Below are 114,527 nucleotides of genomic sequence, written 5' to 3'. Positions count from 1 at the left end.
CTCGTTCAAGCACCACTCTTCCACATTGCCCGTGCAATCGCCCATGCCATCACGAGCACCCCCCTGCGGGCAGAGATCCACCGGCGAGGTGGTTCCTGCCTCTTGCTCGAGCAAGTTCGCGTAGCCGTCCACCCAAGGGCCCTCCCAAGCGAACTCGCGCTGTTCCTCCCGCCCCCTGGCGGCCCACTCCCATTCCCATTCCGTCGGCAAGCGAATCTCCTGGCCGCCGAGCACCGCAGCACGTCGCGCCGTCAGCCAGCGACAGAAGGCGACGGCGTCGTACCAACTCACGCCCACCACCGGTCGCCAAGGCTCCCGAATCGTCGGCTTCGGCGGCTCATCCCCGTGCGGGTGATCGAGCCCCGCATACCACGGCCCCGCCGGCGATGACTCCGGATCAGCCAAGAACGCCATGAACTGTGCGTAGGTCACCGGGTACCGCCCCAGGGCGTAGTGCGCAGGCGTGCTGAAGGTGCCGGCACCGCCCTCCAGGGTGACCTCACCGCCCGGGATCTCCACCCAAGCGATGTCCGGCAGTCCATCGCCATCCACGTCCATGCCCTTCGGTGCCCGCGCCGCGAAATCCATCGCCCGCTCTCGCAGCTCGATACGCTCAAGAAAGGGCCGGTCGACCCGCTCCCAGTCCTCCCGCCGCGGGCACACGAAGCTGCGCATGGGCTCACCCAAGGACTCGACCCCACCGCCGGTGATCGCACTCAATGCGCGACGAATCTCCGGCGCTCGACCTCGGTGCCAGCGCAAGCTCAGCTCATCACCTTGCCGTCTCGCCATCGCCTCGGCCCAACGCCGCGCGTCCCGTTCCAGCTGGCGCAGCAGCGAAAGGTCGTAGCCGCGCTCGTGGAGCCACCGCTGGAGTCGCGGCCACTGGGTAAACAGCGCCTCATGAGCCACTTCCAGCGTGCGATCAGGCCCCTCCTGCTCACCATCGCTGACCAACAGCCGCGCGTTCACCAGCGCCGCGGCCAGGGCAGATGTCTCCGTATCCGAAGGCCACGGCGCGCGCCGGCGCGTAGGCCGACGTTCATCGTCCAAGGACACCAGCTCTGCGAAGAGCCGGGTGAAGGCGCGCTCGCGCGTTGCGGGCTCCATGGCCACGGAATCGAGGGCGGTATCCGCCTGCCGACGCACCGCACCGCCCACACCACCGAGCGTGTTGTACGCCGCGAGCGTGAGCGCGACCGGCTCCAGTGCTCCCACAACGCATCCAACGTAAACGCGAGCAAGGGCAGCACGCCGGGGCCAGCACCGGCATCGCGCAACAGCGTCGCCAGCAACTCGTCATCCAGCCGCGCCCCGGCCTGCGCCAGGGGCATGGTCGCGATCTCGCGCAGCTGCTCTGGCGCAGGCGGGCCCAGCAGCATCGCGGGCGCGCCGAACAGCTCCAGTAGGCTTGGGACATCAGCGATGCGATGGAAAAAGTCGTTGCGCATGGTCACGACCACGCACAGCTTCGGTGTTGCTGCTAGCTGGGCGAGTAACCAGCCGAACGGTTGCTGATGAGACTCGCGGCAAACGGTAAAGAGCTCTTCGAACTGATCGATGAACACCAGCAGCGGCGTGGGGAGCCTCTCCAACTGGGGAAGCACGTCGCGCAACGCCTGATCATTTTCAGACTGGGCGGCGTACCGCAGCTGTTTCGCTAGGGGTCCGCCGGGTGCGGTGGATGCCCATTCGCGCAACGCGGTGGCCACGCCGACAAAGGGGTCGTCGCTGATGCCCCCGGGGGAGATTTGCTGGGTCGCTTGCCAAGCGGGATTGCTCGCCGCCAACGCGGGGATCAACCCCGCTTCCACCAAGGACGACTTACCGGACCCCGACGCGCCCAGTACCGGAACGAAACCGCCCTGCTCCATCACGCGCTTGACCAGACGGTCGATGTCACTCTGTCGGCCCGCGAAGATCTTCGGGTACTCGCGGGTGTACGCGAGGAGGCCACGGTAGGGGCCTGCCTCAGGGTAGTCGCGACCGCGTACCAGCAAGGTGGTGGGCGGACCGGGCGGCGCTGTCTTGGGCGCCGAGGTCGCCACGTGCGGCTGTTTCCGCAACCAGTCGAGTACGTAGCGACGCAAAGAGGTATAGATCTTTTCTTGAAACTGGTCAGCGCCATCGTACGGGTTGACGTAGTGTTCGATCGGCCGGTCGGCGGGATGGAACTCACGTACCAGGCGCTTGACCCGTGCCGCCTGCTCGGACTTCTCCTCGAAGTCAGGGTCGTTGATGTCCAACGACGCGCTCGCCACGTTGTGCCAGACCCACACCGTGCGGTCCGCCTCCAAGGCCAGATAGAGCTCACGCTCCGTGCCCGAGCGGCACTTGCGCCCTCCCGCCGTCGTCAACACGTCTGGCAACGGATGCCCCAAGCGTTGCCAGAGAATACCGATGACGAGATCACACTCCTCCGGGCTCGTACGGCTCTCGATATGCGCCTGCGCATCGCGATTCGCTGGCATCGTGTCGCGCCCCGGGGTGCTGTCCCAGGACTCGTCGTAAATCACTGCCCGCGCCCGCACCTCGGGGTCTTGATTCACCCGGGCGATAGCGTCGCGCACGTGGGCGCGCTCCGCTGCCACGTCGCCAGGGCTGGCGACAAAGACGCGAAACGGCTGAATACCGGGCTCGCTCACCTGAATCCTCCAAGGCTTCTCCCAACACTGAAGATAGCGTGATCGACCCCGCACACCAAGCACCAGGTCAGGCCATCGTCTCGCAGGCCCCGCAGCAGGGTGCGACTTATCTCCTAAGACTTGCACTAACATATCAGTGCCGCAGCACATCGCGATTTGTGGCGCACCGATGAGGATCAGCGTCGGACGCGGTCAGCTGTGCTGATCGTCAAGAAAGAGAGGGAGAAACCTGATGAAAGCCATATCGCGCGTACCCGCCAGCTGGGGTGCGCTGCTACTCATGAGCCTGCTCGCCGCCACAGACCCGGCAATGGCGCGGTCCGCCCAGCAGCTGTCCTGCGAGACCGGCGAGTTCCCGTTGATCCTGCAGAACATCCTCATCCTGGAGGACGACAGGGAGCTGCCCGATCAGGCCTCACGGTGAACGATATCAGCTGCGTGGAGAATGGCGGGCTGCAGGGTGAGCGGCAGCTTCGAACCTGGCTTTGGAGCGATCGCCGACGCGGTGACCGGCACCTTTGACAAGTCATCGACGAGATTAACGCCCAGCTGGCCTGCTACGAAGTATCCTTCAGCAGGTGAGGTGGTAGCGACGCGGCTACCACCCCACCGTTCCTCCCTAGCGCTTGTTCACCGCCTTACGGTCGTGGCTGCGCAAGCGTGCGAAGGCCTGGGCAGACTCGTGCGCATCGTACAGCTGCATGGCTGCCTCCTCGCACTGGGCCACCGCCTCCTCGCGCATGCCACGGCCCGTCTCGTAGAGCGCGCGCTCGACGGCCGCGGTGCACGTCTCGAGCTTGCGCTCGGCGAGATCGGTCGCGTTTGCGAAGCGCGCGGCCAACAGCGACTCCTCCCGGCTCACCCGCTCGCTCTCTGCGAACTCGATCAGGTCACGCGAGGTGCTCTGTGCAGCCACCGCGTAATCCCGCGCGTTGCTCAAGGGGATCAGCAGATCCGCGTACAGAGGCACGTTAGGTAGCGCCAGCACCTGCACCGTCCCGCGCACGTTCCAGCCCGCGCTGAAGGTGGTGAGGGCACCGTGCTCGGCCCCTTCCTCGCCATCGTCGCAGCCGCCGACGATCTCATCGTCACAGCCTCCATCGAAGACCAGCTCGTCCGTGACCGGCTCGCAGAACTCGGGCACGATCTCGCACAGCGGGGGCGGCTCATCGGGGGGCTCCAGGCCGTCCTGCACTTCGAAGGGCTGGAAGCCCGCGGTCAAGAACTCGATGTCATCCCAATCGACGAACTGGATCACCAGCTTGATCGCACCGGCTGGCGGCAAGGACGTGGGGGTGGCGGGCGTATGGAACACGTAGCCTTCCTCACAGTTGTCGCCGTAGGGGCCGGTGAACTCCAGCCACTCGTTCGGCACGTGAGGCAGTTCGAGGCCGTTGTTGTTGACACCGTTCATGAAGTCGTTGCCGGCCACGCCGCCCTCGTACCAACCCCATTCGAGGAGGTTGTTGCCCTTTACGCGAAAGCCGCAGGCGCCGTCCGGGAATGGCACGGCCTCACCGGAGGCAGTCCACTCGATGTCGCCGCCGAAGGGACCGTTGACGAAGATCTCTACGGTGGGCGTGCCGAAGGCCATGGGGTCGATGTCGACGGCCAGATTGCCGATGCCGGCATCGGCGAGGTTGCTGGCCAGCGTGAGCGCGAGCGCGGTGGCGCCGAGGCTGCTGCGCATGATGGGGTTGCTATTCACTGTACTTCTCCGTTGTTGCTCTTGAGGTTGAACCCTTGGCGCACGCACGCACCAAGGCTGAGACCTACGGCCAAGTGCAGGCTCGGCACTCGCTGTGGTCACCCGAACCCTGCGCGAGCGAAGGGCGCCAGAGGTCATCAACAACCGAGTTTTTTTGCCGTGAGGGAATCAGCGTGCGGACGTCGCTCACTCCAGGTTGCGCCGCCGACGTCGTTTGCTAATGTGACGCCCCGAACGGCGATGAGACGCCGCCCTGCACGCCCTCAGCGAAGGTGCTCCGGTGCAAACTCACAAGCTCCAACGTAGGCACACCCTGTTTCGTGGCGAGGGGCTCTCGACCAGCCTCAGCTACTACACGCCAGACCAGCACATGGCGAAGCATCGCCACGACTATCACCAGGTCTCTTGGCTGCTCGTAGGCGAGATGCAGGAGTCCGGCCAGCGTGGCGAGCGCGATGTGTACCGGTTCTCCTGCGGTGTCAAGCCGGCCGGTTTCACCCACGCGAACCGATACGGGCCGTCGGGGTCGCTGATCCTGGCGGTGAACATCGATCCGGAGATGCCCCTGGGGCTGCAAGCGCTCGCGCTGGGCGATTGGCGCTGGCGCCCGCAGGAAGAAGATGGCGCGCAACGACGGTTCGCGGAGCTTATGCCCCTGCTAGCTGAGCCGAGCACCTGCAACGAGCAGCTCGTGTGGGATCTGCTTGCCCTATCGCTGTCACACCGCGACGACACCAAGCGAGGCGCCACGCCGCCGACCTGGCTTGCCAACGTGCGCGAGGCCCTGCGCGAGGGCGGCCCTGACCTCGACCTCGCCGCCCTGGCTCACGAGGCGGGCGTACATCGCGTACACCTCTCGCGAAGCTTCTCGCAATGGTTCGGCACCTCGCCGAGCGCCTATCGCTCGCGCAGCGCCTTGGCGAAGGCGGTCACGGCCCTCGCCAAGGGCCACTCGCTGAGCGGCGCCGCCAACGAGGCAGGCTTCGCCGACCAGGCCCACTTCCACCGTGTCGCCCGCCGCCAGACAGGTCTCACCCCCGGCGCGCTCAGGCGCCTGTCGCGGTGCCAGCAGGTTACGTCCGTACAATAGATCCGCGCCGCCTCAGGTCACCATTTGCGCCGTTACTCCAGCAACGTCGAGGGAATCCGATGCTGAGACACGCCGTTCTCGTCCTGGTCCTGCTCGTACTGAGTGCCAGCGCCCGCGCCACCTCGCCCCAGGAGGCGGCCGATCAGCTCAGCGCCTTCATCGATGACATTCCGGGCCTGGAGCCCGGGTTCGCCGCCGTGGTGGTGACCCCCGATGACGTGCTTCTGAACAAGGTGATGGGCGTGAGGCGCGCCTCCACCGGCGCACCGCTCACGGTGGATACGCCCATCTACATCGCCTCCCAGACCAAGGCGTACATGGGGTTGCTTGCCGCCGTGCTGGACGAGCGAGGCATCTTGCCTTTGGACAGCACCGTGGCGACGTACTGGCCAGCGCTGGCCCTGCCGGGGGGACTGCAGGCCGAGGACTACACCTTGCGCCAGCTGCTGACCCACGAGTTGCCGATAAACGCAGATTTCATCGTCAACACAGAGGCCTATGTAACCCGCATCGACCCCGAGGACTACCCGCGCCTAATCGGCGAGTACGCCGAGCGGCGCGATGCGGGCTTCTCCTACGACAATTTGGGCTACAACATCTACGGCGCCATCTTGGAGACCCACACGGGCAAGACCTGGCAGCAGTGGCTGGATGAGGAAGTGTTCACGCCCCTGAAGCTGTCGCGAAGCTCCGCCCGCACCTCAGACTTCAGCCTCGACGAGTTGGCCTTCAGCCACCAGTGGCAGGGCGAGCCGGGCTGGCACGACGTGCGCCCGAAGTACGACGGCATGATGCACTCGGCGGGGGGTATCGTGACCTCCACCAATGACATGGCGCGCTTTCTTCAGCTGCAGCTTGTCGGTGGAGGCGACGCCACGCCGTTCTCGCGCAAGGCCGTGGCGCTTGCGCAGACCTCCTTCGTGAGCACCGCCATGGAGGACCGTAAGAACGCCTACGAGCTACCCTGCAGCGGCTACTCCTTGGGCTGGAATTTGTGCGACTTCAGCGGCCATCAGGTGTTCATCCACGGCGGAGGCTACACAGGCAATCGCACGATGATGGCGTTCTCGAAGGACCTCGGGGTCGGCGTGGCCGCCTTCTCCAACTCGGACAATCAAACGGGCTGGTTTACCAGCCGCACCGTGACCATGTTTCTGCAGTTTCTCACCGACCACCCGGACGCCGAGAAGATGCGCGCCCTGCGCGTCGAACGCTATCCGCAACGCGTAGCCCGCCAGCTAAAGTACTTGAGCGAGCGCGTCGCCGACAGCGAAGCCGACCCGCAGTGGCAGGGCTGGCAGTGGTCTCCCCCGACGACGGCCCTCCACGAGTACGTCGGTCGCTACCGCACGGACGAGGTGTACTTGGAGTGGAGCTTGGGGGTGCGCGGCCAGCTCGTCGCCGACTGGGGCGATATCTCCCTAACGCTAGAGCCGGCCGCGCCAGACCTGTTCGCCACCCGATCGAGCCCCCTCGATCCCTGGTCACCCGTGCGCTTCCTGCGCGATGGCGCGGGCAAGGTGATCGGTTTGCAGCGCGAGGGCCACGCGTACCAGAAGGTGGCCGCACCGCCGGGCACTAGCAGCCAATAGGCTGCTTGCGCTTGCGCGGCGCCGCGTAGACGGTAACCTGCAGGAGCTTTGCCACGCGAGTACGCGATGAACCTGCATCACCTACGATCCTGCCTGCTAGGCGCCTTGGCCTTGTGGCTAGGCGCCTGCTCCTCCGACGCGCAAACCCTGCGCATCGACGACGGCTACCTCACTCCTGAACAAGCGAAAACCATCCGCGACAGCTGGCCTAAGGAAACCCGCCAGCAGCTGATCGACTACGTGTACAGCAACAGGTTCAATCGCCAGGTCCGCCCGTGCGGTGAGGATCCGGCACTTGAGAACGTGCCCGCCGTAAAGCTCTCCGGCAAGGGCTTCAAGCTCCCCCGCCGCCATCGCGATGACCTCAGCTGCGCCTTGGTCGAAGCGGGCATCTACCTGCTCGGCGAGCGAGGGCGGTCGAGTACGGACTTCGTCACCCTGGTCGGCGTGGCGGACGGCGAACGAGTATTGGAGATCGAGGTGCAGCGCGACGAGGGCGGCGTCGTGCAACAGGTCTATGGACTCCACGCGCCGGATATCGGCCGCCTGCTACTGCGGCCCCGACCTGACAACGCGCCGGGCGTGGGGCGCTTCGGCAAGAAGGTCGAACGAGAAGTCTCCGCCTCGCAGAGCCTCGACGCCGTGCGCGCCCTACTGGGCAACGCCTCCTTCGATCTTTCCGTGGTCGGCTTCGGCCTGGCCCCGGACGAGACAGATCCCAAGGACGAGCCGGGCTGCGCCGAAACGGGCAAGTGCCCTCTGCTCGCCTGCGGGCCCGCACCCTCGGACCAAGCGGTCTTACGCCAGGCGCTCTTTTCCGCCGAGGACAAGCGCGAGATCGTCTGCCCCACGCTCGAGCGCTGGCAGACCGAGCGTCACCGCATCTCATCACCCACCGACAACGTGGTGCGTCGGGCCTTGGTGATCGCCGCCATCTCCCGCGCGCCGGAGTCGGACACGCGGCGCGACGGGGTGCGCATCGTGACCGAGCACAGCACCTCCGGCACGCGTTTCGTCGGGTTCAGCGAGCTGCTGCCGGGGCTGGTGACCACGCCCGTGCTCAGCCAAACCGTACGCAAGGTGGAGGTGATCGGCTGCGAGGGCGATAAGCGACGCCAGCGCTGCGAGGCTAAGGTGGCGCTGGAAGTGTTCTCGCGCGTTGTCAACATGCCGCGCAACATGCCGCAGACGGCGTTGGTTGAGTCTCTGGGCTTTCCCTCGCGAAGCTTCGAGAAGACCATGACCCTCGAATTCCGTCGGCGCAATGCGCGATGGGAGCTTCAAGACGCGGAGAAAACGGCCGACGCGCTGTTCGACCTGCAGGACGCGCGCATCACTAAAACGGTTAGCGACTATCTGGTCGAAAAGCTGCGGGCGATGCCGCCGCGCTGAGGGGAGCCATAGCCGAAGCAGTCGGAAACCGCCTCTCGGCGATACGCAGGGGCCTGCCGTCTGCGACCGCCAGGATCCCTACGGCCTGTTGTATTCAGACGTCGACCACGGGCGCCTTCGCAAACGGCAGATGACCGGCTTTGACCCACACCCGAGCGCCCTCGGCACCAGCCACGGCCGATAGCTGGCCACCTATCGGTAAGCGTAGCCAAGAGTGCTTGCGCAATCGATCGCCTGACTCGGCGAACTCGCCCTCGAGCACGAGAAACTCGCCGCCGCCGGGAAGATCGAGGCCCACAGCCTGCCCCGGCGCCCACATCTCCAACCGCACCGACTCGCGCGCATCCTCGAACAGCGGCATCACCGACACGCCTGGACGATCGCGCGCCTCGACACTTGCCATCTTGTTCATGTCGATCATCACGGGCGTGCGATCCTCGGGAGCGAACTGCCAGAGCTTAACGAAGATCACACAGCCCGGCGCGGAGCCGGGCGTGTGTCGCGAGGTGGGCGGGTTACGCACGTAGGCCCCGGCGGGAAAGTCCCCGTGCTCGTCCTGGAACACGCCGTCCAGCACGATGAACTCCTCGCCGCCACCGTGCGTGTGCGGGCTGAAGTGACTGCCGGGCGCGTAGCGCACGATGGTGGTGGCACGGGCCACCTCCGCGCCAATGCGATCGAGCATGCGGCGTTGCACCCCTGCCATCGGCGAGGCTTGCCAAGGCACCTCATCCTCGTGCAGCAGCACGCGCTGGAAGAAGTCAGCGTTAAGTTCCACGGGAGTCTCCTTACCCAGAGCTTCGGTCAGCTGGCGATACTCGGCCGCGAGGCGACGCGATCTCGCCACGCGCGCAAGTTGTGGAGTTCCGGTGGAATCTCCACCTTCGCGAAATCGGCGAAGGCGAGGCCAGCGAAGGCCGTGATGTCCGCCACACTGAAGCGATCGCCCGCGAGGTAGGGCTGGTCCTCGAGCACGCCGTCGAGGTAGCGCATCGTGTCCTGCGCCACCTGCTTGCGCTTCTGCCCCCAGCCTTGGTTCTGATAGGTCTCGAGATCCGGGCCTAGGCCCGGCGTCGCATGGTGGAAGTAGGCCCCTACCGCGTCCATGAGCCCCGCTTCAGCGCGCAGGTTCATCATCTGAGTGACGGCGCGCTGCCTAGGCGTGTCGCCGAAGAGCGATGGTCCCTCGAAGTGGCCGTCGATGTACTCGGTAATGGCTGTGCACTGGGAGATGCAGGTGCCGCACTCGAGCTCGGCGTAGGGCACGGTCGCGTCGGGGTTACGGGCGCGAAAGGCCTCCGTGCGGTGCTCGCCGTTCATCAGGTCCACCGGGACGAACTCCACCTGCTCCGTAGCGCCCTTCTCGGCCAGCGCGATACGCACGCGGGCGGGATTGGGAAAGCCCTCAACATCGTAGATTTTCATCGGGATACTCCTGCAGTGAATTTTAACTACCTACTAGATGGTAGGTAATATTCGCAGTACCCGCAAGGCAACTTGCCCGTCGCCCCCTCCATCATGCCTAGCCCATTGATTTAATGAACACTTTCAGGAATCCTGCAACACCATGGATACGAAGACTCAGCTGCTCGATGCCGCCGAGCGCGCGGCCCGAGAACGAGGCTACGATGGCTTCAGCTACGCCGACCTGGCGGCAAGCGTGGGGATCAAGAAGGCCAGCATCCACTACCACTTCCCCACCAAGGCGGATCTGGCCATGGCGCTCGTGACGCGCTACCGGGACGCGAACCGAGCGTTTCGGGATCAGGTGGACAGCGCAGCCTTGGTGCCGACCGAGAAACTCAGCCGCTTCGTGGCCCACTACCGCGACGCCCTCGGCGAGGGCGACATGCTCTGCCTGTGCGTGTCCCTCGCCTTGAGTCCCGATCGCCTAAGCGAACAAGTACGCGAGGCCTTGAATGCCTTCCACGCGGAGAGCATCGACTGGCTGCAATCGGTGATCACCGATGCGACCAAGGTGGGCGCACTGGCGCACGCGGGTGACGCGCGGGAAGAGGCGAGCGCGCTCCTGGCGCTGGTCGAGGGCGCGCAGCTGCACGGACGGGCGTCCGGTCGCGTGGGGGATTTCGATCGAGCGACGACTCGCTTCATCGCTCGCCTTCGCGGCGGAGCGGACTGAGCGCAAGGCACTACGCCTGGGCGATCGACCTAGTAAGGTGGGCAACGCGCGACCCCGACCGGGGGAGAAAGGCCGCGCGCTACCCGTGGGGACTCAGATACCGCCGGCAGATCCGCCCACCAACCAAAAGGTGAGGGCTTCGGCGAAGCCGCTCTCGTCGTCCGGACGGTAGGCGGCCAACTCCTGCATCGTGTAGCAGTGCTTGCCGAGACGGGTGCCGATTTCGCTTACACGACGGCACTGGTTACGCGCAAAGTGACGACTGTTCTTCTTGTGAAGCGTGGGCGTGTGCACCAACAGCTGCATCGCCTCGCCTTGCACCTGCGCCGGGATGTAGCGCGCTTCCACTAGACGCTCGAGGGCTGCATCGACGGGGAAATCGCCAGCCTCGATGCCGTCCAGTACACCCACCCCGTTCACATAGCCGTCGTTGCTCACGCGGACGGACGCGCCGAAGGCGAAGGCCGTGGGGCCCTTGCAGGTGCGGGCCTTACCGGATCTGCAGGAGTCGCTCGCCACCATCCGATCGTACCAAGTACCCGCGCTATCGATGATCTCCTGCGGCCCGTAGTAGGCGGCACCGTAGCGATCCGTGTACAGACCCGCATTGGGGTACACGCCCACGCCGCAGTCCCCCTTCGCATCGCAGCTCACCAGGGCGAGAATCGGCATGGACACCGCCACGCGCTCACCGTCGACCTGCGCGGGACGAAAGCGTGAACGCTCTAAACGGTAGTGGATTTCGTTGCGCAGCCAGCCACGCAGGCGCTCTGAGCCGCCGTGCTGCGCACACTTGCGTGCGCTCACCTCACCGACGCGACTGACCAGCACTTGGCAGACGATCTTGGTCGACTCTGATTGCACGCGGAAGTCATCCGGAAAACGAAACTGTGAGGAGACGGGCACTTTGCCGTGCTCCGGCGACGCCGGCACGGTCACCTGACCTTCCACGGACAGCGGCCCGTTTTCGGACGCGCTCGCGACCGCGCTAGTGAGGCCGATCAGCGCCGTCAGGGCGACCAGGTAAACGCGGCGGCTGGTGGGCGTGAAAACAAGCGGCTTAGTACGCACTGGCGATGCTCCTCGATCAGTTGAGTTGCGTATTTTGAACCAAAGGCACTACAGAAGTTGCACACCGTACGAAGATGTTAGCGAAGGTTCGTGAAGATATTTTCGAAGTCTGTAAAGGCATTCCATTGGACGCGCGGCAACCGCGAAGGCTTGGCGCATCGCCTGTCCGGACAACCTGAGGCAAAACAGCGCGTGTCGTGACTCCCCTACCGTGTCCGTACCCAATGGGGGCAGAATCAAGTGGACGCCAACAACGAGCACGCCCTACCACCGAGTCAAGGAAGAATTATGACAACACGAGCTCCCATCCGGCGAGGCCGCTTGCCGTTCGCCCTACTAGGACTAATCGGCACGATCGCCAGCGCCGAGCCTCTGGTGCTCAATGAGTACAACGCAGTGTCGGGCTCGAATTTCTTGAACGGTGGTGATGAGTTCGTGGACGAGGACGGCAACACGGCGCCCCCCTTCGATCCCTTCTTCGGCCGCGTCCCTGGCAACGGCGGCGACTGGTTCGAACTTGTGGTGGTCGCCGAAGGCCTCGATATCCGCGGCTGGCAGCTAGAGATCTTCAGCGACGGCGAGCTCGAACCGCGCCTCGTGTTCACTGACGCGCCGCTCTGGGAGAGCTTGGAGGCAGGCACGATCATCACCGTGGCCGAGGACGTGCCCGACGATCCTTCCTACGACCCCGCCAACGGCGACTGGTGGATCAACGTCAACGCCGCCAACCCCGAAGACGGCGGCACCGGTGAATTCATCTCCGCCGACAACTTCCCAGTCAATAACGACGATTGGCAGCTCACGATCTACGACGCCGAGGGCAACGTGGTCTTCGGCCCCGCCGGCGAGGGCATCGTGAGCGACGATGGCGTGGCTTCCGGCATCGGCGTGAACAGCCGCGAGACCTTCGCCCTGCAGGTGAGCCCCGCTGCCGACGTCGGCCGCGACGACGCCGGCTACAACGACGCCATCGCCTCGAGCTTCGGTGCCCCCAACGGCGCTCTCGACCAGGTGGCGCAGGACTTCGCGCCCCTGCGCCAAGATCTGCCCTGGCCGGACCGCGACTTCGACGGCATCTCCGAAGACGGCAACCGCAATGGCCTGGTCGGCGACGCCACCTGCATCGGCGGCAATACGATCGGCTGCGACGATAACTGCAGCCTGATCGCCAACCCTGCCCAGGCCGATACGGGCGGCGTCGGCGGCGCCCTCGCCGACGGCATCGGCAACGCCTGTCAGTGCGGCGATGTGAACAACGACGGCCAGGTGCTGCAGAACGACGGCCTGCGCGTGCGCCTCTTCGCGCTCGGCATCATTCCCCAACTGCCGGCCCCCACCAAGTGCGACGTCACCGGCGAAGGCGCCTGCGACATCACCGACGCCGCCGTCATCCTCCGCGCCCAGAACGGCGTGCCGCCTGGCATCGCCCAGGGCTGCGAAGCGGCTGTCGGGCCCGCGGATGAGACCGAGCTGCTCTACGCCGCAGATCGGGTGGTCGAGATCGACGTGACGATGGACCCCGTCGACTTCCAAGCCTTGCGTGGGCAGACGCGGGATCTCGAAGAACTCGTCAACGACCCCGAGTGCGGCATGCGACCCTGGCCAAGCCCCTTCACCTGGTTCCCCGCCGACATCACCATCGACGGTGAGCAGCAGGTGAACCTCGTGGGCATCCGCAAGAAGGGCTTCCAAGGCTCGCTCTCGGAAGAGAAGCCCGCGCTCAAGCTCGACCTGAACCGCTTCATCGCAGGCGGTGACATCAACGGCGTCACGCGCCTCACGCTGAACAACGCCCGCCAGGATCCCTCCCTGGCCAAGCAGTGCCTGGCGTTTCAGATCTTCCGCGACGCCGGCCTCGTCGCGCCACGCTGCAACTTCGCGCAAGTGCGCGTAAACGGTGAAGAACTCGGTATCTACGTCAACGTGGAAGAGGTGGACGAGACCTTCGTCGCGCGAAACTTCGATGATCCCCTCGGCAAGCTCTTCGAAGCGGAGATCAGCGACTTCTGGCCCGGCCCCTGGATCAACACCTGGGATCCGGACACGGAATCCGCGGAAGACGGCAACGAGGAGCTCCTCGACCTGACGGACGTGCTCGAGCTCACCCCCTACGAGTCCCTCCTGCCAGAGCTGGAGGCCCGCGTCGATATCCCCTGGTTTGTCCGCTACTGGGCCACCGAAGCGCTCATCGCCCACAGCGACGGCTACGCCTTTAACATGAACAACAGCGTGGTCTACGTCTCCCCGCTGGAGAACCAGATGCGCTTCATCCCCTGGGACATGGACTCGGACTTTTTCCCCGAAGGCCAGACAATCTTCGCTATCCGCTCAGCCCTCGCTCGGCGCATGTACAACCTGCCGGACACGCAGGCGCTGTTCCTGGCGGAGATGCAAACGGTGCTCGACTCCTTGTGGGACCCAAACACCTACCTGACCGAGATTGACCGCATCGATGCGCTGCTGTCACCGCGCCTATTGGCTCTGTTCGGTCAGCAGGCCGTCAACGAGATGCGCTTCTTCCAGGGCAGTCTGCGCACGTGGATCGCCAACCGGGAAGACGACGTGCTGGCAGAGCTGGCAGCACCGCCGGTGGATGTGCGCGATGTACAGGTAGCGCACCTATGTGATCAGGAAGTTCGGTAGTCGCCATGCGCCAAGGCTCGGCCTCCTACTGAAGGGGGTCGGGCCGAGGGGGCTCTCCGCCCGAAGCGACGCGGCCACAGCGCAAGACTCATGAGCAATCCGAGCTAGTCCACGAACGCCGGTAGCGGCATCCAGAGAAACCGTTCCTGGTTCGCGCGCTGCCCAAGCCCCAGGATCGAGGGCGTCCCGGCGTGCCACCCCCGCGCGCAGGGCGGCCAGCGATTCCTCATCGCCATCCCAAGGGCGCACGCCCGCGCATGAACCCAGGTAGGCGGGCCCCGCGCGATCGCGCACCACAAGGTAGAGCGCCCCCTCGGTCAGCAAGCCGTTACTGCACGTAGTCACCACGTTGTCCGTGCGGTAGCGCACGCGCAGGTCGGTCACTTGGTGCGGATCGCCGAGGAACTGCTCGACCACGGCGAACCCGGCGAAGCGCTCTGAGTGGGTCTCGTGTTCCCGCGCCTCGTCATCGTCGACTTCACCTGCCCGCGCGATAAACACGTGGCGTGCCACGTCCATCAGCTCCTCACGCGAGTAGAAACACGAGCAGGCGAGTGCTGGACTGGCGGGCACCCACAGCAAGTACGCGGTAGCGAGGACAAGCGCGAGGCGGGTGCAAAGGCAGTGAGGAGCGCGATTCGCCACCGGGGAACGCCCTGCCTGTGCGTCACCTAACAGTGTACATTGCATGTCAGCCGGCCTCGTACTATGCCTAGAAAGCGTGCCTACGATCGTGCAGCCACCGCAAGCCTAGTGGGCCGCTTGGTAAATAAGGTAACGCTCAGTCTGCGTAGGGGCGCGTCGCGCAGCCAATGGCATCGCCATTGGCAAGCGATGCAACGCCGCGAACGCTGCCAACGGGCCAACTTGGTCACGGCGATCCGCTACCCTTCAGGGTCTCATCACCATGTCGCTTGCGAGGCCCCAATGGATCATCCCTCCAACGTGCTCTACACCGCGCTCTTCCTGGCCCTGAGCCTGGCCACCGCTGGCGGCGCTGAGCCCGTGGCGGCACCGCAACCCTACATGAAGCTGCAACACCCCGCTTGGACCCGCTCGGCAAGCCTCTACCAGGTCAACACGCGCCAGTTCTCCGAGGAGGGCACCTTCGCCGCCGTGCAGGCCCAGCTCCCACGGCTCAAGGCCCTCGGCATCGACATCCTCTGGCTCATGCCCATCCACCCGATCGGCGAGGAGAAGCGCAAGGGCTCGCTCGGCAGCCCCTACGCCGTCAAGGACTACTACGGCGTGAACCCCGCGTTCGGCACGCTGGAGGACCTCAAGGCGCTAGTCGATGCGGCTCACGCCCAAGGCATGTACGTGATCCTCGATTGGGTGGCCAACCACACGGCCTGGGACAACCCAATTCGCGAGCAGCACCCGGAGTGGTACGAGCGCGACTACAAGGGCGACTACCGGCCTACGCCCTGGTGGGACTGGTCCGACATCATCGACCTCGACTACCGGCAACCGGGCGTGCGTGAGTACATGGCGGATGCCATGAGCTACTGGGTGCGCGAGGTGGGCATCGATGGCTATCGTTGCGACGTGGCCGGCTTCGTCCCCTTAGACTTCTGGAACCGGGTGCGCAGACGCTTGGATGCCATCAAGCCGGTGTTCATGCTTGCCGAGTGGGAGTCGCGCGACCTGCACGCCGAGGCCTTCGACGCCACCTACGCGTGGAGTTGGCACGAGGCGGTGCACGAGGTGATACAGGGTCACGCGGGCCTGGACGCGCTGTTCGTGTACTACTCCTGGCGCGAGAGCGCCTACCCTGCCGATGCCTATCGCATGACCTACGTGGCCAACCACGACAGCAACGCCTGGGAGGGCACGCAATTCGAGAAGTTTGGCGACGGGCTAAGGGCCGCCATCGTGCTGTCCGTGGTCGGCGACGGCATGCCACTGCTCTACAACGGGCAAGAGGCGGGTAACCCAAAGCGCCTGGCGTTCTTCGAGAAGGACCCGATCCGCTGGCGCGAACACCCGATCGGTGACCTCTACAAGACCCTGTTCGACCTCAAAAAGCGCAACACGACCCTGCACAACGGCCGCCACGGCGCCACCATGCTCCGCGTGTGGAACAGCGCCCCCGAGCACGTGTTCAGCTTCATGCGCGAGAACGCCGAAGACAGAGTATTCGTCGCCGTCAACTTCAGCGACCAACCCCGGTCCGTGACCTTCTCCGATGCACCGTTTTCGGGGCGCTACCTCGAGGTGTTCTCCGGCGAGGATGAAGTGATCGACGCAGACTTCCGCGTGACGCTGCCGCCTTGGGGATACCGCGTGTACACGGGCATCAGAGGGCGCTGAGCGCACCTGGGTAGGCGTCACGTCGGCGTCCGCAACCACACTCCACTCGTAGACCGGGCGCCGATGGGGCCGCGTCCTCCGCTACCATGGCACCTGCTCGACTCGCCCCACGTCCCGAAGGAGGAGTTCCGATCATGAAAGCCCACTCCGTCGCCCTCGTCAGCCTGCTGCTCAGCGGTGTCTTCTTCGGATACGCCCTGAGGGCCGAGACCCTGAACATCGAACTCACCGAGTGGCGAGTGCCGATCAGCATGGACAGCGAGGGCACGCTCTACGACACCTACCCGAACGAAGATCGCCCGATGACCCGGCCCCGGGATCCGGCTCTCGACAGCCAGGGCAACGTCTGGTTCTGCGGCCAGCGTGGCAACTACATCGGCCGCCTGGTGCCGAGCACGGGCGCGTTCAAACGCTACGCCCTGCCCGGCCGCACCCACCCCCACAACCTCGTGATCGATCGCGAGGATCAGATCTGGTATGCGGGCAATCGAAACGGTCACATCGGCCGCCTCGACCCGGCAACCGGCAAGATCCAGCGGTTCCCGATCGAGAGCGAGGACATGGACCCGCACACGCTGGTGCTCGCGAACGGCGGCAAGACCATCTGGTTCACTGCGCAACACGCCAACTACGTCGGTCGCTTAGACACGACGACGGGCGAGTACGAGCTGGTGAAGACGCCGTATCCGCGCGCCCGTCCCTACGGCATCATGCTCGACAGCCAGGGACACCCGTGGATCGCCCTGTTCGGCACCAACCGCATCGCCACCGTCGATCCCGCGACCATGAAGATGCGCACTTTCTTCATTCCCGCCGATCGAGCGCGCCCCCGGCGCTTAGCGGTGACCTCCGACGATCGGGTCTGGTACGTGGACTACGCGCGCGGCTTCCTCGGCCGCCTGGACCCTGCGAGCGGTGAGTTCACCGAGTGGGCCGCGCCCGGCGAGTCGCAGGCCATCCCCTACGCGATGACCGTGGACGATCAGGATCGCCTGTGGTTCGTCGAGTCGCCGAGCAACCGCAGCCATCTAGTGGGCTTCGATGCGAAGACCGAGCGCTTCATCGCCCGCGAGGCGATCGCCAGCGGCGGGTTGACGGCACGCTACATGGTGCATCACCCAAGCTCCGACACGCTCTGGTTCGGCACAGACGCGAACACCATGGTCCGCGCCAGCTTACCCGGGCGTTAGCCATGGAGGGGAGAGAGATCCTGCAGCCGCTGGTCGCGCTGGCGGCGTGGACCATGGTGATGTGGCTGTGGATGTACCTGACGCGGGTACCTGCTATGAAAGCCGCGCGCGTGGAACTCGATCGCCTGGCTCAGGATCCCGAAGCGTCCCTCGATCGCCTGCTGCCGCCGTCGGTGCAATGGAAGGCGCACAACTACAACCACCTCCACGAAGCGCCCACGGTGTTCTACGCCGTGACCCTCGCCCTGGCCCTGCTGGGTCAGGGCGGCGATGAGCTCAACCTGCTGCTCGCTTGGGCCTACGTGAGCCTGCGCATGGTGCACTCGCTGGTGCAGGTGACGGTGAATCGCATCCTCGTGCGCTTTGGCCTCTTCGTTCTCTCATCGCTGGTGCTCATCGCCCTGATCCTGCGCACGGCCCTCGCGGCGTGGTGACGGCGAGATCGTGATCCGACGCCCCGCAGCGCTGGCGCCATGACGCTGACGTTTTTCCTGGAGATGCTCGGCACGGCGGCCTTCGCCGTGTCCGGGGCGTTGGCCGCCGCTCGCAAGGGCATGGATATCTTCGGTTTCCTCGTGCTCGCCGTCCTGCCTGCGGTGGCCGGCGGCACCTTGCGCGACCTCATCCTCGACCGGGTGCCGGTGTTCTGGGTGGCGGACGTGCGCTACGTGAGCGTGGCAATGATCGCAGCCGTGATCGTATACGTCACGGCATATGAGCCTGGTGGCCGTCGCCAGGTACTGATCTGGATGGACGCGATGGGACTCGCCCTGTTCGCTGCCCTCGGTGCACAGGTGAGCCTGCAGCACGGCGCCGGCGCGATCGTTGCGATCATGCTCGGGGTGACCACCGCCGTCGCTGGCGGCATGATCCGCGACGTCATCTGCAACGAGATCCCCCTTATTCTGCGCGGTGAGATCTATGCCACCGCCGCCTTCGTCGCCAGCACGGTACTCGTGGCGGGCTCCCTGGTGGGCTTGCGCGCGCAGGTGGCCTTGGGCTTGGCGGTGCTTTGCGGTCTCAGCGTGCGGGCGAGCGCCATTGTCTTCGGATGGTCATTACCGCAAGCGAGGCGCAGCAAAACGAAGCTGTGAGCTGCGCGTTGCGCAAAGGCAGAAGGCCCCGCGGGAGCGAGGCCTTCCGGGGACGTGCCTGCTGCACCAGTATCGTCCCAACTGCCACCTAGTCGGCGACAGTGGCGCCAGCCCCCGCATCCGGGGAACCCATGGCGCCTAAGGTGTTAGTGCATAGCCCATGCCATGCTCGGGCTCTCTTGGATAATCAGCGAACTAGCGCACTGCTCGACCTCACCGCACGCACCGAGCCGATCGAGTCGTAAAGGCCGCCGGCCATTGCATAACGCCCGCAGCGACGCCCACCGCCCGATGCACGTTGTGGATAGGAAGCGGACACCTCACCCGATCTAGAGTGCGGCGGCTGCGTCCATGAGCTGGAGGGCGAGACGTCACTCACTCGACGATGACCGTCATAAATCACCTTGCATCGCTTTGGCGGACAGGCAGTGCGGTACGGATGTGCCAGTTCGCAGTTCACTGCCACGGCGCGGAAAACTCGGACCATTCCCTTGAGGCCCGCAAGCACCTAATGCAAAAACCGTCATTCGGATTACACCGAGGACTCCCCAGATCGACGCCGCCACAAAGCCTGACACTGCGCTTCATGCAAGGTCTCCGCGCGCCATACACCGCCGGATCACCTGCGCCTATCTGCTGGCGCTGGGACTGATCGGGGCCGGCGCCAGCGCCGTGTTCGCCAGCGTACACGTTCTGGTTATGTCCGAGGACGAGAGCGCGCGACTCATTAACGTGAGCGGGCGCCAGCGCATGCTCTCCCAGCAGATCACCCTACTGACTCGCGAGTACGTCAACGCTGAAGGCGCCGCGCCGCAGGTCCAAGCAGAGGTTGCTCTGCGTGAAGCGCTGAGCGAGTTTCGCGACGCCCACCGAGCGTTGACCGAGGGCGACAAAGCACTCGCCTTGCCTCCGCTCAAATCGCCGGTCATACGGGAGATCTACACCGCAGAAGACTCACTGAACGACCTCGTGAAGTGGTTCGTCGATGAGGTCGAGGGAATTCTCGACCACCCGCCCGACGCGCCAGCCCTACGTGGGCGGATAGACGCCCTGTCGTCGTTCGCGCGAACCACGCTGTTGAATCGACTCGACGACGTGGTGACCGACTACGAGGCGCAATCGCATGCTCGCCTGCGCACTATCCTGCGCATAGACATCATCATCTTCGCACTCACGCTGCTCCTGCTGGTCTTGGAGGGTCAGTTCATCTTCCGCCCGATGGCCCGTGACGTCGCCAAGCGCACCCGACAGCTACAACAGGCTCGCGATCAACTCGATCAGCAGGCCAACCACGACGAACTCACCGGCCTACCGAACCGCCGCTACCTACGCGGCGTTGCCGGCGAGGAGTTGATCTCGAACCGCCCCCAAGCCGTACTGCAGATCGACCTCGATGGCTTCAAACAGGTAAACGATCTCTATGGCCACGCCGCCGGTGATGCTCTACTGAAAGAAGTTGGGGGACGAATGAAGCGCGCCCTACGCGAGAGCGACTTCCTGGCGCGCACGGGTGGGGACGAGTTCGTGGTCGTGCTCTCGCAGATGGAGTGCGAAGACGATCATGCCTTAGTCGCGCAACGCTTGATCGATCGTATCGCCGAACCTGTCACCGTGGCGGGCCGTACGGTGCAGGTAGGGGCGAGCGTCGGGGTGGCGTTGGCGGGAGACCGTGAGTTGCCGTTCTACGAGTTACTCGGGGAAGCTGACGTAGCGCTCTACGAGGTGAAGCGAGGAGGCAAAGGGACGTGGGAGGCCTATCGGGCGGAGGGCGTGCGCGGCGATGCTGGGAGGTCGAACCGCCGTGAGAGCACCGCGGCTCCCGGCTATCCGCTCGCCGCACCTGCTCAGACGAGGTAGGCGCTGGCGCAATCGCGTTGCGTCTAGATGATTTTGCGCGCCTCGGCCGAGGAGGCGGAGAACGGGATCATCTCCCCCAGCGTGGCCGGGGGCTCTGAACCATGGCTGGATATCGTTGGCCCGATTGGCCCTGCTCGAAGGCGTCCCGGGCCTCTGCGGCGGCCCCAGCGCCGGGCGCGGAGTACCACCACGCAGCAGGATCGAAGACCCTAGCCGCGGTACTGCTATGCAGGGCTAGCGCAGCAGGCGCCGAGCAATATCTACTAACCCGTCGGCGTAGCGATCCGCATCGATTTCACGCGCCCGCCACTTCCAGGGCTTTAGATAACCGTCCTGGATTAACGCCATCAGCGAACTCGCGGCGAACTCGGGCAGGTCCGCCCGGAACTGCCCTTGGGCCTGACCGCGCACGATGATGTCCTGCAGGTGATCGCAGATACGCAGTTCGATGTTCTTCGTCTCATCCTGCTGCGGGCGCGGCAGGCTGCGGGTCTCAAAGTAGAGGAAGCTAAACCATGGCTGGAGAAGTTGAGTCGCGTAGACTTGCTGGCGCAAGGCCGTCTCCATCGCCTCCACCGGGTCCTCGATCGCCGCCACGGCGTCGATAAGCTCCTGGCAAAGCGCCTCTACCAAGGCCTTGGCCATGAGCACGATATCCTCCTTACTGGACAGACACGAGTACAGGCCGCCCATGCTGATGCCCGTCTCCGAGGAGAGCTGTCGCAGGGACATGGCCTGAAAGCCGATCTGATTCGAGAGCTTGAAGGTGGCCGAGAATATCTTCTCGAGATTGCTAACGGCGAACTTCGCCTTCTTCGTGCGCAGCTGCTCGCTGTGGCGGGCAAAGATCACCTCGTAGAGGGCGCGCCCCCGATAGGGGAAGGCGCGCTTAAAGGAGGCGAAATCCCCTGCTGGCAGCGGTGCGCCCGCCGCCAGCAGAGGCGATGGCGGCGAGCCCGAGGCGGGCCCGCCGTCACCGGCAGTCGAGGGATCGGGCGTGCTCAACTGGCCTCAGCGAGCGGCGCGTCGTCGCGACCGCCCGTGCCAGCTGTGAGCTCGCGGGAGGCCGTGATCTCCTCAAGCGACGCGAAGTGATCCACGTGCACGATTTCCATCACTCGCTCCAGATGGCCGCGCAGGGCCGTTGCCTCCTCGGCGCTCAGGATGCCCGCCTCGGCCGCCGACGTCACCATATCGAGCGGCATGCCGCGTGGAATCTCACCGTGTTTAGCAGCGCGCATGACCCGACGCTTCGTTTCGGAGTACTTCGGCGCCTCGAGGAACACGGCGTTGACGAAACCGAGCGGGTTGCCCGGGGTGACATCCAGCACGGCCCCCTGGATCAGCGACTCACGCGTAGCGGTGGGCGTCGCCACCAGCTTGGCCACGCGACGCGACAAGCGATCGGACGGTGCGCGCGTGTTTACGCCCCAGGGGTGGGTGATCAGACGCAGGCCCATGGCGATCGGGCGCACGGGGAAGTTGGCGAGCACCTCGTCGAAGGCCGTCAGATAGCGATCGATCAGGTAATCGAGCGACCACTGCACGGAGGGCAGCTCCTCCTCGGGGCAACCGGCATCCTCGTAGTCCTTGATCACCATGGATGCAAGGTAGAGGTTGCTGAGTAGGTCGCCTAGTCGAGCGGAGAGCATCTCCATGAACTTCAGGCGACCCTGCAGCGTGAGCATCGCCACGTCCGCCGTAAGCGCGAAGTTAGCGCTTAGGCGATTGAGCTTGCCGTAGTACTCGCCCAAGGGGCCTTCGTTGGGCGCCCCCTGCAGGCGACCACCGGTGAGCCCCATCAACAGCGAACGCGCTGCGTTCGACAGGGTGAAGCCCACGTGGTCGAAGAACACCTTGTCGAAGGCGTCGAGGGTCTTGGCGCTATCTTTCTGACCCGCGAGCTGCATCTCCTTCAGCACGTAGGGATGGCTACGGGTGGCACCCTGACCGAAGATCATGAGGTTGCGGGTCATGATGTTGGCCCCCTCCACCGTAATAGCGATGGGGATACCGCCGAAGTAATCAGCTAGGTAGTTCTTCGGCCCACGGATCACCGCCTTGCCGCCGTGGATGTCCATGGCGTCGGTCAGCGCGATGCGTGCGAGCTCCGTGCAGTGGTACTTCAAGATGGCAGACGCCACGCTCGGCTTCTCGCCCTTATCGAGGGAGACCGCCGTTTGCATCCGCGCTGCCCGCGCGATACGCGAGAGACCCGCGATACGCGCCAGCGGCGCCTGCACGCCCTCGAACTTCGAGATCGGCAGGCCAAACTGCTCTCGCAGGGCCGCGTAGGCCGAGGTGCCGGCGAGCGCGCGCTGGGTGATACCGCTCGCGCCCGAGGGCAGCGTGATGCAGCGGCCCACGGACAGGCAGTTGACCAGCATGGTCCAGCCCTTACCGGCCATCTCCGCACCGCCGATGATCTGCGTCAGCGGGATGAACACATCCTTGCCGAAGATCGGGCCGTTGAAGAAGTTATCGCCGCAGGGCATGTGGCGGCGGCCGATGTCCATGCCCTCGAGGTTACGGGGCAGGAGGGCGCAGGTGATGCCGTAGTCCTTGGTGTCGCCGAGCAGGCCATCGGGATCCTGCATGCGGAAGGCGAGGCCCACCAAGGTCGCGATCGGCGCGAGGGTGATATAGCGCTTGGAGAAGTTCAGACGCAGGCCGAGCACTTCCTCGCCTTCCCAGATGCCGCGGCACACCACGCCCGTATCGGGCAGGGAGGTCGCATCGGAACCTGCGGTGGGGCCTGTCAGGGCGAAGCAAGGAATCTCCTCGCCGCTCGCAAGGCGCGGCAGGTAATAGTTCTTTTGCTCTTCCGTGCCGTACTTGAGCAGCAGCTCGCCTGGGCCCAGGGAGTTGGGCACGGTGATCAGATTGGCCACGGCGTTGCCGCAGGCCTGCAGTTGCGCCACCACTTCCGTCTGCGCCACAGCAGAGAGTTCGAGGCCGCCGTAGCGCTTCGGGATGATCATGCCGAAGAAGCGTTCGCGGCGGAGCACTGCCATGACCGGCTCGGGCACTTCGCTCCAATCGCGGTTGAGCTTCCAGGGCTCGCACAGCGCACACACTTCCTTCACCGGGCCGTCGAGGAAGGCTTGCTCCTCCGCAGAGATCTCCGCCTTGCCGTAGTTGAGCAGCTTGTCCCAGTCTGGTCGGCCCGAGAACAGATCGCCATCCCACCACACGGTGCCCGCGTCAATGGCTTCGCGCTCGGTGTCCGAGATCCCCGGTAGCGCCTTGCGATACCAGCGGAATAGCGGCTGGGTGAGCACCGCTTTGCGCAGTGGTCGGGCGGCGAGCAAGGCGACCACCAAGGTGAGCGCGCCATAGAGCCCCACGATGGGCGTGATGCCCTCGGGGAGCACGGCTGCGCCCAGGGTGAGGGCGGCTAGGGTGCCCGCCGCAACGGCGGTGGTGGCGCCGAGCGCAGCAAGCAATACGCCAGCCCCCAGCAGCACCAGCAAGGCGATGAGGATCGTCATGCGTTGTTCTCCTCCGGGGCTTTTTTGTCCCCGCTGCAGAGCCGGCCTCGTCCCATCGCTGGTCCGAGGCACCCAAAAACGAGCGGACGCTCGCTTTCATTTGAGTCTACGGGAGCCGCCCCTGCGCGTAAAGGAAATCCCGTCGGCGAACCTTTCTGTTTTAGAATCAGACAATTAAGGGCTCGAGCGGCTTGCATAAGCCGCGCAGAGCGGCCGACATGAGGCTTCTACCCACTGCTGCGGTGCTTCATTTGCGGCAGATTCATCGTGACGCCCGAGCGCGCCGCCGCACTCTAGCGGCAGCGCACCCGCTTGCGTGCGGCGCGCAACGTCGATCGACCCGCTGACCGGTCAGCGCCCCGAGGGCTCCCTTGGGTCTACAATCCTCGTCAGGTCCTTTGCGAACTTAGCGACGGGAGCGACTCATGCGATTGGTGAAACATCTGCTGGCAGACAAGGGCGATGACATCGTCTCGGTCAAACCGGACGACACCGTGCTCGATGCCATCAAGCTGATGGCGGAGAAGAGCATCGGCGCTCTCCTGGTGCTCGACGCAGGCCAGCTCGCCGGCATCGTGTCCGAGCGCGATTACGCGCGAAAGGTCATCCTGCTTGGGCGCGCCTCCGACGCGACCCCTGTACGCGACATCATGACCGCCGAGGTCATCACGGCGCGCAGCGACGACTCCGTAGGCAAGTGCATGAACACCATGACCGAGCATCGCATCCGACACCTCCCCGTGGTCGACGATACGCTTTTAGGCGTCATCTCCATCGGCGATTTGGTGGCAGCGATCATCGCCGACCAACAGGAAGAAATCGCTCAACTCGAGCAGTACATCAGTAGCTAAAGATTCCAGTGATTCCCCAGTTCACCGACCATGAAGCGCGGGTGATCGGCTGCCTGATCGAGAAGTCGATCACCACCCCCGATCAGTACCCGCTAACACTCAACGCGCTGGTAAACGCGTGTAACCAGAAGTCCTCCCGCGAACCGGTCATGTCTTTGACCCAGGGTGAGGTGTAACACGCGGCCAGGGCCCTCGAAGACCGCCACTTGCTCACGCGCCAGGAAAACCTGCGCAGCAACAGCCGTGTGGACAAGTACTCCCATCGCCTCTGCAATACGCGCTACAGCACGCTGCAGCTGGACGAGGGAGAAGTCGCCGTGATGGGCTTGCTACTGCTACGTGGCCCGCAAACCCCAGGAGAGCTGCGTACGCGAAGCGCCCGGCTGCACAACTTCGACGACAACGCCGCCGTGGTGCAGAGCCTCACCGGCTTGATCGAGCGCACCCCTGATCCCCTGGTGGTGAAGCTGCCGCGGCGGGCCGGGCGCAAGGATGCCGAGTACATGCACCTGCTGTGCGGTCCCGTCGACCTCGAGGCCTACGCGGCGCAGGCGCCGACGCCAAGCTCGAGCGCAGGCGGCGCCTCGCGAGCGGCGCTCGAAGAGCGGGTGGCACGCCTAGAGGAAGAGGTGGCGCGCCTGAAGTCCTTGATCGAGTAGCCTCAGCGCGCTTCCTTCACGCCCAGGCGCTCCTGCATCAGCGGGCTGGTCGTGGTGTACTGCAGGCGAACCTTCTCATCAGGTGCCACGATTGCCTTGATTGCGAAGGCCGCTAGGGCGGCCTCGTGGAAGCCGCTGAGAATGAGCTTCTTCTTGCCCGGGTACTGATTGATATCACCGACCGCGAAGATGCCCGGGGTGCTGGTCTGGAACTTCTCCGTATCCACGGGAATCGTATTTCGATGCAGGTTCAGGCCCCAATCAGCGATGGGACCTAACGCCGGGCGTAGGCCCCAAAACACCAGCACCTGATCCGCCGCCACCTCGTGCATTTCGCCCTCGAGATCTCGCACTTGCAAGCCCGTAAGGACGCCGTCGCTCTCTTGCAAGGCAGTGGCGGAGCCGATCAGCGAGCGCATCTCGCCCGCCTCACAGTGCGCTAGCATCTTCGCCACGGAGGCTGGTTGGGCTCGGTACTCGTCGCGGCGGTGAATCAGAGTCATGCTGGCGGCGCGCTCGCGCAGCTCCAGGGTCCAGTCGAGGGCCGAGTCGCCACCGCCCATGACCACTAGGTGCTTGCCAGCGTACTGATCGGGGTTGGAAACCTTGTAGTGAATCTGTTGACCTTCGTAGCGATCCGTACCCTCCACGCGAAGCCTACGCGGCTGGAAGGAACCGACACCGGCCGCGATGATCACGGTCTTTGCCATGAAGGTAGTACCAGCGCTGGTCACGACGCGAAAGCCCTCGCTCTCGCCAAGCGGCTCCACCACCTGCACTTCCTGGCCCAAATGAAAGGTGGGATCGAACGGTGCAATCTGCTCCATAAGTCGATCGATCAGCTCCTGGGCGCCGACGATGGGCAGGGCCGGGATGTCGTAGATCGGCTTGTCCGGGTAGAGCTCCGTACACTGACCGCCCGGCGCCCGCAGGGCGTCAACCAGGTGCGCCTTCAGGCCGAGAAGGCCGAGCTCGAACACCTGAAATAGCCCGCAGGGGCCAGCGCCAACGATCAGGCAGTCGGTCTCGATAGGCGTGGTGGTGGGGGTGTCAGTCACAGTCGGGTGTCCTATGGGTCGATCGCACGTGGGGGGCCCGCAGAATAGTGCCTGACGATCTACCCTGCAATTGAACCAACCTCCGCGCGCGAGGGCGGTGACGCTGACGGACGCGCTCGCGGCGACGGCTTGCGTCCGTCTCCGTAGGGGTAGAGCGTGGCGTCCGGCCCCGCCTCGGCACCGCAAATCGAGGGACCGCACTCGTACTGCTCAACGTGGTGATCGGAGATGCCCATGCGCCGCTTCTTCGCAGGTCAGCGATAATCGGTCGGCCCTGCGCGAGGCACCGGCCTGCTTCACACCGGTCTCGAACGGCAGCCGCGTCGCTCAGCACAACGCGATGCGCTATCGCGACGGACGCCTTGAGATCGCCCTCATGAGAGCGTCACCGTCGCCCCGTGAGCGGGAGCTTATCTACGATACGATGCCACCCCGAAAGGGCTCATACTGATCACGTGAATAGCACCCCGACGCTGACCCGGCGATTGACCCTGCCAATGCTCGCTCTCTTTGGCCTGGGCACTATGGTCGGCGCAGGGATCTACGTGCTCGTCGGGGAGATCCTGGCGGTGAGCGGGTCATTCGCTCCGTGGGCGTTCCTGCTCGCCGCATCAGTGGCCGCCTGCACGGCGCTCAGCTACGGCGAGCTCGCGCGGCGCTTTCCCAAGAGCGCCGGCGAGGCGGTGTACGTGGAGCAGGCCTTCCACCGCCCCCTGCTCACCCGTATGACCGGCTGGGCAGTCGCTCTTACCGGGCTGGTGTCGAGCGGTACCCTAGCAAAGGGATTCGCTGGGTATTTCGCATTCTTCTTCCCCGGCTCGGAAGGGCTCGCGGCCCCGTGCTTCATCATCGCGCTCGGCATCATCGTGGCTTGGGGGATCGGTCACACGATCTGGCTGGCGGTGATCGTCACCGGCCTTTCCATACTGGGTCTGCTGACCGTGCTGGTGGTCTCCAGTCACTATCTCGTTCACCTGCCCGAGGTCGCACCACTGCTAGCGCCCGCCTCGAGCGATGCTTGGCTCGCGATCAGCGCGGGAGCATTCGTCGCCTTTTACGCGTTTATTGGGTTTGAGGACATGGTCAATGTGGCTGAGGAGACCCGTGATCCCGAGCGCATCATGGTGCCGGCGATCCTCTTCGCCCTAATCGGCGCCACCACGCTTTACCTGCTGGTCGCCCTAATGGCCGTGCTGGCGAGTCAGGAGTTGGACCTGGCGGGACATCCCGCCCCTCTTGCCGCCATGGTTGCCCACGCCGGCGCGCCTTGGCCGGCGATCATCGCAACCCTATCGATGCTGAGCGTAAGCAACAGTGCGTTAGCGCAGCTCGTGATGGTGTCGCGAGTGGTGTACGGCATGGCCGACGGGGGTCACGCTCCCGCTCTGCTTGCCCGAGTACATCCCGTTCGCAGGACGCCCCTGCTAGCCACGGGACTGACGGTCTTCCTCGTGGTCACGCTCGCGGCGTGGTTTCCGCTTCTCGTGCTCGCCAAGGCCACTAGCCTGATCGTCCTGCTGGTCTTCGCTGTGGTCAACGTGGCCCTGATACGGATGCTGCGCGAAGGCGCCATGCCGCGCAGACGCATGCTCGTTCCTGCCTTGGGGGCGATTCTTAGCGTGGGGCTGATCGCGATCAGCCTGCTCAGTGAAGGCCACGCAGGTCACTGAGTGCCCCGACTGCTGTGCGCTAGTGCTCTCGATCATCCTGAATGCGGCTGAGCGCGTCGGCGGTGGCGCGTGCGAAGGTCGGCAAGTAGTGGATCGCTATCGACGATCCACGCGTAAACGGCACCGCCGAGCCCCTCCCGGGCTCGAGGGACACCTTCGCGAAGCCGCCCTTCACGAGTAACTCCGCCAGTCTCTCGACACCTGAGCTCGCATCTTCGATCGGTCTATGGGAGAGCAGCGCGGGCTGGTGGGGGAATCCCCGCGGCGAGTTGTCTACCAGCGCCTTCAGCGCAGCCGCCACCTCCCAGGCTGCCTCTTCGCTCACCGCTTCCTGCGCCCAATTCAGCTCTTCGGCGTTCCCAGGAACACCATCGACAAGATCGTCGATGAGCAGCTGCATGGCCGTGTTGAGGTAAGTAGGGCGCAGGCGCCGAGCCAACGCGCTGCCCTCGAACGCGTCTGACGCCGCCGCCTCGGCGAGCAACCCGGCGCCAGTCATTAGGGAGACTAGCACTAGCGATGTATCGCTACCTTGGCCGGTCACCCGAAGCACCACCAGTGCATTCGTATCGATCGCCCCGTAGGCCAGCGGCAAGGCCAGCGCATACTTCCCTACTTCGTCGATGCTAGCGCTAGCCACCGGCACGCCATCGACCTCCGCATCGACCACCGCCCCGAACAAGCGCGGCTCATCGACCTGTCCCAACAGCTTGAGCGCAACGACGTCCGCCACCACGATGGTGAACGCCGCCAGAGATGCCTGCTCCTGCCCATCGCTCACGCTCACGACAATCGCACCCGTTGGGCCCACATCGCCCGCCCCCGGCGTACCACTCAGGCGCCCAGTCGCAGTATCGAGCGTGAGCCAGGCAGGAAGGTTGGTGGCGGAGAAGGTCAGCGTATCGCCCACATCCACGTCCTGCGCCGTCGGCGTGAAATCGTAGACCTCGCCCTCGTTGAGCGCCGTTGGCGGCGCCCCCGAAATCGTCGGCGCGTCGTTGACGTTGACGACTTCGAGATCGAAAGGTCCGATGGAAGCCGTGTCCTCACCGTCGCTTGCGGTGATCCCGAGCTCGCTGAAGACACCCACGTCGTCGTTGGTGGGCATCCCCGACAAGACGCCCGTGTTGCCATCGATGGCGATCCAGCCCGGGAGGTTGGTCCCCGTGAACGTGAGCGCATCACCGTCGGGATCGCTGGCATTCGGTACGAATTGAAAGGCTTCGTCCTCCTGCACGGCGGCGGGAATAGCACCTGAGATCGTGGGCGGTTGGTTCACTACCGGGGCGCCGCCCCCACCCCCACCGCCTCCGTCTCCGCCCCCACCGCAGGACGCCAGGGCGAACACCGCGAGCGACAAGCACCAGGATCGGACGGAAGCAAGCCTCGACTGCAAAAAGGGTGGCATAAAAACCTCAGCGCGCTATCTAAAAGCGCTAGCTAGCCAACGATGAGGTTAGTCTTACCAGCTCCACTTCGTATCAACAAACAGTCATTATCGCGACGCGGCATCGCTTTGCGCCTTTCGCTTCGCACCCCGCTGGCAACTCAGCCACCCCCGCCGCCGACGGCTCGGCGCACCACCACGTACAGCACGGGCGTCAACACCAGACCTATCACCGTCACCCCGATCATCCCGCTGAACACGGCGGTACCCAACACCTGACGCATCTCCGCACCCGCCCCCGTGGCCGTGACCAACGGCACGACGCCCAGGATGAAGGCAGCCGACGTCATGAGGATTGGGCGCAAGCGCAGGCGCGCCGCCTCGCACGCGGCCTGCAGCACCGAACGCCCCTCCGCCTCCTTCTGCCGCGCGAACTCGACGATTAGGATCGCGTTCTTACTCGCCAGCCCCAACAGCACGACGAAGCCAATCTGGGTCAGGATGTTGTTGTCCATGCCCCGCAGGGTCACGCCGACCAGCGCGAAGAGGATCGATAGGGGCACAATCAGCACGATCGCAAAGGGTAGCGCCCAACTCTCGTACTGGGCGGCCAGCACGAGCAGTACAAGGAGGATACTGAGCGGGAAAACCCAGTTACCTGCATCGCCCGCGAGCTTCTGCTGAAAGGCTATCTCGGTCCAGTCGTAGCTCAACCCGCCCGGCAGGGCGCCCTCCGCGAGGGCCTCTAGCTTGGCGATCACCTCACCGGAGCTATAGCCACGCGTGTTGTTGCCCTGAATCTCCGCCGCCGGGTACAGGTTGTGGCGGACCAGACGGTCGGCACCGCTGGTGAGCTCAACCTGCATCACCGACCCCAAGGGCACCATCAGGCCGAGCTCGTTGCGGGCGCGCAGCTTCATGATGTCCTCGGGATCGAAGCGGTAGGGCGCGTCGGCCTGGGCTGTGACGCGGTAAGCGCGACCGAAGAGGTTGAAGTCGTTGACGTAGCTCGAGCCGAGGTAGATCTCCAGCGCCTCGAAGATATTGGCGATTGGCACACGCAGCTGCTCAGCGCGCACGCGATCGACATCGAGATAGTACTGGGGCGTAGACAGCGAGTAGGTGCTGAACACCTGGTTCGCCTCGGGTGCCTGATTGGCTTCGCCCACCAGCTGCCAGGTGGCCCCCTCGAGCGTCTTCAGGCCCCGACCCGTCCGATCTTGCACCAGCATCTTGAAGCCGCCGCCGTTGCCGATGCCGCGCACGGGCGGCGGCATGATCACGAACAGCTGTGCGTCCTGGATCGTGGCCAAGGCGCCGTACAGCTGTCCGAGCAGGCTCTGCGCGGTCACCCCTGGTGCTCGCTCGGCGAAGGGCTCCATGGGCACGAAGATCGCGGCCGCATTGGAGGCATTGCTGAAGGTCGCGCCGGAGAATCCGACAAAGCTCACCGCGTGCGCCGCCCCTGGGACCTCCAGGATGCGCTCGACCGCCTCGGCCACCACCGCGTCCGTTCGCTGCAGGGATGCCCCCTTCGGCAACTCGACGGCAACGATCAGATAGCCCTGGTCTTGCTCGGGAATGAAACCCTCGGGCGTGCGCTGCAGCATGTAGAAGGTGCCGGCGAGCAGCCCCAGGAACACCAGCACCATCAGGACCGACTGCCGCGTTACCACACCGATCAGCCCTGCGTAGGCGCGCTCCAAGGCGCCGAAGGCCACGTTGAACAGCTTGAACACGGGGCCCAACACGATATCCCAAAGGCCGCGCTTGCCCTCGCCGCCCTCGCGACTGCGCAGCAGGATCGCGCCGAGCGCCGGGCTCAGGGTGAGCGAGTTAAAGGCGGAGATGATCGTGGCGACGGCGATCGTCAGGGCGAACTGGCGGAAGAACTGCCCCGTGATGCCACCGAGAAACGCTGTCGGCACGAACACGGCCGTCAGCACGAGCGCGATCGAGATCAACGCCGCGCCCACCTCGTCCATCGTCACCCGCGCCGCCTCCCGCGGCGCCATGCCTGCCTCGAGATTGCGCTCGATGTTCTCCACCACCACGATCGCATCGTCCACGACGATACCTATCGCCAGTACTAGCCCAAACAAGGACAAGTTGTTTAGCGAAAAGCCGAAGGTCGCCATCACCGCGAAGGTGCCGATGAGGGAGACGGGAATCGCCACGATGGGGATAATCGCCGCGCGCCAGGTCTGCAGGAATAGGACGATCACGAGGATGACCAAGGCAACGGCCTCGAAGATCGTGTGGTAGACCGCCTCGACGGACTCCTCCACGAACTCCGTGGGGTTGTAGACGATGGTGTACTCCAAACCCTCGGGGAACTGCTGCGACAGCTCCTCCATAGTCTCGATGATATCGTCCGCCGTCTCGATGGCGTTGGAACCTGGCCGCTGGAAGATCGCTAGCGCCACGGCGGGCTTGTTATCGAGGTAGCTGTTGGTGACGTAGTCGCGAGCACCAAGCTCCACGCGCGCTACATCGCCAAGGCGCGTGATCCGACCGTCCTCACCGGTCTTCACGATGACGGCGCGAAACTCATCTGCATCCGCGAAGCGGCCCTGGGTGTTCACGGTGAACTGCTGGGCCGTCTGCAGGGGCATGGGCGGAGCGCGCAGGGCACCGCCGGCCACCTGTACGTTTTGTCCGCGCAGAGCGCCGAGCACATCGCCAGCAGTCATCTCCAGGGCCGCGAGGCGCTCGGGATCCAACCACACGCGCATGCTGTACTCGCGAGCACCGAACACCGTGAGACGGCCCACCCCGTCGATCCGGTTGAGCACGTCGCGGATCTGCAGGAAGGCGTAGTTGGAGATGTAGAGCTGGTCGTAGCTCTCGTCGGGCGAGAGCAGGTGCACCACCATCATCAGATCCGGCGAGCTCTTCTGCGTAACCACGCCCAGGCGGCGCACCTCTTCGGGCAGGCGCGCCTCGGCAATGGATACGCGGTTCTGCACCAGCACCTGGGCCGTGTCGAGATCGGTGCCGAGCTCGAACACGATCGTGAGGCTCATCTGCCCATCGGTGGTGGACGAGGAGGTCATGTACAGCATGTCCTCAACGCCGTTGATCTCCTGCTCCAGGGGCGTGGCCACAGTGTCGGCGATCACCTCCGGCGTCGCCCCCGGGTAGGAGGCGGTGACCACGATGGTTGGCGGCGCAATCTCCGGGTACTGCGCCACCGGCAAAGACCGGTAGGCGATGGTCCCCAGGATCAGTAGGAGGATCGACAGTACCGAGGCGAAACGCGGTCGGTCGATGAAGAAATGGCCGACCCTCACCGCGCGGTGCTCCCCACCCGCCCGGCCACGGCGGGGTCTAGCGGCGTGAGGGTCGTGGTGTCGATGGTGACCGCGTTGCCGCCGCGCACACGCTGCATGCCGTTGACGATCACGCGATCCTCGGCCGTGAGCCCTTCGGCGACGATCCGCATATCACCCAATGTTCTCCCTAGCTGAATGTAGCGCCGTTCGGGCACCTCGCCCTCGCCGATCACGAAGACGAAGCGTCGAGACTGGTCCGCGCCGATGGCGATCTCAGGCACCAGCAAGGCCTCGTAGGGGCCGCGGCCCAGGAGGCGGATGCGGGCGAACAAGCCAGGGGTGAGCAGCTGGTCGGCGTTATCGAAGATCGCGCGACCTTGGATCGTGCCCGTCGCCTGATCCACCTCGTTGTCGACGAAGTCCATGCGTCCCTCGTGCACGAAGGCGCCCTCGTCGGCGAGCTTTAGCTGCACCGGGTTGGGGGTGGTACGCGAGCTCGGGCGCTGCCCCTCGCGGTCCAGGCGCACGTACTTGAGGTAGGCGCTCTCATCGGCCGTGAAGTAGAAGTGCACGGGATCCAAGGAGACGATCGTGGTGAGCAAGGTGGCGCCCGCGGCCCCGCCCGTCACCAGGTTGCCCTCGGTCACCAACTTGCGGCCCACGCGGCCGGCGATCGGCGCTCGCACCGTGGTGAACTGCACATCGAGGCGGGCCGACGCCACCGATGCCACGGCGGCCTCGAGCGCCGCCGATGCCTGCTGGAACTCCGCGGAACGCGTGTCGCGCAGTTCGGCGGAGCCCGCATTGCTCCGCAGCAGCCGCTCCGCGCGGTCGAGTTCGATGCGGGCCAGATCCAAGGCCGACTCGGCGCGCTTGCGCTCCGCTTCGGCCGCGTCTAACACCGCCCGGTAGGGCCGTGGATCCACCACGAACAGCGCATCGCCCTCAGCGACGAACTGCCCCTCGTCGAAGGCGGAGGAATCCAGATAGCCGCTGACCCGCGCGCGCACCTCGACGCGATCGATCGCCGCCAGGCGCCCCGTGTACTCATCCCAGTCGACGATTTGCTCGACCAGGGGCGCAGCCACGGTAACGGCCGGTGGCGGCGGCGCTTGGCCTCCGCCTCCGCCACCGCCGCCGAAGCCGCCCTCTGGCAGCGAACAGCCGCTTAGCAACAGCGTGAGGAAAAGCACTTCGGCGCCCGCCCATCGGCGAGCGCTGGATGGCGTGAAGACGCACGGCATGGGAAACCTCGACAGGTGCACGTGGGCAGCGAGATCACGCTACCCTCCGGGTTATGACAGAGGCTACCAACGATCGCGCGCTAAGCCCAAGGAGGCACCAACCGACCTGGAGAAGCGTCGCTTGCCTGCAGGTCCTTGCAGCCGTGCTCGCGAGCGGCTGCGCGCAGTACACAACCCGCGATCGTCCCTCGATGAATCAGGACGGACGCGTACGCCACCTAATCCTGCACTACACTAGCGAGAACTTCTCCGAGTCCTTGCGATTGCTCACCGAGCGCACGGTCAACCCTGTGAGCGCACATTATCTGGTGGATCGCCCGGGCCGCGACGGCTCACGCCCGGTGATCTACCGCCTCGTACCCGAGTCGGGGCGTGCCTGGCACGCGGGGCGCAGCTTCTGGTTGGGGGAAAGCGCCCTCAATGCGAGTTCGATCGGCATCGAAATTGTCAACGAGTCGGCCTGCACCCTGCAGCAGACCCTCGAGGGCTGCACCTTCGAGCCGTACCCGCCGGCGCAGATCGACGCGGTCATCTCGCTCTGCCTCGAGGTGCTCGCACGCCACCCGGACATCACGCCCTGGCGCGTGCTCGCCCACTCGGACATCGCCCCCGAGAGGAAGGTGGACCCGGGGCCACAGTTCCCCTGGCATGCCCTGTACGAGGCGGGCATCGGCGCCTGGTATGAGCGCGAGGTCTACGACCGCTACCGTCGTCGCTTTAGGGCGGATCCACCCACCCTAGGGCTGTCACAGGAGGCGCTCGCTGCCTGGGGCTTCGATCTGGAGGCGACCGGCGAGCGAGATGAGGTCACGCGCGAGGCGGTGCGTGCTTTCCAGCTCCACTTCCGCCCGCAACGGCACGACGGCGAACTCGACGTTCAGACCAATGCCATCTTGTTCGCGCTACTCGAACGCTACCGCCCGGACGCGTTGCGTGACCTACGGTAAGGCTCGCTTCGGGGCTTAGCGGGCTTGCGCTTGTGCCGGGGCTGGCGCTCCGCGCTCGCTCACGGTGGCGATAGCCGCATCTAGGCGCTGGCGAATCTCATGCAGCCAGGGCAGGTGTTCAGGCTTCATGGTGCAGATGCGCAGGCACAACAGCGACTGCTCATCCTCCCAATGCTCAACCGCATTGGCAGGGCCCGCCAAGGACTTCGGCACGTGTACCACGGCGAGGTGCAGGTCGCGCAGCGCGGCCTCCTCAAAGATCTCTTGCGCCATCGCCGAGCTCTCGGCCGCGCAGGCGGCCTTCACTGCCACCACCAGAAGGTCCAGCTCGGGGGTGAAGATCGGGGCGAGCCGAGGGTGCCCCTCACAGTGCTTGTACAGGCGTCGCGAGGCCGATAAGCAAGCTTCTAAGCCGCGTGCAAAATCGCCTTCCGGCACCAACGGCAAGGCCCGCATGGTGGTCCACAGGGCGACCGCCGCGGCGCCGGCGCGCGAGCACTCCAGGGAGATCTCGCCGAGGTGCAACTCGTCAGAGCTGAAGTAGGTATAGGGCGAGTCGTGGTGATAGTGGCGGCCCACAGTCGGGTCGCGAAACAGCACACAGCCGCAGCCGTACGGCTGCAGGCCATGCTTGTGCGGATCGATCACCACCGAGTCGGCCATGCGCACTGCATCGTAGGCCGCGCGAGCGTAGGCGCTAATGCCGTCTGCGAGGGTGAAGTAGCCACCGTAGGCGGCGTCGACGTGGACACGGAACCCGTAGCGCTGGCGTAAGGCCAGCACGGCCGGCAACGGATCGATGGCGCCCGCCGCCGTGGTGCCGAGCGTGACGACCACCGTGTCGATGGCCGGTGAGGCCGCCTCGAGGGCGCGCTCGAGCGCCGCGACGGACATACGCCCGGCAGCATCGACGTCGACCTTCACGAAGGGTCGATCGAGCACCGTGCTCAATCGCTCGTGAGTATAGTGCGCCTGCGTTGAGGCGGCTACGCCGCCGGCGGATCCGCCCTGGCTTCGCGCCTCCTGACGCGCCACCCACAGGGCTTCGAAGTTCGCCATGGTGCCGCCGCCACACAGGTGGCCAAGATGCTCCGACCAGCCGAACATATTTGCTAGGTTCGCGACTGCCTCACGCTCCATGCGCGAGCTAGCACGACCGCCGTCTAGCGCGTGATTGTTCGGGTTCAAGCACATGGCGAGGGTGTAGGCATCCCGCGCCAGCGGGTGCGGCGGCTTGAGCATCTGCCCCACGTAAAGGGGATGATGATAGGGATAGTTGTCGTGCAGGCGACGCGCTGCTTCGAGCAAGGCCTCCTGTTCGCGCGACGCTAGCCCGGTCGACGCAGCGCTGGGTAAGTGGGCGAATCCTTCTGCCAACAGCTCCCTGGCGCGGGCGAGGAAGTCCGGTTGCTCGGGCGTTGCGTTTTCCACTCGTGCCAATCCCCTTGTGCGGTCACGGCGCGCGCTCCGGGGGCCAATCGCCGGCGATATCGAAGGGCCGGAACGCCGAGCGATCCACCTCGTCGAGCCGGGCCCGAAGCGCTGCTGCGCGTTGCTCACTGGCCGGGTGGGTGGACAGGAACTCCGCCTGGCCGGTGCCCTCCTCTCGCGCCAGCGTGTCAAAGAAGCTGGCCATCCCGGCCGGATCCGCCTCGACACTCACGAGGCGATCGAAGCCGGTCTGGTCCGCCTGGCGCTCCGCATCCCGCGAAAACCTCAGACCGATCAACCGCTGGCCCACCTCGCCGGCCAGCGTGCCGCTGGCGTCGCCCGCCATCAGTGCGATTACCAGCGCCAGCCCCGACTGCTTCACGACACTGCGCAAGCCGTGGCGAAGCTCCACGTGCTGGATCTCGTGGGCCAACACTCCGGCCACTTCCCCAACGTTTGCCGCAGCGTCCAGGAGGCCATCGTTCACCACGATCACCCCCCCTGGCAAGGCGTACGCGTTGATCTGGGGATCGTTTGCAATGTAAAGCGTGTAGTCATAAGCCGCGTCGTGTTCGAGCAAGCGCTCGAGCACGACGGAGATCACGCGATGGCGATTTCCTGTGCGTCGCAACTTGGGGTCGGCGTCGAACTTCTCTATGAATCCACGGGTAAGCGCAAGCTCCTGAGAAATAGGGATTCGGTCTACGATCACGGTGACCAGGGCATCGATGTGCAACACAAACGCCAGAAGCAGGAGCAGAGGCAGGGCGATCATCAGCGCCACGCCCGCGAGCCCGGCACGCCGCTTCACAGCTTGGCGCTCGTCGAAGCGTTGGAGCTCACGTTGGTCGGCTCGAAGCGCCTCCGGCAGCGCATTCAATACGTGACTTGCGCAATCTCGATCGAGTACATGGCAAGCGTAGGCCGGGTGATCCGGATGCTCCAGATCGCGCCAGGCGAGTTCCAGCCCGCGCTCATCGAAGCCCACGCGACGCAAGGTCAGAAGGCTCGCGTCGATACGCGTCGAGGCGCCCCCATCGGCACGCCGCAGGAGGATGCCATCGCCCGCCACCGCTACCGTCGCGGCCTCGCCTACCGGCGGCAGATCAGGGCCAAACAGTAGGCAGTCGACGGCGGGCGAGGCGCTCGACATCAGAAGTTATCGCCGTCGAGCAGACCTCCGATGCCGCCGAGGATCGACCCCTCACCCTTGGTAGCCCCCCCGGTCTGTGGTGCGTAGGCCAACATGCGCCCGGCGAGGCGCGAGATCGGCAAGGACTGCAGCCATACGGTGCCGGGACCACGCAGGGTCGCGAAAAACAGCCCCTCGCCGCCGAACACCGCTGACTTCAGCTTGCCTACGTACTCGATGTCGAAGGAGACGCTCGGCTGATAGGCCACCACGCAGCCCGTATCGCAGCGAAGCAGTTCTCCGGGGCCGAGTTCGCGCTTGGCCAGGGTGCCGCCCGCGTGCACGAATGCCATGCCGTCACCGTCTAGGCGCTGCATGATGAACCCCTCGCCACCGAATAGGGCGGTGCCGATCTTGCGCTGGAAGGCGATCCCCAAGGAGACGCCGCGAGCGGCGCACAGGAAGGCATCCTTCTGGCAGATGAAGGTGCCCCCCATTTGCCCCAGATCGATGGGGATGATCTTGCCCGGGTAAGGCGCGGCGAAACCCACCTTGCGCTTCATGCCAGACTCGTTGTGGTAGATCGTCGTGAACAGCGACTCGCCGGTGATCAGGCGCTTTCCTGCCCCCATCAGCTTGTCCATCAGCCCACCGCTTTGGGATTGCTGGGAGCCGTCCCCGAACACCGTGTCCATCTGCACGCCGTCCTCCATCAGCATCATCGCGCCGGCCTCGCCGATGGCGGCCTCGCCGGGATCGAGCTCGATCTCGACAAACTGCATGTCGTCGCCAAAGATCTCGAAATCGATAATATCCATTGACATGGGCATTCCCCTTTTGGCTAATGAAATTAAAAGTCAAGCGCTAGCTTGCGCCTGCGAAGCCTTTGGCTGTTGTAGTTGCTTGACCACGTAGCGGATTACGTGTGAGTTACGCGCCACCTGGCGGTGACCGAGCCCCGTTGTGGTGTACAACTCCGCATCATCCAGGGCGTAGGCAAGGGTCTCGCCGTCGGCGTAGGGCACTTCTTCATCACGGGTATCGTGCACCACCAGTACCGTTGTAGATGCACCAGCGAGCGCTTTGGCCGCATCGAAGCGCTCGAGGGCCACGCCCGTGCGCTCCTCGATGAGTGCCACCACATCCTCGAACAGAGCCTGTCGCAGGGAGAGTATCTGCGCGTACCGGTGGGTCAGGGACTGCACGCTGCGCGGGGCGGCGATGAGCACCAAGCGCTCTGCTTGCAAGGGCGCCTCTAGGCCCACGGCACCGACCGACAGCGCTGCGCAAAGACCGCCGAAGGAATGGCCTATCACCGCGGCCACCGGCTCACGTGAGCCAAGCATCTGCATGGCTTGGGCGTAGTCGATTGCGGTGAGCGCGCTGCCCTCTGACTCGCCGTGGGCCGGCGCATCCACGCCGATCACATCGAAGCCTGCTGCGTGCAGCGGTGCAATCCAGTCGGCGAGGCGCCCCACGCAAGACTCCCAGCCGTGGGCGAGCATGACCAGCGGCCGCACCCGTGACGACTCGACATCCGGTGACGACCATCGATAAGTCACCACTTCCCCCTCGCGCCCCGGCAGGCGCATCAAGGTACGTTCAGCGCGAGCGAGCAGCGGTCCGTGGCGCGGCGCAGGCGGACTGCGCTTGGTGGGGGAGCAGAAGATACGCAGGGCCTGGTGACGAGCGGCGTTGGGCGCCACCCGATGCAGTGTGTTGAGCCACGCGCTGATGACGCCGATCAGCAGGGCGCGCGGTAACCTCATCCGCGCCAGCTCCCGAGCACATCATGGATGCGTGAGAACACATCTTCGAGCGTTTCCCGATCGGGCAGCAGGGTGATCCGCAGATGATCGCGCTGAGGGAAGTTGAAGCTTGACCCCGGCACCAACAGCACGTGGCGCTGCTCCAACAGCTCCATGGCAAAGGCCTCATCGTCAAAGCTCGGCACCACGTCCGATGGCACTTGCAAAAACGCGTAGATGGCGCCAGCGGGCGCCTGCATGCGCAAGGCGTCGCTGGACGCCACCGCATCGATCACCGTCTGCCGGCTCTCGTAGAGTCGCCCGCCTGGGGCTGTGAGCTGGTGAATGCTCTGGTGACCGCCGAGAGCCGTCTGCACAGCCCACTGGCCTGGCACGTTGCTGCACAAGCGAAGGCTCGCCAGCGTTTCCATCGCATTGAGGTAATGGGCGGCGCCGTCCCGGTTTCCGCTCAGCGCTACCCAACCGACACGATAGCCACACGCACGATACACTTTGGACAAGCCGCTGTAGGTGGCGCAAAGCGTATCGCGGACCAGGGTGGCCATAGGCACGAACTGCGCACCATCGTAGAGAATCTGGTCATACACCTCGTCGCACATAAGAACCAGATGGTGCCGTTCGGCGAGCGCTGCCAACTGCGCCAGGCTCTCGCGGGAGTACACCGCGCCGCTCGGGTTATTGGGGTTGATCACCACCATCGCCCTCGTGCGGGGCGTGATCAGCGCCTCGAGGTCGCTCGCGTCCGGCTCAAAGCCACGCTCGGGACGGCACGGGTAGTGTACGGCGCGACCACCGTTGAGGTTTACGGCGGCGGTCCAAAGGGGGTAGTCAGGGCTTGGCACGAGCACTTCATCGCCCGTATTGAGCATCGCGCGCAGGGTGAGGTCGATCAGTTCGCTGACGCCGTTGCCCATGAACACATCGTCGGCACTCACATCCATCACACCGCGATTCTGGTGCTGAAGGACCACCGCTTCGCGGGCCGGAAAGATGCCTCTTGAGGGGCAGTAGGGCTCTGCCGATGCTAAATTCTCGACCACAGCGCGACGCATCGTCTCCGGCGTGCGGAAACCAAACTGGCCGGGGTTGCCGATGTTCAAAGCCAAGATTTCATAGCCCTGGCGCTCGAGCTCGCTCGCACGGCGGGCCAATCGGCCGCGGATCTCATAGCGCACGTTGGCGAGCACGGCGGAGCTATGCACGGCGGGCGATCGCGTGGAGGGGTGGGAGGTCGAGGAGGGTTGCATGGCGCTCGTATCGATAGATAAACCGCAGGTGCCGACCGCGATCCTGCGCGCGGGGCGGCCAGGGCGCTAGTATGCGCGAGAGCGTGATCACCTGCGTGATCAACCCCTAAGATCCTACCGCAAGGCGCCATGTCAGCATTGTTCTTCGCCAGCCTCGGCCATGCGCTTATGCACATGCTCACGGCCATGTTCTTCGTGCTCGTATTGGCCCTGGAGACGGGTTGGGGGCAACCCTACGCGCAGCTGTTGCCCCTGTGGACGGCCGGCACCTTGGCCGTGGGGGTATGCGCGTTGCCCGCCGGTTGGCTTGCGGATCGTTGGAATGCGCCCGGCATGTTGGTGGTGATGTTCTGCGGCATGGGCATCGCCTGCATGCTCTGCGCAAGTGCTGGCGACGGTCGGATTATGGGGCTGGGCCTGACCCTACTCGGCGCCTTCGCGGCGATCTACCATCCGGTCGGCATCCCGTGGCTGGTGCGCTCTGCGCGCGCCGAGCGACGCGGCCTAGTGCTCGGTGCAAATGGCGTGTTTGGCGCTCTAGGCGTCGCCGCGAGCGGCGGCGCAGTCGCCGTGCTCGTGGAACGTTGGGGTTGGCAGGCCGCCTTCATCGTTCCTGGCGCAATCAGCTTGCTCGCCGGCGCCAGCATGGGCGCGATGTTGCTGTTTGGCCGGCTCCCCGTTGAGCCGTCCACGAGACCGCTCACCCAAGCGCACGGGACGCAAAACGAAGGCCCGACCGCATGGCGGCCCTTGGCCGCGCTGCTGGTCGCCATGTTTGCCCTAGGGTTCATCTACCAGGCCAGTCAGGCGGTGTTTCCAAAGATCTTCGCCGAACGCGTCACGGACCCCGAGGCCGCCGCGACGGCGGCGGGCTGGTGGGTGACTGTAGTCTACGGGGCCGCGGGCATCATGCAGCTGGCGGGCGGCTGGTTGGCCGATCGCATGCCCTTGCGGCCCCTCTACGCCGCAGCCGCACTCCTGCAGCTGCCGCTGCTGCTGTTGCTGGCCTCGCTCGTGGGACTGCCCCTGGTGGTGGCTGCGACGGCGGCTGTCGTGGTGTCCGCCGGCGCCATGCCGGCAGAAAACATGCTACTTGCCCAGCATGCACCGCCCAGGCGACACGGCCTGTTCTTTGGCCTGAAGTTCGTGCTGGCCTTCGGTAGCGCGCCCCTGGCGGTCGCCGTGGCGGCGGCGGTGGTGCGCTGGCAAGGATCGCCAGCGCCGTTGTTCTTTGGGCTCGCCGCGCTTGCGCTGGTCGCGACGCTGGCTGCCTTCACCCTGCCCTCGCCTGGGGCGCAGAGCTCGGCGCGCGCCGCGGTCCTCGCCACCTGAGAGGGCCCTTGTGCCCCGGCGGCGTCAGTTGGATTCGCCGATCTGCGTCTGGTTGAAGTTCTCGATGCCGACCCTGTCGATCAGGCCGAGTTGGGTCTCGAGCCAATCGACGTGTTCCTCTTCGGCGTCGAGGATGTGCTGAAACAAATCGCGGCTCACGTAGTCCTGGCAATCCTCGCAGTGCTTGACCCCGCGGCGCAGGGCCGGCAGCGCGTCATGCTCGAGGGCGAGGTCGCACTCGAGGACCTCCTTGGTGTCCTCGCCGATCCGCAACCTGCCCAGATCCTGCAAATTGGGGAGGCCTTCCAAAAAGAGGATGCGAGCAATCAGCTTGTCCGCATGCTTCATCTCGTCGATGGACTCTTCGTACTCATGCTTGGCGATGGCCTTCAGGCCCCAGTCGTCGAACATGCGCGAGTGCAAGAAGTACTGGTTGATCGCCGTCAGCTCGTTCTTCAGCACTTCATTCAGAAGGGCGATTACGCCGGCTTGCGCCTTCATCGAAACTATTCTCCATTGCGGATAAAAACAATTCTTATTTAAAAAACAGTCAGTTACATTCGATGGGGCGGATTTTGGAGGCCTACGTGGCCGCTTGGCAAGCGAAACGCTTCACCTGAACGCACGCACGCAAAAGCGCCCGGGCGCGCGAGGTCGCCGGGGGCTGCTATGCGCTGGAAAATGTGGAGGTGGGGTGAGGCGTCGACGCCTCGTTAGATCAAACGCTGGCCGGGAGGGTGGTGGGCTGCGGGGCCGGCGAGCGCGCAGAATGCGTGCCGGCGATGGTCTCGCCTTCTTTGCCTTCCAGGATGGCCTGCGCCGCGCACGCGCAGGTGCCGCAGCAACTGGCCACGCCAAGCTCCTCTCGCAGGGCGTCTACGGAATCGGCGCCAGCGGCGACAGCTTCGCGAATCTCACGATCAGTTACGCCGTTGCAAATGCAGATGTACATGTCCAGCATCACAGCTCAAATACGAATCATTGTCAATGAGCTTCTCGGCAATTCCGAGATCCGCACGCGACTCTAAAGCTCCTCGCCGTCGGGCCGACATAAGGGGCATAGGTTCAGCCGACTCTCGGAGACCGTCCGTGCTTCCATCGGATCTTACGTCCCAATTCGAAGGCATCCGCGATCTGCCTTCACCGCCCAAGATCGCGCAGGAACTCATTGAGTTAGCCGAAGATCCTGAGGTGACCCTCGCTGCCATCGGCGGTGTCATCGAGAAGGACCCGGCGCTCGCCTTGAAGCTGCTGCGGGTAGCGAACTCGTCGCTCTACTCACGTGGCCGAGCGCGCGAGACCGTGCGCCAGGCGATCCTGGCTCTGGGCCTCAACGGCACCATGACCCTGGCCCTGAGCTTCTCCCTCGTCTCCAGCATCCGCGACACGGAAACGACCGGCATCAATCTCAAACGCTATTGGCGCCGCAGTCTGATGGCAGCTAACGGCGCCCGCGCGCTCGCCGAAGCGGCTGGCCTTACCTGCTACGAACAGGTGTTTCTCGCCGCCATCCTGCAGGACATCGGCGTGCTGGTCCTCGATCGGGCGATGCCCGCCCTGTACGACGGTGCACCCGACGTGTTGACCGACCACGCCGGACTGATCGTCCACGAACAGTCGGCCCTCAACGCCAACCATTCCCAGGTCGGCGAATGGCTGCTCGATCGGTGGCGTCTCGCGGAGCCGATCTGCCACGCTGTGGGCACCAGCCACGGCGCCGGCGGCATTGATCCAGAGTACGAGTTCGCTGGGCTCTCACGCTGCGTCGCGCTCTCCGGCGATCTGGCCGACGTCTGGTTCTTAGAAGAGCCGCACGCCGCCATGAGCTCCCTCGCCATCGCCGCCGAGCAACTGCTAGGCATCGGCACCGCGGACCTTTTGGATATCTTCGTCGAGCTGCGTGACCAACTTCCAGAGACCGAGGCCATCTTCGAGATGGACATCCTCGACCCGGCGGAAGCCGAAAGGATCACCACCAAGGCCGGCGAGCTCTTGTCCGCCACGAGCAACGCGGGCGAGCGCCCCGTGCTGGTGTGGACCGCAGATCAGATGCACGAGCGGCTGGCGCGAGAGTTCCCAATAGCCAAACGAGAACGTTGGCCCCTGAGTGTGGCCACGATCTTCTTGGGGGAGAGCGTTGACGGCGCAGCCACGGCGGTGGCCGCGAAGCGCGCGCAAGCCGAGCTCCCGGACACCGCTGCCCTCGCGGTGATGGACGACGGCCGCCTGCTTGCCATGTTCTCTGGGGTTGCCGCGGGCGAGGCCGAACGCGCCACGCGCGCCCTGTTCGGGCCGCTTACCTGGGGGGCGACGGCCGAACCCGCGCTGGACCGCAACGCCCTACGCGTGGGCCTTGCCACGCTGGGCGATGAGCGCGACTACACGGACGCGGGCAACCTCGTGCGCGCCGCCACCGCAGCGTTGCACCGAGCCGTGCGCGGCCCGGCAGGCGGTGTGGTTCAGCATGCAGGAGAGGAGGATGACGTGGTGGCCCTCGATGCTCAGAACCCCACGATCAACGACTTCATGGCCGCTCGAGCGCACTGAAGTAGTCCCGGCCCTGGCGCATCATGGCGACGAAGTCACCTTCGTGTCCGCCGCGTACCGCTGACGTTAAACGCCCCAACGCCCCCTCGAGCGCTGCCAACGCCTGTTCGTTATGGTCGTTTAGCGATTGGATTTCGAAATACATATGGGGATTGTCTTGAGCTACGCGCGCGGATACGCCCAACTGCGCATCGAAGGTGCTGCTGGACATCTCCTGCAGCCTCGGCACGTTTTCATGAGACTCCGCTAGCGCAGCGATGAAGACTATGTTGAGCGCGTGTGAGAGGCCCAGCACGAAGGCGATTAGGCGGTCGTGGTCATCGAGGCTCATCTCTACCTGGCGCGCCATCGTGGAGTCGAAGAGCTCGCGCGCCGCACGGGTAGCCTCTGCGACCCCCGTATCCACGAAGATCACGTGACGACCCGACAGGAGCTGCGCATCGGGCCCAAACATCGGGTGGATGGAGGCGACGCGAACGCCTGCCTCGGCGGCGCGCTGCAGGCCCTCGCGCAGGGGCGCCTTGAGTGAGCCTATGTCGAGCACCAGCCCCGGCGGCGGTGCATCAGCCATGGCCAGCAGCACCTCGTTGGCCACCTGCATGGGCGTCGCGATCACCACCACGTCGTGATCCAAGGTGAGCTCGCGCCACTGCGCACGGCAGGGGTAGCCCGGCACCTCGCCCGTGGGGTCAGCGATCTCCACTTCGAAGGCCTGGGAGGCGAGAAACTCCGCGAACCAGCGGCCCATCTTCCCCGCCCCACCGATCACCAAGGCCCGCCGGCCGCCGCCGCGCCCCTCCCGGGTCAGGCGGTAGGCTTCCTGGGAAGTGAGCGAGGCCTCGATCAGCTCGCGCACCAAGCGCTCCGCCAACGTGGGCGACAACCCCAGCTCTCGCGCCCGCTGGCGGGCGCCCTGGAGCACGGTCTTCTCGCGCACGAAGTCGCGCGTGGCGCGGCCCTCGCGTCGCTTCACTTCGGCGATTCGATGCGACAGCTGATCGCGCTCGGCAACCAGTGCCAGCAGCTCTTTGTCGATCTGCGTCAGGCGTTCACGCAGTTGGTCCAATTCCACGGTAAGTCGATTCCTCGATGCCGGCAGACGCCGGGTTGCTATGCTGGTCTTCTAGTCTAGCGTTACCGGCCCCTTGGGCCGCACACCGGAGCGCCAATCCAAGTGAATGTCGACGGCAACCCCTATCGCACGATCTGGCTGGCGGCCGATGCCGATGCGGTGAACATCATCGACCAGCGCTGGCTGCCGCACCGCTTCGAGGTGGCGCAGCTTCGGCGTTACCAGGACGGCGTCGAGGCCATCGCCGACATGCTCGTTCGCGGCGCGCCTCTGATCGGCGCCACCGCGGCCTGGAGCCTGTACCTGGCCGCCCGAGAGGCGCACCGCGAGGGACTTGGCCCCGCCCATCTCGTACAAGCCGCGGCGCAGCTGCGCGCCGCCCGCCCGACGGCCGTCAATCTGGCTTGGGCCATCGACCGGGTGCTCGCTGGCGTGGCCGATTGCCAGGACCTGAAGCAGCAGGTCGTGCGCTTGCGCAGCGCTGCGGAAACGCTTTGCGAGGAAGACGTACAGACCAACCACAGCATCGGCGAACACGGCCTTGCGCTCATCCGCCGCCAACAGGCGCAACGTCACGGTGAACCGGTGAACATTCTCACTCACTGCAACGCCGGCTGGCTCGCCACGGTGGACTGGGGTACGGCCACCGCTGCGATCTATCTCGCCCACCAGGAGGGCATTCCCGTGCACGTGTGGGTGGATGAGACGCGGCCTCGCAACCAGGGCGCTCAACTCACCGCATGGGAGCTCGCCCAGGCGGGTATCCCGCACACGGTGATCGTCGACAACGCCGGCGGCCACCTGATGCAGCACGGTCTGGTCGACATGTGCATCGTCGGCACCGATCGGGTGACCTGCACCGGCGATGTGTGCAATAAGATCGGCACCTACCTGAAGGCCTTGGCCGCCTTCGACAACGATGTTCCGTTCTACGTGGCCCTGCCTTCATCCACCATCGACTGGACCTTGAGCGATGGGCTTCGCGAGGTTCCCATCGAGGAGCGAGACAGCACGGAGGTGAGCGAGGTGTACGGCCAAACGGCAGGTGGAAAGACCCAGCGAGTGAGGATCACTCCGGCCGCGAGCGCCTGCGCGAACCCTGCCTTCGACGTCACGCCGGCCCGTCTTGTCACCGGTTTGATCACCGAGCGCGGAGTCGTCGACGCCACAGAGCAGGCCCTGCGCGCCCGATTCAAGCGAGTGCACTAATGAGCATCGATGATGGCGTCATCAAGTTTCGGTCACACCTCGAGCCTGGGCCTGCGCCGGAGGAAGGCAGCACCCTGCGGGGGCTCAACGGCTGGCGGTCGCGCCTGTTCGAATACCGCCTAATCGGCGAGTACGTCGACGCCGGCGTGGGCTACGGCAACGTCAGCGCCAGACTGGCGAACGGACATGTGTTGATGACGGGCACGCAGACCGGTCACCTGCCGCGGCTCACGCCAACGCACTACACGGAGGTGATCACCTACGATCTGCAGGACAATCGGGTGCGCGCACGCGGCCCGGTCGAACCGTCCTCGGAGACCTTGGCGCACATGGCGCTCTACGCGGCCATCCCCGACTGCGGAGCCGTGTTTCACGTCCACGATGCCCAGGCCTGGCGACGCTACCGCGACGACTGGCCGACCACCGGCACGGACGTCGCCTACGGCACGCCCGCCATGGCCACCGAGCTTGCGCGCCTGTACCGCGAAACGCGCTTCGCCAAAGATCGCATCGCCGTCATGGGCGGGCACGAGGACGGCATCATCGCCTGGGGCCGCACCTTGGACGAGGCCGGTGAAGTGCTCTTGCGCCGCTTACGCGAGTATCGCTGAGGGCTAGGCCGTGGAGTTACTCGAGGGCACCAGCGGCTACAGTTACAAGGAGTGGGTGGGCACCTTCTATCCGGAGAAGACCAAGCCGGCGGCCATGCTCGAGTGCTACGCCCAGGCGCTGCCGGCGGTGGAGATCAACAACACCTTTTACCGCCTACCCAAACGGGACGTCCTCGCGCGCTGGGCTGCACAAGTCCCCGAGCACTTCCGGTTCTTCATAAAGGCATCGCGACGCATTACGCACCTGAAGCGTCTGGTAGAGGCGGAGGAAGAAACCCGCTACCTGCTGGACACTGTGTCGGTGCTGGAACAGCGCCTCGGCGGCATTCTGTTTCAGCTGCCACCGTTTCTGCGCCTCGACCTGCAGCGCCTGCAGGCCTTTCAGGCATTGCTGCCAGGCGAGCTGAGCATCACCTTCGAGTTTCGCCATCCCTCGTGGCACTGCGAAGAGACGGTGCGGGCACTGGCGCAGGCAGGCCACGCCCTGTGTGTAAGCCACACGGCCCCGGATCCAGACCAAGAGGAGGACGATGCCCGAAAGAACCCTGAGGAGCTGCTAATCGCCACGGCCAAGCACGCTTACCTGCGCCTACGTGCGGTGACCTATACCGACCAGGAACTCGCGCAGTGGCTGGCGCATCTGCGCGCCCTGCAGGTCGAGCGCGCGTACGTCTTCTTCAAGCACGAAGACGAGGCCACCGGTCCGGCCCTGGCGAAGCGCCTGCGCACGCTGCACGAAGGGCAGGCCTGAGCCGCACAAGGGCGAGCTGGTGCACGCTTTGCGGGCCGAGGGGAACGGCAGCCGCGATCCGCCGTCTTATAATGGCCAATCAACCTCAAGAAACCACACTGCGGTGAGCGCCCCTGTGACCAAAAAGCTGATTACCTGGCCGATGCTGCGAACCCTGGGCCTTTATATTGGTGCCTGTTGGGTGGCGGTCGAGTTCGCCGACTGGCTAGTTGGGCGCTACAACTTGCCGGACCGGGTGGTCGATCTAACGCTTATCGGCCTGCTCTCCTTCACGCCCACGGTCGCGCTCCTAGCGCGTAACCACGGTGAGCCTGGGCACCAGGAGTGGACCATCACGGACAAGCTGGCGATCCCCATCAACGCCCTGCTTAGCACCGCCTTGATCGGCACGCTGTTCTTCGGACAACCGTTCAAGGGGGCGGACGCTTCGCCGCTGGCCCTGGAGACGCGCACGGTCACCGATCCGACGGGCGAGACCATGACCCGCCCCGTGGTTACCCAGGCGCTCAGCCAGGGCATCACCCTGTTCTTCTTCGACAACGCCACGGGTGATGAAAGCCTCGACTGGATGCAGTACGGCGCCAACATCGCCCTCTACGCCGATCTTATCCAGCACCCTTACGTGAAGGCCTGGTCACCCTTCGTCGGCATGGAAGCCTACGGCATGTTCCAGCTCCGCAAGGCCGGCTTCGATGATGGTCTGAAGGTGCCTGTCGCCCTGAAGCGAACGATCGCCGACAAGGGGCTGATGGAGTACTTCGTGGGCGGGCGGATCGAGGTGAACGCGGCGGGCGACTCCAAAGAGCTGGTCGCCCTGCTCTACGACACGGCTAGCTCCCGCGTGCTCGCCGAGATGCGCCAAGACATCGGCCCCGAGGGCGGCCGCTTGTTCGCTGCCATCGATGCAGTCACCGCTGAGATGTTCGCCTCCCTCAACCTGCCAGGCGGCGAGGAGGTCTTCGTCGACCTGCCGACTTCCGATCGACTAACCAATTCACTAGCAGCATTTGAATCCCACACCAACGGCATCACCGCGCAACTGCTCGACAGCGATCGCGACCGCGCTATCCGCCTTTGGCAACAAGCGGTGCAGGAGGACCCCACCTTCGCCGTCGCCCACCTCACAATGGGACGGGCGCTGTTCGAGGGCGGCATGATGCTCGACGGCGGCATGGCCATGCAGACGGCCCTGCGTCACGACTACAAGTTGAACGACCGCGAGCGCTTCGTCGCCAAGGGCATGAACTACGTCTTCCGCGGCGATCGCGAAAAGGAGCTGGCCACCTACGAGACTTGGGCCGAGCTGCACCCGAACGACCCCATGGCCTACATCTACCTCGGGTCGGCCCACCTCTACGGGCAAAACGACCCTGGCAATGCTCTGACATCCTACGAGAGCGCTATCGATCTGGATCCGCGCGAGACCTGGCTCCTCGCCAAAATTGCCTACCTGCATGAACTGGGAGGCAACCGCGAAGCGGCCGTCGAGTACTACACGCGCTACGTCGAGGCGGCACCGGACGACCCAGGCCCCCTGAGCAGCCTGGGTAACCTGCATCGCCGAGAGGGCGATCTGGCGCGGGCGCGGGCTTTCTTCGAGCGGGCCGTGATCGTCGCCCGCGGCATGGTCGACCCCACGCTCAACTTAGCTGAGCTAGACCTGCGCGAGGGCCGCTACGACGCCGCCCTGGCACGCCTCGATGAGGCGTCACAGATCGCCGCCACCCCGCGACAGCACGCGGCCGTGCTCCGCCAACGCATCGCCTACCTTGGCCAACGGGGGCAAGAGACAGAGGTGGTCGCCAAGCTGCCGGACCTGGCTGACCAGGCCACCCAATTCCTCGCGCCCATCGACGTGATCATGGGCGTGTGGGTGGAGCACGTGGAGCACTACGTGCTGGCTGGGCAGGTTGAGGAAGCGGTGGAGATGCTACGCAAACACGAAGCACAGCTGCAGCCGCCCTTGAATACGCTGCTAGACGTCGGCTATCTAAAGGTGGCTGTGGCCATGGGCGACCCACAAACCGCCCAGCTCCACGGCGATGCGGCCGGCGAGCTCTTGGAGACGCTGGGCCTGGATCACATGCGCGCTTACGTCGGCTACTACACGGGCCGGGTGCTCAGCCTGCTAGGCAGACCCGACGAGGCCATTACCGAACTCGAGAAGGCGCGTACTGCCTACCTCGCATCTATCCAGCGTATTCAGGATGAGAACCTTGAGTTCGAGATCGTCACGCGGCTTGCCGATGTCTATCTCGAGCAGGGCCGCCTGGACGATGCGCGCAGCAACTTCGAGTTCGTGCTCACTCGCTATCCGGCAAACGTCGAAGCGAACCTCGGCATGGCCAAGCTACTCCAGCGCGAGGGCGATGGCGCCGCCGCCGCGCCCTACCTGGCCGCGGTGAACAGCGCCTTGGCACAGGCCGACACGGACCATCCCCTCCTGCTCGCAGCGCGCACGGTCGAGGCGAGTCTGGACATCTGACCCGCGGCCACCGAGCATGGGGTGAATCCCTGCTCACCGCCACGGAAACGACCGCTCATGGCCTCACTCGCCCACGAATACGCAGCTCACGTGCAGATCATGGTCTCGCGCTACGAGGAGGCTATGAAGGCGGCCGATCTCGATCGCGTGGTGGTTTTCGCTGGCGTCGAGCGCATGCTGCCCTTCGACGATTCGGCCTACCCTTTCCGTGCCACCGCGCACTTTCGCGCTTGGGTGCCGATGAACACCCCGGGCCATGCGATCGTATTCCTACGCGGCGAGCGCCCGCGCCTGTTCTGCCACCAGCCCGGCGACTTCTGGCACGCCGCAGCGCCAGCGCCGCCACCCATGGTGCAGATGGCATTCGATGTGATCGTCGCCGACGATGTGAACGACATCGTTCGCCAGCTGGGCGACGGCGGGCGTTGCGCCTGGCTCGGCGAGGCCGACCACGTGCCACCGGCGTGTGCCCATGCGAGCTTGAATCCGCCCGCACTCGTGCGCCGCCTGAACTTCGCCCGCTCGGTCAAGACAGACTACGAGCTGACCTGCCTCCGGCGCGCGAATGCACTAGGTGCCCAGGCGCACCAGGCCGCCGCAGCCGCCTTCTCGCATGGCGCCAGCGAGTATCAAATCCACCAGCACTACCTGCAGGCGATCGATGCCACGGATGCGGACCTGCCCTACCCTAGCATCGTCTGCCTGAACGAACACGCCGCCATCCTGCACTACCAAAAGCTCGACCGAAGAACGCCAGCGGAGCACCGCAGCTTTCTCATCGACGCAGGTGCGATGGCGGACGGCTACGCGAGCGATATCACCCGCACCTACACCACCGAGCGCGAGGTCAACGGCCCCTTTGCCACCCTTCTCTCAACGATGGACCGGCTGCAGCAGGCCGTGTGCGATCAGGTGAAGGCGGGGGTCGACTACGTCGAGTTGCAGCTGCAGTGCCACGAGATGTTGGCGCGCGTGCTGGACGAAGCCGAGTTGATCAATAGCATTAGCCTTGAGGGCGCCGTCGAGGCCGGCATCACCCGCGCCTTCTTCCCCCACGGCCTCGGCCACTACCTCGGCCTGCAGGTGCATGACGTGGGCGGCTTTCAGTCGAAGGCCGAAGGAGGCCGTATCGATCCGCCGCAGGAGCATCCCTTCCTGCGCCTTACGCGTCAGCTGCGTGAGCGCGAGGTAGTGACGATAGAACCCGGGCTCTACTTCATTCCCACCGTGCTGGAGCACTTGCGCGCCGAGGATGCGGGCAAGCATGTGAACTGGGGGCTGGTCGAGCAGCTGACACCGTTCGGCGGCATTCGCATCGAAGACGATGTAGTCGCCTTGCGCGGCGGCCACGAAAACCTCACACGCACGGCGTTCGCCACGCTCGCGGGCCACTAGCACCGTTTGCGGCCGGCGGGTTTCGGCGGCGGCTGTCTGGCAGAATCGGGGGAGTCCCAACGCCCGAGACCGCCATGAACGCCGATGACATCCTCCGCAGCCAGCGCCTCAAGCGCTACCCGCTGCTGCTCGCACACTCAAGGCCGCAAGCAGCCTGGAGGCAGCGCCGGGACCACAGGGTAAATCGATGAGTGCGGACTACTCCCCGGAAGGGCTACTGGCATTCCTGAGGGAAGCTGCGATGGCGGGGCGCTTAAACCCGGCCACGGCACGAAGCCGCGTGCAGGCCGCCCAACGCCTGTTCACCCAACTCACCGCGGTGGAGCGGGCGGACCTGCGCCAGCTTGATGTCAGCACGCTGGTCCATCGCTGCCAGAAGGTGGACGGGACCATGCGGCCCGAGGTCCTGCGCGTCTACGAGAAGCGCATGCGCGATGCGCTCACGGACTACTTTCGCTTCGTCGAAGACCCTGATCAGTTCGTGGCCAGCGCCAGCGAACGACGCTCGGCGACCGCCCACCGAACCCGCTCCCAGGAAGAGCAGGCCCTCGAACGGGCCAAGCTCAGCATCACCAACGCCCGACCGGACGTCGTCCCAGTACCCATTGGCGGCGACGAGGTGGTGTATATCCAGAACCTGCCAGCGGACCTCAGCGCGGCTCAGGCCCGTAAGATCGTGCGGGTGATCGAAGCGTTCGTCGACGACACCGAGGAGGCCGAGCAATGAGCCGCTGGCTGCTCGCCCTGCCCCTCGCCATTTTCGGCGTTGGCGGCGTCGGCCTGTACATTCTGTTCATCGGCCAGGCCGGCGGCGCCGCGGTGCACGAGAACCTGCTGCCGGAGCTCATCGGGTTTTGCCTGGAGGGCTTCTTTCTGGTCGGCCTATTGACCTTCGTGCAGCAGCTGCGCGAGATGGATCGGCGGCGCGAGCTGTGGCTCAGCCTGCGCGGGGCGCTTCGCGACTTCCTATCGCACCTCGATCTCGCCTACCTCGACGCGGACGCCGAACCGGCCACGACGCGCGATCTGGAGACACAGCCAAGGGTGGTGCTACGCCTGATGGACTCGATGCAGAAGATGGAGCTGGACACGGACACGCTGGTCGAGGTCAAGCGCGTCGCCATCTCCACCCTGCCGATGGCGCAAGATCTGATCGACATCGCCGCGCAGCTCAGCACCGGCCACATGCGTTGGTGGATAGCCATCGTCGAGTCGATCAAGCACCTAGCAGAGGCCGACACGCGCGAAGGCGTGGAGCGCCCCCTCTACGCGCTGCTGCAGCACCTCTCAGAATTCGATTCGCTGAAAACCTGATAACACGATTAGGCCCGTGCCCCTCGCGACTGACCACAGGACCGCCATGAACGCTCACGATATCCGCTGCAGCAACGACCTAAAACTCTCCCAACAGCTGCTCGAACACCCCGACATCAAGCGGGTGAACTCTCAATTGGCGCAGCAAGCCGAGGATCACGGCGCGCTAAAGGTCCGCCGCCACCTGCTCGCCACCTCCGTGCGCCTGAGCGAGCGCATGGCGCCTCACGTGCACAAGATCGCAGATCGCTGCATCGAACGGCTCGGCATCGAGATACCCGTCGAGCTCTACGTCTTCGCCAGCCCCCAGTACAACGCGGCTTGCTTCAAGCCCGAGGACGGTCGCCTGTTCATCATGTTCGCCTCCAGCCTGCTGGAGCACTTCGACGATCAGGAGGTCGGCTTCGTGATGGGCCACGAACTCGGCCACCACCTGTACCGACACCACGACATACCCATTGGCCACGTTCTACGCGGACGGCAGAAACCCGACGCACGCTTGGCCCTGGAGCTCTTCGCCTGGTCCCGCTACGCAGAAATATCGGCAGACCGCGCCGGCGCCCATTGCACGGAAAAGCTCGGGACCGTTGCCAAGGCGCTATTCAAGCTCGCCTCGGGCCTCAGCGATCGCACCATCGCCTTCCAGCTCGACGATTTCCTGCGTCAGGTGGACGAGATGCAGGTGCACGACGGCGAACCCGGCCAGGGCGCACCGAAGGAGGACTGGTTCTCCACCCACCCCTTCAGCCCCCTGCGCGTGAAGGCCCTGGCCTTGTTCTATCGCTCCGCACTGGCCCAGCCAGACGGCACCCCCAAGGAGCAGCTTGAGGTGGCAGTGCAATCGATCATGAGCTTGATGGAACCCTCTTACCTGGAGGGTCGTACCGGCGTGGCCGAGTCCATGCGCCGGGCCCTCTTCGCGGCCGCGCTCGCGGTGGCAAACGCTGACGGTGAAATCACCGCGGCAGAGACCGAGGTATTCGAGAAGTTCTTCGGCAGCGGCAGCCTCAGCGATCGCATCGACGTGGAGAAGACCGTGGGCGAGCTGGACGCACGTCTCGCGACGGTGCGCGAGCAGGCAAGCTCATCCCAGCGCACGCAGCTGCTACGCGATCTCTGTCTGATCGCCGGCGCCGAGGATCACGTCGGTGAACTCGAGCGCGCGGTGATGGACGACGTTGCTGACAAGCTCGACCTCCCTCGAGGGCTGGTCTGCCAGACCCTAGACGGCACCGTCGAGCTGGGGCTCGCACCTAACGCCTAACATCGCCTTGCGCAGGCAGGGCGAAGGTGAGAATCGCATCGCCCGTGGCGAAACCGAACAGGGCGTTGCCACCGGCAGCGACCGCAACGTACTGGCGGCCGTCCACCGAGTAGGTCACGGGCGGCGCGTTGACACCGTAGGGGGCACGCCAACGCCACAGGCGCTCGCCATTCTCGGCATCGTAGGCATTGAAATGGCCGTCGCCCTCGCCACAGAAGAGCAGCCCACCGGCGGTGGCCAGCACGCCACCTACCAGAGGTTGCGCCGTACGCTGCTGCCAGCGAAGCCTACCCGTGCGCGCATCGAGGGCGGATAGCAAACCCCAGCGCTCCTCGCCGCTCAACTCCATGTACGCATAGCTACGCAAAGGCCCCTGAGATCCATCCAGCGAACGTATATAATAGGTAGCAGGCTGATGAATCGCAGCGACGAAGAAGCTCGCGCTCGCCGGCGAGTAGGCCATCGGTGACCAGGACGCGCCTCCCAAGATCGCCGGCGCCACCTCCACACCCTCGGCGGACGGCGCCCTAAACAGGTTGCGCTGGGGCACGAAAGGCTCGGAGCGCTGCAGCAGCTCGCCCGTGCGCCGGTCGTGCATGAAGATCCACCCGGTCTTACTGGCCTGAGCTACCACCTCGCGTATGGCACCGTCAATGAAGACGCTGGCCAGCACAGGCGGACTTGCCACATCGTAGCCCCAAACGTCGTGAGGCACCTGCTGGTAGGCCCAGGCCTCGCGGCCTGTCTTCAGATCGAGGGCGACGAGACTGACCGTGTCGCGATTGTCCCCGGGCCTGGACTCACCAGCCATCTGCGGCGCCGGATTGCCGGTGCCGATGTAGAGCAGACCCAGCTCGAGATCCACGGCCGGCGTGGTCCAGATCGAGCCACCACCGAGGCGCCAGGACTCGGCAAACTCCTCGGCTCGCACACGCTCCGCCTCACCGTCGCGATCCGCAAGCTCAGCCCCGTAGGCGGTTCGCTCGGCGTACTCTCCAGCCCAGTCGGGGCCCTGCACGCTGTACCATCGCCAGCGCTCTTGGCCCGTGTGGGCATCGTAGGCCACAAGAAAGCCACGCAAGCCGTTGAGGCCGCCCGCCAAGCCCACCACCGAGAGCGCCTCGCCCGCCTCGCGTTCGAGGTCTAAGTGAAGTCCGTAGCCGGCACCCGTGATACCTACGAGCACCGTGTCACCCACCACTTGCGGCGCCATGTTGGCGCTGTAGCCCGTGCCGCCCGTCACCTTAGCACCGCTGAAGGTACTGTCACCCATCAACGGCGTTATAGCCTCGCGAGCCTGGGCTTGCTGGCTGCGTGCCTCAGCATCCACGATCGGCGCCTGCCAAGCGAGCTCGCCTGTGCCCGCATCGAGGGCCACTAGCTGACCGTCTAGCGTCGCCATGTATACACGGCCATGGGCGACGCCGACGCCACGGTTGGCAGGACCGCAGCAGAACTCCTTCGTCGTCAACACGTGCTCGTAGCGCCAGCGTTGCGCGCCGCTCGCCGCATCGAGGGCGAGTACGTGATTGAAGGGCGTGGAGACGTACATGATGCCCTCGCGCACGATGGGCGTGGCCTGAAAGCTGCCACGCTTACCCGTATCCACACGCCAGGCGAGCTGCAAGTCCGCCACGTTGTCCGTGGTGAGTTGCTCAAGCTGGCTGTAGCGCCCGTTCGCTAAGTCGTTGCCGAAGACAGGCCAGTCCGCGTCGGCGGCGCCTGTAGCGCTCGCCACCGTCGCCAACGACAGCGCCGCGAACGCGCCCAGGCGCCTATTCCGATTCCCTGTCAGCCGGTTGTCCATATCCGTCGCTTTCCTCACGGCGAGGGCCAGAGCACTCGCAACTGTTCAACTAGTGGATTGCACCCGCGCTGCGGCAAGCTCGCGCTGGCGCTTACGCTCGGCGAATGACGCCCGCTGCGCTGGCGTGAGATCGTCGTAGCACGCCGGGCAGCTGATGCCCGCCTCGTAGTGTGGATGTTGGCGATCCTCGTCAGAAACGGGGCGACGGCAGGCATAGCACTGCGCGTAGCTGCCCGGCGCGAGGGCGCTATCCACGGCGACCCGCTCATCGAAGACGAAGCACTCGCCCCACCAGAGGGACTCGGCCTTCGCCACCTCGTCGAGGTACGCCAGGATGCCACCCTTGAGCTGACAGACCTCCTCGAAACCCGCGTGCAGCAGGAGTGCGCTGGCCTTCTCGCAGCGGATGCCACCCGTGCAGAACATCGCCACTCGCTTGTGCTCGGTGGGATCCAACTGCTGCGCGACGTAGTCGGGAAACTCGCGGAAGTTGCGCGTGCCGGGATCGGTGGCGCCCGCGAAGCTACCGATGCCAGTCTCGTAGAGATTGCGCGTATCCACCACCAACGTCTGCGGGTCGCGGATTAGGGCATTCCACTCGGCGGGCGGAACGTGCCTGCCCGTGCGCCTATCGGGTTCGATGCCGGGCACACCGAGGGTGACGATCTCCTGGCGGAGCTTCACCTTCATCTTACGAAAGGGTGAGTCCGGGGCCGTTGACCAGCGCGGCGTGAGGTTAGCCAGAGAAGCGCTCTCACCTAACCATACCAACAGGCTATGCAGAGCTTCCCGGCCACCCGCCAAGGTGGCGTTGATTCCCTCCGCGGCAAGCAGCACAGTGCCCGTGATCGCCAAGGCTTGGCACTGCGCCAACAAGGGCTCACGCAAGGCTTCGTACTCGGGCAGGGAGACAAAGCGGTAGAAGGTGGCGATATGCACAGCTGGGGCGCTCATGGGGCCTTGGCCAGCATGACGGCGCGCAGGGGCGCTGGGTGCCCCTCCACGGTACGCGACCGGTCCTCCGAGTCGAGGAAGTGCTCTAGGGAGCGGTATGGCATCCAGCGCGTAGTGCGCTGCTCTAGCGGCGTGGTGGGTGTCAGGTCGATCAGCTGCGGCTCGCGCAGACCCGCCTTGCGCAGCCAGCTCTCGAGGCTGGCCACACTCGGCAAAAACCAGACGTTGCGCATGCTCGCGTAGCGACCCTCCGGCACCAGCACCTCGTTCAACCCTCCGTCTATCACCAGCGTTTCCAACACCACTTCGCCACCGGGGGCGAGGACGCGGCGCAGCGCCTGTAGGTGATCCATCGGTGACCGTCGATGGTAGAGCACACCCATGGAAAATACCGAATCAAAGCAGCGCACTCCATCCTGCGGCAGCGCCTCCAACGGCAGGGGCAGCAGATGCAAGCGTGGCTCCTCGCCGAGGAAGTGTCGCAACACCCGATACTGCATCGCGTACAGGAGGTAGGGATCTAGGCCGAGTACGCAGGCGGGATCATCGGCGAGCATGCGCAGGGCGTAGTAGCCGTTGCCGCAGCCCACGTCGAGCACACGACGGCCCTTGAGGGGGGCGCAGGTCTCGCGCACGCGGTCCCACTTCAGATCGCAGCGCCACTCTGTGTCGAGGGAGACACCGCACAGACTGAAGGGCCCCTTGCGCCAGGGTATGAAGGCCTCCAGGCAGCGCTCGACTCGCTCCCGTGAACTGCTGTTTACGAGGTCCTCCTCGCGCCCGAGGCGAACGACCGGGCTGGCCACATCGACGATGCTGGGAGTCACGACCGGAAGCGACCCCAACGCCTCGCCCCAACGATCGAGGTCTCCGTGCACGCCGGGCGCGCAAGCGGCATCCGCCTGAGCCAACAGCGCTGGCAAGGCCGCCGCTAGCGGCGTACCCGCCGCGGCAGCCGCAAGGGCCTGCGCCTCATGTTCGGGACAAAACGGTGGCACCATAGGCAGCTTCTGGCCAACCGGGACCTTTCGGTCCCAGCCGCCGTCGAGGACTCGCGATGAAGAACGTGGGCGACATTATAGAAGCCGCCAACGCGGCCTGGACCTTTGGCGAAGGCGTGAGTGAGCGCTTCGACGAACACGTGGCGCGCTCGGTCCCCCTCTACTCCCAAAGCCACGCGTTGATCGCAGCCCTTTCCGACTACTTCCTCGGCGCCGGATCGCGCTGCTACGACCTCGGCTGCAGCACCGGAAGCCTCTGCGCCGCCCTGGCGGAGCGCAACATGGCCAAGCAGATCAAGGTCATCGGCATCGACAGCGAGGCTGGCATGATCGCGCGCGCCCGCGAACGCTGCGCGGACCGACCAGCGGTGGAGCTGATCGAGGCGGACCTGCTGGAGGTCACCCTAGAGCCCGCCGACCTGATCATCGCCTGCTACACCATGCAGTTCGTGCGCCCCCGTTGGCGCCAGGTGGTATTCGATCGTGTCTTCGAGGCGCTCAACTGGGGCGGTGCCTTCATTCTGTTTGAGAAGGTGCGGGCGCCCGACGCGCGCTTTCAGGACATCACGAGCGGCCTCTACGCCGACTACAAGCTGGAGCAGGGCTACAGCGGCGATGAGATCGTGGCCAAATCGCGCAGCCTCAAGGGTGTACTGGAACCCTTTTCGACGGCGGGCAACCTAGGCCTGTTGGAGCGGGCAGGGTTTATCGACGTCATGACCGTAATGAAGTACATCAGCTTCGAGGGCTTTCTGGCCATCAAGTAGCGGCGCGTAAGCACCCGTGGAGTTCCCTTGAGCCTGCCCCGCCTGATCCTTGCGATCACAACCTTGTGCATGGCACTTACCGCCGACCACGCCCTTGCCGATAGGGAAGCGATTGGGCAAAGCGTGGGCTGCAGCGCGGACGGCGTGTGGTTGCAAGTGCTCGGCTCCGGCGGCCCGGAGCTCTCTGCGGGGCGCGCCTCCTCCGGATATCTCCTGTGGCACGAGGGCGTGGCGCGAGTGCTGGTCGATGTGGGGGGCGGTGTCGCCTTACGGTTCAATCAGGCGGGCGCGCGCTTCGAGGATCTCGACCTCATCGCCCTGACGCACCTGCACATCGACCACAGCCTGGATCTGGCGGCACTCTTGAAGGCCTCTTACTTTGGCGTACGCAGGCGCGATCTGCCGGTGCTAGGCCCCACTGGTTCGCGCTTCACCGCGGATCTGCAGTCATTTGTCCGTCGCCTGTTGGCGAGTGACGGCGCGTGGCCCTATCTCGATGACTACCTAGACCCGCAGCGTGGCGATTACGCGATCACACCGCTAACCCTCGACGCTGAGAGCGATGCGCACTGGATGCATCGATTCGGCAGGACCCGCGACATCGCCGTCTCCGCAGTGGCCGTGCACCACGGGCCAATCCCCGCGATCGCCTATCGGGTCGACATCGGCGAGGCGACCGTGGTCTTCACGGGTGATACGACCAATCGCAACGACCGTATCCGCCTGCTCGCCGGTCAGGATACGGAGCTGCTGGTGGCTCATCATGCAATCACCGGTCGGAGCGGCCGCGGCGCCCGCGGCCTGCACATGCCGCCAGCGATGATCGGTCAGCTCGCCGCAGACACCGATCCGGACCTGCTCGTACTGTCCCATCGTATGCGTCGCACCTTGGGCCATGAGCTGCGCTCCCAGCAGAGCATCCGCCGCCGCTGGCGTGGCAACTTGGTGTTTGCCGAAGATCTCGACTGTTTCGCCGTGGTCCCTCGCGCGCGGCCCCCCGGTGCTCCCCTGCCGCACTCGTAAAGCGTGATCCACACCTCGTAACCTCACGCTGCGCACGCTTGCATTTCGGGTGAAAGCCCCTAGAATTTTGCGCTCCGCAGAAACCTTCGGGGTTTTTATGTTAGTCCGCTGACGGCACGCTGCCTCCTGACAAGAGGTGCGAAGGCGTGTCGATCCATACCGCCCTTTGTTCCTACGCAGGAGGTGCCTTGAATGGCGCAAAATTCCGTCGTTGCCTTCGCTGACCGCCCGGGATGGCCCAGCCACGACCAATCCCGCGACACCACCACCAGCGCCGATCACTTCGTTCAACGTGACGGCATCGAGTTCGCCGGCACGCACCTGATCGCCGACCTGTGGGGCGCCTCTCGCCTCGATGAGCTCGACCATATGGAGACCGCCCTGCGCGATGCCGTAGAAGCCGCCGGCGCCACTCTCCTCCACATCCACCTGCATCACTTCACGCCCAACGGGGGCATCTCCGGCGTGGCCGTGCTTGCCGAATCCCACATCAGCGTCCACACCTTGCCCGAGCGCGCCTTCGCCGCGTTCGACGTGTTCATGTGTGGTGACGCGAAGCCCTTAGCGGCGATCGACGTCCTAAAGCGCGCCTTCACCCCCTCGCGCACGCAGGTGGGTGAGCACATGCGCGGCATTGTGACGAAAGACGCCGAATGAAGCACTTTCGCGAGACTATGTACGACGCGCTCTCCCAGGACATGCGCATCGACAAGATGTACTTCGAAAGCGGCACCGGCCAGCAGCATTTGATGATCTTCCACAACGCGGTGCTCGGCCGGGTGATGACCCTCGATGGCATCGTGCAAACCACCGAAGCGGACGAGTTCATCTACCACGAGATGCTCACCCATGTGCCTGTGCTGGCGCACGGCAAGGCGCGCTCAGTGCTCATCGTCGGCGGCGGCGATGGCGGCATGCTGCGCGAGGTCTGCCACCACCGCGCCATCGAGCGCATCGTGCAGGTGGAGATCGACGAGAAGGTGATCGATATGGCCAAGCGGTGGTTGCCCAACCACTCCGCCGGCGCCTTCGACGACCCGCGCTTCAACCTGGAGATTGCTGATGGCCTCGAGTACGTGCGCACTGCGCAAGAGCAGTTCGACGTTATCATCTCCGATAGCACCGACCCGATCGGTCCGGGCGAAGCACTGTTCACCGAGGACTTCTACAGCGCCTGCAAGCGTTGCCTGAAGCCCGGCGGCGTGATGGTGACGCAAAATGGCGTTGCCTTCTTCCAGCTGGACGAGGTGCGCACCACGCACCAGCGGATGGCACCGGTCTTTGCCGACCACACCTTCTACAGTGCCGCCGTGCCTACCTACTACGGGGGCATCATGGCCTTCGGCTGGGCCTCGGACGATCCCAGTCTGCGCCGGGTCGATCGCGAGACCCTCACCGCGCGCCTGGCCGCTGCGGGCCTCGATACCCGCTACTACACGCCGGATATCCACCTAGGCAGCTTTGCCCTGCCGCGCTACGTGGAGAAGAGCCTGCGTGGCGACGACAGCTGAGCTTTCCGATCGCACGATCCTCACGGGCGATCGCCCCGCCGAGCGCGAGCGCCTCGAACGCCTGATCGAGGAACATGGCTCGCCCCTGTTGGTGTTCGATCCCAGTGTCCTGCAGCGCCAATACGAGACGTTGGTCGACGCCCTGCCGGGAGTCGATCTCTACTACGCGGTCAAAGCTCACCCGAACGCGCACATCGTGCGCACCCTCGATGAGCTAGGGGCGGGTTTCGACGTCGCATCCTCGGGAGAAATGGACTTGCTGCTGGAGCTGCGCATCTCCGGCAGGCGCACGATCCATACCCACCCGGTGAAGAAGGACCGTGAGATTCGCGACGCCCTACGCTTTGGGGCGACCACCTTCGTGGTCGACAACCTCGAGGAGCTGCGCAAGCTCGCACCCTACCGCAAGCGGGTCGGAGTCTTGCTCCGGGTGAGCTTCCGCGCACCTAGCGCGCGCATCGACCTATCACGAAAATTCGGCTGCACGCCCTACGAGGTGAGCAGCATCGTGCGCGCCGCGAGCGAGCTCGGCGTGCATATTCGCGGGCTCTCGTTTCACGTCGGCTCGCAGGTGCCCGATGCGGACAAGCACGTGGAAGCTATCTATGCCTGCGCGCAGCTCATGATCTCCCTCAATGAGCGGCTTTCCTCGCCCCTGGCCACGCTCGACATCGGGGGTGGTTTTCCGGCGGACTATCGCCTGGAAGGGCTCGATCTGCACGCCTTCTGCCGACCTATCCGCCGCGCCTTGCGCGCGCTGCCGAGCGACTGGCATCTGATGGCAGAGCCGGGGCGCTGCTTGATCGCCCCCGCCGTACGCAGCGTCACGACGATCACCGGACGCAGCTCACGCGCCGGTCATCGCTGGTACTTCGTAGACGACGGCGCCTATGGTTCCTACAGCGGGCAGGTGTTCGACCGCACCGTGTATCCCCTGCAGGTCTTCCGCGATGGCCCCACCGCACCGAGCATGATCGCCGGCCCGACCTGTGACAGCATCGACATGATTGCCGAAGACATTCCCTTACCGGCGCTGGAGGTCGGCGACTTGCTGATAGGACACCAGATGGGCGCATACACGGCAGCGACCAAAACGCGCTTCAACTCGCTGCCAGACGCTAGATTCGTCGTCGACAGGGTCGCCGTCGACCCTGATAAGGGCGCACTCGAGACTCCGAGCCGCGCTACGAGCGCCTAAGCGCGGCGGTTGCCACCCGGTCCGCGCGGCGTAACCTTCACCCGCGCCTTGCCTTTGCGGGCAGTCGGCTTAGGCCGCTTCTTCTTGCGCACGGTGCGCTTGGCTTCCAGGCTGGGAATAGCATCGGCGTTGGAAAAGTCTCCACCCCACCGATCGCGGTGCATCGCCTCGGCTTCCTCGCGCACCCGTGCATGGCGGTTGGTCAGCAGTAGCGAGGAAGGATCGCACCTGCGTGCGCGCAGGATGCCGAGATCCACGGCGGCATCAAACAGGCTCGGGTACCAGCGCTCCCAGCCTGGCATCGCCTTATCGACCTGATCCTTCAAACTCACGCCAACGCTCTCCACGTTGCTGTTTTGGGGCGCCCGCGAGCGCGCCGATGACATCAGGGAGCAGGTGGCCACATGGCGGCCATCGCACCTGCCGTTAGCAGCGAGAACACGGTCGCGTCGAGCAGACCGCGCAGTACGTTGCTCCAGGGCTTACCGTACCAGATTGCTTCCGGGATAAGCGCGGACCCGTGCGCCAACAGCGCCATCACGGCGACCGGCGGAAACACCGAGTGGTAGGAAGCCCCCAGGGGAACAAAGGTCTGTGTCGCCCATGCGATTGCTGCACACACGATAACGTAGTGGGCAAGCGTCAGCAGCAGGTGACGACGGATCGATGGCACGCGGTTCGGCAAGACCGTCAAGAAGGCGACGGGACCCCCGACGAAGCGTTCGCGACCTTCCGGTGTAGTCGCATCTTCCCAGCGATCCAGGTGAGGCAGTAAGTACTGGCCACGCTTTAGGGACTGGCGCCGCAGAGCCTCGGCGAAGGCGGCCTCATCGTTCACCGGTCGATACTCGCCGATATGGTGCGGCAGGGCCATCCACGAGGCAGCACTCGCCAGCCACACGAAGCCCGCGGCCAACATCACGGGAAGGGCGAAGGTAAGCGCGAAATCCATTAGCGCCTCCAGCATAGCGCTTAGGGCTGCAGGCGCCTCAAGGACGCGCGTGCGCGCGCTGCGCAGAGACGCTCGAGAACGCGAGCCACGCGATCGCTAGCGAGCCAGTCCTCCCAATCCGCCGTCAGCTTACGGGACCAGTTACGGTACTCCAGACACGTCCCTGGCACGTTCACTGGATCGCGGATCTCCAGCAGATCCTCCGGCGCGATCGTGAGTAGAGCGGCGTGGCTTCGGCCTAGGAATTCCACTAATGCACTGAGCAGAGCGTAGTCGATCGGCGCCCCGGAAGAGGCGACGGACCAGCCCTGAGGCAATAGCCCTTCCGTCTCGAGTGCGCGGAGCATGCGCTCACGATCGAGCTGACGCTCTCGGTAGCTTTCCTCCCGGATTTGTCCGTCCGGGAAAAGGCGCAGCTCATCGCGTAGATGCAAATCATGCTCTTCCCACCACCCCCACAAGGTGGGCAGGTCGTGAGTTGTGGGCGTGGCGAGGGCTTGATCGCGGTAGGCTCCCGGCAGCAAGAACTCCTGGTCGTTTGACTTCTCGAAGTACAGCACGCGGTAGGAGTACACCCCTGCGCTTTGGAGCGGGCCACGAATCTCGTCGGGTACCGTGCCGAGATCCTCGCCGATCACCATGCACTCGTTGCGCCGGCTTTCCAGCGCCAGGATGCCAAGCATGTCCTCCATGGGGTAGCGCACGTAGGCGCCCTCAAGCGCAGATTCTCCCGTCGGCACCCACCAAAGGCGCATCATGGACATCACGTGATCGATGCGCAGGGCACCGCAGTGGCGCATGTTCGCGCGAATCAAGGTAGTGAAGTCGCGGTACGCGCGCTCGGCGAGGCGAAGGGGATGGATCGGCGGCGCGCCCCAGTTCTGGCCCTGGAGGGCGAGCCGATCCGGCGGCGCCCCAACGCTCGCATCGAAACAGTACAAGGCCTGCTCACCCCATGCCTCGGCGCCGCCAGGGTCTGCCCCAACGGCCAGATCGCGGTACAAACCGACGTTCATCCCGGCGCTCAAGACGGACTGCTGAGCGAGGCCAAGCTGCTCATCGGCCAACCACTGCAGGTACTCGAAGAACCTCACGCGCGAGCTTCGCGCAGCGGCAAACTCAGCCACCGCTGGCGACTTTGGCTCGTGAAAGGACTCGGGCCACTGCTGCCAGCCGACGCTCTGGGGATCCTGATCCTGGAAGTGCTCCGCCAGCGCGTCGTAGAGCACTTGATGCACCAACGGCTCGCCCATCTCCGCAACGAAGTTCTGCATCGCCAGCGCACGCCCACTGCCACGCTGGATATGCGTGGTATTGAAGTAAGCAAACATGCGCTCGAGGACATCGAGCTTTAACCTAGCCACGCGCTCGTAGTCCACGTGGGTCGCCTCGCGAACACGTTCCAGCTGGTCCTTGAAGCCATCACTAGCCGCAAGCTGCTGCGCTTGCTCGCACTGGTCGAACTCGGGCACGGCCGGGATATCGATGTACAAGGCGTTGAGCATGGCCCGGCTCGACGGACTGTATGGGCTGGCGTGCTGCGGGCGGTGTGGGTACAGCGAATGCAGGGGGTTGAGACCGATGTAGTCAGCTCCGGCATCGCGCAGGGCTGGCGCCATGCGACGCAGATCCCCCAGGTCACCTATGCCCCAGTTCTCCCTGGAGCGCAGGGTGTAGAGCTGCAACCCCAAACCGAAGGTGTGTTCGTCGCGGGTAACCTCCTCGGGCCCATAACCGGTTTCTGGGGCGATGATCAGGCGCGAGGAAACGTCGAGCTCGCCGTCCTCAGAGCGCAGGCGAAAGTCGTGGTAGCCGGGGGCGAGATCGAGGGGCAGCTGCAGAAGGTACTGACGATGCTCGACCCCATCCACCTCGCGCACGGCCTTCGGACTGCGCTCACTGAAGGACACGACCCCTTCGCGATACTCGCCGTTTTCGAGGGCGATGCCCCAGGTAATAGGTGCTTGGCAGTGCTTGACGGACAGGCGCACAGGGACGAGGGGGCGCGCGTGCTCGCGGAGCACGATTGCCGGACGCAGGGCATCCCGCCAAGGCTGTAAGGCAAGCCGGTCGAGCTCGGCGTCGATCGCCTGCTCGTCATCGACGTTCACGCCCATAGCGCGCAACAGGGCGGCTTTCGTATCCGCAGACACGATGCAATGACGGCCCTGGTAATCGAAGTAATCGGGCTGGATGCCACAGGCTTCGGCCAGCCTGTCGAGACTGCTCACGGGGGCCGCTTAGCTCCGCTCAGATCTTCCGCGTCAACGGTAAATGCAACGGGAGCGGCCGCCTCTTGTCGCCAGATGACGCCGTGTTATGTAGCACCGCCCACAGACGCGCCCGACCGGCCGTTCCCCAAGGCGAAGAGTATTGCACGGCCTCGCCTTGCGGCCTAGGAACCGAGCCCGCTTCGCAGCTTCTTTCGCAGCGCCGCAGTCGCCTGATAGCCCTAGTGCCTGCCCAGTACCTAGGCGGACTCGTCGAGCAGCCCGCGCAGCGCTCGCTCCACCTGCCGCGCCTGGTCAGTGCCCGCGTGCGTCTCGCCGATAAAGCGGTAGCGAATGCGCCCCCGCTTGTCGATCAGGTAGTAGGTCGGCCAATAGCGATTGCCAACGGCGCGCCAATAGGAGAAGTCGTTGTCGATCATGATCGGATGGCGCAGCTTGAACTCCTGCGCCTTAGCCGCCACGGCGCTGCGCTCCCGTTCGCGCTCGAACTCCGGCGCATGCACACCGATCACCTGCAAGCCCTGCTGCCCAAACTTCGCCTCCAGCCCGTTCAGCCAGGGGAAGGAGCGGTAGCAGTTCCAGCACTCGAAGGCCCAAAAATCCACCAGCAATACGCTGCCCCGCAGTGATTCCAGGGTCAGGGGATCGCTGTTCAGCCAATCCTGAGCTGCCGTGTGAGTGAAGGCGGGCGCAGGCGTCGGTGTGATTGTGCCGCGCTGGTGGGGCGCGCCTATGGCCAAGCCAACGGCGAGGCTCACCAGCAAGAACATCGCAAAGGCCCACGCCCCTAGGCGCCGGGACGCGACAGGCCGACTGACAACCATTCGGAGCTCTCCTGCAGGCGGCGTCTAGGGGGCCTTATGCTGCCTCGCAAATGACACACAAGTATCACAGGCGCCGTAGGCTCCACGGTGGCCGCCGGGCGTCACCCAGCGCGGGACTGGTACGTCAAGCGGCCGCCGACCGAGGCGCAGCCGTCCGTATCGTCGGCGCAGCCCCTCCTTGAGCTGTTTCCCACCTATGCGCTGCATTCGGTGTAGGCGTTGGGCGGCTCGCTGGGATCAGCCGGTGCGGGCACGAGCGGTGAGTGATAGTCACCAGCTAGAGGTTGAAGGCGCCCTTAGTGCCGACGACGAGCATCTCGAGTGCCAGGGCCGAGAGCAGGACGCCGAGAATTCGCGTCAGTGCGCCCACTACGCTATCCCCTAGGGCTTTCAGCAGAGGAATGGCCAGAAGGAAGATCGCGAGCGCTAGAATCATGTTCGCCAGCACGGCGGACAACACCACCGCGTGGGGAATCAAGCCCGGGTGCTCGGTCATGAAGACCATCACCGAGACGATCACCCCTGGACCGGCCAACATGGGAATGCCAAGGGGAAACACGGAGACGTCCGGCGCCGGATCGGAGGCTTCCTGGGCGTTCTCCTGCACGTCATGGGCACGCTCCTCACGGCGCTCCGTGCGCTTCTCGAACACCATCTCCAGAGCGATCAGAAACAGCAGGGCACCGCCTGCCATGCGAAAGGAATGGATGGATATGCCCATATGGTCGAGCAGCCAACGACCACCGAGGGCGAAGGCGAAGATCACGATGGAGGCCACCAGCACCGCCTGCACTGCCGTGCGGCGGCGGTAGGCCGCATCGCCGGCGGCAGTCAGCGTGACGAACACGGGCGACATACCGATCGCGTCGATCAGCAGGAAGAACGTGACGAAGGCACTAACGAAGAGGTCGATGGGCGATTCCATGGGCGCTGTATCGGCGGGGATGGAAAAAAATAAGGCGGGAGCCGAAGCTCCCGCCCTATCGGTTAGGCACTTACCCCCGCCGTGGCGGGGCTAACCTGCCTTAGAACGTCTGCGAAGCGACGTTCGAGGTCTCACAGGCACTCAGATCCACGGCCTGAGCCAGGATCGTGCGACCAGCAGCCTGGCCGGGAATGTTGCGAGTGATGGTGGCGTTACCAGCACCGTCTGCACGGGCGAAGCCGATCAGGCGAGCGTTGGTCAGATCCACCGTCGTGGTGCAGTTACCGAGGCTGATTGCAGAAGAACCTGCGGAAGAGCCGATGTAGAGAACTACGCCACTGTTGGCAGAGCCGTTGCTGGTGTTGAAGTCGTTGGCAACGCCAGCGATGCCAGGATCAGCCGGAGCCAGGGTGAAGTCGGTGGGCTGTACGCCGGTGCAGCTCGGGAAGTTCCAAGCACACACGCGGGTGTTCCACTCGAAGCTACCGGTCTCGGCCACGTACTCCTGGAACGTCCAGAAGGTGCAACCGTCGGAAGGATCGAGGCTCGTGGAGGAGTAGTCACCCCAGCGGCCGCCGCCACCAGTCTGCGCACCGGTACCGGCCACACACTCGACCTCCTGCTGCACGGTACCAGCCGGATCAGTGGTCTCACGACCGGTCACATAGACGCTCGTGAAGTCACCGTTGCCGCCACGGGTGTAGGCCAGACCGAGGTTACCCACAGTATCCAGCGCCACGGAACCCATCCAACGCTCGAAGCCATCGTTCGGCGCCTGGGTGCCGGTGTCGATGAGCGAGATGTTGTTGTAGTCGTCAACGTCGAGGATAGCCCAACGCATGCCGCCGCGGTCACCGCCAGCGTCAACAGTGTGCGCCAGCGCGAGCTGGTGCTGACCGTCGATCACAGCGTGGTTGGCGCGGTACATGGTGAAGAAGGCCAGCGTGTCGAGGTTGTCGCCACCGGGCTGAGGCACGTCGCCGAGGTTATCGTCAAAGGCTGGCACGGAGACCGTCGGCAGCGTGGTGAAGGTACCTGCGCCCGGGAAGTTCTCGCAGAACTCGAAGAAGCGGTAGGTGGCAGGCGCTTCGGCCACGGAGAACAGCGGGCAAGCACCGCCCGGAGCGTTGGACAGAGCCTGCACGGAGCCCGGCTGTGCACCGTCGTAGGTGAAGAAGCCGCCCGGCATCACAGTGGTCGTAAAGCCAGCAGCGGCACCTGCGAGCATGGCGTCACGGTCGAACAGCACGGCAGTGATGTCACGCGCCGCGAAGGGGTTGCCCTGCGGGGTGAAGTTACGACCGGTGTACGTGTAGGCGCTCTGGGTACCGTCTTCGCTGGCCCAAACACCAACCTTCGGGTAGTCGTTGAACGCGTTCGGCTCGACGACGAACTCGTAGAGCGTGTAAGGACCTGCGGGATCTTCACCGTCGGAGATAGCGAAGCACTGCACGCCCTGGAACGGAGCGAACTGGTTGAACACCCAACGACCAACATCTTCGTCGTAGATGATGATGGGGTCGCCGTTGTTGTTAGCCTCACAGGGACCGCCGAAGCCAGCCCAGAAGCTGTTACCGGCAAAGGGACCGCCAACGATGTTGCCTGCCTTGTCGTAGTACGACCAGGTCAGGTTGATGTAGCTCACCGCGAAGTCGCGACCCACATCCCCGTTGGTGTCAGGCGGCTGAATGCGGAAGCCGAACAGCGCGCTGTTGTCGTCGCTGGACGGGCCGTCGAAGCTCAGGCTCAGGGCCGGAGCGAGGACAGGGTTGTGCGCGGGATCGACCAGCGCGTCCTGCACCAGGTCGGTCAGCTGGCGAGAGAACGTGGTCTTACCGAGCTGGTTGGGAACAGAAGCGGGCGCGCCGCCGCTGCGCTGCGGGCCCTGGAGGGCCTGCAAGTCCTGAATCTTCAACGCACCGGTGTGAGCGTGTCGCGAGGACATTCTCAGATCGCCGGTAACGGGTTCTGCCGCAAACGCAGCGCTGGTGCTGAGCGCGAGTGCTGCGATGCCCGCAGAGGCTGCAATGCCGTAGCGGTTCATGTGTTGACCCCCTGGTCGTAATGAATTTGCCAACAGGCAGGCGTGCGTTTTGCGTGTTGTTGCCTGCTGCTGGGAGTCCGGACTATACGGCGCACCGGTCGCAAAAACCAACCCGAGGACTTATGCCAAGGCAGCGCTGCCAAAACACCGTCTGTCAGCGGCATTTCCCCCTGCGACAATAAGTCGCAGACGTGTTTCTGCGGCGCGACAATAAACGGCCTGAGAGCGCGCGCAGCCACCCATTTATGTGATGTTTCGATGGCATCAAACGCAGCCTGCAATAGCTATGGAAATCCATAGCTTAGACTAAGTGCTCGATATCGCAACGGTTTCCGCGGAAATTCGTGGCAGCGTGTCGCACCGCAATGGTTTCTGTTGAAACCACGGCGCTTCGACAACTTCCGCAGCGCTGGACAATCGGCGGGAGGAAGCAACTGTCGGGGATTACCGTCGCTGGGGGAGGATGGACTTCAAGGCGCGTGCGGCGCGCGGCTGTACATGAGGGCATTGAGCGACCAGGATGGCGCGCGCTGCGGTGCGCCATCCTGGACTGTAAGGGGCGCTCAGCGGGCGTCCTCGTCGTCGATAACGCCAAGCTCACCCAGCACGTATTGCTCGAGGAGCCGGCGCGTATCCGCGTGGACGCCCTCCTCGAACATCGCCGCCTCAAGCTGCTGCTGCACCGCCACCAAGGTTGCCGGCTGATCCATCGCGTGAGCGACGCCCAAGGCCTCGCGGACCACGCTCGGAGAGTTTGCCCCGAGCATCGGTAACACCACGGACAGGTCCCTCGCATCATTCGCCGTTGCCAGGCCCTTCAGGGCGGTCACGACCAACAGGGCCTGGGCGCTGACCAAATCCAACTGCGGCCCAGCGCGCAGCAGCACCTTGCGGTGTTCTTCATGCAGCCAAGGGGCAGCGGGGCCGCCGGGGAACTTCGCCGCCGCATCGAGCAGGAACTGGCGCAGCTGAAGGGGCAGGTCGTGCCGGGCCAGCGCGGCCTTGATGACTTCGATGTCCTGCGCCTCGAAGACGGGACCGAGCTCGTTGCGCACGTACAGCTCTTCGATGGCGAAGGCTTGGTTGCGCGGGCCGCCTTCGGAAATCAAGGTCAGCACGGCGTCCAAACGCTCGCGATCGGACGGCTGCCTATCGCCTCTCGCACGGCTAAATAGAAAGCGCAGAGCCGGCGTGTCCGGGAACACGGTGGCGATGCGTCCACCCCGTAGGCGCAGCACCCGCGGCCCCTCAGGATCCAGAAACTTCGCGTCGCGAAACTGATCGTTGGAGCCCACCCGGGTGAACGCTACGAGGTAGCGTTGGCCGATCACCAGGTCACCGAAGGCTCCTTCCTCGGCGCGAACGGAAAACTCCGCCTCCTCTGCCGTTCCGCTCAGCAGGCTATCAACCCGCAGCTTCATATGCGTGAGGTTGGGCTTGTCCAGGACCGTCGCGGCGACCACGTTGTTGGTGCCGCGCGTGAGTTCCACGGAGGGCGGATCCACCGGCCGTGCCGCCTGCACTGCCACCAGCGGGAGCAGCGCGAGGATGGTCCCCAAGGCACCGAACCAACGGTTGGCTCGGGGGGGATGCACGCTCTGGAATTCTTGCTTGTTCATTCTCTCGTTGCCTCGAGCTAGCTGGACTTAAGGTCCGCAGGGTTGGCCGCTTGCGGGCAGTTCGGGGCCCGGATGGTATCACCCCAGGAAGGCTGATACGGCGTACCGACCGCCAGTGTCGAGGCTCGCGGTTTGAACGACTCTGGGCAGAGTCGTTCGCCTTAGACTAGGCGAAGAAATCGAGCTCCGTACCCACGCCCTGCGCCACAGCCCGCTCGTAGGCCAAGGCCGCCACAGCTACATCCTGGATGGCGAGGCCTGTGGAATCGAACACCGTGAGGTCCTCCTCGTTCAGCCGGCCCGCCGCATCGCCGGCGAGCACCGCGCCGAGGGTGCCGGCGAGGTCACTGAGCGCCAGCTCTTCCCTCGCCAAAGGTACATTGACCTCACCGCTGCCCTGGGCTTGCACCAGATCGTCGACGATGACCAGGGCCTCGCGCAGGATCTCGGTCTGCAACTCCTGCTTGCCGTGAGCGTCTGCGCCCATCGCGTTGATATGGGCGCCCGGCTGCAACCACTCGCGCCGCACCAACGGTTCGCGCGATGGGGTCGCGGTGCAGACGATATCGCAGGCCGCGGCTGCTTCCAGGGAGACGGCTTGCGCGCCGACCGAAGTTGCGAACACCTGCGCCTTCTCCTCGTCGCGGTCGGCAACCAAGATCCGAGTGGGGGCGCGTGCTGCCAACACGGCACTCAGGAGGTAGGGCGCCTGGGCTCCACAGCCGATGATGCCGACCGTGCGTGCATCACCGCGGGCCAGCACACGCGTGGCCAAGCCCGCGGACGCGCCGGTGCGCAGCGCCGTGATCAGCGTGGCATCCATCATCGCCAGAAGGTCGCCGTTCGCCGGGTCGCTCAGCAGGTAAACACCGCGGACCGTCGGCAAGTGGAAGCGAAGCGGATTGTTAGGATGCGAATTGATCCACTTCACGCCCGCTCGCTCCCCCACCAGGGCCGGCATCGCGCGCAGATCGCCCATGTGATTGGTAAACTCAAGGTACACCTTCGGCGGCATCTGCGTCTCGCCGCGCGCGTGGGCGACCAGTGCTGCCTCCACCGCCTCCATAACCGCAGGCATGTCGATCAGCTGGGCTACCTGGGATTTGGTCAGAAGGCGCGTGCCCTGGCCGGCAGAACCCACCACCATCGTTAAACCGCCACCGGCGCGCTGATGGGCGGGTAGCTTTGATAGTCCTGCATGTCGAAGTCCTCGTAGGCGTAATCGAAGATCGAAGGTGGATGGCGCTTTAGCACCAGCGTTGGGGGCGCCAGCGGTTGACGTTCAAGCTGCGTACGCACCTGGTCGAGATGATTGAGGTAGAGGTGGCAATCGCCCCCGGTCCACACGAAGTCACCTACCTGGAGATCGCACTGCTGGGCCAGCATGTGGGTAAGCAAGGCGTAGGAGGCGATATTGAAGGGCACGCCGAGAAACAAATCGCAGCTACGCTGGTACAGCTGGCATGAAAGGCGCCCTTGCGCCACGTAGAACTGGAAGAGGGCATGGCAGGGCATCAGCGCCATGTGCTCGAGCTCCCCCACATTCCAGGCGCTGACGATTATCCGACGCGAATCTGGGCTCTCGCGCAGCTGTTGAACGACTCGCGCGATTTGATCGACCTCGCCACCAGCTGCGGTGGGCCAGCTGCGCCACTGGCGCCCGTAGACCGGGCCGAGCTCACCCTGCTCATCCGCCCACTCATCCCAGATGCTGACCCCGTTCTCGCGCAGGTAGGCGATGTTGGTGTCGCCCTTGAGAAACCAGAGCAGCTCGTGGACGATCGATCGCAGGTGCACGCGCTTGGTGGTGACCAGCGGGAAGCCCTCGCCGAGATCGAAGCGCATCTGATGAGCGAACACGCTGAGCGTGCCCGTGCCCGTGCGATCCTCCTTACGCACACCGTTCTCCAGGACGTGACGCAGCAGATCTAGGTAAGCACGCATACGCTCACCGCCCCCCCTACGCGGCCGCCGACGCAGCACCACGGTGCGCCCGCATAAACAACCATAGGCCAATAACAAGCATAGGCAGGCTTAACACCTGGCCCATGGTAAGCCAACCGAAGGCCAGGTACCCATCATCGCCAAGGTGCGCATCAGGCGTGCGCACGAACTCGACGAGAATTCGGAAAACGGCGTAGCCTGCCAGCATCACGCCGCTGATGGCACCCGTGGCACGGGGGCGCGCTGAGTAGACCCACACGATGATGAAGAGCAGCACACCCTCGAGTGCTGCCTCGTAGAGCTGAGAGGGGTGCAGGACCTTGCCGTCCACCTCAAAGCCCCAGGGCACGGTGGTCTGACCGCCCCACAGCTCGCCGTTGATGAAGTTTCCGATACGGCCGAAGAACAAACCGGGTGGCACGGCGGGGACCATGAAGTCGGTGACTTCCAGAAAGCCCTTGCCCGCTCGGCGCGCGAACAGGGCCATGGCCACGGCCACGCCGGAGATACCGCCGTGGAAAGACATGCCTCCGTCCCAGATTCGCAACAGGTAGAGGGGGTCCTGGAGCAAGGCCTCCGTGCCGTAGAACAGCACGTAGCCCAGGCGGCCGCCGAGGAGCACGCCGAGCATGCCGTAGAAGATGATCTCCTCGACATGTTGGACGGTCCAACACCCGTCGCTGCGCAGGGCGCGGTGGCGCAGGAGGAGCCAGCAGGCCAGAAAGCCGAGGATGTAGGTCAGGCCGTACCAACGTACCTTGATCGGCCCGAGGGCGATGGCGACGGGGTCGAATTCCGGGTACTTGATCATGACGCGCGATTGTAGCGCGTGAACTCCCGTTCGCCGCGAGGCATCACGGGTTTTTTCGGGCGCCCACGCGACAGTAGAGAGCCTTCAGATAGCGACTTTGCTCGATCGACGGGTGAACGGGGTGATCCGGCGCTTGCTCGCCACGCATCAATATCTGCAAGTCGCGACGCTGGTGCCTGGCACAGCCAGCCACCACCCCGAGCAGGGACTCCTCGCTCAGATGGTGGGAGCAAGAGCAGCTCACCAGCAGGCCGTCGTCCGCGACCAACCGCATGGCGAGCTCGTTCAGCTGCCAGTAGGCCTTGGTGCCGGCCTCGATGTCCTTGCGTCTCGGGATCAACGCCGGAGGGTCGAGGACGAGCACGTCGAAGCGTTGTCCCTGCGCAGCGAGGGCCTTGAGCACCGCTGCCGCATCCCCCTGATGGGTCTTGACCTCGACACCGTTGAGCGCCGCATTGTGCGCCACGGCATCGAGAGCCGGTGAAGAGCTGTCGACGCACACGACAGGGCCGGCGCCCGCAAGCGCGGCGCGAATGCCCCAAGCGCCGACATAGCTAAACACGTCGAGCATGCGGTGACCCTCGCGCAGCATCGGCAGCAAGCGCTCGCGGTTGGCACGCTGATCGTAGTACCAGCCCGTTTTCTGGCCACCCGCGCCAGGTAGCTCAAAGCGCGCATCGCCCTCCTTCACCGTGAGCTTCGCCGGCGGTTCACCAAAGCCCATACGGGACTCGCGCGCGAGCCCTTCCAGGTCGCGAACAGCCGTGTCGTTCGCCCAGCGAAGGGCCCTCACCCCGGGCGCGTGCTCGCGCAACAGCTCACCGAGCGCATCTTGCCACCGCGCCATGCCCGCCGTGGTGATCTGGCCGACGAGGAGCTCGTCGAAGCGGTCGACCACCAGACCGGGCAGCAGATCACCCTCGCCGTGGATCAGGCGACACCAGCGTGCTTGGCCTAGCCAGCCCTCGCGCAGAGCCACGGCCTGGCGCAATCGCGCGCTGAGCAGCGCCTCATCGGGCAGCACATCTGGCTCCCGGCTGAGAATGCGGGCGGCGATAAGCGAGCGCGGGTTGACGTAGCCGTGACCCAGGAAGCGTCCGCTCGACCCCACCACGGTGACGGCGTCACCCGGCGCGAAGTCCTTTAGGGGCGTAGCGCGCGTGTCCACCTCGTTGCTGAACACCCATAGGTGGCCTCCGCGCAAGCGACGCTCCTCCCGCTTGCGCAGGGTGAGACGCGGGTAGGGCGTGTTCAGAACGGGCGGCGCGGTGTCTCGACGTTGGTTGCTCATGGGTGTTCTGCGGAATCGCTCGGTGATTTACGTGATCACATCACCATACGCGGATATCCTCCAACGATCACAGCAGGCTCCGGCGCTCGTACCAACAAGGCTGCGACTTCACCCAAGCAGATCATTTACTAAAGCTCCTTTGCCTTTCGCACAAGCGTCGGTGACCTGGATGGCATCTAGGCTTGCGCGGACAGCGCGATTCAAGGTCTTGAGGCCGACACTGTGCGCTGCTCGCAGCGGAAGGTGCTTCGGCCGCCTAGTGGGCCGCTTGGTAAATGAGGTGACACTCAGGAGTAGCACGGGCGCCAGGGCAAGGCGGTCGAAGCCATGTGCGCAAGGGCCCGCATGACGGCGCCCACGCACCGGTACGTGGTCGCTGCAAGCAGCGGACCGGCGCGTAGGCGTTCGGAGCGCACACCCCTTGCAGGCAGCCGCGCTTATCTGCAATATGTTGCGCAATTTATTGCGCAAATTTCTCCCAAGATGCAAAGCCACCCGTTCTTTCTGGAGCTACCCACCGGCGAGGCGTTTGTCGGAGCGCGGGCTCAACGTCTGGCCGACTTGATCGCTCAGCAGGGTGATGAGTTCCTGCAGGCGGCCGGAATCACCATCCCTGTTCGCTCCGTATCGACGCTGCTCTACCTCCATCAAGAAGGGCCGTCCTCACTGGTAGAGATCGCCAGGGCGCTCAACGAGCCGCACCAGCTCACTGCGCAGCGAACCTCACGGCTGAGTTCACTCTCCATGCTCAGCAGCCGCGCCGACACTAAGGACAGAAGGCGACGCATGTTCTCCTTGACACCCAAGGGAAAGCGCGAGGCAACCAAGGTCCAGGCCCGTTGTAAGGAGGCGTTGGTGGTATTCGATAACCTCAACAGCGAACTGAACGTGAACGTGGCGCGTCTGCTCGATGCTGCCTACGACGCGCTTCTCACACGATCCATGCTCGCACGATCCACCGACCACACCTGAGATCGATGTGACTCATCATCCGCAACATCCGCCCATCGGCGATCCCGCCGCGCCTTCGCCTCGAACGCCGCGGCACGTGCGCCGCCTAGTAGGTGTAGTTGGTATTCTCCTCGGGCCACCGCTCGCGGTCGCGGTGTTCGCGATGGCCAGCCTCGCGGCCGCGCTGCTCATTGATACGCCAGCGGTGCTTATTTCGATGGGCGTTCTCGCCAGTCTGGCCTTCACCTACCTTGGCGCTCGCCTCACCTTGTGGATGTGCGGCGTCGCTCGCCATCGCACGGCAGCAATCGCCATCAGCGGGGTCGGTACCGCGCTATTGCTCACGGCATTTTGGGCGACCTTCCTGCGGCCGCTGATCCCAGAGGACGAGCAGTTCGCCATCGCCCTACCCCAGGACGTCGAGGTGTGGCGCCTGGCAAGCGGATCCCACGTGGCAGTCAAGAAGGTCGATGGACGAGGTGATCAGCGGGTACCTCCCATCGTGTTTCTCCATGGCGGACCCGGTGGGTATAGCATATCGCTCCAAGCGACGGTCGAGGCCATCGGGCAGCTCAGCGAAGACGGCCACGACGTCTACCTCTACGACCAAGTGGGCGGTGGCCTCTCTGCGAGACTCGAGGATGCGCGCGACTACACCATCGAACGCCACCTAATGGATCTAAATGCTGTCTTCAAACGGATCGGGACAGCAAAGATGATCCTAATCGGCTCGTCCTGGGGGGCTTCCTTGGGGGCGAGCTACATGGCGCGGCATCCAGAGCATGTCGCCGCAGCCGTGTTCTCCGGCCCCGGCCCGATGTACCACCCCAGCTGGGCACCTGGGGAGGAGGGCGGACTCGAGGAACGGCTAACGACCGACCAAGCTGAACAGTTCACCCATATGGTGAAGACGCCCCGCCTACTAGCAGCCCTCGCACTGGCCGAGATTAGCCCGAAAGCGGCGACCCGCTTTGCGAGTGAGTGGGAGCTCGGGTCGCTCTTCGATAGGGTCGCCAACGCGTTCTACCTGCCGCTCGCGGTATGTGACCTGCGCGGCACAGAGATCTCGTCCTCCGGCTACGGCTTCTGGTCCAATCGCATGACCGGCCGGTCACTAGGCTTACCCAGGCAGGATCCTCGGCCAGCGCTGCGCTCGAACCCTACCCCGGTGCTCATTCTCCGTGGCGAATGTGACTACAAGCACGAAGCGGTGGCGCAGGAGTACGCGAGCGTTCTTCCGAATGCGCAGTTCGAACGCTTCGACGATGCAGGGCACATGCTGTACTGGGAACGGCCGCAAGCCTACCTGCAACGAGTGCGCCGCTTCCTGCGCCGAACGGCGGGTGACCCCTGAAACGCGACCACTCGAAGCGCTACGCAAAGCGGTATAGTCGCGGCCAGACGCACGCGCCCCGGAGCCCTAATGAGCCGCACCCCCCGCAACCGCCTCGCCGATGAGTCCAGCCCCTACCTGCGCCAGCACGCGGACAACCCCGTGCACTGGCAGCCGTGGGACAGGGAAACTCTGGAGCTTGCCCGGGAGACGGGCAAGCCGATCCTGCTCTCGATCGGCTACTCGGCCTGCCACTGGTGCCACGTCATGGCCCACGAGTGCTTTGAAGACGCACAGATCGCCGAACAGATGAACGCCCTGTTCGTAAACATCAAGGTGGATCGGGAGGAACGGCCGGACCTCGACCAGATCTACCAAAAGGCGCACCTACTCATCCAGCAGCACCCGGGCGGTTGGCCGCTCACGATGTTCCTGACGCCCCAGCGGCAGATTCCCTTTTTCGGCGGCACCTACTTTCCACCACGCCCTCGCCAGGGCCTCCCTGGCTTCTCGGACGTGCTCGAACGGGTAGCCACATTCCATGCCGAACGGGCCGATGAGGTGGAACGCGAAGGTGCCTCAATCGTCGCAGCCCTCGCCCAGCTGGATGCTAGTACCGCTGCAGACGAACGGCCTGAGCACCTGTCGATCTCCCCGCTGCGTGCTGGCCTCGACGCCATCCGTTCCAACTTCGACGGCGAGCATGGCGGCTTCGGCCGCGCGCCGAAATTCCCCCACACGCACATGCTGACGCTGCTCTTCGATCAGTGGGTGGCGGACCGGCGCCGCGGCAAGGAGGATCCCGAACTGCGCTATCAGGTGCTCTATACGATGGAGCGCATGGGTCTCGGGGGCCTTTACGATCACCTCGCCGGCGGCTTCTTCCGCTACGCGACGGACGACACCTGGACCATCCCCCACTTCGAGAAGATGCTCTACGACAACGCGGGCCTACTCGGGCTCTACTCCCGCGCCGCCCGTGCCGCCGACGACGAACGCTTCGACTACATGGCTCGGGAGACGGGCGCCTTCATCATCGACCAGCTCCAGGGCGAGCACGGCGGCTACTACAGCGCCCTAGACGCGGACACGGAAGGTGACGAGGGTGCCTACTACCTCTGGGAGGCTACAGAGGTCAAGGGCATAATCAGCGGAGACAGCACCTGGCAGGTGCTCGCCAGGACCTATGGGTTGGATCGCTCACCTAATTTCACAGATAAGTGGCACCTGACCATGGTCGCCCACCCGCAAGATATCGCTGAGTCCCTCGCCATCGGAGCTGACGACGTGGCGCGCCACCTGGCCTTGGGGCGCTCGACCTTGCTGAGTGCCCGGGGCGAGCGACCGAGTCCTGGTCTCGACGACAAGGTACTCACCGCCTGGAACGGACTGACAGTCGCCGGCATGGCGCTAGCCGCCCGCCACACGGGCGAGGACGCCTTCGCTCGTTCCGCCACCGCCGCCGTTGACTTTCTGCGCACGCACCTGTGGCAAGACGCTCGCCTACACGCCGTGTACACGGCAGCGGCCGGCGCCCGCCTGCGCGCCTACCTCGATGACTACGTGTTCCTCATCGATGGCCTCCTCGCCCTGCTCCAGGTGCGCTGGCGCCAAGAGGATCTGGACTTCGCCGTGACCCTCGCGGACACGCTCCTCAAGGACTATGAGGATCGCGACGCCGGAGGTTTCTTCTTCACGGCCCATGACCATGAGGCGCTGGTACATCGACCGAAGCCCTTCGAGGACGACTCGACACCTTCGGGCAACGGAATGGCCGCCTCCGTACTCACCCGTCTCGGCGGATTGCTAGGTCGCCCGGACTACCTGGAAGCGGCCGAGCGCACGCTCCGCGCGGGCTGGCAGCGTCTCAATACCCACCCGCAAGCCTGCTCGGGCCTGCTGACTGCCCTGCGGGATCAACTGGAACCCGCCCCCGTGGTCGTGCTGCGAGGCGATCCGGCCATTCTCGGCGCCTGGCAAGGTCGGTTGGCGCGCGGACCCGAGGCGGGCGAGTGTATTGACTGCAGCGTCTACGCCATCGCAAGCGATGCGCGGAGCCTGCCTGAAGGCCTAGCCAATCGCAGTGCTCCAGCCCGCGGCGTAGTGGCCTACGTGTGCGAAGGGAACCAGTGCTCGCCACCCATCGACGGACTAGAGGAGTGCATCACGCGCCTACGCGATGGCGCCTGAGGGCCCGGGTCGATTCGTGACTGATGGCCTGTGCGTAGGGCTCGTCGAAGTGGGCGAGCCTATCTAGGAGCGCACCGTTAAGGCCCACCCCTGCGCAGCAGGGCCAAGCGAGCAGCGTTCCCTGCGTTCTTGCTCAGTCGGTGACGGTGGCTTCGAGCTCGAGCAGCTTGGATACAGCTTCCACCAGGGCAGGTCGCACATCATCATTGCGAAGTCGCTTGAAGAGCACGACAAACTCACGCCGCAGAGCCTGCGGCACCTGATCCATGAGCGCCGTGCCGTCCGCCACGGTCAATTCCAGTGCCTCGCGCCGCGCGTGATTACGCTCCTCCACTAGATGGTGGTGAATCCACGCACGGCCGAGCAGCACCCAGGGGAAGTTCACAGCGCTCACGGGACCCACCTGGAGCACGCGTCCCCCAAGCGTTTGCCCTAGCACCTTGACCTTCGCCAGTTCATCGCCGGCAAACCACGCCCCCGTACTGCCGACGACGGCGCCGATAGCTGCCCCCATGAGCAAGGAAGCGCCGCCCAGCATGAGATCTACCCCACCCCCAGCCACCGCCCCGGAGACCGCACCAGTCCATAGCAGCTGCTCACGCGAGAGCCCGAAAATCTCCCAGCTATCGGTGGTGAACAGATCCCCATCGCCCACGCTTGTCTGCGACTCGGCACGCTCCAACGATTGGTGTTGATAGTGTGCCTGCACCTGGTCGCGACACTGTTGCTCCAGGTCACGCAGATCATTCATCAGGCGGTTGCGGAGCTTCGCGGCGAGGCGATCTCTATCCTGCTCATCGCTGAGGCGCGTGCTGCACGAGGCGCGCAAGGCGCCGCTCAATAGATCCGTGATCGACTCGGCGCTGCGCTCGCGCCGACGCTGGCGATCCTGCTGCAGCACTTGCACGGCACGCGCAAGGCGCGGGCTCACCCGTTCGTCGAGGGCGGCGAAGGCATCTAGCAGGGCGATGCGTTTGTCAAAATCTGCATGTACGGCGTTGAACTCGCGCACGATGGAGAAGTACTGGCCGAGAGCGTCGCGCCACTCGGCCACATGGTCGCCTTCCCCAATGCGATTGATGAGCGCCATGCGCGGCTGGCCGGTCCAGCGCAGCACCTGCATCTCCACTTCGTACTCGAGGCCAAAGGGCTTGGCACCATCCACCACATAGAGGATGCCAGCGCCCTCGAGGATCGGCTGCAGGAGCTCGCACTCGTCGATGAATCTGTCATCGCCAGCATGGGCCTCTACGAAGTCCGCCACGCGCGCTGGCCGCTCGTGGGAAGGTACCGGCTCAGCCTCGAGCCAATCGAGGGCAGCGCGAGCGCGCTGGAAACCAGGCGTGTCCACGAGAGCGTAGAGGGCTTCGCCGTCGACGGTCAGCACGTAGCGTTCGGCGCGGCGGGTCGTGCGCGGCGTGGCCGCAATAGCGATCTGCGCGTCTTCGGCCAGGGTGGCGACGATGCTGCTCTTACCCTTGTTAGGTTGCCCGACCACCGCAAAGGTGGGAACGTTCGCTGGCTGTTCGCTCACGAGCCGGTAGCCTCCACCACGTAGAGCGAGGAGTCCTTACGCTGGGCGAGGGTGGCTGCCCACACGTCTCGCTCGCTCGAAGAGACGGCCTGCCCGCTCGTGTCCACGGGCACTACGGTTATCGAGACCTCAGCGCCGAGCAATTCTCGCAGGTCAGCGATCAAATCCAAAAACTCGAGCAGCGGCGGCTCCCAACCCTTCGTCACCAGCACCAGTCGCTGCCTCGCATCCTCCAAGCCGGCCAGGGCCTGATCCAAGGCCTCACCGCTTTGGTAGGAACCGAGCTCCAGCACGGACCCCGCCTCAATCGCGAATTGCCCTCGCAACCACGCGACCCCCGCCGCCGCCTCCAGCGGACTGTTCCAGAGCAACACGTTGGCGCCACCGGCGGTGAGCCTGACTCCGGCGTCAGGCGCCGTAGGCAGAACTGCCTGAAGACCTGGCGCGGACGACTCGTGCACGACCAATGGCGAACTCATGCGATCGAGCAGGGCGCGGACCTGGGGATGATCGAGCAACAGGGCTCGGTAGGCGCCCTCTCGTCGCCAGGATACAAAGGCCAGCAGCAGCGCTCGCGGGGCGAGACCGTACACGAGCAGCATCATGCAGACGAAGGGCCACCACTCGCCGAGGCGCGAGACGTCGGGAGGCGCAGCGTCCTCCAAGCGATAGTACTGGGACAGGGCCACGAGCTCGGCATCCGGCGCCGCGACCGGCAACCAGCCCCTCCAGGGCAAGGACGCGCTGCTGACCAATCCGTGCACAAGCGAGGCATCCACCTCGAGCGTGGTGCTCCAACCGAAGGCGAGATCGGTGAACGCCACCAGCAGCAGAGCCAGCACCAGCGCCCCGCCAAAGAACCCTACGCCCATCCACAGGGACAGGCGTAGCGCCTCGAGCTGAGCCACCCGCGCAGGCGGCGTGCTACCCCCTCGCCAACGCAGGAAATCAACGTTGAGACGCTTGTGTAGGAACCCAGCCAGCCATCGCCCAGGACTGAAGGTCGCCAAGCCCTCACGCAGACGGCGCAGGCCCGGCAGGGGCAGAAGCAACACGGCCGTGGCCAGGAAGGGCAGCCAGGGCACGACGATGAGCACGCCGAGCAGAGCGAATAGATTTACTGGGTAGCGACCGTGATAGGCGAAGGCGGCACCCGCAACACCGATCCCAACGGCGAAGCCGAGTGCGGTGAGGGCCGTTACGGCCACCCGCAGGGCACCGTCGATGCGGCTCCCGGCGTCTGCGCTCTCCGCCTGTAGGAGCTGTGACCCGACCACCGCCCACCAGTGCATGACGCGACCGAGAGGGGTGTCATCCCCTCTACCGCGACCGATCTCACGATCGCGCTGCAGGCGTTCCTCGTGAGGTGTGCTGCGGTCTTCGTCGAGCGCTTGATGGAGCGATAGGATGAGGGCGAGCTGCAAAGCGGTGGTGGGTTGCGCGGTCAGTGAAGGTGCCGAGCAGTCTACACCAGCGTGTCGGCACACTGGGCCCGCCCGGCGCGGCAGGGTGTGACCATCTGTGTTGAACCGGTCGCTCCGCCCCTAGGCGAGGCCCGGTGAAAGAGGGGCCCGTGCGAGCCCCGCTAGAATTTTGGGGTTCCTTCCAGCGCTCAGCCGGAGGATGAGCCGCTGCCGTCGGAGTCCTCACTGCGCGACTTGTTGGCCGCACCGCCCGTGGAGCCGGGAAGACAGCCCTCGGCACAGCCAAGATAGGTACCCAAACACTGACGGGAGCAGTTGTTTTGCTCACCGGTCTCAGCCAGGCCGAAGCACCCACGCTGGCAGTTGACTTGGGTGTTCTCACAAACGCGCTGACAATCGCGCTGGCGCGGTCCACCGCCGCCGCCCCACGCTTTGATCTGCGCGATCATCAACTGCAGGGGATCGGCCACGGGCTCGCTGACGGTGGGCGCATCGTCAGCCAACGCCAACGGGCTCATTAGCGTGCAAAGCGCGACGATGACGAGGGTGAGGAAAAACCGTTCCATCAGAATTCTCCAAGGGCACAGGGAACTCGAAAAACTATACGCGTTGGCGATTCGCGGAAGGGCACCGAGACGTCAGATCTTTGTCAGGCGCTCGAGATTGCCCGGGGCAGCTACCTCGCTGGTAGCCGCCGCCTTCCTGCCGGGTCGCCGCCTTAGCCTACGGCGACGCGCGCCTGCTCCTCGCTTACCCGCGGACCGTTCAGCAAAGCGTCGCGCGTGGCAGCCACCACCAGCTTGAGCTCTGCGCTGGTCACGCTGAACTGCGGCGTGAAGCGCAGGCTGTTGCGCCCACCGTGAATCACGTTGACGCCGTTGAGCCGTAGGTACTCCTCGGTGCTGTCGTGGCCGTAGCACTTGAACTGGTCGGACAGCTCGAGGCTGAACAACAGGCCCGTCCCCTGCACGCCCGTCACCAATTCCGGCCCGAGCTCAGCGCGCAGCGCCTCCAGCAGCGCCACCGCCTCCTGGCCGCGCTCCCGAATGTTGGTGCGCAGCTCGTCGGTGACCCCCGTGAGCACGGCCGAAGCCACGTCCATCGCTTTCGGATTAGTGGTCATGGTGTTGCCGTAGATCCCGGGGCGCTGAATCTCTCGCGCTCGCGCGTTGAACGCTAGGACGGAGAGAGGGAACTGTCCCGCGTTGAGCGCCTTCGAGTAGGTCTCGAGGTCCGGCGCCTGTTCCCTTTCAAAGCCAGGGTAGTCGACGATGGACAGGCAACCTTGCGCCCGCAGGCCTGCCTGGATCGAATCGACGAGCAGCAAACTGCCGTGGGCCAGCGTGAGCTCTCGCGCAGCGCGGTAAAACTCCGGGGTGATCGCCATGCCCGGGTTGCCCTCACCCATCACCGGCTCCATGAACAGGGCTTCGATGAAAAACCCTTCATCGTCGGCGCGGCGGAACATCGCGCGCAGAGCCTCGACGTTGTTCGGCTCAACCGTCAGCAGAGAGTCCAGCTTGCGGTAGCTTGCCAAGTGCTTTTCATAGGTATCGCGTGTGGAGTCGGAGAACTGCGCCGGCCGATCCGTACGGCCATGGAAGCTCTTGGTTAGGCTAAGGGAGCGAATCGGCTTGCCCGCATGGCGGCCGCCGGCGTCGGTCATGGCCTTCGCGTTCATATCGGCGATGCGCGCACCAACGCTCATCGACTCGGAGCCTGAATTCAAGAATAGGAAGCTCTCGAAGGGGCAGCCGTCGGCACGCCTGTGGCCGATCTCCGTGCGCAGGAGTTCGATAAGGCGCATCTGGCTCGGGCTGGGCGTCATCACGTTGGCCATTACGTGCGGCGAGCTGAGTACCTTCAGCACATGCTCCGGTGCGTGGCCGGCGCCGAGCATGCCGTAGCCGCCGCAGTCGTAAAGGAGCGCGCCCATGCTGGTCACGATCCAAGGACCGCGCGCCCCTAGGGCCACGTATGGGTTGACCGTGCCCGAGGGGTAAAAGCATGCAACCTGCTCGTGCATGCGCTCGATCTGGGCGGCCTCATCGAGGTCGAACAGACCCGGGTAGGCGGACAGCCAGCACTCGCGGGCCGAAAGGGCGGCGTCGACGGCCGCTTCTAGGCGCGCATCTGCAGCGGCGAAGCGAGCGATGGTCTCGTCGTTGAGGCCGACGGTCTGGCGCCGGCCGGGGCTCGCACGCAAGGTGTCGAGTTTGCTCTTGAGCTCCATGAGGAGTCCTCCGATCGCGCGCGCCCGATCTTGGGGTCTTTGCGGCGCGCGCTCAGCAGCCGACGTCATTGAAGCCGGACGACGGTTACGGCAGGACTGCCGGGGGGCACAGCCCGGGCCGGCAGGCGGCAGAGGGTAGCATATGGACGGCGTTTTTGACCGCCGATCGACGCCCTCGGGGCCTACTTCAACCCTCGCGAGCCGGACCCCGTAGCGGCCGACGTCTTCTCCGCCACGACCCCAGTTTCCGTAATAGGATCTATGGGTTGGCGCTGCCAGCCGTCCGCGCCGCGGCGTAGCTCGTAGGCGGGCCAGTACTTCAGGTCGAGACTCAACGTAATCACGTCGCTGGCGTCGTTCCAACCGACGGTTTTCAGGCGTAAGGAATCGCGATCGCGCCGACCCGAGACAGCTGCCACGAACGCATCGAGATCTGGGATCGGCTGGCCGTCCACCTCCACCACACGCCGGCCCGCCCACAGGCCGTGTCGGCTCGCCGGTGACCCGTACGCAAAGTACGCAACATAAGCGCCGTAGGGCTCGATTCCACGCTGCGCTGCGAGCGCGCGGTGCGGGGCCTGAAGCAACGCGCCGGCCCACACCACGGCGCGGTCGACGCCGCGACCACTCAGTGGCACCGTCTGCACGTCCAAGTTGCGCATAGAACCGTCGCGCAGCACGGTCAGGGTCACCTGCGGCGCGGCGGTGCTGCGCTCGACATCGCGGAAGTTAGCCACCGGCTTACCGTCGACGGCAAGCAACAGATCACCGGTCTCGAGCAGCGCCGCGGCCGGCGAGCCTGCCACCAGGCGCATCACCTTCAGCACCTGCGGTTGCGTAGGCCCATCCGGGCCCTCAAGCCACGCGATGTAGTCAGCGGGCAGTCCGTACTGGCGCGCTGCCGCCATGGGGATAGGCCACAGCTCCACCTCCAGTGAACGCAGGGGTCGATCCTCGCGCACCGCATCGACCATGTCAGCCACGATACCGATCGGCATTCCGCGCGTGACCTGCACCACCTGCCGACCTTCCTGATAGGCGAAGCTGGACCAGGTAGCGATCACCTGTCCGTTGTCGTTGGCCAGCACACCATCCACGGCCGGCGCATTGACCACTGAGATGGTCTCGACGTTCGAGTCCCTGAAGCGGAAGCTGCGCGATAAGGGGAACTCCGCGGCATCCACAGAAGCCACGATCGTGCCCTGGGAGACGATCTTGTGATCGGCACGCAGACCCACCACCCACGCCCTATCGCCGGCATTAGGGCGCTCTACGCTGAAGCTCGCAGCGCGCGTCGGCGTGTCGCCGATCAAGGTCGGATCGTAGTGCAGCAGGGTGAGGTTGTGCAGGGGATGTACGTACACCACCTCGGCGGGCACTTCGAGCGAACCCGCGAACGTCATGCGTACATCGCCCATGGCCACGGGCACCGTGTTGCGATCGACCACAACCAAGCCGCGCTGCGCGTCTACGATCACGCCGGTGCCGTGGTAGTGAAGGTCCGCCACGCCGGAGACGGTGTACGGCATGTCGTAGTTGACCATGACCAAGGACGGTGCCAGGAAGTCGGCGCGCGGGTCGCCGCCGCTTGCAAAGCGCGTGCTCGCCGCGGTTGGCGCGACGGCCGACGGACCGGGGTCTAGGGCGCGGCAGGGCCAGTAGCCGAGCGCATCGTCCCGCTCGCAGGCGCGATTGGGGAACCAAGCGCGGTTCATGTTGACCACCCGCAGAGACGAACGGCGCGGATCCGCCTCGGTGAAGTAGCGAATTCGTAGGGACTCACCGTCGGCCACTTCGGCAAGGCGCGCCTCGAAGGCAGACAGCGTGGAGGCGTCGCGACCGTTGAGCTCAGTGATCACCGCGCCACGGGGGATCCCCGCGACACTCAGCAGGTAGCCTGGGGACGCCACGTAGGTGCCGCGCACCGGGGCATTTAGGTGGCGAGCCTGCTGGTAGGAAAGGTCGTGGACTATTGCGCCCCCCACCTCGATAAGCGAAGCAGGCGTCACCGAATGCAGATCGGCCGGTGTCACCGACACCCTAAGATCCTGCTCACCTCGGCGGACTAGCAGGGAGACAGGGGCGTCCACGCTAGTATCCAGGCGATCCTCGAGCGGCACGAAGCGGTTGACCAGCATGTGATCGACGCTGACCAGGATATCGCCCGGCTCGAGCACGCCATCACCGGGCCCTTCCGGCAGCACCTCATCCACCACCAGCATCCCCGTACCCTCGGGGAAGGCGGCGCGCACAGACGCCTCCGTACCTGACGAGAGCCCTAGGCGACGCAGCTCGTCAAAGGGCTGGTGCTTAAAGATGGTGAGCAGGCTACCGCGCGCAACCGGGCTGCCCTGCTGAATCAAACGCAGCGCACGCTGAACCCGATCCAGCGGCAGAAAGAAGCTCGAGGCAGCGTTGGTGTTGGCACCGGCATTCAGGGCGACGACCCTTCCCCCTATGTCTATCACCGGTGACCCGGAGGAACCGCCAGAGGTGCTCGATGCCGCCTGGAAGTAGAAGGTATTGAAGTCGTTGTACTTATTCTTGCCATAGGTGGGCGCGGCGCGATCGAGCTTGGCGATCGTGCCCGCCAGGATCGACAGCTGCTCACCGGCGTCGTTACCGATCACACGCACTTCGCGCCCCACCTGTGCGCCCTCAGGATAAAGCTCGAGGGTGGGCGGCTGGATATAGCGGAGGGCTGCCGGGTCGTATCGATAGATTCCGAAGTCGTGCACCGGATCGCGGTACACGGGCACCAGCTCTACCTCTTCGTTGTTGACGAATACACCTTGCGCCACCACCGGCCCGGGCATCACCACGTGCCGGTTGGTCATAACCAGCCCACGCTCGGCATCCACCACGAAGCCAGTGGCCTGGGTCGATTGATTCCACTCCGTGTCGAAGGCTCGCGTGCCATCCACCCGGATCGACACCACACCACTCGACACCCGTTCCAAGGTCTCGCTCCACGAGGGCACGGTGGCTGGCGGTTGCTGGTCAGCGTTGGCGTAGGTCAACGACCCGAGGGAGCCCGCCAACAGGGCGAGAGCGGCGAAAACGGTTGGACGGAAGAGCTGCATGGGCGATCTCGACTTCGACGTGTCCTGCTGTTTGGCAGGAGTGGACCAGGAAGGTTCGCTCGCGGGATCTACCAGGGTGCAGCCGCGCCGAAACTATCGCGGTAGCGCCGGCCCAATTCGTCAAGGTCCGGGCGGTGATTCTGGGTACCGTGAGACTCGATTTTCACCGCGCCCATAAGCGAGGCCAGGCGGCCTGTCACCTCCCAGCCGAGCTCGTTCATGAGGCCGTAGAGCAGGCCAGCCCGGTAGGCGTCGCCGCAGCCGGTGGGGTCTGCGAGACCGCTGACCTTCGCGGCGGGAATCTCCGTGATCCCACCGTCGCTGTGAATCTCCGACCCCTCGCCACCGCGGGTGACGACCAGCGCGCTAACCCGCTCGGCCAGGGCCTTTGGCGCCAGGCCCGTGCGCTCGCTCACCAGCTGCATCTCGTAGTCGTTGACCGTGAGCCAAGTGGCAAGCTCCACCATCTCCAGCAACTCCGGACCCTCGAACTGGGGCAGGGCCTGGCCAGGGTCGAAGATAAAGGGGATGCTCGCGCTAGCAAACTGTCGTGCATGGCTGCCCATGCCGTCCTTGCCGTCGGGAGAGACGATGCCGATGGACATACCGGCGTCGGTCGGCACCTCCTGCTCGTGAGCGTTGGCCATGGCCCCGGGGTGGAAAGCCGTGATCTGATTGTCGTCTAGATCGGTCGTGATGTAGGCCTGGGCCGTGAACTGGTCGTCGTAAGCGCGCACGAAACGACCGTCGATTGCCTGGCTGTGCAGCCACTCCGCGTAGGGCGCGAAATCGCGGCCCACGGTGCCCATGGGTACTCCATCGCCGCCCAACAGCTTGAGGTTGTAGGCGATGTTCCCCGCGCAACCGCCGAACTCCCGACGCAGCTCAGGCACCAGAAATGCCACGTTCAGCATGTGGATCTTGTCGGGCAGGATGTGATCCTTAAAGCGACCCGGGAACACCATGATGTTGTCAAAGGCCAGGGACCCGCAGATCAGTGCTGTCATGCGCTCAAGTTCTCCGTCGAAGTGGGTACGGCCGCCTGTCGACCCTGACAGGGGCGGGTGGGGACCCGGCGAGGCAGGAACTGGGCACAGGCTGTTGGCGCCCCTCGGATCGAGTCCAAGCGGCGGAGTCTACTGCAATCGCTCGCTAGCTGCCGTGACCTGAGCGCAGCAGGCACACAAGGGGGCGCCGCGGGCGGACGCGGCGCACCGGAGAGGCCTAGCCGAGGGCTTTGATGGCTGCCTCATAGTCGGGCTCGTGGCCAATTTCCGTCACGAGCTGGGTGTGGACGACCGTGTTGTTCTCATCCAGCACCACCACCGCACGCGCCGTAAGGCCCGCCAGCGGACCGTCTTCGATGCGCACTCCGTAGTCGCCCGCGAACTCCTGGTTGCGCATGGTCGAGAGCGCCATCACGTTCTCCAACCCCTCGGCACCGCAAAAGCGCGCTTGGGCGAACGGCAGGTCAGCCGAGATCATCAGCATCACCGTGTCCGGATGGTCCTTGGCGTATTCGTTGAAGCGGCGCGTGGACAAGGCGCACACCGGCGTGTCGACGCTCGGGAAGATGTTCAGCAGCTTCCGACGGCCTTCGAATTCGTTGAGTCCCACGTCGGCAAGGTCCTTATTCGTTAGGGTGAAGTCGGGCGCGGCTGCGCCCACCTTCGGTAGCTCACCGTTGGTGTGGATCTCGTTGCCTTGCAGGGTAATCGTTGCCATCGTCAGGAAGCTCCTGAAGTTGAGAGTAAGTCGGAAGACGTGCCAAAGGTTGGGTAGCGGTCGGGCAATCAGTCGCTGATGAGCGCGGCGTAGGCTTCGGCGTCGAGCATGCGCTCGGCCCAGGCATCATCGCTCGGGCGCAAGCGCAAGATCCAGCCGTCATCGTATGGATGCTGATTGACGAGATCCGGCGAGTCATCGAGAGCGGTGTTGACGGCGACCAACTCACCCGCCACAGGACTGTACACGTCGGAAGCGGCTTTGGTTGATTCGACCACGGCCAGTGCATCGCCTTGGGAGACCTGCTGGCCGGCTTCGGGCAGGTCGACGAACACGAGTTCACCCAGCTCCGCTTGGGCGTGCTCCGTGATCCCCATCAGCAGCGTGCCGTCATCCTCGACGCGAATCCACTCGTGACTCTCTGTGTAACGCAGATCGCCAGGTACATTGCTCATTGCCTGTCTCCCCTGTACCGAGCCTGGTCATCCGGCGCTCAGGCGCCAGCCCTCACGAACGGCGGTGCAGTCAGCTCTGCGCGTACCCGCCGTTGGCGAATCTGAACGAAAAGACCTCCCGCCTCCACCGCCTCGCGAGCATCGCCCTGCATGCGCCAGAGGGCAATACCATGACCGAGGCTGGTGGAAAAACTGCCGCTGGTAATCGTACCGACGACCACCGCGCCATCACTTTGCGCGCCGGCGAGCACCTCGCAGCCAGCTCGCGGCACACCCTTCTCGACCAGGCGCAAGCCACGGCGCAGGAAACGCGAGGGGGCAGCATCGCGTGCCGGATCGACCGCGGCGCGCCCCACGAACTCACGCTGCGCGTCCTCCAGATCGAGCAGCCAACGCAGGCCCACCTCTTGCGGTCGGGTAGCCTCATCCATGTCGCTACCATGCAGATTCAGGCCAGCCTCGAGACGCAGCACATCACGGGCAGCAAGGCCGCACGGCTCGACCCGCGCCTCTCGCTGCAAGCGATCCCAAAGCGGCATCACCTGATCGTGCGGCAAACAGACCTCGACGCCGTCTTCGCCGGTATACCCGGTGCGGGAGATGAAGATCTCGCCCGCCTCTAGGGCATGAAAGCGTGGCAGACCGTCGAGCGAGCGATCGTCGCTGCCGCCTAGCGTCGCCGCCAACACGGGCATCGAGCGATCAACCGCGTGCGGGCCCTGCACCGCGATCATCGATAGATCGTCGCGCTGGGTGCGAACCAGTTCAGGGCCGTCCCACGCCCGCAGGCGTTCATCGAACCATGCACCGACGCGCTCGCGCGTCCCCGCATTACTCACCGTGCGCCAAGCGGCTTTGCCATTGCGCGAGGGACGGCGGAAGACGATGAGATCGTCGATCACTCCGCCTTCAGGGTTCAGCGCGCAGGTGTATCGGCCCGCGCCGGGCTCCTTCAGGGTCGCCACATCGCTGCACAGCAGCTCGCGCAGCCAAGCGCTCGCACCCTCGCCTGAGAAGTCCGTAATCATCATGTGGGAGACGTCGAACATGCCCGCGGCAGATCGCACAGCACGATGCTCCTCGAGCACCGAGCGATACTGCACAGGCAGCTGCCAGCCGGCGAAGGTGACCATGCGGGCCCCGGCACGCTCATGGGCGCTCGCTAGTGCGGTCAAGTGGGCCACCCGGTCTCCACAACAGTAAGCGCCCCTCGGGCGCGAATGGCGCGGATCATAGCCGATCCGCCGAGGCCCTCACCAGCCTCTCCCCGCGCCGCTTCCTCGGCCCGCGCTAGGGTGCGGAAAACGTGACAAAATCAGCCACCGATGGGGAGCGTGATGCGCTGCGGGTCGAGGGCCACGCGCGCAAGCCGCTCCCAGCGTAGATAGGATGAGATGCGATGCAGCCCGTGTTCATTTTCGACGCCGTGCGTACACCCGTCGGTCGCTTCGGCGGAGCCCTCGCTCACGTGCGCGCGGACGATCTGGCGGCCGCGCCGCTGCGCGCATCGGGCATGGACGCGATCGCCACGGCGGCGCGTACGATCGTCTGCGGGGAAGCTCAACTAACAATCGCTGGCGGCGTGGAGCCGATGTCGCGTGCCCCCTGGGCAATGCCTAAGGCGGACGCTGCCTTCAACCGCCGTGCTGAGATCTTCGACACCACACTCGGCTGGCGCTTTGTCAATCCTCGCATCGAGCGGGAGTACGGGATCGACTCGATGCCGCAAACCGGCGAGAACGTCGCTGAGCAGTGCCAGATCTCCCGCGAGGATCAGGACGCATTCGCCCTGCGCTCGCAGCAGCGCGCCGCCGCGGCCCAGGCGAGCGGCCACCTAGCGCAGGAGATCACTCCGGTCGAAGTTCCTCAACGCAGGAGCGATCCGCTGGAGGTCGCTCTTGGCCATCCCTTGGGGATGACGGGCGCACGCCGAGTAGCGACGGCGGCGCACTCCGTTCATTGCGGCGACGCCACGCGTGCCCTCGCGACCACGTGCGTCGGCGTCGGCCAAGGTGTCGCGTGCCTCCTGGAGCGCCCCTGAATGCGTCTGACAGGCCGGCAGTTCCGCGCCCGACCCTCGCGGGCCATCACCCTGCTCGGCATGTCCGGCGTAGGCAAGACGCGTCTGGCCTCGCGCCTGCGCCGCCAGCACTGGTTTCACTACTCGGGTGACTATCGCATCGGCACGCGGTACCTCGGCGAGCCCATCCTAGACAACATCAAACGACAGCTGATGACGGTGCCCTTCGTGCGCGACCTTCTGCGCTCGGACTCCATCTACGTGGAGAACAACATCAGCATCGACAACCTGGCGCCGCTATCGACCTTCCTCGGCAAGCTCGGCGATCCGGAACGAGGCGGCCTCGACCTAGTGGAGTTCAAGCGCCGACAGCGCCTGCACGAGCAAGCTGAGGTGGCCGCGATGCTCGACGTACCGCAGTTTATCGAACGCGCCCAGGCCATCTACGGCTATCGACACTTCGTAAACGATGCAGGGGGCAGCCTGTGCGAACTGAGCGACCCGCGGGTGATGGAGGTACTCGCCGAACATACGCTAGTGATCTATATCAGCGCCTCCGAAGCAGATAGGCAGGCGCTGGTCGAGCGCGCCGTCGCCGGCCCCAAACCGATGTTCTATCGCGAGTCGTTTCTCGACGAACGGCTAGCGCAGTACATGGGCGAGCGACAGCTGGAGTACGTGGCGCTTGTCGATCCTGATGATTTCGTTCGCTGGGTCTTCCCCCGGCTCTTCGAAGCCCGCGTACCGCGCTACGAACAGATCGCGAAACGCTACGGCTACACTCTGCAGGCTGCGCAGCTAGCCAACGTGGAGAGCGCTGACGACTTCGTGGACTTGGTGGCCGACCTTCTGGACCGCAGCTGAGCGACCGACGCCATGCCGCTGGTCGCCCATCACCCGCTGCCGACCTTCCAACGCCTCGCCCGCGAGGGGGTCACGGTGATCTCGCGTGCGCAAGCGGTACAGCAGGACATCCGCGAGCTGCACATCGGCTTGCTGAACCTGATGCCCGATGCAGCACTAGAAGCCACCGAGCGCCAGTTCCTGCGCCTGGTTGGGGAAGCAAACCAGGTAGCCCAGCTCTATCTTCACCCATTCACCCTGGCGAGCGTCGAGCGCGGCGCCAGCGCCAAGGCCCATATCGAGGCCCACTACGCACGCTTCGATACGCTGACCAAGGACGGGCTGGATGCCCTGATCATCACCGGCGCCAACGCGACAGGACGCGACCTTTCAAAGGAGCCATTTTGGGGTGAGCTAACTGCAGTGTTCGATTGGGCGGCCGAACACGTCACTTCCACCTTGTGCTCATGCCTAGCCACTCACGCCCTGCTCCAACACGCGCACGGCGAGGTTCGCCAACCCCTTGGATTCAAGCGGTGGGGGGTATACGCCCACGCAGTTAGCGACCGGGCTCACCCTCTCGTGAGCGGAGTGAACACCCGCTTTGACGTGCCCCATTCGCGCTGGAACCACATCTCGCGCGACACCTTCGAGGCGCACGACATGGCAGTGTTGGCCGCGAGCGATGAGGGCGAGGTGCACCTAGCGGTGAGCGGCGATGGCATTCGTCAGGTCTGCTTCCAAGGGCATCCAGAGTACGACGCGATCACCTTGCTGAAGGAGTATCGCCGCGAGGTCGCGCGCTGGCTGGATAAGGAGCGGAGCGAACCACCGCCATTTCCAGAGCGTTACTTCAGCCCACGCAGCCGCGCGATTCTCCTCGAGTTCCAGCGGCGCTTGGCAACGCCTACGAATACCGTTGGGCTCGAGAGCTTCCCCGAGGCGTTGCTGGTACCCGCCCTGCACAACAGCTGGCACGACACGGCGGAGGCGATCATGGACAACTGGATCGGTATCGTCTATCGGCTCACGCACGTGGAGCGCGGTCGGCCCTTCGCCGAAGGGGTGAACCCCGAGGCTCCGCTCACCTGGCGAGCCCGCGCCTAGGCTAGGCGACGAAGGTGGTGCGCCGAGCCGACGCGCATGGTCGAGCATCGCCGCGAGATCCATGCCGCTGCCGGAGGCCTGATCGACAGGTTGAGCTAGCTTGGTGGGCGGCGGGCGAGCAGCGCAGGCACGTTGCCGCTAAGCCCCATGGCGCGCCGCGCGAGCACGGACTTCACTGGGTCAAGTCGATCCACCGCGGCGAGGCCCATGCGGCGCAGGGAGTCGACCAACGGATGGCGCGCGGCAAACAAGCGCTTCAAGCCGTCGAGGGCGGCCGCGGTAGCCAAGTTCTCTCCCTTGCGAGCGCGCTCGTAGCGCTCGAGCACGTAGTGATCACCGATCTCCTCGCCACGCTCTACGGCGTCGACGAGCGTGCCGGCGAGCGCCGCCGCGTCGAGAAAGCCGAGATTCACACCCTGACCGGCGAGCGGATGTACCACGTGAGCGGCATCCCCAACGAGGGCGACGCGCGGGGCCGTGTAGCGACGCGCATGCATTACTCGCAGCGGAAACGAGGCTCGCGCACTCATGAGCTCAAGTTGGCCAAGAACGCCTTCGCTAGCCTCCTCCACCGCCCGCTCGAAGGCTTGAGGGGACAGATCGGACTGCAGCTCGTGGGCGTGCTCGGGACGCGTGGACCAAACGATGGAGACACGACCATCGGCGAGCGGCAGCAGGGCCAGAGGTCCATCGGCCAAGAACCGCTGTCGGGCCGTGGCACCGTGCGGCCTCTCTGGTCGCAAGTGGGCCACGACGCCGGCCTGACGATACTCATGAGTGCGAGCAGCGATCCCGACCAAGCTGCGCACGCGCGACTCGGCACCGTCTGCACCGATGACAAGACGGGTGCGCAGCGCGCGACCGTCATCCAGCTGCACGGCGATGGGCTCTCGCGGGGTGCCCCCCGGCGTGATACCCGCCACGCCCGTAGGCGCTAGCAATGCGACGGCACGCTCCGCGTGCAGCACGTCGTAGAAGGCCTTGAGCAACGCCGTGTTGTCAATGATGTAGCCCAAGCAGGGTTCGGCGAGGCGGGCGCAGTCGAACTCGATGCGCGCCTCACGCGTAGCGGCTCCTTCCCACACCTCCATCCGCTCGTAGGCTAGTAGTGACCGCGGGTCGGGCCGCGCTCGCACCAGCGTCAGCAGACGCCAGGTGGCGTGGGAGATGGCGGAGACGCGCAAACCGAAATCGAACTCCTCCGCGCGCGCCGCCAAGGGCGAGGCCGGCCCTGGCGGCACGGTCCGATCGAGCACGGCCATGCTCAGCTTCGTGGTGTGCGCGAGCAAGGCGGCAAGGGACGCCCCTACCAGGCCACCGCCGACGATGATCACGTCGTAGTCGGCCGTGGGCGATGGGCTCATGGGGTGCTACGCGCGGCCGTACGCCGCGGTGAGGCTAAGGGCAAGCCGCGCGATAGGCGAGGCGCCCTGCCCCCCATCCCCATGGCACCGCGGGCGAAGGCGGACTTGGCACCGGGCATGAGATCCAGCGCCAGCAGCCCCAAACCGCGCGCCATTCCAATCGGCGCTGCAGGTTGGGTGAACACGCGCACTAGCGCGTCCGTAAACGCGCTCACGCGTCCACGATCTTCCTTGCGCCAGCGCAGAAAGGCACTGAGCAAGACGCCAGCACCCACGTCCGCGGTGCCCGCGGCAAGCGCATCGGCGATCGACTCGGCGAGTCCGGCAGCATCGCGCAGCCCCAAGTTCAGGCCTTGGCCAGCCACCGGATGCACGCCGGTGGCCGCATTGCCGACAAGCGCCACCCGTGGCGGCAGGAGATCATCCCGTGCGCGGCTCAGCCACAGGGGGAACGCCGCGCGCGGGGAAGCTTGAAGGAAACGGCCCAGGCGGAAACCAAAAGCATCCTGCAGCGCCTCGAGAAACTCAGCCTCCGCCAGCGCCAACAGGGCTTCGGCGTCGTCTCGCCACACGGTCCAGACCAGGTTGCAACGACCGCCCGACAAGGGCAGCAAGGCCAGGGGTCCACTGCCGATGAACCGCTCGTACGCGACGTGACCGTGGGGCCGCTGGGGGGTGATGTTGGCGATGATCGCCTGCTGGCGGTAGGACTGCTGGTCAGCGCCCACGCTGAGCAGGCGACGAATGCTCGAACGCGCGCCATCGGCCGCCACCAACAGTTGCGCCCGCAACTGGATCGGCGCTCGCTGCGCGGCCCTGGCCAGGGTCACGGTCGCCGCCTCGAGACCGGCGTGGGTGTCGGTAACGTGCGCCGGCGCCCAGAGGTGAAGCTCACCGGGAGCCGGCGCGCCAGGTACTTCCACTCGCCTCCCGAGCGAACTCAGACGCGCCCACAAGCGATGCTGCAAGTCCACGTTTTCGACCACCTGGCCGAAGGCGGTCACGCCCTCATGCTGGGCGTCGAGGCGCGTGCTGCCGAACTGTCCGCGATCGGAAACATGAATGTGCCGGATGGGCGTCGCGGCGGACTGCAGGTGTGGCCACACCCCGAGCGTCTCCAACATCCTCTGGCTGCCCATGGAGAGGGCCGTGCAGCGCGCCTGAGAAGCATCGCCTGGCGCCAACGCATCATTCGACGGCGCCGTGGCCTCCACCAGCGCGACCCGCAGGCGCAACGGCGCCAGCGCCAGCGCCAGCACGCTGCCTACTGCCCCGCCGCCGACGATCACCACATCGTAGGCCAGGGTCTCATGCACGCTCACGACGCCGCGCCCACTGGGGTTGCGCGGCGCGCGCGAGAGCGACGGTGGCGAGCGCTCGCGGGCAAATCCCCGGGCGCACTCGCCATCAGCGCCTCGATTTCCTCCACCTCCTTAGGTACGTCGGCGCTCAATACCTCGTGCCCCGAGCCAGTCACCAGCACGTCGTCTTCGATGCGCACACCGATGCCCCACCACTTGCGCGGCACGCCCTTGCTACCCGGCGCGATATAGATCCCCGGCTCTACCGTGAGCACCATGCCCGCTTCCAACTCACGCCAGGCATCGCCCACCTTGTAGTCACCTACGTCGTGCACATCCATGCCGAGCCAATGCCCCGTGCGGTGCATGAAGAAGCGGCGGTAGGCCTCGTCGTTGATGAGCTTTGCGACGCTCCCCTTCAACAGGCCCAAACGCACTAGGCCGCGAGTGATCACCCTCACTGCCGCCTCGTGCGGGGCGTTCCAGTGGTTCCCTGGTTGCACCGCCTCGATCGCTGCGTATTGGGCCTTGAGCACCAACTCGTAGATCGCCCGCTGTGGGTCGCTAAAGCGTCCATTCACGGGGAAAGTGCGCGTGATGTCCGACGCGTAGCTTTCGATCTCGCAACCAGCGTCGATCAGCAGCAGATCGCCATCTGCACAGGATTTGTCGTTATCTATGTAGTGCAGGATGCAGGCATTGACACCGCTGGCGACGATCGGGGGATAAGAGGTGCGCGCGCCGGCACGACGAAAGGTGTGTGCAAGCTCGGCTTCCACCTCGTACTCGAACATGCCTGGGCGACAACACTGCATCGCTCGGCGATGAGCCTGCGCAGCGACCACTGCCGCCCGCCGCATCAAGGCCACTTCGCTGCGACTCTTATACAGGCGCATGTCGTGCAGCATGTGTTCCAGCGAGACCAACTCCTGGGGTAGCTCCCCAGCGTCACGCCGCGGCGTGGTCATCCACTGTACGAGGCGCGCGTCGAACTCTGGTTGCGCCCCCATAGCATGGTACACGCGCGTACGCCCCTCGATGAGACCTGGGAGGATGTCGTCCAGATCATCGATAGGAAACGCATCATCGGCACCGAACTGCTCCAGCGCGCCCTCAAGTCCGGCGCGCGGACCGTCCCATTGCTCGCGGGCCGGATCGCGCTCGCGGCAGAACAGCACGTACTCACCTGCTTCGCGCTTGGGGATGAGCACTGCGACCGCCGCTGGCTCAGCAAAACCCGTGAGGTAGAAGAAGTCACTGTCCTGGCGAAACAGATACTCAACGTCGCGATTGCGCACTTTAGGCTGGGCGGCCGTGAGCACGACGACACCCTCTCGACCGACCTGGCGCATCAAGGCACGACGGCGGCGAGCGAATTCACGCGCGTTCACTGCAGAGTCTCCGAGGGCCCATTGGCCCAGGCAGCACGCTCTCGCCGCAACTCCTCGTAGCAAAGCTGTACGCCCACGCGAACGAACTCCACCAGCTCGACGTAGGCGTTCTCCGCCTCCTCGGCGTCATCGCCGCCACGCACGGCTCGCGCAATCTCGGCGAAGTCACCCAACAACTCGCCGAGCGCGTCGTCCATCAGGCGCTCCTTAGGGACGGTGCTGGCGAGGCCGTAGAGAAATCCTTGGCACCACTCCGCGAGACCCAGCGCTCGCTCCGACAAGGGCACTTCGTCACTGATGAGCGGTTGGAAGTCGAGCCCGCCCTCCTCCAAGGTGTTGACCGTGACGCTGACGACCCGTCGCAAATCAGCGGAGATCACCGTGTCAGCTCGCGAGCCGTCGGTCACCGCATCGAGGGCAGGTGCGCTCCCATCGGGGTGAGGCAGGTTTGCCAGCAACCCCTCGGCCACCGCAAGCGGTGCCCCGCACAGCAAACCGCTCACGCTGCCGTGCCATTGGGCCAAAGGCTCAGCATCAAAGGCGGCTAGGGCCGCTGCGCCCGCAAGGGCTTGATCATCATCGTTCATCGACCTGCATCCTATCACTCGCACCACTTACCCAGAGCGCTGTGGGACCCGCCGGGAAGGCCCTGGAGGGCCTGGTTTGACCGGGTCTTCACGCACCACCTATATTCGGCGCATGACCCATCCTGAATCGGGAAGAGACAGTTTGGAGCGTGAGCTCGCCCGCGTGGAGGCACGGGTGGACGCACTCCTATCCCTCTGTCGACAGCTCGAAGAGGAGAATCGCTCCCTGCGACAGAAGCAGGAATCCCTAATGAGCGAGCGTGCTGGTCTGCTGCAGAAGAACGAGCGCGCCCGCGCCCGTGTCGAAGCCATGATCTCTCGCCTCAAGGCGATGGAGCACAATGCATGAGCGAGGCTAACGCCGGCGCGCGCGTCACCGTGCGCATCTTGGATAAGGAGTATCAGGTCGCGTGTCCACCCGGCGAACACGACGCGCTGCTCGAGAGCGCTCGCCTGCTGAACAACGCCATGAAGGAGATTCGCGATACGGGCCGTATCGTCGGCCTCGAGCGTATCGCGATCATGGCGGCGCTCAACCTGGCCAACGAACTGCGCGAGGCACGTGCCACCCAAGATGAGACCATCGCAGCGGTCCACGGCCGCCTGCAGTCACTCTCCGATCGAGCCGACCGCGCCCTCGAGGATGCGCGGCAGATGAATCTCTAGCGCAGGTCGCCGGGCCGCCTTCGAGGTCGCACGAACTGTGATTGGCTTCTGGACACCCCGGCCGCGGATGCTCCACACTGTCGTCAGCGTTTCCTGCGGTGTTCGAGCCGGGTCCACGGTACCTCTCGACCCTAATTTTCCCATCCAGGGACATTGGCCGCTGGACGTTGTTGAGCAGGTCCGTCCATTAGACGGGAAGCCTGAAACGTCCTGGTCCGTCCCACCTTTTGCTCTGGCTCGAGAGCAAAGGCCCTAACCGGCACCTGCGGGAAGCGCCTCCTTCACCTCCATGACTACGGCGACCGGCCTCGATCTCCTTCACGAAGCGCAACGCAAACGCGACCTGCGCACGGTTCTTCGCCAAGCACGTCTCACCCTCGATGGATGGCATCGCGAACGCGCTACGCAGCGACTGTGTGCGCGTGTCGCCCGCCTGCGCAGCTTTCGCTCAGCGCGGCGCATTGGCGCCTACCTGGCCGCACCCGGAGAAGTGGAGGTTGCGCGGTTGATAGCCGACGCACTCGCCGCAGGCAAAGAGGTGTACGTGCCGCTGATGCGCGCCGATGACCACCTTAGCTTCGTGCGCTTCACCGAACGCACACGCCTCGCGGCGAACCGTTTCGGCCTCTATGAACCGGTGCACCCGGACAGCCTACACACGGTAGCCCCAATGCAGCTCGACCTCGTGCTCACCCCGCTAGTAGGTTTCGACGACGCGGGTAACCGCCTGGGGATGGGCGGCGGCTACTACGATCGCACCTTCGCGCCCCTGCTCCAGCGCCACTACTGGCAACGCCCCCAATTGGTGGGCGTGGCCTTCGAGTGTCAGCGGGTGACTCACGCCTTGCCACGCGAACCGTGGGACATCCCGCTACGGCAAGTGATGACAGAGTCCGCGCGTTACCCTCATGCCTGCTCTTCTCGACAAGGAGTCCACGACGCATGCAGTACTGGTTGATGAAATCAGAGCCCGACGAGTTCGGGATCGATGATCTCGCGAGCTCACCGCGCAAGACCGCGCACTGGGACGGCGTGCGCAATTACCAGGCGCGGAACATGATGCGCAACGAAATGAAGAAAGGTGACCAAGCTTTCTTCTACCACTCGAATACGAAGGTGCCTGGCATCGCCGGCGTCATGGAAGTGGCGCGCGAAGGCTATGTCGATCACACCGCGTTCGATCCCGATGATCCTCACTACGACGCGAAAAGCGATCCTGACAAACCCCGTTGGTTCATGGTGGATGTGCGTTTTCTCCGGTGTACAAAGCGTGTTATCGCTTTGACCGAGTTGCGTGAATACGCCGATGGAGCACTCGCTGACTTCCGTCTGTTAGCACGTGGTAATCGTCTTTCGATCATGCCCGTGAGCGAACAAGAGTGGTCGTTCATCCTCTCGCTCGAGTGAGGACTGGATCAACTTACGAGCATTCGCTCCCGCTCTTTCTGAGTTTGATCACACAACTTACTGGTATTCGTGGAGTTATTGGTTATACTCGGCTTCGCAATCCCCCGACACGGAGTTGTATCCAATGGCAATTGCAAGTCGTAAGAAGAAGGTGAGCCGCAAAAAGAAGGCGGCCACGTCGAAGAAGAAGAAGGTAGCTGCGAAGAAGAAACGCACTACCGTAGCGAAGAAGAAGGCCACTGCGGTCACGCGTAAGAAGCGTGCAACGGCGGCCAAGAAGAAGGTAGCGAAGAAGGTTGCCCGTAAGAAGACGGCATCCAAGAAGAAGGCGACCGCTCGGAAGAAGACCGCGGCCAAGAAGAAGACTTCTAAGAAGAAGGCTTCTAAGAAGAAGGCCACCGGTCGCAAGAAGGCCGCGGCCAAGAAGAAGCCAGCTGCAAAGCGTAAGACCGCTGCGCGCAAGAAGACTGCGGCCCGCAAGCCGCTGGCGCGTAAGAAGCGTCCCGTCGCTGTGAAGAAGAAGGCGAGCCGACGCAAGGCAGCCTGAGCGAGAGCCGGCCTTTGGCGCCGGCTTTCCTCCGCAGGGCGTCGTGTCACCGCCCATTCAACGGTGACACGACCCGCCCGCTACCCTCCGCTCCACGCCACTTACAGCCGGAGCTCGCGTCGCTGCCCCCCGAGAAGCGGCGTATCCTCACCGAACTAACACTTTGCTGCCGGTTCGCTACGAGGAGGCACCCGCGATGAATGCCGACGAACGCAAACGCCACGCTGCCGAGCAATCGCTGCAGTTTCTGCAGGAGGACATCGTGCTGGGCGTGGGAACCGGGAGCACCGTGAACCACTTCATCGAGCTGTTGGCACAGAAGCGCCCAACGCTGCGTGCGATCGTCTCCAGCTCCGATGCCTCCACCGGCAAGCTCACCGAAGCCGGGTTCACCGTGTCCGATCTAAACACCGTGGGCGCGGTCGATCTCTACGTTGATGGCGCCGACGAGGCCACGCGACACCTGCAGCTGATCAAAGGCGGCGGGGGTGCACTGACCCGCGAGAAGATCATCGCGGGAGCGGCCCAACGCTTCGTCTGCATCGCAGACGATTCGAAGCTCGTCAACGTGCTCGGGAAGTTTCCCCTACCGATCGAGGTGATCCCCATGGCGCGCAGCTTCGTCGCACGCAAGCTGATGGGTGCGGGCGGAAGGCCGGTGTTTCGAGAAGGCGTCGTCACGGACAATGGCAATCACATCCTCGATGTCCACGGCCTCGACCTCGTCGATCCCTCACGCGCGGAACGCGAGTTCAACCAGATCCCCGGCGTGGTCACCGTCGGCCTGTTCGCCCTGCGCGGTGCCGATGAACTGCTGATCGGCACCGAGGACGGCATCGAGCGCCACACGGCTCGCCGTTAGGGAAGCGCTGCATAAGTCCGGTCGGCAGCCCTGTGCATCCAGCGGCGTGAGATCAAGGCGCGTGAACCTACCTGTAGCCGCCGCTATAGGTAGCTTTGCGCAACACTGAGATCGCGCCGCTGGTGCGCGGGGATGATGAGCGGACTTGTGCAGAGCTTCCCTTGTGTCCTGAGTTAGAAGTTCGTTGATGAATTCGCGGCACCTTTTTGCCCCTGAACACGTTACTCCTCCTCCCGTGGGACCTGCCACGCTCGTCGTCGCGCCGCGCTCAGGGATAAAAACTCGCGTGCGAATTCATCAACGAACTTCCAACTCAGGACACTAGGCTCACTCGCCCACGCTTCATCAAACCGTCAGACCGCGATAACGCACTATTCATATCTGTGATGCCCCATAGCCCGCAGTGACGGGCACCGCGCCGCGTGCTGTCCGTCGTGTCATCACGCACTTCGGAGGCATCACGCAATGACCCCACGCAAACCCCGAGTCGATCACATCCGCCGGCGTCTCGTCGGCGGGGTGGGCGGTGTCCTCGCCGCCAGCAGCTTGAGCCTGCCCAGCCTGGCCCGCCCGGGTGGCTGGAGCCCACGCACCTCTCGCCGATCGGCCCTATTCACCCTCGGCGTCGCCTCCGGCGATCCGCAGCCGCGTCGCGTCACCTTGTGGACGCGCCTGTCGCCCGATCCCTTGAACGGCGGCGGCATGGACGAGGCGGCGGTGGAGGTCACCGTCGAAGTGGCAAGCGATCCGGACTTCCGCGATGTCGTTCGCAGCGGCACGGTGATGGCGCTGCCGGAGGCAGGTCACGCGGTGTCCGTGACCGTGCCGGCGCTGACACCCAACACCTTCTACTGGTATCGCTTCAGCGCACTTGGAGAGACCAGCCGCGTCGGGCGCACCCGCACCTTCCCATCACGCTTCGAACAGCCGGAGCAGATGCGCTTCGCGCTCGCCTCGTGCCAGAACTACACGGCCGGCTTCTACGCCGCCTACCGCGACATGGCCGATCAGGACCTCGACTTCGTCGCGCACACGGGCGACTACATCTACGAAGGCGCCGCGGACGAGGCGACGCCGGAGTCGCGCCGCCACGTCGGCCCCGAATGCACCTCGGTGGTCGACTACCGCAACCGCTACGCCCAGTACCGCCTCGATGAGAACCTCCAGGACGCCCACGCTGCGTTCCCCTGGATCGTGACCTGGGACGACCATGAGGTGGACAACAACTACGCCGCCCTCAGCCCCGAGGACGACCAACTCCCGGAGGACTTCAGCGCGCGCCGCACCGCCGCCTACCCAGGTGTACCGCGAAAGCATGCCGTTAGGCCCGCGACAAACGTTGAACGACGACAACGAGCTGCAGCTCTTCCGTCGTTTCACCTTCGGCGATCTCGCTCAGTTCCACGTCCTCGACACCCGTCAGTTCCGTGACGACCAACCGTGCGATGACATCTTCCCCGCCTTCATCGATGTGTGTCCGGAGATCGTCGACCCCAACAGCACCATGACCGGCGGGGAGCAGGAGCAGTGGTTGTACAACGGTCTCAGCCGCTCGCGCGCAATCTGGAACGTAATGGCACAGCAGGTGATGATGATGCAGTGGGACGTGGGCGCAGCCCTCGGTGCACCGGGAGCCTTCAACCCGGACGCCTGGGACGGCTACCAGGGCGCTCGCCAACGCCTACTCGACTTCCTCGCCGCCACCCAGCCCGCCAACCCGATCGTGCTCACGGGCGATATCCACTCCTCGTGGGCCGCGGACATCAAGGTGGACTTCGACGTGGCTGACTCCGACATCGTGGGCGCCGAGTTCGTATGTTCCGGCATCACGTCGAGCTTCGGTGACGAGAACGTGCCGCTGGTGGAGCTCACGCTGCCGTTCAACCCGCACATCCGCTTCTTCGATGGGTTGTTCCGCGGCTACGCCGTGTGCGAGGTGACACGCGAGCAATGGCGCACGGACTTCCGCGGTGTGGAACGGGTGAGCGATCCGAACTTCACCGTGCCGAGCCCGGACCTCGCCGTTAGCACGATCGCCAGCTACGGCGTGAACGCCGGCGTGCCGGGCGTGGTTGAGCTCTAGGATGATCTGAGGGGGATGATCTGAAGGGAGCGCCATCGATGGGCAGGTCCGTCGGCGGCGCGAAGGTCGTCTAGCCGGCGTCCGCGTTGCGCATGTTGTAGACCACGATCTGCATGCCCTTCACCTCGATGAGACCCTGCTCCTGCAGGCCCTTCAGCACGCGACCGGCCATCTCTCGGCTGCACCCCACCAGGCGCGCCAACTCCTGACGGCTGACCTTTATCTGCATGCCATTGCGATCCGGATGGGACATGGCATCGGGCGACTTGGACAAGTCCATCAGGGCTTTGGCGATGCGGCCCGACACGTCCATGAAGGCCAGGTCCGTGACCTTGCGATTGGTGCGATCGAGGCGGCCGGAGAGTTGCGTGGCGATCTCGAACAGCAAGGCGGGGTGATCAGCGGATAATTGCTTGAAGCGGGAATAGCTCATTTCAGCGAGTTCGCACTCCGAGCGCGTGCGCACCCAGGCCGAGCGTGCCGGCTCCTGATTGAAGAGCCCCATCTCTCCAAAGAACTGCCCCTTCGAGAGGTAGCTCAGGATCATCTCGCCGCCCTGCTCGTCTTCGAGCATCACTTCGACGGTGCCTTTCACCACGTAGTAGAGCGCGTCAGGTGTCGCGCCAGCATGGATGACCGTGGTGCGGTTCGGCACCGTCTTCATCCGTGCGTGCTTGAGGAAGATTTCGACGACGCCCATGGTGCTACCTAATGAAACGCCCCAGACGCGAGATGCGCCGGCGACGCTGGCCGTAAGAGATTTCGACACCGAAGGGGGTAGCGTAGCGCGTCGGTGCGCAGATGCCAAAGCCGCGGAGAGCCTGTGACCACCGTTTACGATCAGCGGACCGTAAGACTAGTGCGGCAGGCGGGCGCTACCGAACCAAAAGCTCATGAGACTGCGCCCGAGATCAGGATAACCTGCAGCGCAGTCCGGTATTGTCACGTACGCGTTGGCTCGCAGCTGATAGCAATCCGCAATGTCGCTCACGTCGTCCGAGGTGGAGACGATGATCGCGCGGATGGAACTCAACGCCTCGTCGCGCTTCACGGACTCGAGCAGGTCAGGGCGCGGCCCCGCACGAGGCTTCTTCAACGCCTCGACGCCATCGCGCACCGAGCCGATCTGCACGTCATAACCCGACTGCCTCAGAGCACGATCGATCAGCTTGCGATCCATGACATCGTCATCGACCGCCAATACGAAACCTTCATGAGGCACCTCCGGGAACGGACAAGGGCAAGGCGATCGTGACGCGCACCCCGTTCGAGTAGGCCGGATCAACCGTCAGCTTACCATCGTGGGTTTGTACGATACGGCGGCCGATAGACAGGCCGATACCGGTGCCCTCGATGTCTTCCCTGTGATGAAGCCGATGAAAGGACTCGAACACCCGTTCGTGGCTCTTGACCGGTATACCCACTCCGCGGACTTCGAAGTGGACCAAATCCACCCCCGCTCATGCTTCACCTCGGACCAGATACGAACCTTCGGTGGTGAGTCACCGGCGTACTTGCAGGCATTTGAGAACAGGTTCTGGAATAGCTGAGCCAGCAGTTCCGCCGAACCGTGCACACTCGGCAGCGAATCCACCACCACCTTCGCATTCGTCTCGTCCAAGGCGAGGGACGCGAGCGCCCGCCCCTCCACCACCACTTTTTGCAGATCGCAGAGCTGCCGCTCGATGGCGATGGACTCGAGCTTGGAAAGCTGGTGCAAGCTGCTCACGAGCCCCCGCATACGACGCACGCCCGTGGATATGCCGCGGACTACGTCCTGCACATCCTCGCTGACTTGCTCTGCGTTCTGCCCCAACTCCTCCTCGAGGATCTCCGTCAGCACCGCCACCTGGCGTAAGGGTGCCTGGAGGTCATGGGCGGCGATGTGGGTGAAGTCACGCAGGCTTTCGTTGAGCTGCGAGAGGCGTCGCTCTCGCGCGATACGCTCGGTCGCGTCCGTCGACATCACGAGCAGGCGGCGTTAACCACCCTCCGTCTCCATAGGCACCTTATCGGTGCTGATCCAGGCGCTCGCCCCATCTCGCGGCATGTAGCGCTCCTGGATGTTGAGCCTTGCCTCCCCCCTAGTCGGTGATGGCGAGGTCGTCATCGTGGTACTTCTTCGCCATGGTGGGAAACAGCTCGTAGGTATCGCTCCCGCGCAGGCTTTCTGCGTCCTCGAAACCCATCGAGTTCGCCGCCGCCCAGTTGCAGCGAATGATCTTATTCGCATCATCCTTCAGCCAGATCCGGGCCGGCATGTGCTCCAGAATCAAATCCAGCTCTCGGGAACGCGCCCTGATGTCTTCCTCGGCCTGCTTGAGCTGGGTCACGTCGGGGTGCGCGGCGAGCATCCGCAGGGGTCGTCCCTCGCCGTCGCGTACGGCGAGACCCCGACAACGTATCCAAACGGTGTGGCCCTTCGCGTGACGGTGGCGGACGATTTGGTCGTAGGGGTGAGCAGGGTCGTCGAAGTGGCCCTTGGCGTTCTCCAAGTCCACCTGGAGAACATCCGAGTTGATGATGCCCTGCCAGGCTGAAGACAGATGCGGCTTTCACTCCGGTCATAGCCTAAGGTCTCCCAGAAGCTGCGACTCATCCATCGTGTTCGGGCTGGCGTAGATCCCAGTGCCAGATGCCGTCGAGGCACCCGGCGCTCTGAAACTCGCGCTGGAGATAGTGCCCAGCGCGGCCTGCCCCGATCTCGCCACCGACACCACTCATGCAACATGCTCGCTTGGCTAGGTGCTCAACATGTTGATGGAAGACTCGACGGCCTCCAACATAGACTACCAAGGCCGGCAAAAATCGCGGTGACGGGCGCCTGACGAAGATGCTTGCCAATTTGGCAAGGCATAGACAAAAACGCCCCCGACGAGCGGGGGCGTTTGGTGTTGGCTGGGGGACTAGGATTCGAACCTAGGTTGACGGAGTCAGAGTCCGTAGTCCTACCACTAGACGATCCCCCAGTAGGTGGAACCGAGGCGCCGAATAACGATCAGCGCTTCGAGAATTGGGTAGCGCGGCGAGCCTTGCGCAGACCGACCTTTTTGCGCTCCACCTCGCGGGCGTCGCGCGTCACGTAGCCGGCCTTACGTAGGGGAGAGCGCAACTGATCGTCGTACTGCATGAGCGCGCGGGTGAGACCGTGGCGAATAGCGCCGGCCTGGCCCGTGGTGCCGCCGCCCGTGACGGTGACGGTGACATCGAAGCGGCCCACGAGCTCAGTGAGCTCCAATGGCTGCATGACGATCATGCGCGCGGTCTCACGACCGAAGAAGCGCTCCAGAGGCACGCGGTTGATGGTGAACTCGCCGGTGCCCGGACGCACGAAGACACGCGCGGTGGAGGTTTTGCGGCGGCCGGTGCCGTAGTAGTTGCTCTGCATGTTCATTCGCTAATAGCTCTCGCCGTCGCTCAGATGTCCAGCGGCTGGGGCTGCTGGGCTTCGTGCTTGTGTTCGCTGCCGGCGAAAACCTTCAGCTTGCGGTACATCTGCCGGCCTAGGGGCCCCTTGGGCAGCATGCCCTTCACCGCGATCTCGAGCACGCGCTCCGGCGAGCGCTCGATCATCTGGTTGAAGTTGCGCGTCTTCAGGCCGCCGATATACCCCGTGTGGTGGTGATACATCTTGTCGCTGGCCTTGTTGCCGGTGACGCGGATCTTCTCCGCGTTGACCACCACGATGTAGTCACCCGTGTCCACGTGCGGGGTGTAGATAGGCTTGTGCTTGCCGCGCAAACGGCTGGCAATCTCGGTGGCGAGACGGCCGAGCGTCTTGTCGGTGGCGTCGACCAGAAACCAGTCGCGTCGCACCTCAGCGGGCTTGGCGGAAACCGTCATTTTCATCATCTGCGGTGATACCGGGATGGCTGGGTGGTAAGGAGCCGGCAAGTATAGGTCCGGGTTTGGCTGCTGACAAGGCCGATACCACCGGACCCGCAGGCGAGCGAGTCTTCGCCTGCGATGCCTGCCGACAGGCGACTTAGAAGTCGTACTGTAGCGTGATCGCCGTGAAGGTATCGGTCGAAGCCGAGCCCTCGGGCACATCGGAGTTGTTGCGCAGGGTGTAGGAGAGGCCCAACGCCACATTGCCGATCAGCGTCGCCTTCACCTCGGTGATGGACTCGAACAACGTGTTCTCGCTGCCGCTCTCCACAGAGAAACGCTGGTTGAAGGAGCTAGACTCGGTGAAATTCCAGGTGTAGAGCGCAGCCGCGCGCGCGATCGCCTGGTTGAAGTCCGTGCCGTCGTTACGCTTCTGCTGCGTGGCACCGCCGCCGATCTCGCCGGACAGGAGGTGCGTGCCATTATCGATGAACGTGCGACCGTAACCCACCGTCTCGGTGATCTGGCGCTCGAAACCGCTGAAGAGGTCGCGATCGAAGTTGACCCGGCCGAAGATGTAGCTGCGATCGGTGATATCCCAGTTCGCCTGGTAGCCGGCCTGGTACCGTTCGGCGGTCGTGTCGGTCTCCCCCGTGTCCTGATCTTCTGCCGTAGCGCGCAGAGCGTTGGCGGTGAACTCGTGGCGCCAGTTGCCCGCCGCGTACACAGTGCCCAGGCCCACGGTCAGGCTGGAGGTATCTGCGTTTCCGGTGGTCGCCGCGAAACCGAGCTTGGCCGTGCCCGAGAAGCCCTTCTCTTCCTCATCCTGCGCCTGCGCGCCAAGGGAGAGTACGCCGGCTAGGAGACAGGTAAGGACTGGCGCCGCGCGACGGCGCAAAAAACTAGACTGGTGCGCGCTGAAGCGTCCCATGAGAAGTTCCTCGTAGTAATCGTGTTCGGCGGCACGGTGCGTGCTGCAGCCGTGTGGCGGCGCATCATACCAGCGAAATGTCGCCTATGCCCGTCCGGTCAACGACCCTTTACAATCGCGGGATGCGCGCGAATCTGACCTTGTCCGATCGTCTGCTGGTTCTCGGTGACCGTTTCCTGCGCCAGGTCGCAGGGCCCAAAACGGGCACCGTGGACATACCGCCGCAGACCACCGGTCGCCCCGTCCCAAAAGGCGAGCCCATCGATGAGTCGTTCGAGCTATCCGAGCGCGAGCGCGAGCTCGCGATCCGCCTCATGCGCGTCAATCACGCGGGCGAAGTCGCGGCCCAGGCTCTCTACCAAGGTCAGGCGGCGACGGCGCGCGACCCGCAGACCCGCGCCCATATGATGGCGGCCGGCGACGAGGAACGAGACCACCTAGAGTGGTGCGAAGTCCGACTGCAAGAACTCGGCGGTGCCACCAGCGCGCTCACGCCCTTTTGGTACCTCGGGTCCTTGGCGATCGGCGCTACTGCGGGCGCGAGCGGCGACCGCTGGAGCCTCGGTTTCGTCGCGGAGACCGAACGACAGGTCGAGGAGCATCTCACCGAACATCTCGCCCGCTTACCGGCGGGCGACACCCGAAGTCGCGCCATTCTCGAGCAAATGCAAGCGGATGAGGTGCGTCACGGCGCGGCAGCGATGGCTGCAGGCGGTAGCGAGCTACCTTCAGCAGTTCGTGGCGTCATGCGCCACGTCGCCAAGGTGATGACGCGCGCCGCGTACTGGATCTGACGCGAAGCACACAACACGTCGCTAACGCTTGCCGATCTCTCGATCAAATGAGACCCGCGTCACGACGCGGGCTCGATCAATTACGTCTAATCGTCGACGCGATGACGCGCTTCCCTTGGCGCATGGAGTATCGCAGCTGCCTAGCCGTTTGGGGGAACGGCGTGCCCGGTTCACATTCATCGGGCGTCAGGTGTGACGGAACCTTCAGTAACCGGCAGGGCGGCCGATACTAGGCAACGTAAGCCGGCCGCGAGGTCGGTCAGGTGGCAACACGGCTCGCCGTGTTCCACTTCCGCAAACCAGGCAGCAGCAACCCCGGGCACGTGCCGGGCGAGAGCTACCGCACGTTTTCAGCCAGCGTCCGAGAGGCCACCGATGGAAAACCTTGCGAACCCCGCCAAGCCCTTAAGCGACATTCCGGCGATCAACCGCTTCTTGAGCTATTGCCGAATCCGCACCGTACCGTCGAAGACGGTCGTGATCCATGCCGGCGACGTCCCCGACACCCTCTACTACATCGTAGACGGCTCCGTCGAAGTGATGATCGAAGATGAGGACGGCAACGAGATGGTCCTCGCCTATCTCAACAAGGGACAGTTCTTCGGCGAGATGGGCCTGTTCTACGAGCAGCCCGCCCGCTCCGCCTGGGTGCGCACCCGTCGCGCCTGTGAGATCGCCGAGATGACCTACCCGCGCTTCCGGCAAATCGCCAGCGAGAGCCCAGGCCTTGTGTTCGAACTGGCCACGCAGCTCGCCAGCCGCTTGGATCGCACCAACCGCAAGCTTGGCGACCTCGCCTTTGTGGACGTGACCGGTCGCATCGCCCACGCCCTAATGGATCTGTGTGGTGAGCCCGATGCCTTAGGCCACCCGGACAACTTCGGCGTGCAGATCAAGGTCAGCCGTCAGGAGCTCGCGCGTCTAGTCGGCTGCTCTCGCGAGATGGCCGGCCGAGTGCTGAAGGTGCTTGAGGAGCAGGGCTTGATCACCGCCAGCGGCAAGACCATCGTGGTCTACAACATGCGCAATCAGCAGCCGGCCGAGCCCATCGCCCGCTGATTGGCAGCAGTCTGCGAGGTGCGCGGCGTGACGTCGCGCACCTCGGGTTGGCACCACCCTCAGGTGCCCTCTGCCCCAGCTGCTAGTGCTTCGCGCATGGCACTGATCGTCGCAGCGTAATCATCCGCACCGAAGATCGCAGACCCCGCCACGAAGGCATCGGCGCCCGCCGCTGCGACCTCGGCGATGTTGTTCACCTTGACCCCGCCGTCCACTTGCAAGCGAATCGGATGGTCCACATCCGCTATGCGCGATGCGAGGGCGCGAATCTTCGGGAGCGCTGAAGGCAGGAAGCTCTGCCCACCGAACCCAGGGTTCACGGACATCACCAGAATTAGATCGACGCGATCCATCACGTGATCCAACCATTCGATCGGCGTGGCCGGATTGAGCGCCACCCCCGCCTTCGCCCCACACTCGCGAATCAAGCCTAGGCTGCGATCCAGATGGTCCGTGCCCTCCGGATGGATCGAGATCCAATCGGCCCCCGCAGCAGCGAACTCGCCGATCAACCGATCCACGGGCCGACACATCAGGTGTACGTCCAAAGGCGCCGTAATCCCGTAGCCTCTTAAGGCCCGAGCAATCTCCGGCCCAAATGTCAGATTCGGCACGTAGTGACTGTCCATCACGTCGAAGTGCACCACATCCGCCCCAGCCGCCAACACCGCTGCGACCTCCTCCCCCAAACGGGCAAGGTCAGCCGACAAAATAGAAGGCGCAATCACAAACCCCATCAATCCATCCCCCAAGTTCCAATATCACCGCCCCCAGGCGTGCGCAGCGAGGCCACCAGGCGTGAACGCCGCGATGCGCCGAACCTGGAAGTGGACGCCTGAAGGTGTCTCTGGGGGTGCAGCTTTGCGTCGGGGTGGAGGCTAGAAGGCGGAGCGTAGACCGACTGGGTGAACACTCCCCTCCCCACCCCAACGCGCAGCTGCACCCCCTGAGACTCCTCAGGAGCGGGAGGAGCGGATTAGGTCGTATGCCTCGCGAATCTGCCGCGTACGCTCCTCCGCCAAACGCACCATATCCTCCGGCATATCCCTCCCAACCAACTTATCCGGGTGATGCTGATTCATCAGCCGCCGATAAGCCTTCTTCACCGCACTGTCGCTCGCATCGCGATCCACGCCGAGCAGCCGGTAGGACTGCTGCAAGCGCTCCGTCGGCGTGATCTGCACCGCCCGAGCGGTGCCATGGCGACGGACCAGCGCCTCGAGCCGAGACAGCTCCGCACGCGAGATACCCAAGCTGCTCGCTGCTCGGTTCAGCACCGATCGTTGGTCCTCACTGAGCTCCCCGTCAGCGAGGGTGACCTGAATCTGAATCTCCATGAAGGTGCGCAGCAGATCGGGGTGGTGGCGGCACTTGCCGTGAAAGCGACGCAGGGTCGCCGGTGCATCGAAGTCTGGGTGCTTGCCTTCATTGAACAGCGTGATTGCGGAGCGGGTCTGCTCTTCGTTTAGCTGCATTCGCTGCATGACTTCCCGGGCGACGCGGATCTCCTGCTCGGACACGCGACCGTCGGCCTTAGCCGTGTGCCCCATCATCCAGAAGGTGGCCGTGAAGAACTCGAACTGAACTTCGCGCACATCCTGATCGCCCTCGGTCCGACCGAGCCGGTGGCGCGAGAGGCCGACGTCGAACTGGTGCCCGACGACCACGCCGACGATCGCACCCAGCCACTGCCCGGCCATGAAGCCCAGCACGCCGCCAGCAAATTTTCCCCATAGCACTTGGTTCATCGAGAAACCTTACACTTGCGCACCCGCAATTTTAGCGGCCCTGGCCCCACGATTTCAGTAGGGGCTGCCGATGGCGGCACCAATGGCATACTCTGCGATCGCACACCGACGCGCCGCCCCACTGCCGAGCAAAGTACCCATGTCAGCCGAATCCCCCGCGCCCTGCGTTTATGAATCCGACATCGGCGGCCTCGAGTTGATCGCCCGCGGCAAGGTTCGCGACGTCTACGCCGTGGACGAGAACCGCCTGCTGATCGTGGTCAGTGATCGACTATCCGCCTTTGACGTGGTGCTACCAGACCCGATCCCCGGAAAGGGCGAGGTGCTGAACGGTATCGCGGGCTTCTGGTTCGACCGCACTCAGCACATCGTGCCCAACCACCTCCTGCGCGATGGCCTCGATGACCTTCTGGCGCACCATGGGGCCGGAGTCTACAGCTCGCGGGCAATGCTCGTGCGTCGCCTGAAACCCTTGCCCATCGAAGCCGTCGTGCGCGGCTACCTGCTAGGGTCTGGGTGGCTGGACTATCAGCGGACGGGCGAGGTGTGCGGCATCGCCTTGGCGCCGGGCATGCGCCAGGCGCAGCAGTTGCCAGAACCCCTGTTCACTCCAGCGACGAAGGCGGCGGTCGGCGATCACGATGAGAACATCAGCTTCGCGCAGTGCACCGCGTTGGTGGGGGGGGACGTGGCAGCGCGGGTCCGCGAGGCGTCGATCAGCCTCTACCAGTTCGCCGCCCAGTACGCGGCCACCCGAGGCATCATCATCGCGGACACCAAATTCGAATTCGCCATGGATGGAGATGACCTCATCTTGATCGACGAGGCCCTCACGCCGGACTCCTCGCGCTTCTGGCCCGCTGAGAAGTACGCTGTGGGAAGCAGCCCACCTAGCTTCGACAAGCAGTTCGTTCGCGACTACCTCTCGACCTTGGCGTGGGATCGTTCGCCGCCAGCACCATCTCTACCCGCGGAGGTGATCGAGGGCACAGTGGCACGCTACCGGCGAGCCCTCGAATTGCTCATGGGCTGATGACCCGCCTCAGTCGCCGGCGATCGTCATCTCATCGAGCAGGATTGAGCCGCAGTGCACGGCGCCGCGACGATCCACATCCGTACCAATTGCCTGGAGCCCTGAGAACATTGCGCGCAGGTTGCCGGCGATAGTGACCTCGTGCACGGGGTAGCGAAGCTCCCCACCTTCCACCCAGAAGCCGGCGGCACCTCGCGAGTAGTCCCCGGTCACCATGTTGACACCCTGACCGATTAGCTCGGTCACCAAG

Annotated in this window: 104 protein-coding genes, 1 tRNA gene, 1 other RNA gene and 3 pseudogenes (2 of these 109 cut by a window edge); 49 read left to right on the top strand and 60 right to left on the bottom strand. The window is 64.8% G+C overall.

Annotated features, from left to right (window positions below; translation table 11 throughout):
* Both AAGA68_09315 and AAGA68_09310 read right to left on the bottom strand, forming a co-directional pair.
* Nucleotides 1–1,149, bottom strand: the 5' portion of a protein-coding gene (locus AAGA68_09315; GenBank protein ID MEM9385244.1) for an SUMF1/EgtB/PvdO family nonheme iron enzyme. 174 nt of this gene lie to the left of the window's left edge; 1,149 of the gene's 1,323 nt are visible here — the first part of the coding sequence; the start codon lies at nt 1,147–1,149; its stop codon lies off the left edge, out of view.
* Between the two features lie 62 nt (nt 1,150–1,211).
* A pseudogene (locus AAGA68_09310) lies at nt 1,212–2,471 on the bottom strand (ATP-binding protein).
* A 406-nt stretch (nt 2,472–2,877) separates the two neighbouring features.
* Between AAGA68_09310 and AAGA68_09305 the strand changes: the two are divergent.
* Nucleotides 2,878–3,069: a hypothetical protein gene (locus AAGA68_09305; protein MEM9385243.1), complete on the top strand. Its 192-nt coding sequence runs from the start codon at nt 2,878–2,880 to the stop codon at nt 3,067–3,069.
* Nucleotides 3,070–3,264: 195 nt separating this feature from the next.
* Here the strand turns inward: AAGA68_09305 and AAGA68_09300 are convergent, their stop codons facing one another.
* Nucleotides 3,265–4,353 carry a hypothetical protein gene (locus AAGA68_09300; protein ID MEM9385242.1) on the bottom strand — a complete coding sequence of 363 codons (1,089 nt, stop codon included), beginning with the start codon at nt 4,351–4,353 and terminating at the stop codon, nt 3,265–3,267.
* Between the two features lie 280 nt (nt 4,354–4,633).
* Here AAGA68_09300 and AAGA68_09295 point away from each other — a divergent pair, with 280 nt between their 5' ends.
* The 3 genes from AAGA68_09295 to AAGA68_09285 all read left to right on the top strand — a co-directional run bounded on the left by AAGA68_09295 (nt 4,634) and on the right by AAGA68_09285 (nt 8,427).
* Nucleotides 4,634–5,443 carry a helix-turn-helix domain-containing protein gene (locus AAGA68_09295; GenBank protein MEM9385241.1) on the top strand — a complete coding sequence of 270 codons (810 nt, stop codon included), beginning with the start codon at nt 4,634–4,636 and terminating at the stop codon, nt 5,441–5,443.
* 59 nt (nt 5,444–5,502) lie between these two features.
* A complete protein-coding gene (locus AAGA68_09290; GenBank protein MEM9385240.1) occupies nt 5,503–7,035 on the top strand; it encodes a serine hydrolase domain-containing protein in 1,533 nt (510 codons plus the stop codon).
* 66 nt (nt 7,036–7,101) lie between these two features.
* On the top strand, nt 7,102–8,427 hold the full coding sequence (locus AAGA68_09285; protein MEM9385239.1) for a hypothetical protein: 1,326 nt from the start codon (nt 7,102–7,104) through the stop codon (nt 8,425–8,427).
* 94 nt (nt 8,428–8,521) lie between these two features.
* Here the strand turns inward: AAGA68_09285 and AAGA68_09280 are convergent, their stop codons facing one another.
* Both AAGA68_09280 and AAGA68_09275 read right to left on the bottom strand, forming a co-directional pair.
* A complete protein-coding gene (locus AAGA68_09280) occupies nt 8,522–9,205 on the bottom strand; it encodes a cupin domain-containing protein (GenBank protein ID MEM9385238.1) in 684 nt (227 codons plus the stop codon).
* A gap of 26 nt (nt 9,206–9,231) precedes the next feature.
* The gene (locus tag AAGA68_09275; GenBank protein ID MEM9385237.1) at nt 9,232–9,852 is read right to left on the bottom strand and encodes a glutathione S-transferase; all 621 of its coding nucleotides are present in this window, start codon (nt 9,850–9,852) and stop codon (nt 9,232–9,234) included.
* Between the two features lie 142 nt (nt 9,853–9,994).
* Here AAGA68_09275 and AAGA68_09270 point away from each other — a divergent pair, with 142 nt between their 5' ends.
* Nucleotides 9,995–10,567, top strand: coding sequence for a TetR/AcrR family transcriptional regulator (locus AAGA68_09270; protein ID MEM9385236.1), 573 nt, complete (start codon nt 9,995–9,997; stop codon nt 10,565–10,567).
* A gap of 93 nt (nt 10,568–10,660) precedes the next feature.
* On the opposite strand, the gene AAGA68_09265 is transcribed toward AAGA68_09270, so the two are convergent.
* Nucleotides 10,661–11,638, bottom strand: coding sequence for a hypothetical protein (locus tag AAGA68_09265; GenBank protein MEM9385235.1), 978 nt, complete (start codon nt 11,636–11,638; stop codon nt 10,661–10,663).
* 288 nt (nt 11,639–11,926) lie between these two features.
* Between AAGA68_09265 and AAGA68_09260 the strand changes: the two genes are divergently transcribed.
* Nucleotides 11,927–14,281: a CotH kinase family protein gene (locus tag AAGA68_09260; GenBank protein MEM9385234.1), complete on the top strand. Its 2,355-nt coding sequence runs from the start codon at nt 11,927–11,929 to the stop codon at nt 14,279–14,281.
* On the opposite strand, the gene AAGA68_09255 is transcribed toward AAGA68_09260, so the two are convergent.
* Nucleotides 14,258–14,971: a hypothetical protein gene (locus tag AAGA68_09255; GenBank protein ID MEM9385233.1), complete on the bottom strand. Its 714-nt coding sequence runs from the start codon at nt 14,969–14,971 to the stop codon at nt 14,258–14,260. The genes AAGA68_09260 and AAGA68_09255 overlap by 24 nt on opposite strands.
* A 336-nt stretch (nt 14,972–15,307) precedes the next feature.
* Here AAGA68_09255 and AAGA68_09250 point away from each other — a divergent pair, with 336 nt between their 5' ends.
* From AAGA68_09250 to AAGA68_09230, 5 genes are all read left to right on the top strand, one after another.
* Nucleotides 15,308–16,594 (top strand): alpha-amylase family glycosyl hydrolase, encoded by a 1,287-nt coding sequence (locus AAGA68_09250; GenBank protein MEM9385232.1) that lies wholly within the window; start codon nt 15,308–15,310, stop codon nt 16,592–16,594.
* A gap of 134 nt (nt 16,595–16,728) precedes the next feature.
* Nucleotides 16,729–17,784: a lyase gene (locus AAGA68_09245; protein ID MEM9385231.1), complete on the top strand. Its 1,056-nt coding sequence runs from the start codon at nt 16,729–16,731 to the stop codon at nt 17,782–17,784.
* A gap of 2 nt (nt 17,785–17,786) precedes the next feature.
* Nucleotides 17,787–18,218 carry an MAPEG family protein gene (locus tag AAGA68_09240; protein ID MEM9385230.1) on the top strand — a complete coding sequence of 144 codons (432 nt, stop codon included), beginning with the start codon at nt 17,787–17,789 and terminating at the stop codon, nt 18,216–18,218.
* Between the two features lie 39 nt (nt 18,219–18,257).
* Nucleotides 18,258–18,878 carry a trimeric intracellular cation channel family protein gene (locus AAGA68_09235; protein ID MEM9385229.1) on the top strand — a complete coding sequence of 207 codons (621 nt, stop codon included), beginning with the start codon at nt 18,258–18,260 and terminating at the stop codon, nt 18,876–18,878.
* A 699-nt stretch (nt 18,879–19,577) separates the two neighbouring features.
* Nucleotides 19,578–20,735 carry a diguanylate cyclase gene (locus AAGA68_09230; protein MEM9385228.1) on the top strand — a complete coding sequence of 386 codons (1,158 nt, stop codon included), beginning with the start codon at nt 19,578–19,580 and terminating at the stop codon, nt 20,733–20,735.
* Between the two features lie 234 nt (nt 20,736–20,969).
* Here AAGA68_09230 and AAGA68_09225 read toward each other — a convergent pair whose 3' ends face one another.
* Both AAGA68_09225 and AAGA68_09220 read right to left on the bottom strand, forming a co-directional pair.
* Complete coding sequence (locus tag AAGA68_09225; GenBank protein ID MEM9385227.1) at nt 20,970–21,740, bottom strand: TetR/AcrR family transcriptional regulator; 771 nt, start codon at nt 21,738–21,740, stop codon at nt 20,970–20,972.
* Nucleotides 21,737–24,226 (bottom strand): acyl-CoA dehydrogenase, encoded by a 2,490-nt coding sequence (locus tag AAGA68_09220; GenBank protein MEM9385226.1) that lies wholly within the window; start codon nt 24,224–24,226, stop codon nt 21,737–21,739. Before AAGA68_09220 ends, AAGA68_09225 begins: the two co-directional genes overlap by 4 nt.
* A gap of 425 nt (nt 24,227–24,651) precedes the next feature.
* Between AAGA68_09220 and AAGA68_09215 the strand changes: the two genes are divergently transcribed.
* Both AAGA68_09215 and AAGA68_09210 read left to right on the top strand, forming a co-directional pair.
* Nucleotides 24,652–25,077 (top strand): CBS domain-containing protein, encoded by a 426-nt coding sequence (locus AAGA68_09215; GenBank protein ID MEM9385225.1) that lies wholly within the window; start codon nt 24,652–24,654, stop codon nt 25,075–25,077.
* A gap of 8 nt (nt 25,078–25,085) precedes the next feature.
* A pseudogene (locus tag AAGA68_09210) lies at nt 25,086–25,736 on the top strand (DUF480 domain-containing protein).
* Nucleotides 25,737–25,738: 2 nt separating this feature from the next.
* Here AAGA68_09210 and AAGA68_09205 read toward each other — a convergent pair.
* A complete protein-coding gene (locus AAGA68_09205; GenBank protein ID MEM9385224.1) occupies nt 25,739–26,794 on the bottom strand; it encodes an NAD(P)/FAD-dependent oxidoreductase in 1,056 nt (351 codons plus the stop codon).
* Between the two features lie 455 nt (nt 26,795–27,249).
* Here AAGA68_09205 and AAGA68_09200 point away from each other — a divergent pair, with 455 nt between their 5' ends.
* Nucleotides 27,250–28,464, top strand: coding sequence for an APC family permease (locus tag AAGA68_09200; GenBank protein ID MEM9385223.1), 1,215 nt, complete (start codon nt 27,250–27,252; stop codon nt 28,462–28,464).
* A 19-nt stretch (nt 28,465–28,483) separates the two neighbouring features.
* On the opposite strand, the gene AAGA68_09195 is transcribed toward AAGA68_09200, so the two are convergent.
* The 3 genes from AAGA68_09195 to AAGA68_09185 form a co-directional block, all read right to left on the bottom strand.
* Nucleotides 28,484–29,743, bottom strand: coding sequence for a putative Ig domain-containing protein (locus tag AAGA68_09195; GenBank protein ID MEM9385222.1), 1,260 nt, complete (start codon nt 29,741–29,743; stop codon nt 28,484–28,486).
* Nucleotides 29,744–30,012: 269 nt separating this feature from the next.
* Entirely contained in the window at nt 30,013–33,144 is a 3,132-nt protein-coding gene (locus AAGA68_09190) for a multidrug efflux RND transporter permease subunit (protein MEM9385221.1), read from the bottom strand.
* Entirely contained in the window at nt 33,141–34,370 is a 1,230-nt protein-coding gene (locus AAGA68_09185; protein ID MEM9385220.1) for an efflux RND transporter periplasmic adaptor subunit, read from the bottom strand. Before AAGA68_09185 ends, AAGA68_09190 begins: the two co-directional genes overlap by 4 nt.
* A gap of 191 nt (nt 34,371–34,561) precedes the next feature.
* On the opposite strand from AAGA68_09185, the gene AAGA68_09180 reads away from it, so the two are divergent.
* A complete protein-coding gene (locus tag AAGA68_09180; protein ID MEM9385219.1) occupies nt 34,562–35,317 on the top strand; it encodes an N-acetylmuramoyl-L-alanine amidase in 756 nt (251 codons plus the stop codon).
* A gap of 15 nt (nt 35,318–35,332) precedes the next feature.
* Here AAGA68_09180 and AAGA68_09175 read toward each other — a convergent pair whose 3' ends face one another.
* From AAGA68_09175 to AAGA68_09155, 5 genes are read right to left on the bottom strand one after another with little or no spacing between them, the layout of a single operon-like run.
* Nucleotides 35,333–36,748, bottom strand: a complete 1,416-nt coding sequence (locus AAGA68_09175) for a pyridoxal-dependent decarboxylase (protein ID MEM9385218.1) — start codon at nt 36,746–36,748, stop codon at nt 35,333–35,335.
* 22 nt (nt 36,749–36,770) lie between these two features.
* The gene (locus tag AAGA68_09170) at nt 36,771–37,901 is read right to left on the bottom strand and encodes a M48 family metallopeptidase (GenBank protein ID MEM9385217.1); all 1,131 of its coding nucleotides are present in this window, start codon (nt 37,899–37,901) and stop codon (nt 36,771–36,773) included.
* On the bottom strand, nt 37,901–38,704 hold the full coding sequence (locus tag AAGA68_09165) for a TIGR00266 family protein (protein MEM9385216.1): 804 nt from the start codon (nt 38,702–38,704) through the stop codon (nt 37,901–37,903). Before AAGA68_09165 ends, AAGA68_09170 begins: the two co-directional genes overlap by 1 nt.
* A 33-nt stretch (nt 38,705–38,737) precedes the next feature.
* Nucleotides 38,738–39,649 (bottom strand): alpha/beta fold hydrolase, encoded by a 912-nt coding sequence (locus tag AAGA68_09160; GenBank protein ID MEM9385215.1) that lies wholly within the window; start codon nt 39,647–39,649, stop codon nt 38,738–38,740.
* Nucleotides 39,646–40,896, bottom strand: a complete 1,251-nt coding sequence (locus tag AAGA68_09155) for an aminotransferase class I/II-fold pyridoxal phosphate-dependent enzyme (protein ID MEM9385214.1) — start codon at nt 40,894–40,896, stop codon at nt 39,646–39,648. Before AAGA68_09155 ends, AAGA68_09160 begins: the two co-directional genes overlap by 4 nt.
* Nucleotides 40,897–41,025: 129 nt before the next feature.
* Between AAGA68_09155 and AAGA68_09150 the strand changes: the two genes are divergently transcribed.
* Entirely contained in the window at nt 41,026–42,228 is a 1,203-nt protein-coding gene (locus tag AAGA68_09150; protein MEM9385213.1) for an MFS transporter, read from the top strand.
* A 24-nt stretch (nt 42,229–42,252) separates the two neighbouring features.
* Here AAGA68_09150 and bfr read toward each other — a convergent pair whose 3' ends face one another.
* The gene (gene bfr / locus AAGA68_09145; protein MEM9385212.1) at nt 42,253–42,729 is read right to left on the bottom strand and encodes a bacterioferritin; all 477 of its coding nucleotides are present in this window, start codon (nt 42,727–42,729) and stop codon (nt 42,253–42,255) included.
* Nucleotides 42,730–42,946: 217 nt separating this feature from the next.
* Nucleotides 42,947–43,189, bottom strand: coding sequence for a bacterioferritin-associated ferredoxin (locus tag AAGA68_09140; protein MEM9385211.1), 243 nt, complete (start codon nt 43,187–43,189; stop codon nt 42,947–42,949).
* 128 nt (nt 43,190–43,317) lie between these two features.
* On the opposite strand from AAGA68_09140, the gene AAGA68_09135 reads away from it, so the two are divergent.
* Nucleotides 43,318–44,775 carry an HDOD domain-containing protein gene (locus AAGA68_09135; GenBank protein ID MEM9385210.1) on the top strand — a complete coding sequence of 486 codons (1,458 nt, stop codon included), beginning with the start codon at nt 43,318–43,320 and terminating at the stop codon, nt 44,773–44,775.
* On the opposite strand, the gene AAGA68_09130 is transcribed toward AAGA68_09135, so the two are convergent.
* Entirely contained in the window at nt 44,753–45,847 is a 1,095-nt protein-coding gene (locus AAGA68_09130; protein ID MEM9385209.1) for a prephenate dehydrogenase/arogenate dehydrogenase family protein, read from the bottom strand. The two genes, AAGA68_09135 and AAGA68_09130, sit on opposite strands and share 23 nt — an antisense overlap.
* Before the next feature lie 102 nt (nt 45,848–45,949).
* Between AAGA68_09130 and mtnA the strand changes: the two genes are divergently transcribed.
* The 8 genes from mtnA to AAGA68_09090 all read left to right on the top strand — a co-directional run bounded on the left by mtnA (nt 45,950) and on the right by AAGA68_09090 (nt 54,876).
* Nucleotides 45,950–47,056 (top strand): S-methyl-5-thioribose-1-phosphate isomerase, encoded by a 1,107-nt coding sequence (gene mtnA / locus AAGA68_09125; protein MEM9385208.1) that lies wholly within the window; start codon nt 45,950–45,952, stop codon nt 47,054–47,056.
* A complete protein-coding gene (locus AAGA68_09120) occupies nt 47,056–47,667 on the top strand; it encodes a class II aldolase/adducin family protein (protein ID MEM9385207.1) in 612 nt (203 codons plus the stop codon). Before mtnA ends, AAGA68_09120 begins: the two co-directional genes overlap by 1 nt.
* A gap of 10 nt (nt 47,668–47,677) precedes the next feature.
* Nucleotides 47,678–48,418: a DUF72 domain-containing protein gene (locus tag AAGA68_09115; GenBank protein MEM9385206.1), complete on the top strand. Its 741-nt coding sequence runs from the start codon at nt 47,678–47,680 to the stop codon at nt 48,416–48,418.
* A 115-nt stretch (nt 48,419–48,533) separates the two neighbouring features.
* Nucleotides 48,534–50,903: a tetratricopeptide repeat protein gene (locus AAGA68_09110; protein MEM9385205.1), complete on the top strand. Its 2,370-nt coding sequence runs from the start codon at nt 48,534–48,536 to the stop codon at nt 50,901–50,903.
* A 57-nt stretch (nt 50,904–50,960) separates the two neighbouring features.
* Entirely contained in the window at nt 50,961–52,298 is a 1,338-nt protein-coding gene (gene pepQ / locus AAGA68_09105) for a Xaa-Pro dipeptidase (protein ID MEM9385204.1), read from the top strand.
* 187 nt (nt 52,299–52,485) lie between these two features.
* Complete coding sequence (locus AAGA68_09100) at nt 52,486–53,025, top strand: hypothetical protein (GenBank protein MEM9385203.1); 540 nt, start codon at nt 52,486–52,488, stop codon at nt 53,023–53,025.
* Nucleotides 53,022–53,612, top strand: a complete 591-nt coding sequence (locus AAGA68_09095; protein ID MEM9385202.1) for a hypothetical protein — start codon at nt 53,022–53,024, stop codon at nt 53,610–53,612. The genes AAGA68_09100 and AAGA68_09095 overlap by 4 nt, the downstream gene beginning before the upstream one ends.
* 46 nt (nt 53,613–53,658) lie before the next feature.
* On the top strand, nt 53,659–54,876 hold the full coding sequence (locus tag AAGA68_09090) for a M48 family metallopeptidase (protein MEM9385201.1): 1,218 nt from the start codon (nt 53,659–53,661) through the stop codon (nt 54,874–54,876).
* Here the strand turns inward: AAGA68_09090 and AAGA68_09085 are convergent.
* Genes AAGA68_09085 through cmoB form a run of 3 tightly spaced genes read right to left on the bottom strand, consistent with a single transcriptional unit; the run spans nt 54,866 to nt 58,638 of the window.
* Nucleotides 54,866–56,683 (bottom strand): PQQ-binding-like beta-propeller repeat protein, encoded by a 1,818-nt coding sequence (locus AAGA68_09085; protein MEM9385200.1) that lies wholly within the window; start codon nt 56,681–56,683, stop codon nt 54,866–54,868. The genes AAGA68_09090 and AAGA68_09085 overlap by 11 nt on opposite strands.
* Before the next feature lie 45 nt (nt 56,684–56,728).
* Nucleotides 56,729–57,637, bottom strand: coding sequence for a rhodanese-related sulfurtransferase (locus tag AAGA68_09080; protein MEM9385199.1), 909 nt, complete (start codon nt 57,635–57,637; stop codon nt 56,729–56,731).
* A complete protein-coding gene (gene cmoB / locus AAGA68_09075) occupies nt 57,634–58,638 on the bottom strand; it encodes a tRNA 5-methoxyuridine(34)/uridine 5-oxyacetic acid(34) synthase CmoB (protein MEM9385198.1) in 1,005 nt (334 codons plus the stop codon). The genes AAGA68_09080 and cmoB overlap by 4 nt, the downstream gene beginning before the upstream one ends.
* Nucleotides 58,639–58,694: 56 nt before the next feature.
* On the opposite strand from cmoB, the gene AAGA68_09070 reads away from it, so the two are divergent.
* The 5 genes from AAGA68_09070 to AAGA68_09050 all read left to right on the top strand — a co-directional run bounded on the left by AAGA68_09070 (nt 58,695) and on the right by AAGA68_09050 (nt 63,137).
* Nucleotides 58,695–59,405, top strand: a complete 711-nt coding sequence (locus AAGA68_09070; GenBank protein MEM9385197.1) for a methyltransferase domain-containing protein — start codon at nt 58,695–58,697, stop codon at nt 59,403–59,405.
* Nucleotides 59,406–59,432: 27 nt separating this feature from the next.
* On the top strand, nt 59,433–60,428 hold the full coding sequence (locus AAGA68_09065) for an MBL fold metallo-hydrolase (protein ID MEM9385196.1): 996 nt from the start codon (nt 59,433–59,435) through the stop codon (nt 60,426–60,428).
* A gap of 192 nt (nt 60,429–60,620) precedes the next feature.
* Nucleotides 60,621–61,085: an adenosylmethionine decarboxylase gene (gene speD, locus AAGA68_09060; protein MEM9385195.1), complete on the top strand. Its 465-nt coding sequence runs from the start codon at nt 60,621–60,623 to the stop codon at nt 61,083–61,085.
* Nucleotides 61,082–61,939, top strand: a complete 858-nt coding sequence (gene speE / locus AAGA68_09055; GenBank protein MEM9385194.1) for a polyamine aminopropyltransferase — start codon at nt 61,082–61,084, stop codon at nt 61,937–61,939. The genes speD and speE overlap by 4 nt, the downstream gene beginning before the upstream one ends.
* Entirely contained in the window at nt 61,923–63,137 is a 1,215-nt protein-coding gene (locus AAGA68_09050; GenBank protein ID MEM9385193.1) for a type III PLP-dependent enzyme, read from the top strand. The genes speE and AAGA68_09050 overlap by 17 nt, the downstream gene beginning before the upstream one ends.
* Here AAGA68_09050 and AAGA68_09045 read toward each other — a convergent pair.
* The 11 genes from AAGA68_09045 to AAGA68_08995 all read right to left on the bottom strand — a co-directional run bounded on the left by AAGA68_09045 (nt 63,134) and on the right by AAGA68_08995 (nt 75,778).
* Nucleotides 63,134–63,469: a hypothetical protein gene (locus AAGA68_09045; protein MEM9385192.1), complete on the bottom strand. Its 336-nt coding sequence runs from the start codon at nt 63,467–63,469 to the stop codon at nt 63,134–63,136. The genes AAGA68_09050 and AAGA68_09045 overlap by 4 nt on opposite strands.
* Before the next feature lie 53 nt (nt 63,470–63,522).
* Nucleotides 63,523–64,089: a hypothetical protein gene (locus AAGA68_09040; GenBank protein MEM9385191.1), complete on the bottom strand. Its 567-nt coding sequence runs from the start codon at nt 64,087–64,089 to the stop codon at nt 63,523–63,525.
* Nucleotides 64,090–64,109: 20 nt separating this feature from the next.
* Nucleotides 64,110–66,320 carry a 4-alpha-glucanotransferase gene (malQ, locus tag AAGA68_09035; GenBank protein ID MEM9385190.1) on the bottom strand — a complete coding sequence of 737 codons (2,211 nt, stop codon included), beginning with the start codon at nt 66,318–66,320 and terminating at the stop codon, nt 64,110–64,112.
* Nucleotides 66,321–66,559: 239 nt separating this feature from the next.
* Nucleotides 66,560–67,144, bottom strand: a complete 585-nt coding sequence (locus AAGA68_09030; GenBank protein MEM9385189.1) for a redoxin domain-containing protein — start codon at nt 67,142–67,144, stop codon at nt 66,560–66,562.
* A 277-nt stretch (nt 67,145–67,421) separates the two neighbouring features.
* Complete coding sequence (locus AAGA68_09025; protein MEM9385188.1) at nt 67,422–68,069, bottom strand: MarC family protein; 648 nt, start codon at nt 68,067–68,069, stop codon at nt 67,422–67,424.
* A gap of 100 nt (nt 68,070–68,169) precedes the next feature.
* Complete coding sequence (locus AAGA68_09020; protein MEM9385187.1) at nt 68,170–70,113, bottom strand: hypothetical protein; 1,944 nt, start codon at nt 70,111–70,113, stop codon at nt 68,170–68,172.
* A 563-nt stretch (nt 70,114–70,676) separates the two neighbouring features.
* On the bottom strand, nt 70,677–71,732 hold the full coding sequence (locus AAGA68_09015; GenBank protein ID MEM9385186.1) for a hypothetical protein: 1,056 nt from the start codon (nt 71,730–71,732) through the stop codon (nt 70,677–70,679).
* 166 nt (nt 71,733–71,898) lie between these two features.
* Entirely contained in the window at nt 71,899–72,879 is a 981-nt protein-coding gene (locus AAGA68_09010) for an NAD(P)-binding domain-containing protein (GenBank protein MEM9385185.1), read from the bottom strand.
* A gap of 2 nt (nt 72,880–72,881) precedes the next feature.
* Nucleotides 72,882–73,676 (bottom strand): thymidylate synthase, encoded by a 795-nt coding sequence (gene thyA / locus AAGA68_09005; protein ID MEM9385184.1) that lies wholly within the window; start codon nt 73,674–73,676, stop codon nt 72,882–72,884.
* Nucleotides 73,677–73,692: 16 nt separating this feature from the next.
* Nucleotides 73,693–74,487: a prolipoprotein diacylglyceryl transferase gene (gene lgt, locus AAGA68_09000; protein ID MEM9385183.1), complete on the bottom strand. Its 795-nt coding sequence runs from the start codon at nt 74,485–74,487 to the stop codon at nt 73,693–73,695.
* 43 nt (nt 74,488–74,530) lie between these two features.
* Entirely contained in the window at nt 74,531–75,778 is a 1,248-nt protein-coding gene (locus AAGA68_08995) for a class I SAM-dependent rRNA methyltransferase (GenBank protein ID MEM9385182.1), read from the bottom strand.
* A 483-nt stretch (nt 75,779–76,261) separates the two neighbouring features.
* Here AAGA68_08995 and AAGA68_08990 point away from each other — a divergent pair, with 483 nt between their 5' ends.
* From AAGA68_08990 to AAGA68_08980, 3 genes are all read left to right on the top strand, one after another.
* Nucleotides 76,262–76,750 carry a hypothetical protein gene (locus AAGA68_08990; GenBank protein MEM9385181.1) on the top strand — a complete coding sequence of 163 codons (489 nt, stop codon included), beginning with the start codon at nt 76,262–76,264 and terminating at the stop codon, nt 76,748–76,750.
* 142 nt (nt 76,751–76,892) lie between these two features.
* The gene (locus AAGA68_08985) at nt 76,893–78,083 is read left to right on the top strand and encodes an alpha/beta fold hydrolase (GenBank protein MEM9385180.1); all 1,191 of its coding nucleotides are present in this window, start codon (nt 76,893–76,895) and stop codon (nt 78,081–78,083) included.
* A 69-nt stretch (nt 78,084–78,152) separates the two neighbouring features.
* Entirely contained in the window at nt 78,153–80,252 is a 2,100-nt protein-coding gene (locus tag AAGA68_08980) for a thioredoxin domain-containing protein (GenBank protein MEM9385179.1), read from the top strand.
* Nucleotides 80,253–80,385: 133 nt separating this feature from the next.
* On the opposite strand, the gene AAGA68_08975 is transcribed toward AAGA68_08980, so the two are convergent.
* From AAGA68_08975 to gcvT, 9 genes are all read right to left on the bottom strand, one after another.
* On the bottom strand, nt 80,386–81,786 hold the full coding sequence (locus AAGA68_08975) for a GTPase/DUF3482 domain-containing protein (GenBank protein MEM9385178.1): 1,401 nt from the start codon (nt 81,784–81,786) through the stop codon (nt 80,386–80,388).
* Nucleotides 81,783–83,273: a DUF2868 domain-containing protein gene (locus tag AAGA68_08970; GenBank protein MEM9385177.1), complete on the bottom strand. Its 1,491-nt coding sequence runs from the start codon at nt 83,271–83,273 to the stop codon at nt 81,783–81,785. The genes AAGA68_08975 and AAGA68_08970 overlap by 4 nt, the downstream gene beginning before the upstream one ends.
* A gap of 125 nt (nt 83,274–83,398) precedes the next feature.
* Nucleotides 83,399–83,776, bottom strand: a complete 378-nt coding sequence (locus AAGA68_08965) for a hypothetical protein (protein MEM9385176.1) — start codon at nt 83,774–83,776, stop codon at nt 83,399–83,401.
* A 152-nt stretch (nt 83,777–83,928) separates the two neighbouring features.
* Entirely contained in the window at nt 83,929–85,443 is a 1,515-nt protein-coding gene (locus AAGA68_08960) for an aminotransferase class III-fold pyridoxal phosphate-dependent enzyme (protein ID MEM9385175.1), read from the bottom strand.
* A 182-nt stretch (nt 85,444–85,625) separates the two neighbouring features.
* Nucleotides 85,626–88,526, bottom strand: a complete 2,901-nt coding sequence (locus AAGA68_08955; GenBank protein MEM9385174.1) for a trypsin-like peptidase domain-containing protein — start codon at nt 88,524–88,526, stop codon at nt 85,626–85,628.
* A 68-nt stretch (nt 88,527–88,594) separates the two neighbouring features.
* On the bottom strand, nt 88,595–89,533 hold the full coding sequence (locus AAGA68_08950) for a carbohydrate kinase family protein (protein MEM9385173.1): 939 nt from the start codon (nt 89,531–89,533) through the stop codon (nt 88,595–88,597).
* A 217-nt stretch (nt 89,534–89,750) separates the two neighbouring features.
* A complete protein-coding gene (gene tpx / locus AAGA68_08945; GenBank protein MEM9385172.1) occupies nt 89,751–90,251 on the bottom strand; it encodes a thiol peroxidase in 501 nt (166 codons plus the stop codon).
* Between the two features lie 68 nt (nt 90,252–90,319).
* Entirely contained in the window at nt 90,320–90,706 is a 387-nt protein-coding gene (gene gcvH / locus AAGA68_08940; protein ID MEM9385171.1) for a glycine cleavage system protein GcvH, read from the bottom strand.
* Between the two features lie 38 nt (nt 90,707–90,744).
* A complete protein-coding gene (gcvT, locus tag AAGA68_08935; GenBank protein ID MEM9385170.1) occupies nt 90,745–91,890 on the bottom strand; it encodes a glycine cleavage system aminomethyltransferase GcvT in 1,146 nt (381 codons plus the stop codon).
* A gap of 215 nt (nt 91,891–92,105) precedes the next feature.
* Between gcvT and AAGA68_08930 the strand changes: the two are divergent.
* The 4 genes and pseudogenes from AAGA68_08930 (at nt 92,106) to AAGA68_08915 (ending at nt 94,676) form a co-directional block, all read left to right on the top strand.
* Nucleotides 92,106–92,600, top strand: a pseudogene (locus AAGA68_08930) (3-oxoadipyl-CoA thiolase).
* On the top strand, nt 92,592–92,747 hold the full coding sequence (locus AAGA68_08925; GenBank protein ID MEM9385169.1) for a hypothetical protein: 156 nt from the start codon (nt 92,592–92,594) through the stop codon (nt 92,745–92,747). The pseudogene AAGA68_08930 and the gene AAGA68_08925 overlap by 9 nt, the downstream one beginning before the upstream one ends.
* Nucleotides 92,748–93,590 (top strand): ATPase, encoded by an 843-nt coding sequence (locus AAGA68_08920; GenBank protein ID MEM9385168.1) that lies wholly within the window; start codon nt 92,748–92,750, stop codon nt 93,588–93,590. It abuts the gene before it with no gap.
* A 12-nt stretch (nt 93,591–93,602) separates the two neighbouring features.
* Nucleotides 93,603–94,676, top strand: a complete 1,074-nt coding sequence (locus AAGA68_08915) for a homoserine O-succinyltransferase (protein MEM9385167.1) — start codon at nt 93,603–93,605, stop codon at nt 94,674–94,676.
* Between the two features lie 95 nt (nt 94,677–94,771).
* Here the strand turns inward: AAGA68_08915 and AAGA68_08910 are convergent, their stop codons facing one another.
* From AAGA68_08910 to AAGA68_08895, 4 genes are read right to left on the bottom strand one after another with little or no spacing between them, the layout of a single operon-like run.
* Nucleotides 94,772–96,040, bottom strand: a complete 1,269-nt coding sequence (locus tag AAGA68_08910; GenBank protein ID MEM9385166.1) for a UbiH/UbiF/VisC/COQ6 family ubiquinone biosynthesis hydroxylase — start codon at nt 96,038–96,040, stop codon at nt 94,772–94,774.
* A complete protein-coding gene (gene ubiH / locus AAGA68_08905) occupies nt 96,037–97,362 on the bottom strand; it encodes a 2-octaprenyl-6-methoxyphenyl hydroxylase (GenBank protein ID MEM9385165.1) in 1,326 nt (441 codons plus the stop codon). The genes AAGA68_08910 and ubiH overlap by 4 nt, the downstream gene beginning before the upstream one ends.
* On the bottom strand, nt 97,359–98,732 hold the full coding sequence (gene pepP, locus AAGA68_08900; protein ID MEM9385164.1) for a Xaa-Pro aminopeptidase: 1,374 nt from the start codon (nt 98,730–98,732) through the stop codon (nt 97,359–97,361). The genes ubiH and pepP overlap by 4 nt, the downstream gene beginning before the upstream one ends.
* Entirely contained in the window at nt 98,729–99,319 is a 591-nt protein-coding gene (locus AAGA68_08895; GenBank protein MEM9385163.1) for a UPF0149 family protein, read from the bottom strand. Before AAGA68_08895 ends, pepP begins: the two co-directional genes overlap by 4 nt.
* A 76-nt stretch (nt 99,320–99,395) precedes the next feature.
* Here AAGA68_08895 and AAGA68_08890 point away from each other — a divergent pair, with 76 nt between their 5' ends.
* The 9 genes from AAGA68_08890 (at nt 99,396) to AAGA68_08850 (ending at nt 104,884) form a co-directional block, all read left to right on the top strand.
* Complete coding sequence (locus AAGA68_08890) at nt 99,396–99,668, top strand: TIGR02449 family protein (protein ID MEM9385162.1); 273 nt, start codon at nt 99,396–99,398, stop codon at nt 99,666–99,668.
* The gene (locus tag AAGA68_08885; protein ID MEM9385161.1) at nt 99,665–99,985 is read left to right on the top strand and encodes a cell division protein ZapA; all 321 of its coding nucleotides are present in this window, start codon (nt 99,665–99,667) and stop codon (nt 99,983–99,985) included. Before AAGA68_08890 ends, AAGA68_08885 begins: the two co-directional genes overlap by 4 nt.
* Nucleotides 99,986–100,072: 87 nt before the next feature.
* Nucleotides 100,073–100,261: non-coding RNA, 6S RNA (gene ssrS, locus AAGA68_08880), on the top strand.
* A 13-nt stretch (nt 100,262–100,274) separates the two neighbouring features.
* On the top strand, nt 100,275–100,943 hold the full coding sequence (locus tag AAGA68_08875; protein MEM9385160.1) for a 5-formyltetrahydrofolate cyclo-ligase: 669 nt from the start codon (nt 100,275–100,277) through the stop codon (nt 100,941–100,943).
* Complete coding sequence (locus tag AAGA68_08870; GenBank protein MEM9385159.1) at nt 100,928–101,392, top strand: EVE domain-containing protein; 465 nt, start codon at nt 100,928–100,930, stop codon at nt 101,390–101,392. The genes AAGA68_08875 and AAGA68_08870 overlap by 16 nt, the downstream gene beginning before the upstream one ends.
* A 124-nt stretch (nt 101,393–101,516) precedes the next feature.
* Nucleotides 101,517–101,939 carry a hypothetical protein gene (locus tag AAGA68_08865; protein MEM9385158.1) on the top strand — a complete coding sequence of 141 codons (423 nt, stop codon included), beginning with the start codon at nt 101,517–101,519 and terminating at the stop codon, nt 101,937–101,939.
* Nucleotides 101,940–102,135: 196 nt separating this feature from the next.
* Nucleotides 102,136–102,801, top strand: coding sequence for a ribose-5-phosphate isomerase RpiA (gene rpiA / locus AAGA68_08860; protein MEM9385157.1), 666 nt, complete (start codon nt 102,136–102,138; stop codon nt 102,799–102,801).
* A 465-nt stretch (nt 102,802–103,266) separates the two neighbouring features.
* Nucleotides 103,267–104,232 carry an alkaline phosphatase D family protein gene (locus AAGA68_08855; protein ID MEM9385156.1) on the top strand — a complete coding sequence of 322 codons (966 nt, stop codon included), beginning with the start codon at nt 103,267–103,269 and terminating at the stop codon, nt 104,230–104,232.
* Nucleotides 104,141–104,884 carry an alkaline phosphatase D family protein gene (locus tag AAGA68_08850; GenBank protein MEM9385155.1) on the top strand — a complete coding sequence of 248 codons (744 nt, stop codon included), beginning with the start codon at nt 104,141–104,143 and terminating at the stop codon, nt 104,882–104,884. The genes AAGA68_08855 and AAGA68_08850 overlap by 92 nt, the downstream gene beginning before the upstream one ends.
* A 70-nt stretch (nt 104,885–104,954) precedes the next feature.
* Here the strand turns inward: AAGA68_08850 and crp (AAGA68_08845) are convergent, their stop codons facing one another.
* From crp (AAGA68_08845) to AAGA68_08805, 9 genes are all read right to left on the bottom strand, one after another.
* Nucleotides 104,955–105,584, bottom strand: a complete 630-nt coding sequence (crp, locus tag AAGA68_08845) for a cAMP-activated global transcriptional regulator CRP (GenBank protein MEM9385154.1) — start codon at nt 105,582–105,584, stop codon at nt 104,955–104,957.
* A gap of 156 nt (nt 105,585–105,740) precedes the next feature.
* Nucleotides 105,741–106,064 carry a hypothetical protein gene (locus AAGA68_08840; protein ID MEM9385153.1) on the bottom strand — a complete coding sequence of 108 codons (324 nt, stop codon included), beginning with the start codon at nt 106,062–106,064 and terminating at the stop codon, nt 105,741–105,743.
* Between the two features lie 108 nt (nt 106,065–106,172).
* The gene (locus tag AAGA68_08835) at nt 106,173–106,850 is read right to left on the bottom strand and encodes a histidine kinase dimerization/phospho-acceptor domain-containing protein (GenBank protein ID MEM9385152.1); all 678 of its coding nucleotides are present in this window, start codon (nt 106,848–106,850) and stop codon (nt 106,173–106,175) included.
* A gap of 118 nt (nt 106,851–106,968) precedes the next feature.
* A complete protein-coding gene (locus tag AAGA68_08830) occupies nt 106,969–107,409 on the bottom strand; it encodes a PAS domain-containing protein (protein ID MEM9385151.1) in 441 nt (146 codons plus the stop codon).
* Between the two features lie 70 nt (nt 107,410–107,479).
* A complete protein-coding gene (locus AAGA68_08825) occupies nt 107,480–107,608 on the bottom strand; it encodes a hypothetical protein (protein MEM9385150.1) in 129 nt (42 codons plus the stop codon).
* Nucleotides 107,609–107,779: 171 nt separating this feature from the next.
* A tRNA-Gln gene (locus AAGA68_08820) sits at nt 107,780–107,853 on the bottom strand.
* Between the two features lie 29 nt (nt 107,854–107,882).
* Nucleotides 107,883–108,278 carry a 30S ribosomal protein S9 gene (rpsI, locus tag AAGA68_08815; GenBank protein MEM9385149.1) on the bottom strand — a complete coding sequence of 132 codons (396 nt, stop codon included), beginning with the start codon at nt 108,276–108,278 and terminating at the stop codon, nt 107,883–107,885.
* A gap of 23 nt (nt 108,279–108,301) precedes the next feature.
* Complete coding sequence (rplM, locus tag AAGA68_08810) at nt 108,302–108,733, bottom strand: 50S ribosomal protein L13 (GenBank protein MEM9385148.1); 432 nt, start codon at nt 108,731–108,733, stop codon at nt 108,302–108,304.
* Nucleotides 108,734–108,869: 136 nt separating this feature from the next.
* Nucleotides 108,870–109,643 (bottom strand): DUF481 domain-containing protein, encoded by a 774-nt coding sequence (locus AAGA68_08805; protein ID MEM9385147.1) that lies wholly within the window; start codon nt 109,641–109,643, stop codon nt 108,870–108,872.
* 122 nt (nt 109,644–109,765) lie between these two features.
* Between AAGA68_08805 and coq7 the strand changes: the two genes are divergently transcribed.
* Nucleotides 109,766–110,437 carry a 2-polyprenyl-3-methyl-6-methoxy-1,4-benzoquinone monooxygenase gene (coq7, locus tag AAGA68_08800; GenBank protein MEM9385146.1) on the top strand — a complete coding sequence of 224 codons (672 nt, stop codon included), beginning with the start codon at nt 109,766–109,768 and terminating at the stop codon, nt 110,435–110,437.
* A gap of 375 nt (nt 110,438–110,812) precedes the next feature.
* Nucleotides 110,813–111,496 (top strand): cAMP-activated global transcriptional regulator CRP, encoded by a 684-nt coding sequence (gene crp, locus AAGA68_08795; protein ID MEM9385145.1) that lies wholly within the window; start codon nt 110,813–110,815, stop codon nt 111,494–111,496.
* Nucleotides 111,497–111,555: 59 nt separating this feature from the next.
* Here crp (AAGA68_08795) and rpe read toward each other — a convergent pair whose 3' ends face one another.
* Complete coding sequence (gene rpe / locus AAGA68_08790) at nt 111,556–112,236, bottom strand: ribulose-phosphate 3-epimerase (GenBank protein ID MEM9385144.1); 681 nt, start codon at nt 112,234–112,236, stop codon at nt 111,556–111,558.
* A gap of 216 nt (nt 112,237–112,452) precedes the next feature.
* Complete coding sequence (djlA, locus tag AAGA68_08785; GenBank protein ID MEM9385143.1) at nt 112,453–113,244, bottom strand: co-chaperone DjlA; 792 nt, start codon at nt 113,242–113,244, stop codon at nt 112,453–112,455.
* A gap of 139 nt (nt 113,245–113,383) precedes the next feature.
* On the opposite strand from djlA, the gene AAGA68_08780 reads away from it, so the two are divergent.
* Nucleotides 113,384–114,277, top strand: coding sequence for a phosphoribosylaminoimidazolesuccinocarboxamide synthase (locus AAGA68_08780; GenBank protein MEM9385142.1), 894 nt, complete (start codon nt 113,384–113,386; stop codon nt 114,275–114,277).
* A gap of 9 nt (nt 114,278–114,286) precedes the next feature.
* On the opposite strand, the gene pmbA is transcribed toward AAGA68_08780, so the two are convergent.
* Nucleotides 114,287–114,527 carry the 3' portion of a metalloprotease PmbA gene (pmbA, locus tag AAGA68_08775; GenBank protein ID MEM9385141.1) on the bottom strand. Its footprint extends 1,130 nt past the window's final position, so the window shows 241 of its 1,371 coding nt (coding positions 1,131–1,371); its start codon lies off the right edge, out of view — the gene reads right to left on this strand; its stop codon occupies nt 114,287–114,289.

Source organism: Pseudomonadota bacterium (genome assembly GCA_039193195.1).
In the GTDB taxonomy this organism is placed as follows: Bacteria; Pseudomonadota; Gammaproteobacteria; order Steroidobacterales; family JBCBZW01; genus JBCBZW01.
Note: the sequence above shows the minus strand (reverse complement) of the source record. Positions and strands in the feature narration are given on the sequence as shown.

What these genes read in the sequence shown, in the direction of transcription:
- AAGA68_09305 (MEM9385243.1), top strand. Translation starts at nt 2,878, where the DNA reads ATGAAAGCCATATCGCGCGTACCCGCCAGCTGGGGTGCGCTGCTACTC.
- AAGA68_09290 (MEM9385240.1), top strand. Translation starts at nt 5,503, where the DNA reads ATGCTGAGACACGCCGTTCTCGTCCTGGTCCTGCTCGTACTGAGTGCC.
- AAGA68_09285 (MEM9385239.1), top strand. Translation starts at nt 7,102, where the DNA reads ATGAACCTGCATCACCTACGATCCTGCCTGCTAGGCGCCTTGGCCTTG.
- AAGA68_09275 (MEM9385237.1), bottom strand. Translation starts at nt 9,852, where the DNA reads ATGAAAATCTACGATGTTGAGGGCTTTCCCAATCCCGCCCGCGTGCGT.
- AAGA68_09270 (MEM9385236.1), top strand. Translation starts at nt 9,995, where the DNA reads ATGGATACGAAGACTCAGCTGCTCGATGCCGCCGAGCGCGCGGCCCGA.
- AAGA68_09260 (MEM9385234.1), top strand. Translation starts at nt 11,927, where the DNA reads ATGACAACACGAGCTCCCATCCGGCGAGGCCGCTTGCCGTTCGCCCTA.
- AAGA68_09255 (MEM9385233.1), bottom strand. Translation starts at nt 14,971, where the DNA reads ATGCAATGTACACTGTTAGGTGACGCACAGGCAGGGCGTTCCCCGGTG.
- AAGA68_09250 (MEM9385232.1), top strand. Translation starts at nt 15,308, where the DNA reads ATGAAGCTGCAACACCCCGCTTGGACCCGCTCGGCAAGCCTCTACCAG.
- AAGA68_09245 (MEM9385231.1), top strand. Translation starts at nt 16,729, where the DNA reads ATGAAAGCCCACTCCGTCGCCCTCGTCAGCCTGCTGCTCAGCGGTGTC.
- AAGA68_09240 (MEM9385230.1), top strand. Translation starts at nt 17,787, where the DNA reads ATGGAGGGGAGAGAGATCCTGCAGCCGCTGGTCGCGCTGGCGGCGTGG.
- AAGA68_09235 (MEM9385229.1), top strand. Translation starts at nt 18,258, where the DNA reads ATGACGCTGACGTTTTTCCTGGAGATGCTCGGCACGGCGGCCTTCGCC.
- AAGA68_09230 (MEM9385228.1), top strand. Translation starts at nt 19,578, where the DNA reads ATGTCCGAGGACGAGAGCGCGCGACTCATTAACGTGAGCGGGCGCCAG.
- AAGA68_09220 (MEM9385226.1), bottom strand. Translation starts at nt 24,226, where the DNA reads ATGACGATCCTCATCGCCTTGCTGGTGCTGCTGGGGGCTGGCGTATTG.
- AAGA68_09215 (MEM9385225.1), top strand. Translation starts at nt 24,652, where the DNA reads ATGCGATTGGTGAAACATCTGCTGGCAGACAAGGGCGATGACATCGTC.
- AAGA68_09185 (MEM9385220.1), bottom strand. Translation starts at nt 34,370, where the DNA reads ATGCCGTGCGTCTTCACGCCATCCAGCGCTCGCCGATGGGCGGGCGCC.
- AAGA68_09180 (MEM9385219.1), top strand. Translation starts at nt 34,562, where the DNA reads ATGAATCAGGACGGACGCGTACGCCACCTAATCCTGCACTACACTAGC.
- AAGA68_09170 (MEM9385217.1), bottom strand. Translation starts at nt 37,901, where the DNA reads ATGTCGAGCGCCTCGCCCGCCGTCGACTGCCTACTGTTTGGCCCTGAT.
- AAGA68_09165 (MEM9385216.1), bottom strand. Translation starts at nt 38,704, where the DNA reads ATGTCAATGGATATTATCGATTTCGAGATCTTTGGCGACGACATGCAG.
- AAGA68_09160 (MEM9385215.1), bottom strand. Translation starts at nt 39,649, where the DNA reads ATGAGGTTACCGCGCGCCCTGCTGATCGGCGTCATCAGCGCGTGGCTC.
- AAGA68_09155 (MEM9385214.1), bottom strand. Translation starts at nt 40,896, where the DNA reads ATGCAACCCTCCTCGACCTCCCACCCCTCCACGCGATCGCCCGCCGTG.
- AAGA68_09150 (MEM9385213.1), top strand. Translation starts at nt 41,026, where the DNA reads ATGTCAGCATTGTTCTTCGCCAGCCTCGGCCATGCGCTTATGCACATG.
- bfr (MEM9385212.1), bottom strand. Translation starts at nt 42,729, where the DNA reads ATGAAGGCGCAAGCCGGCGTAATCGCCCTTCTGAATGAAGTGCTGAAG.
- AAGA68_09140 (MEM9385211.1), bottom strand. Translation starts at nt 43,189, where the DNA reads ATGCTGGACATGTACATCTGCATTTGCAACGGCGTAACTGATCGTGAG.
- AAGA68_09120 (MEM9385207.1), top strand. Translation starts at nt 47,056, where the DNA reads ATGAGCATCGATGATGGCGTCATCAAGTTTCGGTCACACCTCGAGCCT.
- pepQ (MEM9385204.1), top strand. Translation starts at nt 50,961, where the DNA reads ATGGCCTCACTCGCCCACGAATACGCAGCTCACGTGCAGATCATGGTC.
- AAGA68_09100 (MEM9385203.1), top strand. Translation starts at nt 52,486, where the DNA reads ATGAGTGCGGACTACTCCCCGGAAGGGCTACTGGCATTCCTGAGGGAA.
- AAGA68_09095 (MEM9385202.1), top strand. Translation starts at nt 53,022, where the DNA reads ATGAGCCGCTGGCTGCTCGCCCTGCCCCTCGCCATTTTCGGCGTTGGC.
- AAGA68_09090 (MEM9385201.1), top strand. Translation starts at nt 53,659, where the DNA reads ATGAACGCTCACGATATCCGCTGCAGCAACGACCTAAAACTCTCCCAA.
- AAGA68_09085 (MEM9385200.1), bottom strand. Translation starts at nt 56,683, where the DNA reads ATGGACAACCGGCTGACAGGGAATCGGAATAGGCGCCTGGGCGCGTTC.
- AAGA68_09080 (MEM9385199.1), bottom strand. Translation starts at nt 57,637, where the DNA reads ATGAGCGCCCCAGCTGTGCATATCGCCACCTTCTACCGCTTTGTCTCC.
- cmoB (MEM9385198.1), bottom strand. Translation starts at nt 58,638, where the DNA reads ATGGTGCCACCGTTTTGTCCCGAACATGAGGCGCAGGCCCTTGCGGCT.
- AAGA68_09070 (MEM9385197.1), top strand. Translation starts at nt 58,695, where the DNA reads ATGAAGAACGTGGGCGACATTATAGAAGCCGCCAACGCGGCCTGGACC.
- speD (MEM9385195.1), top strand. Translation starts at nt 60,621, where the DNA reads ATGGCGCAAAATTCCGTCGTTGCCTTCGCTGACCGCCCGGGATGGCCC.
- speE (MEM9385194.1), top strand. Translation starts at nt 61,082, where the DNA reads ATGAAGCACTTTCGCGAGACTATGTACGACGCGCTCTCCCAGGACATG.
- AAGA68_09040 (MEM9385191.1), bottom strand. Translation starts at nt 64,089, where the DNA reads ATGGATTTCGCGCTTACCTTCGCCCTTCCCGTGATGTTGGCCGCGGGC.
- AAGA68_09030 (MEM9385189.1), bottom strand. Translation starts at nt 67,144, where the DNA reads ATGGTTGTCAGTCGGCCTGTCGCGTCCCGGCGCCTAGGGGCGTGGGCC.
- AAGA68_09025 (MEM9385188.1), bottom strand. Translation starts at nt 68,069, where the DNA reads ATGGAATCGCCCATCGACCTCTTCGTTAGTGCCTTCGTCACGTTCTTC.
- AAGA68_09020 (MEM9385187.1), bottom strand. Translation starts at nt 70,113, where the DNA reads ATGAACCGCTACGGCATTGCAGCCTCTGCGGGCATCGCAGCACTCGCG.
- AAGA68_09015 (MEM9385186.1), bottom strand. Translation starts at nt 71,732, where the DNA reads ATGAACAAGCAAGAATTCCAGAGCGTGCATCCCCCCCGAGCCAACCGT.
- AAGA68_09010 (MEM9385185.1), bottom strand. Translation starts at nt 72,879, where the DNA reads ATGGTGGTGGGTTCTGCCGGCCAGGGCACGCGCCTTCTGACCAAATCC.
- thyA (MEM9385184.1), bottom strand. Translation starts at nt 73,676, where the DNA reads ATGCGTGCTTACCTAGATCTGCTGCGTCACGTCCTGGAGAACGGTGTG.
- lgt (MEM9385183.1), bottom strand. Translation starts at nt 74,487, where the DNA reads ATGATCAAGTACCCGGAATTCGACCCCGTCGCCATCGCCCTCGGGCCG.
- AAGA68_08995 (MEM9385182.1), bottom strand. Translation starts at nt 75,778, where the DNA reads ATGAGCAACCAACGTCGAGACACCGCGCCGCCCGTTCTGAACACGCCC.
- AAGA68_08990 (MEM9385181.1), top strand. Translation starts at nt 76,262, where the DNA reads ATGCAAAGCCACCCGTTCTTTCTGGAGCTACCCACCGGCGAGGCGTTT.
- AAGA68_08985 (MEM9385180.1), top strand. Translation starts at nt 76,893, where the DNA reads ATGGCCAGCCTCGCGGCCGCGCTGCTCATTGATACGCCAGCGGTGCTT.
- AAGA68_08980 (MEM9385179.1), top strand. Translation starts at nt 78,153, where the DNA reads ATGAGCCGCACCCCCCGCAACCGCCTCGCCGATGAGTCCAGCCCCTAC.
- AAGA68_08965 (MEM9385176.1), bottom strand. Translation starts at nt 83,776, where the DNA reads ATGGAACGGTTTTTCCTCACCCTCGTCATCGTCGCGCTTTGCACGCTA.
- AAGA68_08960 (MEM9385175.1), bottom strand. Translation starts at nt 85,443, where the DNA reads ATGGAGCTCAAGAGCAAACTCGACACCTTGCGTGCGAGCCCCGGCCGG.
- AAGA68_08955 (MEM9385174.1), bottom strand. Translation starts at nt 88,526, where the DNA reads ATGCAGCTCTTCCGTCCAACCGTTTTCGCCGCTCTCGCCCTGTTGGCG.
- AAGA68_08950 (MEM9385173.1), bottom strand. Translation starts at nt 89,533, where the DNA reads ATGACAGCACTGATCTGCGGGTCCCTGGCCTTTGACAACATCATGGTG.
- tpx (MEM9385172.1), bottom strand. Translation starts at nt 90,251, where the DNA reads ATGGCAACGATTACCCTGCAAGGCAACGAGATCCACACCAACGGTGAG.
- gcvH (MEM9385171.1), bottom strand. Translation starts at nt 90,706, where the DNA reads ATGAGCAATGTACCTGGCGATCTGCGTTACACAGAGAGTCACGAGTGG.
- AAGA68_08920 (MEM9385168.1), top strand. Translation starts at nt 92,748, where the DNA reads ATGCGTCTGACAGGCCGGCAGTTCCGCGCCCGACCCTCGCGGGCCATC.
- AAGA68_08915 (MEM9385167.1), top strand. Translation starts at nt 93,603, where the DNA reads ATGCCGCTGGTCGCCCATCACCCGCTGCCGACCTTCCAACGCCTCGCC.
- AAGA68_08910 (MEM9385166.1), bottom strand. Translation starts at nt 96,040, where the DNA reads ATGAGCCCATCGCCCACGGCCGACTACGACGTGATCATCGTCGGCGGT.
- AAGA68_08895 (MEM9385163.1), bottom strand. Translation starts at nt 99,319, where the DNA reads ATGAACGATGATGATCAAGCCCTTGCGGGCGCAGCGGCCCTAGCCGCC.
- AAGA68_08885 (MEM9385161.1), top strand. Translation starts at nt 99,665, where the DNA reads ATGAGCGAGGCTAACGCCGGCGCGCGCGTCACCGTGCGCATCTTGGAT.
- AAGA68_08875 (MEM9385160.1), top strand. Translation starts at nt 100,275, where the DNA reads ATGACTACGGCGACCGGCCTCGATCTCCTTCACGAAGCGCAACGCAAA.
- AAGA68_08870 (MEM9385159.1), top strand. Translation starts at nt 100,928, where the DNA reads ATGCAGTACTGGTTGATGAAATCAGAGCCCGACGAGTTCGGGATCGAT.
- AAGA68_08865 (MEM9385158.1), top strand. Translation starts at nt 101,517, where the DNA reads ATGGCAATTGCAAGTCGTAAGAAGAAGGTGAGCCGCAAAAAGAAGGCG.
- rpiA (MEM9385157.1), top strand. Translation starts at nt 102,136, where the DNA reads ATGAATGCCGACGAACGCAAACGCCACGCTGCCGAGCAATCGCTGCAG.
- AAGA68_08855 (MEM9385156.1), top strand. Translation starts at nt 103,267, where the DNA reads ATGACCCCACGCAAACCCCGAGTCGATCACATCCGCCGGCGTCTCGTC.
- crp (MEM9385154.1), bottom strand. Translation starts at nt 105,584, where the DNA reads ATGGGCGTCGTCGAAATCTTCCTCAAGCACGCACGGATGAAGACGGTG.
- AAGA68_08840 (MEM9385153.1), bottom strand. Translation starts at nt 106,064, where the DNA reads ATGGATCGCAAGCTGATCGATCGTGCTCTGAGGCAGTCGGGTTATGAC.
- AAGA68_08835 (MEM9385152.1), bottom strand. Translation starts at nt 106,850, where the DNA reads ATGTCGACGGACGCGACCGAGCGTATCGCGCGAGAGCGACGCCTCTCG.
- AAGA68_08825 (MEM9385150.1), bottom strand. Translation starts at nt 107,608, where the DNA reads ATGAGTGGTGTCGGTGGCGAGATCGGGGCAGGCCGCGCTGGGCACTAT.
- rpsI (MEM9385149.1), bottom strand. Translation starts at nt 108,278, where the DNA reads ATGAACATGCAGAGCAACTACTACGGCACCGGCCGCCGCAAAACCTCC.
- rplM (MEM9385148.1), bottom strand. Translation starts at nt 108,733, where the DNA reads ATGAAAATGACGGTTTCCGCCAAGCCCGCTGAGGTGCGACGCGACTGG.
- AAGA68_08805 (MEM9385147.1), bottom strand. Translation starts at nt 109,643, where the DNA reads ATGGGACGCTTCAGCGCGCACCAGTCTAGTTTTTTGCGCCGTCGCGCG.
- coq7 (MEM9385146.1), top strand. Translation starts at nt 109,766, where the DNA reads ATGCGCGCGAATCTGACCTTGTCCGATCGTCTGCTGGTTCTCGGTGAC.
- crp (MEM9385145.1), top strand. Translation starts at nt 110,813, where the DNA reads ATGGAAAACCTTGCGAACCCCGCCAAGCCCTTAAGCGACATTCCGGCG.
- djlA (MEM9385143.1), bottom strand. Translation starts at nt 113,244, where the DNA reads ATGAACCAAGTGCTATGGGGAAAATTTGCTGGCGGCGTGCTGGGCTTC.
- AAGA68_08780 (MEM9385142.1), top strand. Translation starts at nt 113,384, where the DNA reads ATGTCAGCCGAATCCCCCGCGCCCTGCGTTTATGAATCCGACATCGGC.